This is a genomic window from Pseudomonas sp. UBA6699, from assembly GCF_002454615.1.
In the GTDB taxonomy this organism is placed as follows: Bacteria; Pseudomonadota; Gammaproteobacteria; order Pseudomonadales; family Pseudomonadaceae; genus Aquipseudomonas; species Aquipseudomonas juntendi.
On sequence record NZ_DKJF01000025.1, the window covers coordinates 1 to 89229 of the forward strand.

General features: G+C 62.3%; 70 protein-coding genes, 1 tRNA gene and 1 pseudogene. 25 read left to right on the forward strand and 47 right to left on the reverse strand.

Annotated features, from left to right (window positions below; translation table 11 throughout):
- Nucleotides 1-200 precede the first annotated feature (200 nt).
- From B3361_RS05745 to trmJ, 22 genes are all read right to left on the reverse strand, one after another.
- Nucleotides 201-992 carry an amidohydrolase gene (locus B3361_RS05745; protein WP_029885485.1) on the reverse strand — a complete coding sequence of 264 codons (792 nt, stop codon included), beginning with the start codon at nt 990-992 and terminating at the stop codon, nt 201-203.
- Entirely contained in the window at nt 980-2128 is a 1149-nt protein-coding gene (locus B3361_RS05750) for a pyridoxal phosphate-dependent aminotransferase (RefSeq protein WP_054906168.1), read from the reverse strand. The genes B3361_RS05745 and B3361_RS05750 overlap by 13 nt, the downstream gene beginning before the upstream one ends.
- Before the next feature lie 141 nt (nt 2129-2269).
- Nucleotides 2270-3205: an RHS repeat-associated core domain-containing protein gene (locus B3361_RS05755; protein ID WP_225624745.1), complete on the reverse strand. Its 936-nt coding sequence runs from the start codon at nt 3203-3205 to the stop codon at nt 2270-2272.
- 311 nt (nt 3206-3516) lie between these two features.
- Nucleotides 3517-4980, reverse strand: a complete 1464-nt coding sequence (der, locus tag B3361_RS05760) for a ribosome biogenesis GTPase Der (RefSeq protein ID WP_029885482.1) — start codon at nt 4978-4980, stop codon at nt 3517-3519.
- A 116-nt stretch (nt 4981-5096) separates the two neighbouring features.
- Nucleotides 5097-6239, reverse strand: a complete 1143-nt coding sequence (gene bamB / locus B3361_RS05765) for an outer membrane protein assembly factor BamB (protein ID WP_009682029.1) — start codon at nt 6237-6239, stop codon at nt 5097-5099.
- Nucleotides 6240-6881, reverse strand: a complete 642-nt coding sequence (locus tag B3361_RS05770; protein WP_009682030.1) for a tetratricopeptide repeat protein — start codon at nt 6879-6881, stop codon at nt 6240-6242.
- Between the two features lie 38 nt (nt 6882-6919).
- Nucleotides 6920-8209 (reverse strand): histidine--tRNA ligase, encoded by a 1290-nt coding sequence (gene hisS, locus B3361_RS05775; protein ID WP_054906165.1) that lies wholly within the window; start codon nt 8207-8209, stop codon nt 6920-6922.
- Between the two features lie 25 nt (nt 8210-8234).
- Complete coding sequence (gene ispG, locus B3361_RS05780; RefSeq protein WP_286920133.1) at nt 8235-9344, reverse strand: flavodoxin-dependent (E)-4-hydroxy-3-methylbut-2-enyl-diphosphate synthase; 1110 nt, start codon at nt 9342-9344, stop codon at nt 8235-8237.
- A gap of 3 nt (nt 9345-9347) precedes the next feature.
- Nucleotides 9348-10352: a RodZ domain-containing protein gene (locus tag B3361_RS05785; protein ID WP_009682033.1), complete on the reverse strand. Its 1005-nt coding sequence runs from the start codon at nt 10350-10352 to the stop codon at nt 9348-9350.
- Nucleotides 10349-11110: a type IV pilus biogenesis/stability protein PilW gene (gene pilW / locus B3361_RS05790; protein WP_029885479.1), complete on the reverse strand. Its 762-nt coding sequence runs from the start codon at nt 11108-11110 to the stop codon at nt 10349-10351. Before pilW ends, B3361_RS05785 begins: the two co-directional genes overlap by 4 nt.
- 14 nt (nt 11111-11124) lie before the next feature.
- Nucleotides 11125-12270, reverse strand: a complete 1146-nt coding sequence (gene rlmN / locus B3361_RS05795; protein ID WP_009682035.1) for a 23S rRNA (adenine(2503)-C(2))-methyltransferase RlmN — start codon at nt 12268-12270, stop codon at nt 11125-11127.
- 28 nt (nt 12271-12298) lie between these two features.
- Nucleotides 12299-12724 (reverse strand): nucleoside-diphosphate kinase, encoded by a 426-nt coding sequence (gene ndk, locus B3361_RS05800; protein WP_009682036.1) that lies wholly within the window; start codon nt 12722-12724, stop codon nt 12299-12301.
- Between the two features lie 88 nt (nt 12725-12812).
- Nucleotides 12813-13013, reverse strand: coding sequence for a Fe-S cluster assembly protein IscX (iscX, locus tag B3361_RS05805; protein WP_009682037.1), 201 nt, complete (start codon nt 13011-13013; stop codon nt 12813-12815).
- 10 nt (nt 13014-13023) lie between these two features.
- The gene (gene fdx, locus B3361_RS05810; RefSeq protein WP_023533300.1) at nt 13024-13365 is read right to left on the reverse strand and encodes an ISC system 2Fe-2S type ferredoxin; all 342 of its coding nucleotides are present in this window, start codon (nt 13363-13365) and stop codon (nt 13024-13026) included.
- A 3-nt stretch (nt 13366-13368) separates the two neighbouring features.
- The gene (gene hscA, locus B3361_RS05815; protein ID WP_054906086.1) at nt 13369-15231 is read right to left on the reverse strand and encodes a Fe-S protein assembly chaperone HscA; all 1863 of its coding nucleotides are present in this window, start codon (nt 15229-15231) and stop codon (nt 13369-13371) included.
- A gap of 42 nt (nt 15232-15273) precedes the next feature.
- Nucleotides 15274-15795, reverse strand: coding sequence for a co-chaperone HscB (gene hscB, locus B3361_RS05820; RefSeq protein ID WP_029885476.1), 522 nt, complete (start codon nt 15793-15795; stop codon nt 15274-15276).
- 8 nt (nt 15796-15803) lie between these two features.
- On the reverse strand, nt 15804-16127 hold the full coding sequence (gene iscA, locus B3361_RS05825; protein WP_003248536.1) for an iron-sulfur cluster assembly protein IscA: 324 nt from the start codon (nt 16125-16127) through the stop codon (nt 15804-15806).
- A gap of 28 nt (nt 16128-16155) precedes the next feature.
- Complete coding sequence (gene iscU, locus B3361_RS05830) at nt 16156-16542, reverse strand: Fe-S cluster assembly scaffold IscU (protein WP_003248539.1); 387 nt, start codon at nt 16540-16542, stop codon at nt 16156-16158.
- 46 nt (nt 16543-16588) lie between these two features.
- Nucleotides 16589-17803 (reverse strand): IscS subfamily cysteine desulfurase, encoded by a 1215-nt coding sequence (locus B3361_RS05835; protein ID WP_009682042.1) that lies wholly within the window; start codon nt 17801-17803, stop codon nt 16589-16591.
- A 45-nt stretch (nt 17804-17848) separates the two neighbouring features.
- Nucleotides 17849-18340 (reverse strand): Fe-S cluster assembly transcriptional regulator IscR, encoded by a 492-nt coding sequence (gene iscR / locus B3361_RS05840; protein ID WP_008092572.1) that lies wholly within the window; start codon nt 18338-18340, stop codon nt 17849-17851.
- A 178-nt stretch (nt 18341-18518) separates the two neighbouring features.
- Entirely contained in the window at nt 18519-19304 is a 786-nt protein-coding gene (gene cysE / locus B3361_RS05845) for a serine O-acetyltransferase (RefSeq protein WP_029885475.1), read from the reverse strand.
- 3 nt (nt 19305-19307) lie between these two features.
- The gene (gene trmJ / locus B3361_RS05850) at nt 19308-20063 is read right to left on the reverse strand and encodes a tRNA (cytosine(32)/uridine(32)-2'-O)-methyltransferase TrmJ (RefSeq protein WP_054881954.1); all 756 of its coding nucleotides are present in this window, start codon (nt 20061-20063) and stop codon (nt 19308-19310) included.
- A gap of 151 nt (nt 20064-20214) precedes the next feature.
- On the opposite strand from trmJ, the gene suhB reads away from it, so the two are divergent.
- On the forward strand, nt 20215-21033 hold the full coding sequence (suhB, locus tag B3361_RS05855; RefSeq protein WP_009682045.1) for an inositol-phosphate phosphatase: 819 nt from the start codon (nt 20215-20217) through the stop codon (nt 21031-21033).
- A 216-nt stretch (nt 21034-21249) separates the two neighbouring features.
- On the opposite strand, the gene B3361_RS05860 is transcribed toward suhB, so the two are convergent.
- The 6 genes from B3361_RS05860 to queA form a co-directional block, all read right to left on the reverse strand.
- Entirely contained in the window at nt 21250-21792 is a 543-nt protein-coding gene (locus tag B3361_RS05860; RefSeq protein WP_033744396.1) for a glycine zipper 2TM domain-containing protein, read from the reverse strand.
- Between the two features lie 121 nt (nt 21793-21913).
- Entirely contained in the window at nt 21914-22822 is a 909-nt protein-coding gene (gene secF / locus B3361_RS05865; RefSeq protein ID WP_009682047.1) for a protein translocase subunit SecF, read from the reverse strand.
- 10 nt (nt 22823-22832) lie between these two features.
- A complete protein-coding gene (secD, locus tag B3361_RS05870) occupies nt 22833-24695 on the reverse strand; it encodes a protein translocase subunit SecD (protein WP_029885472.1) in 1863 nt (620 codons plus the stop codon).
- A 63-nt stretch (nt 24696-24758) separates the two neighbouring features.
- Nucleotides 24759-25094, reverse strand: a complete 336-nt coding sequence (gene yajC / locus B3361_RS05875; RefSeq protein WP_154211785.1) for a preprotein translocase subunit YajC — start codon at nt 25092-25094, stop codon at nt 24759-24761.
- Between the two features lie 42 nt (nt 25095-25136).
- Complete coding sequence (tgt, locus tag B3361_RS05880) at nt 25137-26252, reverse strand: tRNA guanosine(34) transglycosylase Tgt (protein ID WP_009682049.1); 1116 nt, start codon at nt 26250-26252, stop codon at nt 25137-25139.
- A gap of 14 nt (nt 26253-26266) precedes the next feature.
- The gene (queA, locus tag B3361_RS05885; RefSeq protein ID WP_054906087.1) at nt 26267-27316 is read right to left on the reverse strand and encodes a tRNA preQ1(34) S-adenosylmethionine ribosyltransferase-isomerase QueA; all 1050 of its coding nucleotides are present in this window, start codon (nt 27314-27316) and stop codon (nt 26267-26269) included.
- 107 nt (nt 27317-27423) lie between these two features.
- Between queA and B3361_RS05890 the strand changes: the two genes are divergently transcribed.
- From B3361_RS05890 to B3361_RS05915, 6 genes are all read left to right on the forward strand, one after another.
- Nucleotides 27424-27508: transfer RNA gene (locus B3361_RS05890), tRNA-Leu, on the forward strand.
- A 175-nt stretch (nt 27509-27683) separates the two neighbouring features.
- Nucleotides 27684-28898, forward strand: coding sequence for a tyrosine-type recombinase/integrase (locus B3361_RS05895; protein ID WP_154211786.1), 1215 nt, complete (start codon nt 27684-27686; stop codon nt 28896-28898).
- Between the two features lie 2 nt (nt 28899-28900).
- Entirely contained in the window at nt 28901-29755 is an 855-nt protein-coding gene (locus B3361_RS05900) for a hypothetical protein (protein ID WP_154211787.1), read from the forward strand.
- Nucleotides 29756-29852: 97 nt separating this feature from the next.
- Nucleotides 29853-30122 carry an AlpA family phage regulatory protein gene (locus B3361_RS05905; protein WP_238784000.1) on the forward strand — a complete coding sequence of 90 codons (270 nt, stop codon included), beginning with the start codon at nt 29853-29855 and terminating at the stop codon, nt 30120-30122.
- Nucleotides 30122-30532, forward strand: coding sequence for a DUF7673 family protein (locus B3361_RS05910; protein ID WP_238784001.1), 411 nt, complete (start codon nt 30122-30124; stop codon nt 30530-30532). Before B3361_RS05905 ends, B3361_RS05910 begins: the two co-directional genes overlap by 1 nt.
- A 222-nt stretch (nt 30533-30754) precedes the next feature.
- Nucleotides 30755-32161: a replication endonuclease gene (locus B3361_RS05915; protein WP_286920134.1), complete on the forward strand. Its 1407-nt coding sequence runs from the start codon at nt 30755-30757 to the stop codon at nt 32159-32161.
- 286 nt (nt 32162-32447) lie between these two features.
- Here the strand turns inward: B3361_RS05915 and mobV are convergent, their stop codons facing one another.
- Together mobV and B3361_RS05925 are read right to left on the reverse strand one after the other, a co-directional pair.
- Nucleotides 32448-33464, reverse strand: a complete 1017-nt coding sequence (mobV, locus tag B3361_RS05920; RefSeq protein WP_286920135.1) for a MobV family relaxase — start codon at nt 33462-33464, stop codon at nt 32448-32450.
- A complete protein-coding gene (locus B3361_RS05925) occupies nt 33461-33931 on the reverse strand; it encodes a hypothetical protein (protein WP_154211156.1) in 471 nt (156 codons plus the stop codon). The genes mobV and B3361_RS05925 overlap by 4 nt, the downstream gene beginning before the upstream one ends.
- Nucleotides 33932-34407: 476 nt before the next feature.
- Here B3361_RS05925 and B3361_RS05930 point away from each other — a divergent pair, with 476 nt between their 5' ends.
- The 4 genes and pseudogenes from B3361_RS05930 (at nt 34408) to B3361_RS05945 (ending at nt 38631) form a co-directional block, all read left to right on the forward strand.
- A complete protein-coding gene (locus B3361_RS05930; RefSeq protein WP_154211155.1) occupies nt 34408-36129 on the forward strand; it encodes a DUF262 domain-containing protein in 1722 nt (573 codons plus the stop codon).
- 658 nt (nt 36130-36787) lie between these two features.
- A complete protein-coding gene (locus B3361_RS05935) occupies nt 36788-37435 on the forward strand; it encodes a trypsin-like peptidase domain-containing protein (protein ID WP_029887430.1) in 648 nt (215 codons plus the stop codon).
- A gap of 103 nt (nt 37436-37538) precedes the next feature.
- A pseudogene (locus B3361_RS05940) lies at nt 37539-37625 on the forward strand (GNAT family N-acetyltransferase); the annotation flags it as partial.
- A 112-nt stretch (nt 37626-37737) separates the two neighbouring features.
- Nucleotides 37738-38631, forward strand: coding sequence for a bestrophin family protein (locus B3361_RS05945; protein ID WP_029887429.1), 894 nt, complete (start codon nt 37738-37740; stop codon nt 38629-38631).
- Between the two features lie 36 nt (nt 38632-38667).
- Here the strand turns inward: B3361_RS05945 and phnE are convergent, their stop codons facing one another.
- Genes phnE through B3361_RS05965 form a run of 4 tightly spaced genes read right to left on the reverse strand, consistent with a single transcriptional unit; the run spans nt 38668 to nt 41913 of the window.
- The gene (gene phnE / locus B3361_RS05950; RefSeq protein ID WP_029887428.1) at nt 38668-39435 is read right to left on the reverse strand and encodes a phosphonate ABC transporter, permease protein PhnE; all 768 of its coding nucleotides are present in this window, start codon (nt 39433-39435) and stop codon (nt 38668-38670) included.
- Nucleotides 39432-40259 carry a PhnE/PtxC family ABC transporter permease gene (locus B3361_RS05955; RefSeq protein ID WP_054906264.1) on the reverse strand — a complete coding sequence of 276 codons (828 nt, stop codon included), beginning with the start codon at nt 40257-40259 and terminating at the stop codon, nt 39432-39434. The genes phnE and B3361_RS05955 overlap by 4 nt, the downstream gene beginning before the upstream one ends.
- The gene (locus B3361_RS05960; RefSeq protein ID WP_054890552.1) at nt 40253-41062 is read right to left on the reverse strand and encodes a phosphonate ABC transporter ATP-binding protein; all 810 of its coding nucleotides are present in this window, start codon (nt 41060-41062) and stop codon (nt 40253-40255) included. The genes B3361_RS05955 and B3361_RS05960 overlap by 7 nt, the downstream gene beginning before the upstream one ends.
- Complete coding sequence (locus B3361_RS05965; protein ID WP_054906265.1) at nt 41059-41913, reverse strand: putative selenate ABC transporter substrate-binding protein; 855 nt, start codon at nt 41911-41913, stop codon at nt 41059-41061. Before B3361_RS05965 ends, B3361_RS05960 begins: the two co-directional genes overlap by 4 nt.
- A 338-nt stretch (nt 41914-42251) precedes the next feature.
- Here B3361_RS05965 and selD point away from each other — a divergent pair, with 338 nt between their 5' ends.
- Complete coding sequence (selD, locus tag B3361_RS05970) at nt 42252-43286, forward strand: selenide, water dikinase SelD (protein ID WP_029887425.1); 1035 nt, start codon at nt 42252-42254, stop codon at nt 43284-43286.
- Nucleotides 43286-44398 carry a tRNA 2-selenouridine(34) synthase MnmH gene (gene mnmH, locus B3361_RS05975; protein WP_029887424.1) on the forward strand — a complete coding sequence of 371 codons (1113 nt, stop codon included), beginning with the start codon at nt 43286-43288 and terminating at the stop codon, nt 44396-44398. The genes selD and mnmH overlap by 1 nt, the downstream gene beginning before the upstream one ends.
- A gap of 239 nt (nt 44399-44637) precedes the next feature.
- On the opposite strand, the gene B3361_RS05980 is transcribed toward mnmH, so the two are convergent.
- From B3361_RS05980 to hmpA, 13 genes are all read right to left on the reverse strand, one after another.
- Nucleotides 44638-45024 (reverse strand): lysozyme inhibitor LprI family protein, encoded by a 387-nt coding sequence (locus B3361_RS05980; RefSeq protein ID WP_054881689.1) that lies wholly within the window; start codon nt 45022-45024, stop codon nt 44638-44640.
- Between the two features lie 20 nt (nt 45025-45044).
- On the reverse strand, nt 45045-45584 hold the full coding sequence (locus B3361_RS05985; RefSeq protein WP_009681617.1) for a hypothetical protein: 540 nt from the start codon (nt 45582-45584) through the stop codon (nt 45045-45047).
- Nucleotides 45585-45595: 11 nt separating this feature from the next.
- Nucleotides 45596-46159, reverse strand: coding sequence for a GNAT family N-acetyltransferase (locus B3361_RS05990; RefSeq protein WP_009681616.1), 564 nt, complete (start codon nt 46157-46159; stop codon nt 45596-45598).
- Between the two features lie 209 nt (nt 46160-46368).
- Nucleotides 46369-46752 carry a YkgJ family cysteine cluster protein gene (locus B3361_RS05995; RefSeq protein WP_029886718.1) on the reverse strand — a complete coding sequence of 128 codons (384 nt, stop codon included), beginning with the start codon at nt 46750-46752 and terminating at the stop codon, nt 46369-46371.
- Nucleotides 46753-46879: 127 nt separating this feature from the next.
- Entirely contained in the window at nt 46880-48007 is a 1128-nt protein-coding gene (locus B3361_RS06000; RefSeq protein WP_054905370.1) for a hypothetical protein, read from the reverse strand.
- A 197-nt stretch (nt 48008-48204) separates the two neighbouring features.
- Nucleotides 48205-49413, reverse strand: a complete 1209-nt coding sequence (gene alaC, locus B3361_RS06005; RefSeq protein ID WP_009682133.1) for an alanine transaminase — start codon at nt 49411-49413, stop codon at nt 48205-48207.
- A gap of 308 nt (nt 49414-49721) precedes the next feature.
- The gene (gene cyoE, locus B3361_RS06010) at nt 49722-50609 is read right to left on the reverse strand and encodes a heme o synthase (RefSeq protein WP_029886721.1); all 888 of its coding nucleotides are present in this window, start codon (nt 50607-50609) and stop codon (nt 49722-49724) included.
- A gap of 11 nt (nt 50610-50620) precedes the next feature.
- Nucleotides 50621-50953 carry a cytochrome o ubiquinol oxidase subunit IV gene (gene cyoD / locus B3361_RS06015; RefSeq protein WP_003248599.1) on the reverse strand — a complete coding sequence of 111 codons (333 nt, stop codon included), beginning with the start codon at nt 50951-50953 and terminating at the stop codon, nt 50621-50623.
- Nucleotides 50953-51579 (reverse strand): cytochrome o ubiquinol oxidase subunit III, encoded by a 627-nt coding sequence (cyoC, locus tag B3361_RS06020; RefSeq protein WP_029886722.1) that lies wholly within the window; start codon nt 51577-51579, stop codon nt 50953-50955. The genes cyoD and cyoC overlap by 1 nt, the downstream gene beginning before the upstream one ends.
- 3 nt (nt 51580-51582) lie before the next feature.
- Entirely contained in the window at nt 51583-53601 is a 2019-nt protein-coding gene (gene cyoB / locus B3361_RS06025; protein ID WP_009685201.1) for a cytochrome o ubiquinol oxidase subunit I, read from the reverse strand.
- Between the two features lie 3 nt (nt 53602-53604).
- Nucleotides 53605-54546, reverse strand: coding sequence for a ubiquinol oxidase subunit II (cyoA, locus tag B3361_RS06030; RefSeq protein WP_286920136.1), 942 nt, complete (start codon nt 54544-54546; stop codon nt 53605-53607).
- Between the two features lie 557 nt (nt 54547-55103).
- A complete protein-coding gene (locus B3361_RS06035; protein WP_009685199.1) occupies nt 55104-55610 on the reverse strand; it encodes a disulfide bond formation protein B in 507 nt (168 codons plus the stop codon).
- Between the two features lie 457 nt (nt 55611-56067).
- Nucleotides 56068-57243, reverse strand: coding sequence for an NO-inducible flavohemoprotein (gene hmpA / locus B3361_RS06040; protein WP_054905371.1), 1176 nt, complete (start codon nt 57241-57243; stop codon nt 56068-56070).
- Nucleotides 57244-57396: 153 nt separating this feature from the next.
- Here hmpA and norR point away from each other — a divergent pair, with 153 nt between their 5' ends.
- From norR to B3361_RS06100, 12 genes are all read left to right on the forward strand, one after another.
- Nucleotides 57397-58953: a nitric oxide reductase transcriptional regulator NorR gene (norR, locus tag B3361_RS06045; protein ID WP_286920137.1), complete on the forward strand. Its 1557-nt coding sequence runs from the start codon at nt 57397-57399 to the stop codon at nt 58951-58953.
- A gap of 188 nt (nt 58954-59141) precedes the next feature.
- On the forward strand, nt 59142-76022 hold the full coding sequence (locus tag B3361_RS06050; RefSeq protein WP_286920138.1) for a BapA/Bap/LapF family large adhesin: 16881 nt from the start codon (nt 59142-59144) through the stop codon (nt 76020-76022).
- Nucleotides 76023-76085: 63 nt separating this feature from the next.
- Nucleotides 76086-77522 (forward strand): TolC family outer membrane protein, encoded by a 1437-nt coding sequence (locus B3361_RS06055; protein ID WP_286920139.1) that lies wholly within the window; start codon nt 76086-76088, stop codon nt 77520-77522.
- Nucleotides 77519-79687, forward strand: coding sequence for a type I secretion system permease/ATPase (locus tag B3361_RS06060; RefSeq protein ID WP_054905373.1), 2169 nt, complete (start codon nt 77519-77521; stop codon nt 79685-79687). Before B3361_RS06055 ends, B3361_RS06060 begins: the two co-directional genes overlap by 4 nt.
- Nucleotides 79684-80868: an HlyD family type I secretion periplasmic adaptor subunit gene (locus B3361_RS06065; protein ID WP_029886116.1), complete on the forward strand. Its 1185-nt coding sequence runs from the start codon at nt 79684-79686 to the stop codon at nt 80866-80868. The genes B3361_RS06060 and B3361_RS06065 overlap by 4 nt, the downstream gene beginning before the upstream one ends.
- Nucleotides 80869-81113: 245 nt before the next feature.
- Entirely contained in the window at nt 81114-82013 is a 900-nt protein-coding gene (locus tag B3361_RS06070) for a chemotaxis protein (RefSeq protein WP_029886117.1), read from the forward strand.
- 87 nt (nt 82014-82100) lie between these two features.
- Entirely contained in the window at nt 82101-82412 is a 312-nt protein-coding gene (locus B3361_RS06075; RefSeq protein WP_009685180.1) for a hypothetical protein, read from the forward strand.
- Nucleotides 82409-83143, forward strand: a complete 735-nt coding sequence (locus B3361_RS06080) for a YkgJ family cysteine cluster protein (RefSeq protein WP_054905374.1) — start codon at nt 82409-82411, stop codon at nt 83141-83143. The genes B3361_RS06075 and B3361_RS06080 overlap by 4 nt, the downstream gene beginning before the upstream one ends.
- A 165-nt stretch (nt 83144-83308) precedes the next feature.
- Nucleotides 83309-84472, forward strand: a complete 1164-nt coding sequence (locus B3361_RS06085) for an efflux RND transporter periplasmic adaptor subunit (protein WP_054905375.1) — start codon at nt 83309-83311, stop codon at nt 84470-84472.
- On the forward strand, nt 84469-87561 hold the full coding sequence (locus tag B3361_RS06090; RefSeq protein ID WP_054905376.1) for a multidrug efflux RND transporter permease subunit: 3093 nt from the start codon (nt 84469-84471) through the stop codon (nt 87559-87561). Before B3361_RS06085 ends, B3361_RS06090 begins: the two co-directional genes overlap by 4 nt.
- Nucleotides 87562-87570: 9 nt before the next feature.
- A complete protein-coding gene (locus tag B3361_RS06095) occupies nt 87571-88245 on the forward strand; it encodes a heavy metal response regulator transcription factor (protein ID WP_054881694.1) in 675 nt (224 codons plus the stop codon).
- Nucleotides 88220-89229 (forward strand): histidine kinase dimerization/phospho-acceptor domain-containing protein (locus B3361_RS06100; RefSeq protein ID WP_286902936.1); only part of this gene is annotated, 1010 nt, incomplete at its 3' end. The genes B3361_RS06095 and B3361_RS06100, both read left to right, overlap by 26 nt.

The window sequence follows — 89229 nt, forward strand, 5'->3', positions numbered from 1 at the left end:
ACAAACAAGGCGGCCGCGCGCGCCTGTCACAGGCGTTACTGGCCCGAAACAAACGTAGGAGCGAGCGCAGCTCGCGATTGCGCCGCGCGGGCGGCGCTCGATCTCACAGGCGCTGAAGATGCTCCGGCTACCCTTGCCAGGAACCATAGAATCTCCCACAGGTGGGAGCTGGCTCGCCGGCGATAGGGCCGGTCTTGCAATCAATGCAGCTCGAAGGTATCGGCATCCAGGTTGGCTGGGAACTTGGTGCGGTACGCCGCCAGTTCCGCCGCACTCAGCACCACGGTAAACACCCCGTCCGCCTCGCCGGCACTCAGCAGGCTCTCACCCTGGAAGTCCAGCACCTGGCTGTCACCTGAATAGGCAAAGCCCTTGCCGTCCGTACCCACCCGGTTCACCGCGGCCACATAGCACAGGTTCTCGATGCCCCGCGCCGGCAACAGGCGGTTCCAGTGCTGGCGGCGAGCGGCCGGCCAGTTGGCGGTGTACAGCAGCAGGTCGGTGTCCTGGGCGTCGCGGCTCCATACCGGGAAGCGCAGGTCGTAGCAGATCAGCGGGCGAATCCGCCAGCCCTTGAGCTCGAACTGCACCTGGCGCTCGCCCGGGGTGTAATGCTTGTGCTCGCCCGCCATGCGGAACAGATGGCGCTTGTCGTAGTGCAGAATCTCGCCATCCGGGCGCGCCCACAGCAGCCGGTTGCGGTGGCTGCCATCGGCCGCCTGCACGATCACGCTTCCGGTAATCACCGCGTTGTACTTTTTCGCCTGCGCCTTGAGCCATTTGTAGGTGGGGCCATTCTCAGGCTCGCACAGGCTTTCCGATTGCATGGAAAACCCCGTGGTAAACATCTCTGGCAGGATCACCAGGTCCACTTCACCGGCCTGCTCAAGCAGTACCTCGAAGTGCGCGTAATTGGCCTCGCGGTCATGCCAGGCAAGGGTAGTCTGCACCAGGGCGATTTTCAGGTTCGGCAATGTGCTCAGATCGCGCATAGTTTCTCCGCTGCCTGGCGCAGCGTCTCCTCTCGTTTGGCAAAGCACAGGCGCACCAGGCGTTGCTCGGGGATGGGTTGCTGGTAGAACACCGACACCGGAATGGTCGCCACGCCGTGCTCACGGGTCAGCCACAGCGCCATGTCGACATCATTCAGGTCCGGGCGTATCTGCGAATAATCAACCAGCTGGAAATAAGTGCCCGCCGTGCGGGTAAAGCGCAATCGCGAACCCTCCAGCAAGCCACAGAACAGGTCGCGCTTGGCCTGGTAAAAGGCCGGTAACTCATCGATGTGCTCCGGGTGCTCGGCCATGAAGTCGGCCAACGCGCACTGCAGCGGGGTGACGCCGCAAAAGTTGACGTACTGGTGCACCTTTCGCAGTTCGGCGCTCAGCGCCGGCGGGGCGATCATGTAACCGGTCTTCCAGCCGGTGACGTGGTAGGTCTTGCCGAACGAACTGACCACGAAGGCGCGCGGGTACAGCTGCGCATGGGCCAGCACGCTGGCGTGGCGTACCCCATCGTAGACCAGGTGCTCGTAGACCTCGTCGCTGACCAGGTAGATATCCCGGTCGGCGATCAGCTGCGCCAGCTGGTCGAGGTCTTCGCGGGTGATCAGGGCGCCGCTGGGGTTGTGGGGTGAATTGAGGATGACCATGCGCGTGCGCGGGCTCAGGGCATCGCTGAACTTCTGCCAGTCGATACGGAAGTCGCCATCGCTCAATTGCACATGCACGCAACGGCCACCGGCCAGTTCCACCGAAGGCTCGTAGCTGTCGTAGCACGGATCGAAGACGATCACCTCGTCACCGGCATGCACCACCGCCTGGATGGCGCAGAAGATGGCCTCGGTGGCGCCCGGGGTGATGGTCACTTCCTGGTCGGCATCCACCTTCGCCCCGTACAAGCGCTCCACCTTGGCCGCCACTTGCTGGCGCAGCGCCGGCAGGCCGGTCATCGGCAAGTACTGGTTATGCCCGGCGGCCACATGCCGGCCTACTGCATCGAGCAGTGCCTGTGGGCCATTGAAATCGGGAAACCCCTGCGACAGGTTCAACGCGCCAGTTTGCACGGCGAGCTGGGACATGGTGGTGAAGATGGTCGTGCCGACATTCGGCAGTTTGCTGCGGATCATGAAGCCCTCTTTCCTGGGGTGTATCCGGCACGGGGTGGAATCCGAGCATAGCGGATCGAGCGGTCAGGAAAAAGGTTGAAACCATGAGGGGATGCGCTGGATCAAAAGGCGAGCTGTGTAGAGCAGGCCTATTCGCCGATTTCACCTTCGAATACGGTTAGTGAGGCGCCGAAGCCAGTTCGTCTTCTTATTACTCCCATTACTCCCATTACTCCCATTACTCCCATTAGCCTCCTGATCAAGGTTAAGGTTACTACGCGTCAATCTAGCTTGTTGGACAATATCATTGATATTCGCCTCATTTTCTGCCCACAACTTGACCTTAGAATTGAACTCTCGATTAACTGCCTTCAAGTGCCACTCATAACCATCTACGAATTTATCCAGCATCTCCCTAACCATATCAACGCTATCATTGTAATCCCGTTTTCTCAGCTTTTTCGACAACCATTTTATTTTATCGCCCGATTCTGCATAAGCAAGCTGCATCCCTTCTAGGGCACGCCTCTTAGTATCCCGTGCATCCTCCAGTAACGTCTGCTTGCCAAGCATTCTCACGGTAGCAGCCCACGACGCTATTATTCCAGACTTTCCGTCGAGGAACTGACTTGCCGCTCTCAACCTGGCCGCACGCGTCTCAGGACGATGCCCGCTAGGATCTGCATTATTGATCGGGTCATTCCTGCAGTAGCTATAAGCATTGAGAACGTGAAAGGGTGAAATACTATCTGGTGAAACGAACCGCATCGTGCCAGGATTATAGGCACGATAACCATTACCTAATAAGTATAGCGCTACCCCCGGAAGGCAATACTCTCCATTGAAACCCAACTGAGTCACCTCAGACAAGGTTTCAGACCTCAGACCGTAAGGTGCGTACCGGAACTCCGATAACCTATGTTGACTCACAGCCCCGCCCACCGTGCCGCCGAGTTCGCAAGCGAGCAATGATGCTGGAAAAACGTCACCAGACCGATCGGACAAGATCACTTCTTTAGTGCGTACATAGCGCGAGGCACGCTCACTCGCTATAACATTGACTAGCGTATTATCTTGATAGAAGAATTTCGCTGCCATCTTGACGATCTCCAGCATTAACGGGATGGTTTGCGAGCTAAGATCCCACGCCAAACCGTAAAGGGAAACTGGTAGAAATGACAGGTCTTTCATACTGCAAAGAGGGATGACGCACACGCTCATACACATGCAGCACAGACAACGGATGTGCGTAGCGGATTTTTTGGGGAGGGGAAGTTTGAAACGGTAAAGGTATTGCGCTGGACCAAAATGCGTCTTCGCGGGTCAACCTGCTCCACACAGATAGCACTCCTTGAAGCCAGCGCTGTACCTATGGGAGCGGGCGAGCCCGCGAAGCAGTCGACGCGCATTCAGCGCTTGTCGCGGCGCTTCTTCTCGGCCTTCTTGTGGTGCGACATCAGCCGGCGCTTCTTGTTGACCTGGCGGTCTGTGAGGGTGTTCTTCTTGCCCTCGTACGGGTTCTCACCGCCCTTGTATTCGATGCGGATCGGCGTGCCGACCAGCTTCAGCACACGGCGGTAGGTGTTTTCCAGGTAGCGCGAGTACGACTTGGGAATCTTCTCGGTCTGGTTGCCGTGGATCACGATCAGCGGCGGGTTGGCCCCGCCGAGGTGGGCATAGCGCAGCTTGATGCGACGACCGTTGACCAGCGGCGGCTGGTGCTCGCTCACCGCATCTTCGAGGATTTGCGTCAGGCGGCTGGTCGGCCAGCGGGTGACCGCCGACTTGAAGGCAGCCTGCACCGACTTGTACAGGTTGCCCACGCCCGTGCCATGCAAGGCGGAAATGAAGTGGATGTCGGCGAAGTCGACGAAGAACAGCCGGCGCTCCAGCTCGGTCTTGACGTAGTCACGCTCGCCCGGCTGCATGCCGTCCCACTTGTTCAGGGCAATGACGATCGCGCGCCCGGCGTCCAGGGCAAAGCCCAGCAGGTTCAAGTCGTGGTCGACCACACCTTCGCGGGCGTCCATGACGAAGATCACCACGTTGGCGTCCTTGATCGCCTGCAGCGTCTTCACCACCGAGAACTTTTCGACTTCCTCGTGGATCTTGCCACGCTTGCGCACGCCAGCAGTGTCGATGAACGTGTACTTCTCGCCATCGCGCTCGAACGGAATATAGATACTGTCGCGGGTGGTGCCCGGCTGGTCGTACACCACCACACGCTCTTCACCGAGCATGCGGTTGACCAGGGTCGACTTGCCGACGTTCGGGCGGCCGATGATGGCGATCTTGATGCCATCCTTTTCGCTCGGGCCGGGAATGCGCACCGCCTCTTCGCCTTCGGCGACGTCGGCGTCCAGGGCTTCCTCGACCTGGTCGCGCGGCAGGTGGCCGAGCACGGCTTCCATCAGCGCGTTGATACCGCGGCCCTGGGAACCGGCTACCGGAATGGCGTTGCCCATGCCCAGCGGCGAGAACTCGGCGCGGGCCACGTCGGCGTCGATGTTGTCGATTTTGTTGGCGACCAGAATCGCCTCTTTGTTGCGCTTGCGCAGGTGCTCGGCAATCATCTGGTCGGCGGCGGTCATGCCGGCGCGCGCATCGACCAGGAACAGGACGTAGTCGGCCTCCTCAATGGCCATGAGCGACTGCTCGGCCATTTTCTCGTCCATGCCCACTTCGTCACCGGTGATACCGCCGGTGTCGATCAGGATGAAGGAACGACCCTGCCAGCTGGCATCACCATACTGGCGGTCACGGGTCAGGCCCGACAGGTCGCCGACGATGGCATCGCGGGTCTTGGTCAGGCGGTTGAACATGGTGGATTTGCCGACGTTCGGGCGGCCCACCAGGGCAATTACGGGAACCATCGGCTCTCCACTCTCGAATTCTTGAAAATGCAAAGGCCGCTGCAAGGCAGCGGCCGGAGTACGGGCGGCGCTTCCTGCGCCGCGGCTTGAAGCCCGCCAAGGCTTCAAGCATAGCTTCAGCGGATGGTCAGTGCCTCGAGCTTGCCGCTGTTGCCGAAGACATAGATGGTGTCACCGACCACAAGTGGGCGGGCGCGCAGGCCATCGCTGTCGATACGCTCACGGCCCACGAAGCGACCATCGACCTGGCTCAGCAGGTGCAGGTAACCTTCGAAGTCGCCCACGGCCACGTAGCTGGAATACACTTCCGGCGCAGAGAGCTGGCGACGGGCCATGCTGTCGTTGGACCACAGGGCGCTGGAAGTGCGCTCGTCGACACTTTCGACAGTGCCTGAAGCTTCGCTGACGTAAACGTTACCGAAGCCCTGGGCGACACCCACGTAGCTGGAGGCATCACGCTGCCACAGCACACGGCCGCTTTCCAGGTCCAGGCCCGCTACGCGGCCCTGGTAAGTGCTGACATACAGGGTTTGACCAGACAGCAGCAGGCCGCCATCGATGTCGACCACGCGCTCCAGCTCGGAACGGCCCTGGGGAATCGCCACGCGGCTTTCCCACACCGGCACGCCGTTGTTGATGTCCACCGCCACGACCTTGCCGGTCGACAGGCCGGCAATGGCCAGGCGGTTGGTGACGATCGGCGCACCGGTGCCACGCAGGGTCAGTACTGCCGGGGTGTTTTCGTAGATCCAGCGGCGGTCGCCGGTAGCGGCGTCCAGGCCGATCAGGCGGTCGTCCTGGGTCTGCACCACGACCACGTCACCGTTGTTGGCAGGCGGGGCCAGCACTTCGCTGGTCACGCGGGAGCGCCAGCGTTCTTCACCGGTGCTGGAATCCAGGGCAATGACTTCACCCTTGAGGGTGCCGAGCATGACCAGGCCGTAACCCACGCCCACTGCGCCGGAAACCGGCAGCTCCAGGTCCTTGTTCCAGACCACGTCGCCGGTGATGCGATCGAGGGCATAGACGTCACCGTGAACGTCGGAGGCGTAGATGCGGTCGTTCTCGATGGCCGGTACCAGGGTGTTGTAGGTTTCACCCTGGCCGTCACCGATCGAACGGCTCCACTGCTTCTTCAGCACCACTTCCTCGGTGAACTTGGTCAGCTCGGCCGGGGGCAGTTCCTTCTTGCTGTTGCTGCTGCAACCTGCGGCCAGTACGGCCAGGGTCAGCACTGCTGCATGTTTCCAACCGATCACTTACGCGTCCCCTTTAGCCAGGTCATCCAGCTTCAATTGCAGGCCACCGACTGCGGCGTCATCGGACAACGCAGCCTTGGCTTTCTCGTAAGCGCTGTGCGCGTCGCTGGCGCGACCCAGTTGCACCAGCAGGTCACCCTTCAACTCTTCACGGCTGGCCAGGAACGCCTTGTCGGCATCACCATCAAGCAGCTTCAGGGCATCTTCGGCCTTGTTCTGGGCAGCCAGCACGCGAGCCAGGCGCTGGCGCGAGATTTCGCCCAGGGTGGCATCGGCAGGCTTGTCCAGCACACCTTTGAGCTCGGCGGCGGCGTCGTCGAGCTTGCCGCTCTCGACCGCGACCTTGGCCACGAACAGGCTACCGTACTGGGCATAGGCCGTGCCGCCAAACTCGCTCTTGAGCTTGCCGGCCAGTTCCGCGACCTTGGTGGCGTCGGGCTGACCGCTTGGCGTCAGGCTGGTTTCGAGCAGGGCCTGGTACAACTGCGAGGCCCCTTGCGACTGGTTGTTCTGGTACTTGTGCCAGGTATTCCAGCCCAGCACCACCACACCTGCCAGCAATGCGCCGGTCAGCAGCGGCTTGCCATTGCGGTTCCACCAGTCCTTGACCCCTGCCAGGTCATCATCATCAGTACTCGACACCCCAATACTCCTTTTCGCCTATTCGTTGTTGAACCGCGTTACGCCTGCGCGATCGCGGTTTCCAGGTGCTCGGCAAGAGCATCCCAGGCAATGTTCTTTTGCTCGCCCTGGCCACGCAGTGGCTTCAAGCCGATGACTTGCTTGGCCAGTTCGTCCTCACCGAGGATCAGGGCGAACAGCGCACCGCTTTTATCGGCTTTCTTGAACTGGCTCTTGAAACTGCCGCCGCCGGCGTTGACGGCCAGGCGCAAGCCCGGCAAACGGTCGCGCAAACCTTCGGAAAGGCGCAGCCCGGCCAGCTCGGCCTGCTCGCCAAAGGCACACAGGTAGACGTCGACAGTACGGCTGATGGACTCCGGCACCTTGCCCAGGGTTTCCAGCAGCAGGATCAGACGCTCGATACCCATGGCGAAACCAACGCCGGTGGTCGGTTTGCCGCCCATCTGCTCGACCAGGCCGTCGTAGCGGCCACCGGCACACACGGTGCCCTGGGCGCCAAGCTTGTCGGTCACCCACTCGAACACGGTCTTGCTGTAGTAGTCCAGGCCACGCACCAGCTTGGTGTTGATCACGAACGGAATGCCGGTGGCCTCCAGGCGAGCCTTGAGGCCCTCGAAGTGCACGCGCGACGGTTCGTCCAGATAGTCTTCCAGCTTTGGCGCCCCAACCAGCACCGCCTGGGTGTTCTGGTCCTTGCTGTCGAGGATGCGCAGCGGGTTGCTTTTCAGGCGGCGCTGGCTGTCTTCATCCAGTTGCTCCAGGCGTGCGGACAGGAACTCGACCAGCGCATCACGGTAGCGGGCGCGGGCCTCGCTGGTGCCGAGGCTGTTGAGTTCGAGCTTGACCGCGTCCTGAATGCCCAGCAGGCCCCACAGGCGCCAGGTCAGCATGATCAGCTCGGCGTCGATGTCCGGGCCGTCGAGGTTGAACACTTCCACGCCAATCTGGTGGAACTGGCGGTAACGGCCCTTCTGCGGGCGTTCGTGGCGGAACATCTGGCCGATGTACCACAGTTTCTGCACCTGGCCGTTACCGGTGATGCCGTGCTCGAGCACGGCACGCACGCAGGCGGCGGTGCCTTCAGGGCGCAAGGTCAGCGAGTCGCCGTTGCGGTCCTCGAAGGTGTACATCTCTTTTTCGACGATATCGGTCACTTCGCCGATCGAGCGCTTGAACAGCTCAGTGAACTCGACGATCGGCGTGCGGATCTGGCTGTACCCGTAGGTGTCCAGCAGGCCGGCGACAGTGCCTTCGAAGTAGCGCCACAGCGGCGACTGTTCTGGCAGGATGTCGTTCATGCCACGGATGGCTTGCAGCGATTTGCTCACGAAAAGTCCTTACGAATTCTGTGTGTCAGCCACGGACGATCAGCGCCGCGTCGGCTTCGGCCTTTTCGGCCGCTTTCTGGCGGATGAGTTTTTCCAGCTCATCGACCAGGTTGTCGTTGGTGAGTTTCTGCGCCGGCTTGCCGTCGATGTAGATCAGGTTCGGCGTGCCGCCAGTCAGGCCGACATGGGCTTCCTTGGCTTCACCCGGGCCGTTGACCACGCAACCGATCACTGCCACGTCCAGCGGTACCAGCAGGTCTTCCAGGCGCCCTTCCAGCTCGTTCATGGTCTTGACCACATCGAAGTTCTGCCGCGAGCAGCTCGGGCAGGCGATGAAGTTGATGCCGCGCGAGCGCAGGTGCAGCGACTTGAGGATGTCGTAGCCGACCTTCACTTCTTCGACCGGGTCGGCGGCCAGCGAGATGCGAATGGTATCGCCAATGCCTTCGGCCAGCAGCATACCGAGGCCGACGGCGGATTTCACCGTGCCTGAACGCAGGCCACCGGCTTCGGTGATGCCCAGGTGCAGCGGCTGCACGATCTGCCTGGCCAACAGGCGGTAGGCCTCCACGGCCATGAACACGTCGGAGGCCTTGACGCTGACCTTGAAGTCCTGGAAGTCCAGGCGGTCGAGGTGCTCGACATGGCGCAGGGCCGACTCGACCAGCGCGGCCGGGGTAGGCTCGCCGTACTTCTTCTGCAGGTCTTTTTCCACCGAACCGGCGTTGACACCGATGCGGATCGGGATGCCGCGGTCGCGGGCGGCGTCCACCACTGCGCGCACACGGTCTTCGCGGCCGATGTTGCCTGGGTTGATACGCAGGCAATCGACGCCCAGCTCGGCAACCCGCAGGGCGATCTTGTAGTCGAAGTGGATATCGGCTACCAGCGGCACGCTCACCTGTTGCTTGATCTTGCCGAAGGCTTCGGCAGCGTCCATGTCTGGCACCGATACCCGCACGATGTCCACGCCGGCATCGACCAGGCGCTGGATTTGCGCCACGGTGGCGGCCACATCGTTGGTGTCGGTGTTGGTCATGCTCTGCACCGCGATGGGGGCATCACCACCCACCGGCACATTGCCGACCCAGATTTTGCGGGATTCGCGACGTTTGATCGGAGATTCGCCGTGCATGACTTACTGTCCCAACTTCAGGCGAGCAGTCTCGCCACTGGTGAACGGGGCAACATCGACGGCCTGGCCGTTGTAGCTGACCTGGGCGCCCCGGGCGAAGCCCAGGCGTACCGCGAACGGCGGCTTGCCGGTCAGTTCGAGGTTGTCCCCTTTGCGCTTGATGGCGCTGAACAGCACCTTGCCGTTGCCGTCGGAAACCTGGGTCCAGCAATCGGCGGTGAACTGAATGGCGACCTTGCCGCTACCGGCCGGCACTGGCGCAGGCTCACTGGCTGCGGCCGGCGCGGCCGTAACGGGAGCTACAGGCGCCGCTGTGGCCGCCGGGGTGCTGGCGGCTGCCTGCACGGGCGCCTGCTGGGCAGTTGCCGCCCCAGCGGCTGGCTCTGTGGCTGTACCGGCCGCCGGCTGCTCGCCAGCTGCAGCGGGTTGTTCGCCCGTGCCTTGCGCCAACGGCAGCGGTGCGGTCTCAGCCTGCTGGCCGGCGGTAACGGCCTGGTCTTCAGGCTCATCGAGCGGGTGGATCTGGGTGGTGCCGTCGGCGCTTTCGACTTCGACATGCTCCAGGGCCATCTTGGCCAGGTCCTTGCCGCGCAGGCTGCCCTGGTCCTGCCACCAGACGAAACCGCCACCGACCACGGCGAGCAGCAACAGCAGGCTGACGCCGCGCAGGATGTTGTGCGACAGGCGCGTCGGCTCTTCGATGCGGCCCAGCGAATGCACGTCGCTGCCCTTGGCATGGGTACCGGTGTAGCGGTCGAAGGCATCGACCAGCGCAGCCTGGTCCAGGTCCAGCAGCTTGGCGTAGGCACGTATGTAGCCACGGGCAAACGTATGCCCGGGCAGCTTGTCGAAGGCACCGGTTTCCACGTGGTTCAGCGAACTGACAGTGAGGTTTAGCTTGCGGGCCACCTCGGCTTGCGACCAGTCCCGTTTCTCACGGGCCAGGCGCAAAAGCTCACCGGGGTTCTGGCCAGGCGCTACTGCTACTTCGGGATGCGCGGCGTTCATCGTTGCTCCGACAGGTATTGCTGATATTCCGGCGTACCGGGATAAAGTCGTTGTAATTGCTGGCCCGTTTCGGCCAGTGCGCCCTGCTCGTCGAACACCCTGGCAAGGCGGCTGCCCAGCAGCAGGCTACGGGCATCGTGCGCGCTCAGCTCGCTGAAACGATCGTAGTAGTCCCGGGCCGGCACATAATGCCTGTTTTCGTAGGACAACTCAGCCATTTCCAGCAACGCCCTGGGTTGCCGCTGGTTGAGCTGCAATGCTTTCACCAGATATGCCTGTGCCTGGTCGCGGCGTTCGAGCCTCAAGGCAGTCAGGCCAAGGTTCTCGTATACGCGCGAGCGCTCAGGATACAGGGTATCGGCACTGGCCAGGCGAAACATCTGCTCGGCCTCGGCAAATCGCCCCTGAGCATAAAGGAAACTGCCGTAGTTGTTGCGAATTCGAGTATTGCCGCCGCTGCTTTGCAGGGCCTTGCGAAAGTGTGTTTCGGCCAGTGCCGGCTCACCTTCGGCCTGGAACACCAGCGCCAGGGCCGCGTGCGCATCGGCATCGCTGCTGTCCAGGGCCAGGGCCTTGCCCAGTGGCGCCTTGGCCTGTTCGGTCAAACCCTGTTGCAAATAACCCAGCCCAAGCTGCACGTAGGCACGCCCCGCTTCGGCCCTGCCCTGGCGGCTGCCCAGCGGGTCGCTCGCGCCGCCCGACACGCAGCCGGCCAGCAGCGAAAGCGCAAGGATCGACAGCGCGGCGCGCAGGCTCATGGGCAAGGTCCCGGTCAGTGGCTGGCGGCGCTGTCTTGCAGCTCGACATCCGCAGACAGTTGGCGCACAGCAATATAGCGCTCACTGCGGCGCGTGCGGTCGTTGACCTGCCCCACCAACTGACCGCAGGCAGCGTCGATGTCGTCGCCACGGGTAGTACGGGTGGTGACGTTGAAACCACCGTGGTGCAGCAGGTCCTGGAAACGACGAATGGCATTGTTGCTAGGCCGCTCATAGCCCGAATGCGGGAACGGGTTGAACGGGATCAGGTTGATCTTGCACGGCACGTCGCGCAGCAGCTCGATCATTTGCGCGGCATGCTCTGGCTGGTCGTTGACGTCCTTGAGCAGGGTGTACTCGATGGTCAGCACGCGCTTGCCGCCCAGGGTGGCCATGTAGCCCATGCACGATTCCAGCAGCATTTTCAGCGGGTACTTCTTGTTGATCGGCACCAGCTTGTTGCGCAGTTCGTCGTTAGGGGCGTGCAGCGACAGTGCCAGCGACACGTCGATGTGCTTGGCCAGTTCGTCGATCATTGGCACCACGCCCGAGGTGGACAAGGTGACGCGACGCTTGGAAATGCCGTAGCCCAGGTCATCCATCATGATTTTCATGGCGGCGATGACGTTGTCGAAGTTCAGCAGAGGCTCGCCCATGCCCATCATCACCACGTTGGTAATGGCGCGGTCGATTTTGGCAGGGACGGTCCCGAAGGATTTGTTGGCAAGCCACACCTGGCCGATCACTTCGGCGGCGGTGAGGTTGCTGTTGAAGCCTTGCTTGCCGGTGGAGCAGAAGCTGCAGTCCAGGGCACAGCCGGCTTGCGACGATACGCACAGGGTGCCGCGGTCGTCGGTAGGAATGTAGACGGTTTCGACGCAGCTGCCGGAGGCAACGCGGATCACCCACTTGCGGGTGCCGTCGGCGGAAATGTCTTCACTGACCACTTCCGGGGGGCGAATCTCGGCAACGGCCTCGAGCTTCTCGCGCAAGGCCTTGCCAACATTGGTCATGGCCGCAAAATCGGACACGCCAAAATGGTGAATCCATTTCATCACCTGGCCGGCGCGGAAGCGCTTCTCCCCGATAGAGTCGAAGAATTGTTCCATTTCCGGCTGGGTCAGGCCCAACAGGTTGATTTTGCCAGTAGATGTCGTCATGGATTCACCCTCACCCGTAAGCTTTCGCTTAGCGAGTGGTTACCTCGGTAGCAGCGAAGAAGTAAGCGATTTCGCGAGCAGCAGCAGCTTCGGAGTCCGAACCGTGAACGGCGTTGGCGTCGATGGACTCGGCGAAGTCGGCGCGGATGGTGCCAGGAGCAGCTTCTTTAGGGTTGGTAGCGCCCATCAGCTCACGGTTCTTGGCGATGGCGTTTTCACCTTCCAGGACCTGAACAACTACCGGACCGGAAGTCATGAAGGCAACCAGGTCACCGAAGAAGCCGCGCTCGCTGTGCTCAGCGTAGAAGCCTTCGGCTTCGGCTTTGGACAGTTGCTTGATTTTCGAGGCAACGATTTTCAGGCCGGCTTCTTCGAAACGGGTGGTGATCTTGCCGATGACGTTTTTGGCAACGGCGTCAGGCTTGATGATCGAGAAAGTACGTTGAACAGCCATGGAAAACTCCAGAATATGAGTGTTACGAAAAATTAAACCCGCGAATTATACGCGGGTTCGAGGGGATTGCCTAACCTGCACGCAACGCTTAGTCGGCTTCGTCAATCCAGGCGGCCTGGATTGCCTCAAGCACTTTCTCACCGCCGCGTGACGGATCGTCGCTGAACTCTGGCAATGCCAGCACCCAGCGGTGCAGGTCGACGAAATTCACATATTTAGGATCGACTTCCGGCTTGCTTTCTGCAAGCTGGATGGCGATTTCAAGTACATCAACCCATTTCAGACTCATGTACAGGCCCTCAGTGCGGTGCTTCGGCAGCGTGGTTCAGCGAATACTTGGGGATCTCGATGGTCAGGTCCTGGTCGGCGACCACCACCTGGCAACCCAGGCGCGACTGCGCCTCCAGGCCCCAGGCCTTGTCCAGCATGTCCTCTTCCAGCTCATCGGCTTCTTCGAGCGAATCGAAACCTTTGCGAACAATACAGTGGCAGGTGGTGCAAGCCTTTACCCCGCCACAGGCGCTTTCCATCTCGATGTGATGGTCGTGGGCCAGCTCCAGGATGTTGGTCCCGGCTGGCACATCCACGGTCAGGCCTTCAGGGCAGAACTTCTCATGCGGCAGGAAGGTTACCAGCGGCATCGATTACTCCTCGATCTCATTCAGGTTGCGCCCGGCCAGTGCGGCTTTGACCGTCGAATCAAGGCGACGGGCGGCAAATGCGTCGGTCACCTGCGACAGACGCTTGGTCTGTTGCTCGATGGCTGCGCCATCGGTGCCCGCCAGCAAATCACGTAGTTCTTGCATCTGGAATTCGATGGCGTCGCGCTCGTCACTGCTGAGCAAGCGTTCGCCATCGGCGTCCAGGGCGCCCTGTACCGCTTCGAGCAGGCGCTCGGCGTCCACCTGGTGCTCGCGCAACTGGCGGGCATCCTTGTCGGAGCCGGCGTGTTCGAACGAGTCCTTCAGCATGCGGGCGATTTCGCCGTCGGTCAGGCCGTAGGACGGCTTGACCTGGATGCTGGCTTCCACGCCCGAACCCAGCTCGCGCGCGGCAACGCTGAGCAGGCCGTCGGCATCCACCTGGAAGGTGACGCGGATTTTTGCCGAGCCGGCGACCATGGCCGGAATGCCACGCAGCTCGAAACGCGCCAGCGAGCGGCAGTCGCTGATCAGCTCACGCTCGCCTTGCAGCACGTGGATCATCATGGCCGTCTGGCCGTCTTTGTAAGTAGTGAACTCCTGGGCACGCGCCACCGGAATGGTGGTGTTGCGCGGGATCACCTTCTCCATCAGCCCGCCCATGGTTTCGAGGCCAAGCGACAGCGGAATGACATCGAGCAGCAGCAGTTCGCCACCTTCGCGGCGGTTGCCGGCCAGGGTATTGGCCTGAATCGCGGCGCCGATGGCCACCACCTGGTCCGGGTCGATCGAGGTCAGCGGCGTACGGCCAAACAGCGCACCCACCGCATCGCGCACACGCGGCACGCGGGTCGAGCCACCGACCATGACCACGGCGCTGACTTCGTCCATTTCAACGCCGCTGTCGCGCACCGCGCGGCGGCAAGCCTTGAGGCTGCGGGCGATCATCGGCTCGATCATGGCGTCGAAGGCAACACGGCTCAGCTCACCTTGCCAGGCACCATGGCTGACAGTGACCACGTCGGCGTCAGTCAGGGCCTCTTTGGCAGCGCAGGCAGTCTGCAGCAGTGCGCGCTGGGTGGCCGGGTCCAGGTCGGAGGAAAGACCGGCCTGCTCGATGATCCAGCCGGCGATGGCATGGTCGAAATCGTCGCCGCCCAGGGCGGTATCGCCGCCGGTGGCCAGCACTTCGAACACACCGGCAGTCAGGCGCAGGATGGAAATGTCAAAGGTACCGCCGCCCAGATCATAGATGGCCACCACGCCTTCGGCGTTCTGGTCCAGGCCGTAGGCAACGGCAGCGGCGGTCGGCTCATTGAGCAGGCGCAGCACGTTCAGGCCTGCCAGGCGTGCAGCGTCTTTGGTCGCCTGGCGCTGAGCGTCGTCGAAATAGGCTGGCACGGTGATCACCGCGCCTACCAGCTCGCCACCCAGGGTCGCTTCGGCCCGCTCACGCAGCACCTTGAGGATGTCGGCGGACACTTCCACCGGGCTTTTCGGGCCCTGCACGGTATCGATGAACGGCATGTGCGACTCACCGCCAACAAAGCGGTAAGGCAGTTGCTCGCCCAACTGCTTGACGTCGGCAACGCCGCGCCCCATCAGGCGCTTGACCGACAGCACGGTGTTCAGCGGGTCGCTGGAAGCGGCCTCACGCGCGGCCTGCCCCACCTCGATACGCCCGTCGAGGTAGCGTACCGCGGACGGCAGAATGACGTTACCCTGCGCATCGGGCAGGGGCTCGCTGCGGCCGCTGCGCAATGCGGCGACCATGGAGTTGGTGGTACCCAGGTCAATGCCCACCGCCAGGCGACGCTGGTGCGGTTGAGGGGTTTGACCGGGTTCGGCAATCTGCAGTAGGGCCATGCTTATCTGAGTACCTTAGGTGCCATCACGGGCGACACCGGGTTAATCGTCGAGGCGCTCTTCCAGTTGGCGCACTTCTTGGGCGAGCTTGTCGAGGAACTGCATGCGGCGCATCAGGCGCTCAGCCTTGTCGCGCTCGCCGGGAACGTCCCAGCAGGCAGCGAAATCCTCGTTCAGCGAGTCCTGGGCGGCCTTCAAGCGCTTCTTGAATGCCGCTACGCCGTCCAGGTCGGCTTCGTCCTGCAGCTCTTCCAGCTCTTCGCGCCACTGCATCTGCTGCAACAAAAAGTCCGGGTCGTGGACCGTGACTTCCTGGGGCACTTCGTGACCGCTGATGGCCAGCAGATAGCGGGCACGACGCGGCGCACTGCGCAGCGTCTGGTAGGCGTCGTTGAGGGCTGCGGACTTTTCCAGCGCGACCCGCTGCTCCCGCTCGGAGGCGTCGGCAAAACGGTCGGGATGGACTTCGCGGGCCAGCTCGCGGTAGCGAGTGGCCAGCTTGTCGAGATCCAGGCGGAAGCTTGGCTGGAGGTCAAACAATGCGTAGTGACAAGGAGTACCCACAGCCGGCCTCAAACGTTGAAGCTTTCGCCGCAGCCACACTCACCGCGCACGTTGGGGTTGTTGAACTTGAAGCCTTCGTTCAACCCTTCCTTGACGAAGTCCAGCTCGGTACCGTCGAGGTACACCAGGCTCTTGGGATCGATGATCACCTTGACGCCGTGGTTTTCGAACACCTGGTCTTCGTCGGCCAGTTCGTCAACGAACTCCAGCACGTAGGCCAGGCCCGAGCAACCGGTGGTGCGCACGCCCAGGCGAATGCCCTCACCTTTGCCGCGCCCATCGAGGGAGCGGCGAATGTGGTTGGCGGCGGCTTCTGTCATGCTGATAGCCATCAGGACTCCTTACCTCGCAACAGGCGGCTTAAATCAAGCCTTTCTTCTGCTTGTAATCGCGCACAGCTGCCTTGATGGCATCTTCGGCGAGTACCGAGCAGTGGATCTTGACCGGCGGCAACGCCAGTTCTTCTGCCAGCTGGGTGTTCTTGATGGTTTCGGCTTCGTCCAGGGTCTTGCCCTTCATCCACTCGGTAGCGAGGGAGCTGGAAGCGATGGCCGAACCGCAACCGTAGGTCTTGAACTTGGCGTCTTCGATCACGCCCTGCTCGTTGACCTTGATTTGCAGACGCATCACGTCGCCACACGCAGGGGCGCCGACCATGCCGGTACCGACATCCGGGTCTTCGGCATTCATCTTGCCGACGTTGCGTGGGTTTTCGTAGTGGTCGATGACCTTTTCACTGTATGCCATGGTGCAATTCCTTCCTCATCAGGGAGCCGCTCTTGCCGGCGACTGCTTAGTGGGCGGCCCACTCGATCTTGGAGATGTCAACGCCGTCTTTGTACATATCCCACAGCGGCGACAGTTCACGCAGTTTGTTGACGGCCTCGCAGACTTTCTGCGCGGCGTAGTCGACTTCTTCTTCGGTGGTGAAGCGGCCGAAGGAGAAGCGGATCGAGCTGTGCGCCAGCTCGTCGTTGCGGCCCAGAGCGCGCAGTACGTACGACGGCTCGAGCGACGCGGAGGTGCACGCCGAACCGGACGATACGGCGATGTCCTTCAGTGACATCAGCAGCGATTCGCCTTCGACGTAGTTGAAGCTCAGGTTCAGGTTGTGCGGTACGCGGGCAGTCTGGCTACCGTTGACGTACAGCTCTTCAAGGCTGGAGACCTGCTTGAAGAAGCGGTCGCTCAGGGCCTTGATGCGTACGTTTTCGGCGGCCATTTCCTGCTTGGCGATGGCGAATGCTTCGCCCATGCCGACGATCTGGTGGGTCGGCAGGGTGCCCGAACGCATGCCGCGCTCATGACCACCACCGTGGATGATGGCTTCCAGACGCACACGCGGCTTGCGGCTGACGTACAGCGCGCCGATGCCTTTCGGGCCGTAGGCTTTGTGCGCCGAGAACGACATCAGGTCGACCTTCAGCTTCTGCACGTCGATTTCCACCTTGCCGGCCGACTGGGCGGCATCGACATGGAACAGCACGCCACGCGCACGGGTCAGCTCACCGATGGCGGCGATGTCGTTGATCGAGCCGACTTCGTTGTTCACGTGCATCAGCGACACCAGGATAGTGTCGTCACGCAGCACGGCCTCGACCATGGCCGGGGTGACGATACCGTCTTCGCCTGGCTCCAGGTAGGTGACTTCGAAACCTTCACGCTCCAGCTGGCGAGCGGTATCCAGTACCGCCTTGTGCTCGATCTTGGAGGTGATGATGTGCTTGCCCTTGGTCTGATAGAAGTGCGCCACGCCTTTGAGGGCGAGGTTGTCGGACTCGGTGGCACCGCTGGTCCAGACGATCTCGCGCGGGTCGGCGTTGATCAGCTCGGCAACCTGGCGACGGCCGTTCTCGACCGCTTCTTCGGCCTTCCAGCCGAACACGTGGGAGCGCGAAGCCGGGTTACCGAAGTTTCCGTCAACCAGCAGGCATTCGGCCATTTTCTGGGCGACGCGTGGGTCAACCGGCGTGGTCGCGGAGTAATCGAGGTAGATCGGCAACTTCATTTGTCTCTCCTATCAGGCGGTGGCGTCGCTCGTCGTGGCTAAGGGTCAATCGACGGCAGACGTCTCAATCTTGTCCAGCTGGGCGGTTCGGCCTGCGACACGACGCAAGTCCTGGCGCTGGGCGACTTCCTGCACCTCACGGCGCATGACAAGGTCGGCCAGGCTGATGCCGCTGAGGAATTCATGGATCTGCTGGCTGAGGTCGCACCACAGGTGGTGGGTCAGGCAGGTATCACCGGCATGGCAGTCCCCGAGGCCCTGGCAACGGGTGGCATCGACCGATTCGTTGACCGCGTCGATGACCTGTGCCACCTGGATGGTTTCCATACCGCGCGACAGCTGATAGCCGCCACCTGGGCCGCGCACACTGGAAACCAGGCTGCTACGGCGCAGCTTGGCGAACAGCTGCTCCAGATAAGAGAGGGAAATGCCCTGGCGCTCGGAAATATCGGCCAAAGACACCGGCCCATGCTGCGCGTGCAACGCCAGGTCGAGCATGGCAGTCACGGCGTATCGGCCTTTGGTAGTCAGTCGCATGGCTATTGGGTACCACGGGAGTTTCGGGATGTGTGCAAGTATGCGATTCCCGAGCATTTAAGTCAACTATTAGACCTACTGCTTTAGTCGGGTTTGCATCTGGGAGGCGGCGCGATTGTAGCAGACGAGGGGCGTGAGCACACGCCCCGTATGTCTACCTCGGTGCGCCGCGGCGCAATCAATGCGGCTGAGTGTCGCGCCTGACGGCCTGGGCCGCTTCGGTGAAGTCATCTTCAGGCAGGGCCGGCAGCTCTTTGGCGCAGTAGTCACTGCCCATTTTCGTCAACGCGCCGCACATACCCTCCAGCCGCTCGTCGACGGCCTGCAGGTGGTCGAGCATCTGGCCAATGGCGCGCGCCACCGGGTCAGGCATGTCGCCACTCACACCGTAGGCGTCGAAGCCGATCTTCTCGGCCATCGCCTTGCGCTTGGCCTCCACTTCGCTGTCTTCGCGCTTGACGATGATGCGCCCGGGGATACCCACTGCCGTGGCACCGGCCGGGACCGCCTTGGTCACCACCGCATTGGAGCCGATCTTGGCCCCCGCACCCACGGTGAACGGGCCCAGCACCTTGGCCCCCGCCCCTACCACCACGCCGTTTTCCAGGGTGGGGTGGCGCTTGCCCTTGTTCCAGCTGGTGCCGCCCAGCGTAACGCCCTGGTACAGGGTGACGTCATCGCCGATTTCGGCGGTTTCGCCGATGACGATGCCCATGCCGTGGTCGATGAAGAAACGCCGGCCGATGGTGGCACCCGGGTGAATCTCGATACCGGTGAGCCAGCGGCCGAAGTTCGAGACCAGGCGCGCCAGCCACTTGAAGTCGCGCCGCCACAAGGCATTACCCATTCGATGCAGCCAGATGGCATGCATGCCCGGGTAGCAGGTGAGCACCTCGAAGGCATTGCGCGCAGCCGGGTCACGGTGGAATACGCTTTGAATATCTTCACGCAGGCGTTCAAACATCTTTCAGTCCTTCCGTTTATGCGGCTCGCCCCGGACCACTTTCTGGGTCTCGGTGAGGATGCCGCGCAAAATGCTCATCTCCGAACGCTCGACCGCCACCCGCCCGTACAGCCGGCGCAAGCGCGGCATCAGGTGCTTGGGCTTTGCAGGGTCGAGGAAGCCGATGCCCACCAGGGTTTTCTCCAGGTGGTCGTAGAACAGCTCCATTTCGTCCATGGTCGCCAGCTCGCTGGCATCCACCTTCTCGACCTGGGCCGGTGCCACACCGGCGGCCAACCAGGCCATGCGCACCTCATAGGCGAGCACTTGCACGGCGGCAGCCAGGTTCAGCGAGCTAAAGTCGGGGTTGGAGGGAATGTGCACGTGGAAGTGACATCGCTGCAGTTCTTCGTTGGTCAGGCCGGCGTGTTCGCGCCCGAACACCAGGGCGATTTCTTCGCCACCATTGGCATGCACCACCGCCTTTTCGCCACATTCACGCGGGCCGATCAACGGCCAGGGAATGCTGCGCTCGCGGGCGCTGGTGCCCATCACCAGGTTGCAGCCGACCAGGGCCTGTTCGAGGCTGTCGACCACCTGGGCATTGCCCAGCACGTCGTCGGCACCAGAGGCGCGGGCACTGGCATCCACGGCGGGGAACTCTTTCGGCTGCACCAGCACCAGACGCGACAAGCCCATGTTTTTCATGGCACGCGCAGCGCCGCCGATGTTGCCGGGGTGGCTGGTATTGACCAGAACAACACGAATATTTTGCAGCAAGGTGTTGTGCTCACAGATGCAGGAATCAGGGGCTTGGATCTTACAGAACCGACAGACGTAACGCCACGAAAGCAAATGTGCCCCTTCTGCCGCCACAGTTTTCTGCTAGAATGATCGGCTTTCTTCTTTAACATCTCCAGGTGACCCGCCCATGCAGCCTATGCTGAATATCGCCCTGCGCGCCGCTCGCAGCGCCAGTGAACTGATTTTCCGCTCCATCGAACGCCTGGATAGCATCAAGGTCGATGAGAAAGAGGCCAAGGACTACGTTTCCGAAGTCGATCGCGCCGCCGAGCAGACCATCGTCAACGCCCTGCGCAAGGCCTACCCGAACCACTCCATCCAGGGTGAAGAAACCGGCCTGCACGCCGGCACCGGTGAAGAGGGCAAGGATTACCTGTGGATCATCGACCCGCTGGACGGCACCACCAATTTCCTGCGTGGCATCCCGCACTTCGCTGTCAGCATTGCCTGCAAATACCGTGGCCGCCTTGAGCACGCCGTGATCGTCGACCCGGTTCGCCAGGAAGAATTCACCGCCAGCCGTGGCCGTGGCGCCCAACTCAATGGCCGCCGCCTGCGTGTCAGCTCGCGCACCAGCCTGGAAGGCGCCCTGCTGGGTACCGGCTTCCCGTTCCGCGACAGCCAGATGGCCGACCTCGACAACTACCTGGGCATGTTCCGCGCCTTGACCGGCCAGACTGCCGGCATCCGCCGCGCCGGCGCTGCCAGCCTGGACCTGGCCTACGTTGCTGCCGGCCGCTTCGACGCCTTCTGGGAATCGGGGCTGTCCGAGTGGGACATGGCCGCCGGCGTGCTGCTGATCCAGGAAGCCGGTGGCCTGGTGAGCGACTTCAACGGTGGCCACGACTTCCTCGACAAAGGCCACATCGTTGCGGGCAACATCAAGTGCTTCAAGGCCGTGCTGACCGCTATCCAGCCACACCTGCCAGAAAGCCTGAAGCGCTAAGCGCGGATTGCTGGCAAACAAAAAGCACCCCTCGGGGTGCTTTTTTGTGCCTGCCGAAGCCGTCCACAATCCGCATTTTGTGGGAGCGGCCTTGTGTCGCGAAAGGGCTGCAAAGCAGCCCCGACACTCTCTGATGGGTCACAGACCCTGGGGCCGCTCCGCGCCCCTTTCGCGACGCAAGGCCGCCCCACATAAAAGAGCGGACCACATTCAGACTTACTGCCCGGCCTCGCTCAGGATCAGCTTGCCATTCTTGTCCACCGGAATGGTCGACCCTGGCTCGCGGTCCATCTTCACCTGCCCTACCTGATCACCCAGGGTGTACTTCACGTTGTACCCCACCACCTTTTCACTGATGTCATTGACCGTATTGCAGCGGGTTTGCGTGGTGGTGTAGGTGTCACGCTGCTGCATGCCTTCCTGCACCTTGTTGCCGGCATAACCACCACCGACCGCACCGGCAACGGTGGCGATCTTCTTGCCTGTGCCGCCACCGATCTGGTTGCCGAGCAAGCCGCCCGCCAGGGCGCCTACCACGGTACCGGCGATCTGGTGCTGGTCCTTGACCGGCGCCTGGCGCGTTACGGCAACGTCCTTGCACACTTCACGCGGGGTTTTCACCTGTTGCTTGATCGGCTGCACGTCGGTGACCTGGGCATATTCAGGCCCCTTGTTGACCAAGCTGTAGGTCGCGACAGCACCTCCGGCAGTCACACCGACAGCACCCAGTACCGCACCCACCAGCATTGATTTATTCACGTCAACCTCCTGATCGTAACAGCGGGTCGCAACCCGCGCTTCTCCCAGCCTTGGAGCAAAAAAAAAGGCGCGAGTTCAATACTCGCGCCTTTTGCACCGCCAGGCGGTGTTGGGCTAGCCGCTACGGACGATCGTCCACGCCTTCTGCCTTGGTCGGCGGGATCAGGTCTTCACTGTTCAGGTTCAGCCAGATCAATACCACGTTGGCGATATAGATCGACGAGTAGGTACCTGCCATCACCCCGATGAACAAGGCCAGCGAGAAGCCGAACAGGTTGTCACCGCCAAAGAACAACAGCGCCGCGATGGCCAGCAAGGTCGAAACCGAGGTGGCGATGGTACGCAGCAAGGTCTGGGTGGTGGACACGTTGATGTTCTCGATCAACGAAGCCTTGCGCATGACGCGGAAGTTTTCCCGCACCCGGTCGAACACGACGATGGTGTCGTTCAGCGAGTAGCCAATGATCGCCAGCACTGCCGCCAACACCGTCAGGTCGAAGGTGATCTGGAAGAACGACAGGATACCCAGTGTGACCACCACGTCGTGAATCAGCGAGATGATCGCCCCCACCGCGAACTTCCACTGGAAGCGGAAGGCCAGGTAGATGAGGATGCCGCCCAGCGCCAGCAGCATGCCCATGCCACCCTGGTCGCGCAGCTCTTCACCCACCTGCGGGCCAACGAACTCGACGCGCTTGAGCGTGGCCGGGTTGTCGCCGCCCGCCTTCTGCAGTGCGGCAGCTACCTTGTTGCCCAGTTGCGGGTCATCACCCGGCATACGCACCAACAGGTCGGTGGTAGCACCAAAGCTTTGCACCACGGCCTCGTGGAAACCGGAGTCGACCAGCTCGGCGCGTACCGCCTTGAGGTCTGCCGGGCGCTCGTAGGTCAGCTCGATCAGCGTACCACCGGTGAAGTCCAGGCCGAAGTTCAGGCCTTTCTGCCACCAGCTGAACAGCGCCAGCACGGTGAGGAGCACGGTAATGGCGAACGCGACATTGCGCACGCCCATGAAGTTGATGGTTTTCATCGCAGCTCCCTCAAACCCACAGCTTCTTGATGTCACGCCCGCCACAGGTCAGGTTGACCATTGCGCGGGTCACCATGACGGCGGTGAACATCGAGGTGAAAATCCCGAGGGACATGGTGACCGCAAAGCCCTTGACCGGGCCGGTACCCATGGCGAACAGGATGCCGCCGACCAGCAGGCTGGTCAGGTTGGCGTCGATGATCGCGGTATAGGCGCGGTTGAAACCTTCGTGGATGGCGCGCTGCACCGACATGCCGGCCTTCAGCTCTTCGCGTATGCGCGAGAAGATCAGCACGTTGGCGTCTACCGCCATACCCATGGTCAACACGATACCGGCAATGCCCGGCAGGGTCAGGGTGGCCCCCAGCAGCGACATCAGTGCCAGCAGCAGCACCATGTTGCCCGCCAGGGCGATGGTGGCGATCACGCCAAAACCACGGTAGATGGCGATGATGAACAGCGAGACGAACAGCATGCCCCACAGCGATGCATCGATACCTTTGGTGATGTTGTCGGCACCCAGGCTTGGGCCAATGGTACGTTCTTCTGCGAAGTACATCGGTGCAGCCAGACCACCGGCACGCAGCAACAGCGCCAGCTCGGACGATTCGCCCTGGCCGTTCAGGCCGGTGATGCGGAACTGGCTACCCAGCGGCGACTGGATGGTGGCCAGGCTGATGATTTTCTTTTCTTCGACGAAGCTTTGCACGGCCACGTCTTTCTCGACGCCGTCGACGGTTTGCTTGACGTAGCGGGTAACCGGCTTCTGCTCAATGAAGATCACCGCCATGCTGCGGCCAACGTTGCTGCGGGTAGCGCGGCTCATCAGCTCGCCACCGTGGCCATCCAGGCGAATGTTCACCTGTGGGCGGCCGTGTTCATCGAAGCTTGCCTGGGCGTCGGTAACCTGGTCACCGGTAATGATCAGCCCGCGCTCGACCGCAGCGGACCGGCCGCCTTCGCGGAACTCGAACACCTCGGTAGTGGCCTTGGACGCACCCGGTTCGGCACCGAAACGGAACTCGAGGTTGGCGGTTTTACCCAGGATACGTTTGGCTTCGGCAGTGTCCTGCACACCCGGCAACTCGACCACGATGCGGTTGGCGCCCTGACGCTGTACCAGCGGCTCGGCCACGCCCAGCTCGTTGACGCGGTTGCGCACGGTGGTGAGGTTCTGCTTGATCGAGTATTCGCGGATTTCGGCGACCTTCGCCTGGGTCAGCGCCAGGCGCAGCACCGCAAGGTCGTTGCGCTCGGTGGTGGTCAGGTCGAAATCATTGAAATTCTTGCGGATCAGGGCTCGCGCCTGTTCGCGGGTTGCATCGTCAGCAAAGCCCAGCATGATGCCACCATCCTGCTGAGGCAGGCTGCGGTAGCGCACACGCTCTTTACGCAGCAAGGTCTTGACCTCGCCTTCGTAGACTTTCATGCGGGCGCTCATGGCCTTGTCCATGTCCACTTCCAGCAGGAAGTGCACACCACCGGACAGGTCCAGGCCCAGCTTCATCGGGCTTGCACCCAGGTTGCGCAGCCATTGCGGAGTCGTCTGGGCCAGGTTCAGGGCCACGACGTAATCATCGCCCAGCGCCTTGCGCACCACATCCTTGGCCGGCAGCTGGTCTTCCTGGTTGGTCAGGCGGATCAGCCCGCTGCCCTTCTCGCCCAGGCTGGTGCCCTTGACTGGGATCTTGGCATCGACCAACGCCTTGCTGACGCGGTCGAGGTCGGCCTGGTTCACCTGCAGCGCCGAGCTGGCACCACTGATCTGCACCGCCGGGTCGTCCGGGTAAAGGTTGGGTGCGGAATAAATGAAACCGACCACCAGTACCAGCACGATCAGTGCATATTTCCACAGAGGGTATTTGTTCAGCATCACGCCGCCCGTTCAAGACGCGGGGCGCGTTGCGCGCCCCGACTGGAAAATAAAACCGGTAACTCAGATAGCCTTGAGCGTACCTTTTGGCAGGGTCGCAGCAATGGCACCCTTCTGGAACTTCAGTTCGACAGTGTCGGACACTTCCAATACCACGAAGTCATCGGAAACCTTGACGATCTTGCCGGCGATACCGCCGTTGGTGACAACTTCGTCACCTTTTTGCAAGTTGATCAGCAGGTTCTTCTGCTCTTTGGCACGCTTGGCCTGTGGGCGCCAGATCATGAGGTAGAAGATGACCAGGAAACCGACCAGGAAAATCCACTCGAAGCCGGTACCGGCTGGGCCGGCGGCAGGTGCTGCAGCGTCCGCGTATGCGGCGGGGATCAAGAAGCTCATTGGGCACTCCTAATGTAATTTTCTAATAATGGATGCAGACAGTCAGTCCAAGGGCGGAACCGGAAGCCCGCGCTTGGCGTAGAAGGCGTCGACAAAGGCGGCCAATTTACCCTGATGAATGGCCTCGCGTAAACCGGCCATCAAGCGCTGGTAATGGCGCAAGTTGTGGATGGTATTCAGCATGCTGCTCAGCATTTCGCCGCACTTGTCCAAATGGTGCAGATAGGCGCGCGAGAAGTTGGTGCAGGTGTAGCAGTCACAGGTCGGATCCAGCGGCGATTCATCGTGGCGATGGAACGCATTGCGGATCTTGATCACCCCTGTATCGACAAACAGATGCCCGTTGCGCGCGTTGCGCGTTGGCATCACGCAGTCGAACATGTCGACGCCGCGGCGCACACCCTCAACGAGATCTTCCGGTTTGCCTACCCCCATAAGGTAACGAGGTTTGTCAGCCGGCATCTGGTCAGGCAGGTAATCCAGCACCTTGATCATTTCGTGCTTGGGCTCGCCAACCGACAGGCCACCAATGGCCAGGCCATCGAAGCCGATGTTTTCCAGGCCCTCGAGCGAGCGCATGCGCAGGTCCTGGTACATGCCACCCTGGACAATGCCGAACAGCGCGGCGGTGTTGTCGGCGTGGGCGTTCTTCGAGCGCTGGGCCCAGCGCAGCGACAGCTCCATGGAGGTGCGCGCGACATCGTGCTCGGCCGGGTACGGGGTGCACTCGTCGAAGATCATCACCACGTCCGAGCCCAGGTCACGCTGGACCTGCATCGACTCTTCCGGGCCCATGAACACCTTGGAACCATCGACCGGCGAAGCGAAGGTCACACCCTCTTCCTTGATCTTGCGCATGGCGCCCAGGCTGAACACCTGGAAACCACCGGAGTCGGTGAGGATCGGGCCCTTCCACTGCATGAAATCGTGCAGGCCGTTGTGCTTCTTGATCACCTCGGTGCCCGGGCGCAGCCACAGGTGGAAGGTATTGCCGAGGATCATCTCGGCGCCAATGGCCTCGATATCGCGTGGCAGCATGCCCTTGACCGTGCCATAGGTGCCCACCGGCATGAACGCCGGGGTTTCCACGGTGCCACGAGGGAAAGTGATGCGACCGCGACGGGCCTTGCCGTCGGTGGCCAGCAGTTCGAAGGACATTCGACAGGTGCGACTCATGCTTGATCCTCGGGGCCGCGTGGCGCCGGATTGCGGGTGATGAACATGGCATCACCGTAACTGAAGAAGCGGTACCCCTGCTCCACCGCCGCGGCGTAGGCGGCCATGGTCTCGGGGTAGCCGGCGAAGGCCGAGACCAGCATCAGCAGCGTGGACTCCGGCAGGTGGAAGTTGGTGACCAGCGCGTCGACCACATGGAACGGCCGACCCGGGTAGATGAAAATATCGGTGTCGCCGCTGAACGCCTTGAGCACGCCGTCGCGCGCGGCACTTTCCAGCGAACGCACGCTGGTGGTGCCCACGGCGATCACCCGGCCACCCCGAGCGCGACAGGCCGTGATGGCATCGACCACCTCCTGGCTCACTTCGAGCCACTCTTTGTGCATATGGTGGTCTTCGATCTTGTCGACACGCACCGGCTGGAACGTGCCCGCGCCCACGTGCAGGGTGACGAAGGCGCGCTCCACGCCCTTGGCGGCGATTTTTTCCAGCAACGCTTCATCGAAGTGCAGGCCGGCGGTAGGCGCAGCCACTGCACCGGCACGCTCGGCGTAGACGGTCTGGTAGCGCTCACGGTCGGCGCCCTCGTCAGGGCGGTCGATATAGGGCGGCAACGGCATGTGGCCGACGCGGTCGAGCAGGGGCAGCACCTCTTCGGTGAAGCGCAGCTCGAACAGTGTGTCGTGGCGGGCGACCATTTCGGCCTCACCACCGCCATCGATGAGGATGACCGCGCCCTCTTTCGGCGCCTTGCTGGCCCTTACGTGAGCCAGCACCCGGTGGCTGTCGAGCACGCGTTCGACCAGCACTTCCAGCTTGCCGCCAGACGCTTTCTGGCCGAACAAGCGGGCCGGGATGACCCGGGTGTTGTTGAACACCATCAGGTCGCCGGGGCGCAGGTACTCGAGCAAATCGGGAAATTGCCGGTGTGCCAGCACGCCGCTCGGCCCATCGAGGACCAGCAGACGGCTGCCATGGCGCTCGGCCAGTGGGTGGCGGGCGATCAGGGAATCGGGGAGTTCGAAGGAAAAATCGGCGACGCGCATGATGATGTTCGGTTCGGCAGGGCCGGGAAGTTTAGCCCAATGTGTGAAAATTGACCATGAAAGCCGATTGACCGACCAGCGGCAGCTCTCTATACTGCGCGCCACACGCCCTGATGGCGGAATTGGTAGACGCGGCGGATTCAAAATCCGTTTTCGAAAGGAGTGGGAGTTCGAGTCTCCCTCGGGGCACCAAACGCATGTTTTTACCTGTCTCTGGCAGTGTAAAAAACGATAAGAAATGACTTGTAAAGCCCGCCCTGTGCGGGCTTTCTTGTTTCTGGCTGTCTCTATCCATCTCCCCTCACTCCTTCCTTTCCTGTATCCCCACCTGTATCCTCCAAAAACTCTCTAACTTTGGGATACACAGATGAAGCGCTCGCAGATCAAGCGCCGCCCCCTCGCTGACACAGTTCTTGCGGCCTTGGAGCCAGAAGCCAAGGAATTTCGCGAGCTGTATGGCGAAAACCTCTATTTTCGTGTGAAGCCAAACGGCGGAAAATCGTGGCAATTGAGATATAAGAAACCCGGCGGCTCTTGGGCTTGGCTTGGTCTGGGTGGCTACCCGGAAGTCAGTGCTGCTCTAGCTAAAAGCAAGGCAGCTGAGCATCGAAAGCTGGTGAGCCAAGGTATTGATCCGCTTGAGCAAAAGCGCGCAGCTAAAGCGGCACTCGAGGTTGCTAGGACACGAACCTTCCGCTCCGCTGCTGCTGGGTGGTTGCAATCCAAGACTGATCAAGGCCTAGCTAAAACGACGCTAGAAAAAATGCAAACCTACCTGGAGAAAGACATCCTCCCTGCGCTGGGTGACAAGCTGCTTGATGAGATCACTCGCAACGACTGCGCTAGTCTCCAGGCATCAATTGAAGCCCGTGGTGCCCACAATGTCGCTGAGAAGTGCCGTTCTTGGCTTAATCAAATCTTCGGTCGAGCTATCGGCCTTGGCCTCACTGAGAACGATCCTGCAAGTAGGCTGCGAGATATTGCGGATGCAGCTCCAACAACAAAACAGCACCCTCACCTGCTTGAGGGCGAATTACCGGATTTCATAAGAGCACTAAAAAATACAACCAGCCGGCTGCCTGCCCGAACCGCTGCCTGGCTTTGTATCTGGACAGCTTCACGACCAGGTGTCGTTCGCTTTGCCGAGTGGTCTGAGTTTGACCTCGAGGCAGGTGTCTGGATGATACCAGATGAAAAAATGAAGATGGGCCGTGATCACGTTAGCCCCCTTCCTTTACAAGCAATAGCCGCACTTAAGGATCTACAGAGAGTTACAGGCCGAAGCAGATGGCTGTTTCCTGGAGTAGGCCCAAAAAATCCTATGATTAGCGAGAATACCATTAACAAGGTTTTCGCCGGTATCGGGTACAAAGGTCGCTTGGTTGGACATGGCACTCGCCATACTGCAAGTACCTTGTTACGCGAACACGGCTGGCCCAAGGATCATATTGAAGTCCAACTTGCTCATAAAGAAGCAGGTGTTTCGGGCGTTTACAATAAAGCACAGTATTTGGATAAACGCTCCGTAATGATGCAGTGGTATGCAGACTATCTAGATAAGCTCGCGACGACAGGCAACTAACAATGGAAGAACTGTGGATTAATCCGGCGCGCGCTGTTGAGGTTCTCAACCGCGCCGGCAATCATAAATTCACCCTGCGAGACTTAAAAACTCTCTGCGCAATCGGAAGGTGCCCTGCATATATAAGTTGTGACGATGCAACAGGACTTGAAATCGAAACAAACAGGGAAGTACGAGCCTCCGGCAACCAGTTACTGGTTAACCCAGAGAAACTTCGCGTTACCACCCTAGAATATGTCGACCACCCTATAATCAATACTCTGACCATACTCAAGCACATCGTAGTTCAAGGGCCTACGCAAAATTGCAGGGAAGAGAGCGACTCAGGATGGTCGAGCTTCAATACGATCTGGAAACTGAACTGCGAAACGACACGATACTGTGCGGTATTCAGATCGTCTGACATTGAAGCTCTTACTAAAGACACAATAACAATACAAGAATTGATCAATAGCGTACCTGCCTTGCCTCGCCCTGTAACCCTTGTTGGCGCGAAGAGCATTACCACCAGTGAAACCAACGAAATCGCGAAATTGCAGCAGCAGCTGGAGATCGAGCGCAACGCCCGAAGACTGGCAGAGGAAAAACTTGAATCAGCAACGACCTCTGTGAAGACTTCGTACCTTCTGACAGTAGCTGGCATGCTGGAACTGTTACTTTCAGAGCAAAATAAACCCCACTACGACCAGGGAAAAATTGCAGCAGAAATAGAAGACAAAGGGTGGAGAGGTGCAAGTGCTAGCACACTTACTAAGCTTTTTGCTGAAGCTAAAGCGGCAGCCGCTGAAGCAGAGAAAATTACCCTAGCTAAAGCTGAGGCTAGGGAAAAGCTAAAAAAGCAACGAATTAACCGCTAAGATATTTTGCAATTGCAAAAACCACTTTTGCAATTGCAAAGACTAATTGAGAGTTTTTCGTCAATCTGAGCCCGTCATCACCTATACGGGCTCAGCTATGTTCACCCTTCCCTTCCCCCGCCCTAGCAATACATCTTGGGCGTCCGAAATCATCAATCCACGGTCTGTCATCATCCGCATGCGTGATGTCGAAGCCATCACCGGGTTGCGCCGAAACTCCATCTATAAACGATTGAAAAGTGATTCAAGCTTTCCTAGACCTGTCAAGCTTAGTGATAGCACTTCTCGAGGCGCCCCCGTTGGTTGGGTACTGGCTGAAGTTCAAGATTGGGTAGAAGGAAGAGCGGCATTGAGGGAGAAGCAATAATGGATCACTCCAACATCCCGCAGCCGTGTCTTGTGGCATCACCCTCGAACTCAATGACTAGCACTGAAAAACAAGAAGCCTGGAAGCGAAAGCTGATGGACTATGAGCAACAACGTGTAGCTACCGAGGCTGTGGGCCTGCCCGCTTTGCAAAGGTTAGTCGAAGTCGCCAACCAGGATTCGGGACAGAGCCAAGTATGCGGTCGTTTTCTGCTCGCGCTCTACAATGGTAAAGCATTTCCTTTTGAGCTTAGTGAGCTTCGTCGCCTTGAAAGATCAATTTGGGAAGATTGTATGGCCGTGCTTGCACTCGACCAGCGCCCAAAAAAAGAAATTCATCTCCTTGTGAAAAATGGCCCTGCCATTTGGGATAAGTTGAAATTCACTTGGGCGCCTAAAAAGCCAGCATAAAAATTAGAGATACTAGATCCCTACGACACTGGCTAATACCAACTTAGCCAGTTGCCCTTTGCTTCATCAATAGCTAAACCTCCACATCCAAAACCACCTGGCTGTGATGATATAAATTCTGGGGCGGGGAATACTTGCTCCGCCTGCTTATGTTCGATGCCACGAGGGCTGCAACATGATTTTTCAACTCAAGGAAGAGAATCACATATCAAAGGAGCCGCAGTGCGAACTGAACGAAAAATACAGACGGAAAAAGAGATTTACTCAACTATTGGCTTGACAGTTACGGCTGAGTCACTACCCCCGCTCCATTCTCTTTCTCCGAAGCAGATTTCCTACCTGGCAGTCAGAATAGCTGGACAATTTTCAGCAACCCAGGATTATGATCTTGAATACTTCACCACCAGGGTCGAGTTTAAAACCAACTTCTATGCAATTACGATTATTGGTTCTTCTGCATCGGCCGTTATCGCAAAGTCAATGTCACGAAAATATTGGAGGCGCCGAATACAATACGAAGCAGATATTGCAAGACTCAATGCTGAAGCGGCACTCAAAACAGTTGGCGGCCTATCCCCCGCAGCTCAGCTATATTCTTCTGATGTTACTGTAGAAAAAATAAGAATTAGAAAAAGCGACCAAGATGATTACCTGAGTAGCAAGGTAATCGTGAACACGCACACAGGAAACAAAATCTCGCTGTCTGAACTAGCTGAGCGGGCAACTGTAAATCGATTCAAAGAATTATATTGGATATCTAAAAATTTTGAATCTATTGCAAAAGACCGGGGAATGGGATGGCTATTTGTAACCTACACTGCACCGCCTGAATACCACCCGAACCCTTTGAAAGGGAAATGTAGCTATAACCCCAAGTTAGGGGTTAAGGCAAGTCATGATTATATTTCCTCAGCTTGGGCACGCATTAGATCGCTCTTGAATAAGCGAAATTTTAAAAGCGGGATTGACACATACTTTGGCATCAGAACCGCCGAAACCCATAAAGATGGGTCTGTACATTGGCATCTTTTGGTTTTTGCCACGCCCGAGGCAACCAACCCGTTCATTGAGGCTAGCAAGGAACAATTCCCACTCTATGGACAGTTGAAAGTTGAAATTGGAGATCCAAATATTGGCAGTGCTTCAAGCTACATATTCAAATACCTCGCTAAAGGTTTCGACACGTCCGTTTCGAATTTTGACAGCCAGGGTAAGGACGCAGAAACCGATGATTTGCGGGAAGAGGAAGACTTGGCATCAATCAGGTACGGAGAGCGAGTACGTGCAGCATTACAAACTATGCGAGTAAGGCAATACCAACCTTTTGGAGTAAAAAATGTCCTCACATTGATTCGCTCAGTCAACAAGCTTCAAGAGGAAGATTTCAAATCACTGGAGGGTGAGGTGGGGGAAATTGTAAAAACAAAAATCTGGAGAAATCCCTCTGGTTTAAAAAATTTACTCCAGGCACCTGACTTGTTCAGGAAATATAACGGTGTAGCTCCCCTGATGCTGATTAGGGAAGAGAGCCAAACCGTCTACGGCGAGAAAACATACAAGATCATTGGCTTGAAGATCGGTGATAATCACATTTTCAGCCAGGGGAAATTCAAAATCGAGGACGCTTAGCCATTCGGTTACAGTTATTAATAGTGTTCCAAGAAAAGCCATCACGATTCCAACCCCAGTCATAAACGATACTCACCAACAGAGGCTAATTATGCTAATTGATAGGAACGGCGTGACCTATTATGATGGCTGTGAAATGTGCGGCAGCAGTGAAGTGACCCCTTACTACGTAGGAATTGGGTTCTATTGTCGGTCTTGCGCGAACAAAGAGGCGGAGCACTCTGGGAAGGCACTGGTGAAAAGCTTGTGGGCACCACACCCAGCTACTCGGAGTAGCAGGCCTCAATCAACTTAGACCCCGTTCATTTACAAGTTCACGGCCCCCTTGTGGGGCCTTTCTTTTTTCGCCTGTACTAAGCTCTAGAATTTCAAAACGACGCACCAAGGCGTCTCTCTCTGCTTCTATTGATAAGACGTGACTCTCGATCTGGCTGATCTCTTGTTCTCTTTCAGCTAGGGACTCGGAGCGACGCTCAAGGTCGGCAGTTTTCATAGCGTCCTCGATCTCTCGATGCTTAGCAGCCTGCTGCTTTTCGACGATGTCTAATCTCATGGCCTCTTGTTTCTTTTGCCTAGATCGATCTGCTTTTCTTCTACGCACCTCGCGTTTTGCGAGCAAATTGTTAGCCTGTGCTATGACTTCCGCCTGCTTCCAGGCCTCAGTTTTCATCCCAAACGCCGCAGCCGCGTAGTCCTTACGGCAGAGCTTAGGCGCAAGGTCAAATTCCGTCAGGGCTGTATAGAATGATGCTACCGCTTCATGCTTAGCCTTGGAGCCTTTCAATCCACGCTTAAAGCCGCGCTTGGAACCGCAGGCAAGATGAAAATCGTCTTGCATCTCCCTCAGCTTTGCGGGGCTGCCCAGGAAGTCTCGACAGGACAATCGCCCATCCTGTGTACGAGGCACTACGTAAGCGACCATATGGGGCGTCGATTCATCAAGGTGCACAGTTGCACTCAGGACGTTAGCCTCTCCATGGCGCTTCCTTAACCACGCAAGAGAATCACTGAAATATCCTTCGCCCAAATCGTCTAAATGGCCACCATGGCGCTTAAACACTTCAGGGGAGGCGGTTATTAGGTATTCAATACAGATAACTGCATCGCTTCTCCTTTTTTCTGGCAACTTGCTCTTCAGAGCGTCCAAGAGTTGGCAAGTGCTCTTGGCCCCGACCGTACGATTTTTTCTAAGTCTGGTGGGGTCGGCGTTAGGTGTAGCCTGCTCTCTGAAGGTGTGATTAGAAGACCGGCGCACGGCATTTAGGCTTTTAAGCTTTTTAGTACGCAATATTCCGTACATCATAAAGCCGGCTCGTCGAAAGAAATTCTCGCCAAACTCCGTTTCCAGGTAGGCACATACGGCTTGCCTTCAGTGCTGTCGACAACATAAGAAAACGCTGGCGGTGCACCTCCACCACTCGAATTAGGCAAGAGTATTCCAGCAATGACATCCAGCAGCAGAGATATAGTTCTCATAATAGCGTCAAACAGCGTCCGTTCAACTCTTAGGACTTCTCTAAAACCTTCCTGATCCGCCTCGATATACCTATGTGCAGCGCGTGTGCTCTGAATCTTTAATAGCGCATCAAAAGCTAACGGAGCGTCTATGCGCCGGATCTCATAAAAAGACATTTGCGCTTGGCCGACTGATATATCGGCAAGTGCTCTTATCATCACCTCATTTAGTTTCTTTCCTGGGAAAGCTTTTCCCGCTTGCATCCAGAGGTTGCGCTTATCGGCTGATAAAGCAATCACGTTAGAGTTAATCATCACGGCATCTCCTATTGCTTTTCTTATTCTTTAATTAGTATGCAAATGGAGCGAAGTTTTACGCAACGTTTTTCTAAGACACAAAGTGTAACCCACTACACATTAACTACGTTAATGGTGGGCCAGCGTGCCGCTGGACTGCCTGCGCGTCGGTTCCCGCCTTGCAAAATCGCGCCCCCTTTGGGCGCCACCGGCCTGGGGGCCGCCCCAGACGCTCGGGGCTGGGGAGGTAAAGCTCTCCCCACCCCTCGGACAGGTTGCGTCCGAAGCATGTCGTCAAGGGTACGCTACGCGCCAATCCTCACCCGTTCCTGCTCGCTCGTACCTCGCTGCGCGGGCTGCGGCTTCCGGTTAGCCCCTTGACTACAGATGATCTAGGACGTATCTGTACATCTTTTCATGTTGGCACATGGCCATGCTAGACCACAGCTGCATACATGCAGACCTTTAGTTCTTAAGACACGGAGTAGTTAATAATGTCATTTCAAACGCCGATTACCATAGCAGAAGCAATTAGGAACATTGAAAACAACAGGTATCTTTTACCATCTATTCAGCGGGAATTTGAATGGAGCCACAGCAAGATTGAATGGCTTTTTGACTCCATCATGCGCAACTATCCCATTAGCTCTTTTTTGTTCTGGCGCGTTGAAGACATCACGAAAAACCAGTTTAAATTTTACAAATTTATCCGAGAGTTTCGCCAACGATATAAAACCCACAACGAGGAATTTAGCACTACCGGCCACAGCGACTTTACCGCAATACTTGATGGCCAACAGCGATTAACCTCTTTATATATCGGACTTCGGGGAAGCTATGCTTACAGAACCCCGCGTTTGCGAGAAGAGGACTCAGAACGAGTCTATCCAACCAGGCTCCTATATCTAAATATTGTTAATCCGCTAGAGAACGAGGAAGACGGCCGACAGTTTGAGTTCAAATTCCTAACAAACGAAGAGTACGAGCAAGACAAGGAGTCCTGGTTTAAAGTCTCAGAAATATATGGCCTATCTGATGACTTCGAGTTCAACAAATACCTGGACGCACATAATCTCAAAGCGCATGAATTCTCTTACAAAACCTTAGCCACACTCAAAAACATCGTTCACTCGAAACCAATTATCAACTTCTTCCTCGAAACCGAACAAAACATCGATAAAGCTCTAAATATTTTCATCAGAATCAACAGCGGTGGCGAGCCCCTTAATTTTTCAGACCTAATCATGTCGATTGCGGTCGCCAACTGGGATACCATTGACGCGCGAAAAGAAATTCATGCACTCACAGACGCAATTGTTGATAAAGGCTTTACTATTACGAAAGACTTCATTCTAAAAACGTTCCTTTTCCTTCACAGCAAAGATATTAAGTTCAAGGTAACGAACTTCTCCAAAGCTAATGCACAAAACTTTGAAAAAGAATGGCTCAACATTCGAGACTCAATATTATCCGCATTTGATCTTGTAAAATCTTTTGGCTTTGTTGACACCACTTTAACTTCTAAAAATGCTGTATTACCGATCATCTACTACCTGTATCATCGGAACATCTACAAGGGCTTCGACAGCAAAATCGAATACGCACAAGATCGTGATATAATTCGAAAATGGATTCACACCGCTCTGGTAAAACGCTTGTTTGGCGCTCAAACAGATAGCGTACTCAATCAAATTCGTAGAGGCTTCACAGATGATGTCTTGAGCTCCCCCATTGATCCCGCACAGACAAGTTTCCCGGTAGCCGATATTAATCAACACATTCGTAAAGACCTAGGTATCAGCGATGAGTTTATCAGCGAACTTCTGATGACTCAGAAGGATGAAAAGTATGCATTTTCGATCTTAGCCCTACTATACCCCGACATGGACTACAGGAACAATAACTTCCACAAAGATCACTTACACCCTGAAATCATGTATTCACATATTCCAGCATCTAGCGCACACCACGAAGACTGGGAAACATACAACTCAATTAAAAACCTCCAGATGCTAGATGCCAATGAAAACCAATCGAAAAACGGCAGTGACCTTCATTCATGGATCACAAGTCGCCCAGGCTTCTCTGGTAACAAAGAGTTCTTTTTGAATCGCTATTTGATTCCCGACACCGATCTAGACATCACAAATTTTTCAAATTTCATCACTCTAAGAGAGAACATGCTCCGAGACATATTGAAAGAAAAACTGGCTTGAATTTCCCGTCCTGGTGATCGCCATGCAAAACCTACCCCTCGTGGCCTTGAAGCGGTCTTTCGGAATCCCGGCAAGCTCTGGGGACAGCCAAGGCCCTTAACCACTTGGGGTGTTCGGCTTTGACGGGAGCATCAGGCGGGAATCCTCGCACTGGAGCTGGGCCTCGAGGTCAATCCATTTTCGTTTCAGACCGAGCCCATGTGGCGTTAGACCGAAGGCGTCTTTTTATCATCGCCCTCCGCTGCGTAGACCTAGCTGGTAGGTATGACCTTCGAATAATGAAACAGGAATCACCTAGTCGAGAATGCCTTGTATCCCCTTGTGTATCCCCAGAAAATATCCAGTGAAAATCCCCTATATTCATTGGCTTATTCGAGTCTCCCTCGGGCACCAAAATCCGGAAAAAGCCGACCTTATGGTCGGTTTTTTTTTCGTCTCGCCAAAAGCACCCTTCGCCTTGACGCCACCGCCACGGCGCGGGGCCTCACCTCGATACCCCGATTCTATTGGCTACCCTTCTGATTAGCACTTAAGCTGTCATTCGTCGGATATATCACGAAAGGATTGTCCGAATAATGGCACTTAGCCATAGTTGCGCACCCTTCCCCTCAATCCTGTGTGAACCATGAAAGCTATAGCGCCCTGTGTGGCAGCAATGATGCTGCTGGGTGGGTGCAATGGAGTGCCAACGTCTTACGTTTCCGATCCCGTCTACAGCCAGGCATTCGTGGTCACCTCCGGTGCTCCGCTGCCAATGCTGCTGATGGCCAGCGCCATCCAGTGGAATGAGGATTACGCAGTAACCGCCAAACACACCCCCTTCCTGCCCAACGTGGTTCACGAAGGCCTCGGTGATGTGGTGTTCTTCAAGCACAAGGCTGCGACGTTACCGGCCTGGCGCCAGTACGTGCCGGGCGAGGCCGTGACGGCGGTCGGCTACAACAGCTTGATGATGCCGATGCAAGGCAAGGGCCATGCCCTGCCGTCGCTGGTTCGGCTGGAAGGTACGCCTGGCAGTGTCTTCTACTCGGTACACGATGGCCCGATCACCAAAGGCATGTCGGGTGGGCCGGTGTTTGCCGACGATGGCAAGGTCGTAGGCATCAACGTGGCCATCATCCCGACCAGCGAGATCGACGCCGGCAGGCGCCCCGACCTGATCGGCAAGGAACGCATCAGCGTGTTCATGTCGTTCAACGAGATCGACAAGGAGTGGCGGCGCTATCAGTACCTGCTGGCACGCAAGGCCAAGCCGAGGGCGCCGGCTGCGGTCAAAGGCTACGTGGCGGTGGCCGCCAAGCCGTGAATCGGGGCGCGGTGCTGGATGGAAAGCGGCCTATGATGTGAGGCTGATGGCCTCTTCGCGGGTAAACCCGCTCCTACAGGGCCTGCGCGGGATTTGAGCCTGCGCTCGGGAGGCCCGAGTGCCATGCTTCAATCACGACACCGCCGGCCTGCTGCTCTATCCACAGCTGGGCTTCACACCATTCGGCATCATCAAGTGGCACCCAATCGTATCCTTATGGATACACCCGCTCAAAGGATGGCGAACCTTCGGCGCGCCTCGACGTCCCATCCTGCATCCCCCGCGTTCCGAGGTACCCCCGCGTGAAAGACGTCATCGCCCGCAAGTACCGCCTGGTGGTGAAGACCATCGGCTACATCGGCTGGTCGCTGTTCTGGCTGCTGATCTGGGATGTGCTGGTCACCATCGACTTCATGCTGTTCTTCAACAGCAAGTTCACCTTGCCGCTGATCCCATTGACCCTGTTGGGTTCTGCGCTGGTGGTGCTGGTGAGCTTTCGCAACAGCAGTGCCTACAACCGCTGGTGGGAAGCACGCACGTTATGGGGCGCGCTGGTGAACAGCTCGCGCAGTTTTGCCCGGCAGACGCTGACCCTGATCGATGACACGGACGACGGCCTGAACCCGGTCAAGGCCACCCTGCTGCGCCGGCATGTCGCCTATGTGAACTGCCTGGCGGCACACCTGAAAGGTGAACCCTGCCCGGATGAACTGATGGCTTTTATCCCGCCGGCGGAGTTCGAACGGCGCAACCGCTCGAACAACTTCGCCAACGACATCCTCAGCGGCTCGGCGGCCCTGCTGGCCCGGGAATACCAGGCCGGGCGGCTGGACAGCATTCGCCTGGCGCGGCTGGAGGCAACCCTGGTGGACCTGTCCAATGCCCAAGGCGGCATGGAACGGATTGCCAATACGCCGCTGCCGTACCCTTACGTGTATTTTCCGCGCCTGTTCATCACCTTGTTCTGCCTGATCGTGCCGGTGGGGCTGGTGGAGTCGCTGGGCTGGTTCACACCGCTGGCGTCGACGGTGGTGGGGTTCATGTTGCTGGCCATCGAGCGGATCGGTACCGACTTGCAGAGCCCGTTCAGGTTCAGTGAGCACCAGATCCAGATGGACACCATTTGCGAGACGATTGAGCGCAACCTGGAATCCATGCAGCGCGAGGCGCAGTGTGGCGAGGTGGTGGGAGCCTGATGGATTTTGGGGCTGCCTGGCGGCCCTGGCTATCGGTCAGGCCCGCACATAACGCTGGCGCAACACATCACTGAGCATGTCCACCAGCAACACCAGCACCAGCATGCCAAGGATCACCGTACTGGCCTGGGCTTCCTGGAACAGGCTCAAGGTGGTGTACAGCAGCTGCCCCAGCCCCCCCGCCCCGACAAACCCCAGCACGCTGGCCATGCGAATGTTGTTCTCCCAGCGGTACAAGCTATACGCCAGCAACTGCGGCCACACATTGGGCAAGGTGCCAAAGCAGAAGGCCGCCACCTGGCTACCCCCCTGCAAACGGATCGCCGCCGCAGGCTCTGGCGGCGCGTTCTCCAGCGCCTCGGCAAACAACCGCCCCAGTACCCCGGCAGTGTGCAGCGCCAGGGCCAGGGTGCCGGCATTGGGCCCAAGCCCGGCGGCCAGCACGGTCAGCGCCGCCCACACGAGCTCCGGAATGGCGCGCAGGGCATTGAGCAGCAACCGCGCAGCGCCCTGCAACGGCCAACCGAAGCGGCCCGCCGCCGGCAGCGCCAGCAGCATCCCCAGCACCATCGCCAACAGGGTGCCCAGCCCGGACATGGCCAGGGTCTCCAGCGCCCCGTGCCATACCGCCTTCAGGTGCCCGGCAGACCAGTCAGGGTGCAGGAAGCGCCCGGCGTATTCGCCCATCTGCCCCAGGCCGCCATTGCCGACCAGTGCTTGCAAGTCCAGCTGCAGGTAGGCAAACGAGGCCGCTACCGCCGCCACGATGGCCCCCAGCAGTACCAGGTTGATCACCCGGTTCATGCCAACCTCCAACGCAGCAAGCGGCTGAGCAGGTCGGCCAGGATCACCAGCAACAGGAAGGTCAGCAGCATGCTGGCAACCTCGGCACCTGCAAACATGCGCATCGACAGGTCGATCTGCTGCCCCAGCCCCCCGGCGCCAACAAAGCCCATCACCACCGAAGCCCGTACCGCGCATTCCCAGCGGTAAACGGTGTACGACACCACCTCGGCGGCGGCATTGGGCAGGATGCCGTAGAGGAACGCCACCAAGCGCCCGCTGCCCGCCTGCAACAAGGCATGTGCCGGGCGCTGGTCGACCGATTCGAAAATCTCGGCATAGACCTTGCCGAGCATGCCGCTGTAGGTAATGGCAATGGCCAGTACCCCTGCCGTCGGCCCCAACCCCACCGCACGCACGAACAGCAACGCCCAGACTATCTCGGGCACGCTGCGCAGGAAAATCAGCAACCCGCGCACAGGCAGGCGTACCACCCGTGACCCTAACCCGGCCCGTCCGCCCCTGGATGCAGCGCGCAACGACAACGCCCGGCTGGCCAGCAAGCCAGCCGGGATTGCCAGCAGCAATGCCAGCGCCATGCCGGCAGTCGCCACGGCCAGGGTCTGCAACGTGGCGTCGTACAGCAATGCAAGAAAATCGGCGTCGTGGGCCGGTGGCCAGAACGCGCGGGTGAACTGGGCGATCTGCTGCCGGTTCTCTGCCTGCAACAGCACACCGGGGTTCAGCTCGCTCAACCGTATACCCGGCCACAGGACTGCCACAGCCAGCACGGCCAGCAGCAACCGCGGCAATAAGGCCGGGTCGCGGGTGCTGGCTTTCAGCATCGCGGAATCTGCACGGTCAGGGGTGCCCCAGGGGCTGGCGGCGAAGCCAGGTGTTCGTTGGCGTACAGTGCATCCAGCATCTGCCTGGTAACCGCAGTGGCCGGGCAGTCGAACGCCACCTGCCCCTCGCGAATACCGACCACCCGAGGGAAATGCGCCAGCGCCAGCTCCACCGCATGCAGGCTGGCCACCAGGGTAACGCCATGGCGCTGGGCATGGCGGTTGAGCAAAGCCAGACTGTGGTCGGCCAGCACCGGGTCCATGGCCGACACGGGTTCGTCGGTGAGCAGTACCTGCGGCCGTTGATACAACGCGCGCGCGATGCCGACCCGTTGCAACTGCCCGCCGGACAGTTGCCCACATTGCACGAACAGCTTGTCGGCCAGGCCCAGTTCAGCCAGAACCTGCCGAGCGCCTGCGACATCGCTGGGGTACAGCAGGTTGAACAAGCCGCGCAGCAGCCCCCACTGCCCCAGGCGCCCTGCCAGCACTGCCGTGACCACCCGTTGGCGCGGCGGCAAGGGTGGCGCCTGGTGTACCAGGCCGACCCGCGCACGTAAGCGTTGACGCGCCCGCACCGACAACGCCCAGGGCTGCTCGCCGAGCAGTTCCAGGCGCCCGCTGCCAGGCCGCACGGCCGTGGCCATCAGGTGCAGCAAGCTGGACTTGCCCGCGCCCGAAGGCCCGATGATGGCCACGCGCTCGCCTTGGTCGATCTGCAGGCTGACGGCATCGAGAGCGCGCACCTGACCGTGGCGCAGGCCGGCGCCATGCAGCTGGATGGCCGCGTTCGAGGCTGTCACTTGAGCAGGCCGGCCTCACGCGCCGCTTGCTCGGTGCCCACATAGTTCTCGGCCTTGGTCTCGATGAAGCGGCTGGCGGCCTGCAGGTCGAGAATCGCCTTGTGCGCCGGGTTGGCCGGGTCGAGGGCGAGGAAGGCCTGTTTGATCTTCTCTTTAAGCGCTGGGTCCATGTTGCCGCGCACGGTCCAGTTGTAGTCGAAATAGGTAGGGGTAGTGGCGAACACCTTCACCTTGCTGGTATCGACCTTGCCGGCGTCCACCAGCTTCTGCCAGACGCTGGCATTGAGCACACCTGCGTCGACCTTGCCCGCCTGCACCCACGCCACGGTGGCGTCATGGGCACCGGAATAGGCCACACGGCTGAAGTAGTCCTCAGGCTTGATGTTGTCTTGCTTGAGCATGAAGTAGCGCGGCATCAGGCTCCCGGACGTCGACGAGATGGAGCCGAAGGCAAACGACTTGCCCTTCAGGTCAGCCAGGCTTTTCACGTTGGGGTCGGCGGTGATGAACTTGGAGGTGAACTGCGCATCCTGCTCACGCTGCACCAACGGCGTGACGGTCGGGTCCTTCAGGTGAACCTGGACGAACGTGAACCCACCCAGCCAGGCCAGGTCGAGGCGGTCGGAAGCCAGCGACTCGACCACAGCCGGGTAATCGGCCACCGGCACGAACTTCACTTCCATGCCCAACTGCTTGGCCAGGTACTCGCCCAACGGCTTGAACTTGCGCTGCAGTTCGGTGGGTGCTTCATCTGGGATGGCGCTGACCCGCAAGGTTTCAGCGGCCTGCACGACAACGGCACAGCAGGACAGCACAAGGCCAGCGGCGAGCGCCAGGGGGCGTTTGAGCATGGGGGGTTCTCCGGTTCAATGGCGGGGAAAAGCGGCTGCGAGTCGCAAGTCGCAAGTCGCAAGTCGCAAGTCGCAAGTCGCAAGCTGCAAGCTGCAAGTCGCAAGTCGCAAGTCGCAAGTCGCAAGCTGCAAGCTGCAAGCTGCAAGCAAAAGCAGCCTGCATGTGGCTTTTGCTTTTGCTTTTGCTTGAAGCTTGAAGCTTGAAGCTTGCAGCTTGCAGCTTGCAGCTTGCAGCTTGAAGCTTGAAGCTTGAAGCTGGCCCAAGGAATTATAAGAGGCACAGGCGCAAAGGCCAGCTTTGCTACAATCGTGCAACAAATTGACCTGCTGAGGTACGTATGAGCGAGCCGATTCGCCTGACCCAGTACAGCCACGGTGCCGGCTGTGGCTGCAAGATTTCCCCCAAGGTGCTGGACGTGATCCTCGCTGAAAGCGGCACCCAGGCCCTGGACCCGAAACTGTGGGTCGGCAACGCCTCACGCGATGATGCCGCGGTATACGCACTGGACGACGAACGTGGCGTGGTTTCGACCACCGACTTCTTCATGCCGATCGTCGATGACCCCTATGACTTCGGTCGAATCGCCGCCACCAACGCCATCAGCGACATCTACGCCATGGGCGGCGACCCGCTGATGGCCATCGCCATCCTTGGCTGGCCAGTCAACGTGCTGCCACCGGAAGTCGCCCGCGAAGTCATCCGCGGTGGCCGTGCCGTGTGCGCTGAAGCCGGTATTCCACTGGCCGGCGGCCACTCCATCGACGCTCCCGAGCCCATCTTCGGCCTGGCTGTCACCGGCGTGGTCAGCAAGCGCCACCTCAAGCGCAACGACACCGCTAGCGCCGGCTGCCAGCTGTACCTGACCAAGCCACTGGGCATCGGCATCCTCACCACTGCCGAGAAAAAGGCCAAGCTGCGCGCGCAGGACCAAGGCCTGGCCCGTGACTGGATGTGCACCCTCAATACCCCCGGCAGCCGCTTTGGCAAGCTGGACGGGGTCAAGGCCATGACCGACGTCACCGGCTTCGGCCTGCTCGGCCACTTGGTCGAACTGGCAGAAGGCAGCGGCCTTACCGCGCACCTGGACTACGCCGCTGTACCGCGCCTGCCCAGTGTCGACCACTACCTGGCCGAGGGTTGCATCCCCGGCGGCACCCTGCGCAACTACGACAGCTACGGGCACAAGATCGGTACGCTCAGCGACGACCAGAAGCACCTGCTGTGCGACCCGCAAACCAGCGGTGGCCTGCTGGTGGCAGTTACCCCGCAAGGTGAAGCAGAGTTCCTGGCGGTGGCCGCCGAACTGGGCCTGCAACTGGCGCCGATCGGCAAGCTGGTCGAGCGACAGAGCCACGCGGTCGAGGTGATCTGATGCGCCCCGACTGCACCGATTTTCGCCAGCTGTTCCTCCACGACGTGCCGATGATGGACATGCGCGCGCCGGTCGAGTTCGCCAAAGGCGCCTTCCCTGGCGTGGTCAACCTGCCACTGATGAACGACCAGGAGCGGCAGAAGGTCGGCACTTGCTTCAAGCAACAGGGCCAGGCCGCCGCCATCGCGCTGGGCCACCAGTTGGTCAGCGGTGCTACCAAGCAGGCACGCCTGCAAGCCTGGGTAGCCTTTACCCAGGCGCATCCCGAGGGCTACCTGTACTGCTTCCGGGGCGGCCTGCGCTCGCAGATCGTGCAGGGCTGGCTGCGCGATGAAGCGGGCATCCAGTACCCACGCGTCAAAGGTGGCTACAAGGCCATGCGTAACTTTCTGCTGGGGACGACCCAGCAGGCGGTTGCCCAATGCGATTTCGTGCTGGTCGGCGGCCTGACCGGCACCGGCAAGACCGATGTGCTGCAGCAACTGGAGAACGTGCTCGACCTGGAAGGCCACGCCAATCACCGCGGCTCCAGCTTCGGCAAGCGCGCCACGGCGCAGCCGGCGCAGATCGATTTCGAGAACCAGTTGGCCATCGATGTGCTGAAGAAGCGTGCCCGAGGGGTCGAGCAGTTCGTGCTGGAAGATGAGGGCCGTATTGTCGGCAGTTGCACGTTGCCGCTGGAGCTATACCAAGGCATGCAGCGGTATCCGCTGGTGTGGCTGGAGGACAGCTTCGCTAACCGCGTGGAACGCATTCTTCGCGATTATGTGATCAACCTGAGTGCCGAGTTTATGGCCGTGCATGGCGAGGAAGACGGTCGCCGCCTGTTTGCCGAGCGCATGCTGAAGAGCATGGCCAACATCCACAAGCGCCTGGGTGGCGAACGCTACCAACGGCTATCGGAAGTTCTGCGCCAGGCCCTGGAAGAACAGCAGCGCAGCGGCGCGGTGGACCTGCACCGGGGCTGGATCGAGGGTTTGCTGAACGAGTACTACGACCCGATGTATGCCTACCAGCGGGCAGCCAAGGCCGAGCGCATCGAGTTTGCCGGGGATGCCGTGGAGGTGCGTGAGTACCTCAAGGCCCGGGCACTGCGCCAGCCACACCTGTAAAACCAGGGTCGCTTCGCGCCCCATCGCAGGCAAGCCAGCTCCCACTTCGATCGCATCGACTTCAAATCCTGTGCAATTCCTGGGGGAGCAACTGTCTTGCTGAAAAGCCATAAGCTGGCGCAACCCCTGTGGGAGCTGGCTTGCCGGCGATGAGGCCAGTCCAGGCAATACAAGACAGTTGCTCCCAACACTACCCCTGTGGGAGCGGGCATGCCCGCGAAGAGGCCCGTACAGGCAACTCACTGCCCCGGGCTAAGCACCCGCTCCAGCTCCGCCGCGCGGTCGCGGGTCATGCTCATCATGCAGGTACCACCCTCCAGCTGCGCCATGGTCCCGCCACTGGCCTGCACATGAAACTGGCAATTGCCATCGCGGTACGCCAGCCACTTGCGCTGCACATCGCGCAAGCTTTTCTGCTGCCCGGCATCCAGCTTGCCCATCAGTTGCTCGTACACCCGGTTCAAGCGCTGGTCCTGCACCTGCGTCTCGGCCCCGATGCACTCACTCATGGCCACCGTGCTGGAGGCCTTGTCCATGCACTGCACGTAGGCCGCCGTGTAGTCATCGGCCACGGCCAATGGCAGCACGCAGGTCAGTGCCAGCCCTGCCAGGTATTGCTTGCACATGCCAACTCTCCTTTTAGGTATCAAAGCGTCTGGGGTTGCACCGGCGGCATCAGCACCTTGCCCGGCTCGAATTGCAGCGCTGGCATCTGTGTGGCGGCATAAACCGCCACACCCAACGCCGCAATCAAGGCCACATCAAGCCAGTTCCAACCGGGCATATCCTCAGCGCTGCGGGCCTTCCAGCAATGCCAGGCCTGGCCCAGGCAGAACACGCCCATCGCCGCCAGCCACAGGTAGAAGCCGGCACCAAACCCGCTCAGGTCATGGAATTCATAAGTCTGGTTATCCGGCAGACGGGTGATGCCGAAGCTGCTGCCCGCCAGGTAAACCGCCGCCAACCCGGCCAGCAATGCCAGCCGGCGAAAGCGCCGGTGGGCAAGGATGGCCAACGCCAGCAGCGGGTTGGCAAACCATTGGTGCAAGCCGAAGGGCAAGCCCCATGGCCCGTACAGCAGCATCTGCAGCGCCGGCATGTGATGCCCGCCATTCATGTGCGCGCCGTTGAAGAACAGGGCGAGCAAGTACAGCAGCAGGCTAATGCTCAGGTAGAAAACGGGCAAAGCGCAAATTCCTAGGCGACCGGGGGCTCAAGCAGCAGACCATAGATGCCGGAGTCGGACAACTCACCGGCCACGCACCAGCGCGCCCGCAGGGTGCCTTCAAGCACGAAACCTTGCCGTTCCAGGGTGCGTGCCGAGCCTTGGTTGCGCGGGTCGATCTCACCTTCCAGGCGGCGCATGTGCAGGGTGTTGGCCAGGTAATCGATGAAGCAGGTGAGCGCTTCGTCCATGTAGCCCCTGCCCTGCACGGCGCTGGCCAGGCAGTAGCCGATCTCGCCACGGCGGGAAACATCGTCGATGTTGAACAGCTGGACCATGCCGATGAGTTCACCGTTGTCGCGGCGGTACATACCCAGCTTGAGCTGGTCGCCATTGGCATAGGCTTCGCGGTCGGCGGCCAGGGCGCTTTCGGCCTCGGCCAGGTTTTGCCAAGGGGCATGGTGCCAATAACGCATGACCTCGGGGTCGGCCATGATCGCCAGCCACTGCGCGGCATCGGCATGGCGCATGGGGCGCAGTTGCAGGCGCGGGCTGTCGAGGCAGAGGTCACTGGGGAAACTGCGGGGTGGGGTCACGCCGGATCTCCTGTCCATTGCTGGGGAGATGACAGTTTAACGTCAAGCGCGAGGTTACGGCATCCCGGGGCTGCTGCGCAGCCCATCGCGACACAAGGCCGCTCCCACAGAAATCGCATCAGGACTGACAGGTGTTTGCCACGAGATATGCAACGCCTGTGGGAGCTGGCTTGCCGGCGATAGGGCCAGTGCAGGCCAGCGAAAAAGCGTCAGGCCACCTCGGCCCCGTCATCCGGCCAATGCGGCTCGTTGGCCCCAGGCGGTGTCAGCGGTGGCAGGCCATATGCTGCCCGGGCGGCGTCACAGCTGGGGTTGTGCACCCCACCCTCCCACGACGCCTCGAACTCACGGCACGGGCTGGAGCGGTTGGCATAAATGGTACAGGCCACCTCTTTGCCGACCTCGCCCTGCAGAGCGATACAGCGGCACGGCTTGGCATCGGTGCCGATCATGGCCACACGGGTAGGGTTGACCTGCACCACCAGGTCATCCGGGACAACACCCCCGGCAGACTGGCATTCGCCCCAGAAGAAAGACACACGGAAGTACCCGCAGCAGGCGCCGCAGTCAAGGCAAGGGTTGTATTCGGACATGATGGCACGGAGGGAAGGTTGTTGTTATCGGGTCTGGCCCGCGGCGCCATTCTCAGTCCAAGCAGGGGCGGCTGGATAGAGGGGCAATGCAAAAAAAAATTGCCGCTGATCCGGCCGCCTGGCAACGCTAGCAGATGGCTTTGTAAGTGTCGGCGTCCCAGCGCTGCAAGGCCAGGCCCGTGCAGGGTTCGTAGGCTGTACCCTGCACCTCGCTGAAGCGCATGGGCGCTTGGCCACAGTGCACCAGGCGGTCGTCCTTCTCACCCTCGGTGAGCACGGTATAGGACGCCTTTCGCATGGCCTGGTACTGGTCGTCTGCCGCCGCCATTTGCTGGTGATACTGCATCAGCTGGCTGTTGGTCAACGCCAGGCGCTTGCCCAACTGCACACCCCAGCGGGCCAGGCAGACTTCGGCAAAGTGGCGAACGATCAACCCCGGCTCAGCCAACACCTTGCCCGCGCCCGCGCCGTCAAGCGATGCGTTGCCTACCAGCGTGGCGTGCCGGCCAGGCATTGGATAAATGCAGATGCGTGTAGTGCTCGCCACGGCAGGAACCACGCAGGCAAACCCTTTGGAACGCTCATCCCGTGAATAGAACCCCACGTACTCCTTCACGTTGCCGGTCAGGCTGACCCGCTGCTGCTGCACATTGCCAACGCCCGGTACCGGGTCGATGGCAAAGATGTTCACCGGTATGTCGCGCAGTACAGGGTCTTGTGCCATGGCATTGGCCAGCATGTGGCAGCTGATCCCTCCCCTGCTCCAGCCCACCAGGTTGACCTGGGTCGGCAGGCGCGGCTTGCGGAACATGCTGATGATGCCCTCCTGCAATTGCTGCGGTGTGGGGTGGCGGGCGCCGTAGCTGTAGTTGCGCCAGAACCATGAGGCCGCAGACCCTGCATCCGGTATCGGCACCCCGGCTTGCTTCAGCCGCTCGTATTCTTCCTTGCTCAGTTCGTTGCGCTGCCAGTTGCTTTCGCCTTTGATCACCTGCAGCACGTGGTTGACGTTTTCCTCCCAGCCGCGGCCAAACAGCTGCCCGGTCCAGTTGTAATAGCCACCAGGTTCCACGAACAGGTTGTCATCCTGAAGGTTGCCGCTGCCTGGACCATCCACAGCAATCCAATGGGCGAACTCGTGGCCCTGCTCGTTGCTGGCCAGGGTTGAAACCAGCTCGCCGTTCCAGAAGTTGGGGTTGGCGTGGTCGAAGCGGTGCGAGCCGGTGCCGCAGAAATAGGCGGTGAAGACACTCATGGGGGGATCCCTTCGGTGAGAAATGAGTGCCGAAGGTAGGTTGGCTGAAGCTTGGAATGCAGGCGGAAAGCTCGCCCGGCTGAAGATCCTGAGCCTGCTTTGCAGCCCTTTCGCGACGCAAGGCCGCTCCCACCGGTACAGCGCAGCTTTCGGATGCTGCGTGGTCACTGTGGGAGCGGCCTTGGGTCGCGATGGTCTTACTTGCGGACCAGCCCGTCAGCCCGGAACATCTGCCGGATGCCGCGGATGGCCTGGCGAATGCGGTCCTGGTTCTCGATCAGGGCAAAGCGCACATGATCATCGCCGTAATCACCAAAACCGATGCCCGGCGACACGCATACCTTGGCCTCGGCCAGCAGCTTCTTGGAAAACTCCAGCGACCCCAGGTGCGCATACGCCGGCGGAATCTTCGCCCAGACGTACATCGACGCCTTGGGGTTCTCGACCATCCAGCCCAACTCGTGCAGGCCTTTGACCAGCAGGTTGCGGCGCTGGCGGTACTGCTCGGCAATGTCGCGCACGCACTGCTGGTCGCCTTCCAGGGCAGCGATGGCCGCCACTTGCAGCGGGGTGAAGGTGCCGTAGTCGTGGTAGCTCTTGATCCGCGCCAGCGCATTGACCAGCTCGGGGTTGCCGACCATGAAGCCAATGCGCCAACCCGCCATGTTGTAGCTTTTGGACAGGGTGAAGAACTCCACCGCAATGTCCTTGGCGCCCGGCACCTGCATGATCGACGGGGCTTTCCAGCCGTCATAGACGATGTCGGCATAGGCCAGGTCATGCACCACCAGCACACCATACTGCTTGGCCAGTGCAACCACACGCTCGAAGAAGTCCAGCTCTACGCACTGCGCGGTGGGGTTGGACGGGAAGCCAAGGATCATCATCTTCGGCTTGGGTATCGACTCGCGAATGGCGCGCTCAAGCTCGTTGAAGAAGTCCACCCCCGGCACCAGCGGCACGGAGCGCACCTGGGCGCCGGCGATCACCGCGCCGTAGATGTGGATCGGGTAGCTGGGGTTGGGCACCAGCACGGTGTCGCCCTGGTCGAGGGTGGCGAGCATCAGGTGCGCCAGGCCTTCCTTCGAACCGATGGTGACAATGGCTTCGCTCTCCGGGTCGATGTCGACTTCGTAGCGCTCCTTGTACCAGTTGGCGATGGCCCGGCGCAGGCGCGGAATACCGCGCGAGGTGGAATAGCCGTGGGTGTCTTCACGCTGGGCAACCTGCACCAGCTTCTCGACAATGTGCGGCGGCGTGGCGCCATCGGGGTTACCCATGCTCAGGTCGATGATGTCCTCGCCACGGCGGCGGGCAGCCATCTTGAGCTCGGCAGTGATGTTGAAGACGTAAGGGGGGAGACGATCGATGCGCGCAAAGCGGCGCGGCGAACCTGGGTTGGCCATGGTTTCCTCTGAGAACGTAAGCGCCCGGAACCGTCCGAGCGACGCTGGCCGATATGGCGGCCTGGATCAGAAGATAGTGCCGAGAGAGGATACCTGTAAAGGACAAAAACCTGTTTTGTTAGATCTTTTCAGAAGTATTTTTTGAAAATACAGGATTTATGTTTTCCTGCGCTGGCCTCTTCGCGGGCTCGCCCGCTCCCACAGGGTTACCCGCAGCCCCTGGGACCTGCGCCGTGGCCGGCACAGGAAAAACACCCATAAAAAAACCCCGGCACATGGCCAGGGTTTTCGTGAAACAGGCAGCTATTTCAGCGTGCGTATGTCATCAGCACGTCCGCAGCAGTTTGGCTGTCCACACCCATCATCACGCTCAGGGCAGTGACGGTGAGGATGGAGAAGCCGAACACCTTGCGCGCCCACTTGCTGTCGTCCTCGGCCTTGTAGCCACCCCAGGCCATGTACAGCCAGTACAGGCCCATGGCAGCTGCCACGGCCAGGTAGCCGAGGCCGGCGTAACCGCCGAGGGTGAGCATCAAGGTAGCGAGCACGAAAGCCAGTACGTACAGCACGATCTGCTTCTTCGCCGCCAGAATGCCGCGCGCCACCGGTAGCACCGGAATGTTGGCAGCGCTGTAATCCTTGAAGCGGAAGATGGCAATGGCAAAGCTGTGCGGCATTTGCCACAGGCTGAACATCACCAGCAGGGTTACCGCAGCCAGGTCGAAGCTGTTGCTCACGGCGCAGTAACCGATCACCGGGGGCATGGCACCCGACAGGCTGCCGACCAAGGTGCCGTGCACCGACTTGCGCTTCAGCCACAGGCTGTAGAAGCCGACGTAGACGACGAACCCTACTGCTGCGCAGAACGCCGACAGCGGGTTGGCCTGGACATACAGCAGGCTGAAACCCGCCACCCCAAGCAGGGTGGCGTAGATCAGCGCGAGGGGCAGCGACATGCCGCCCTGAACCATCACGCGGTTCTTGGTGCGCTCCATCTTGTGGTCGATGTCACGGTCGATGCAGTTGTTGAACACGCATCCGGACGCTACCACCAGCGAAGTACCGATCACCGCCGCCAGGAACAGGGCGAAATCCACATGGCCCTTCGAGGCAAGGAAGAAACCGCCTGCCACGGAAAGCACGTTACCGAAAATGATCCCCGGTTTGGTGATTTGGATAAAGTGCTTAACGGACATGCAGTCTTACCTCACTTGGCCAGCATTTCGAAGTGGATGCTGAACATGATCCACAGCGACAGGCCGACCAGCAGTGCGATCACCAGCGTGGTGAACAGGAACGTCGATACGTTGTTGCGTTGCTCTTTCGAGCGGTCCATGTGCAGGAAGTACACCAGGTGCACAACCACCTGGATCACGGCCATGGCAACGATGATCAGAACGGTCAGGTTCTTCGGCAGGCTGGCGGTCATGGCCAGGCCGAACGGGATCGCGGTCAGGATGATCGACAGTACGAAACCGATCATGTACGACTTGACGCTGCCGTGATTACCTTCGTGATGAGTGTCGTGTGCGTTAGCCATTACAGAACCCCCAGCAGGTAAACGACGGTGAATACGCAGATCCAGACCACGTCAAGGAAGTGCCAGAACAGGCTCAGGCAGCTCATGCGGGTCTTGGCGGTCGGCGTGATGCCGTGCTTGTTGATCTGGTACATCATGATTGCCATCCAGATCAGACCAGCAGTCACGTGCAGGCCGTGGGTACCTACCAGGGCAAAGAAGCCCGACAGGAAGCCACTGCGCTGCGGGCCGAAGCCCTCGCCGATCAGGTGATGGAATTCATAGATTTCCATCGCGATGAAGCCAGCACCGAACAGGAAGGTCACAGCCAACCAGCCCAGCACACCTGCTTTCTTGCCATCGAACATCTTCAGCATGGCGAAGCCGAAGGTGATCGAGGACAGCAGCAGGAACAGCGTTTCAACAGCTACGAAGTCGAGCTGGAAGATGTCGTGACCCGACGGGCCGCCGGCAAAACTGCCGGACAGCACCGCGTAGGTGGCGAAGAGCGACGCAAACAGGATGCAGTCGGTCATCAGGTACAGCCAGAAACCCAGTACGGTCATCTGGCCCGAGTCGTGGTGGTGGTCGTCATGCCCATGGTCGTGACCATGAGCTGCGCCGCCGTGCATTACTTGACTGGACATTGATTACACCCGCTCAAACGATTCGACACGTGCGCCGGCAGGCAGAGCACCTGCTTTGGCCAGCGCTTTCATACGCTCGCCTTCGATGCGCGCCACTTCTTCGGCCGGAACCATGTAGCCCTGGTCGTCACGTGCAGCGTGGCGAACGAAGACCGCGATGGTTGCAACCAGGCTCGCGCCCACCAGCCACCAGATGTGCCAGATGAAAGCGAAGCCGAAGACGGTCAGGAACAGGCCCATGAACAGACCGGTAGCAGTGTTGCTCGGCATGTGGATGGCTTCGTACTTGGCCGGAACCTTGTACGCAACGCCTTCTTCCTTGGCTTCGTGCCAGCAGTCCAGGCCAACTTTCTCAGGCATGTGAGCGAAGTTGTAGAACGGAGGTGGCGAAGAAGTCGACCATTCCAGGGTACGGCCGCCCCATGGGTCGCCGGTCACGTCCAGGTTCTGGTTGCGGTCGCGGACCGAAACGTACAGCTGGATCAGCTGGCAAGCGATACCGAACAGGATCAGCACGGCGCCGACAACGGCTACGTACAGGTAGGGTTCCCACAGTGGGTTGTCGGAGTGGTTCAGACGACGGGTCATGCCCATGAAGCCCAGGGCGTACAGCGGCATGAACGCAACGTAGAAGCCCGACAGCCAGAACCAGAAGGCAGCTTTGCCCCACTTCTCGTTCAGGGTGAAGCCGAAGGCTTTCGGGAACCAGAAAGCGAAGCCGGCGATATAGCCGAATACCGCGCCACCGATGATCACGTTGTGGAAGTGCGCAATAACGAACAGGCTGTTGTGCAGAACGAAGTCAGCACCTGGAACGGCCAGCAGTACGCCGGTCATGCCACCGATGGAGAAGGTGACCATGAAGCCCAGGGTCCAGAGCATCGGCGGGGTGAAGCGCACGCGGCCCTGGTACATGGTGAACAGCCAGTTGAACAGCTTCACACCGGTCGGGATGGAGATCAGCATCGTCGCCAGGCCGAAGAAGGTGTTGACGCTGGCGCCGGCACCCATGGTGAAGAAGTGGTGCAGCCATACCGCAAAGCCAAGGATGGCGATCGCGCCCGATGCGTAGATCATCGAGTGGTGGCCGAACAGGCGTTTGCCCGAGAACGTCGAAGTCACTTCCGAGAACACGCCGAAGGCCGGCAGGATCAGGATGTAAACCTCAGGGTGGCCCCACGCCCAGAACAGGTTGACGTACATCATCGGGTTCCCACCAAGCTCGTTGGTGAAAATGTGGAAGTCCAGATAACGGTCAACAGTCAGCAGCGCAAGTGCAGCAGTCAGGATCGGGAACGATGCAACGATCAGGACGTTGGCCCAGGTGCAGGTCCAGGTGAAGATCGGCATGTCCATCAGCTTCATGCCAGGTGCGCGCATCTTCATCACGGTGACGAGGAAGTTCACGCCGGTAAGCGTCGTACCCAATCCGGATAGCTGTAGCGCCCAGATATAGTAATCGACACCTACCCCAGGGCTGTACTGGATGCCTGCGAGCGGCGGATAGGCAACCCAGCCGGTCTTGGCGAATTCACCAACGCCCAGCGAGATGTTGACCAGCAGCACGCCTGCCAGCAGCAGGTAGAAGCTCAGGGAGTTCAGGAACGGGAAGGCAACGTCACGTGCACCGATCTGCAGAGGAACCGCCAGGTTCATCAGGCCGGTGAAGAACGGCATCGCCATGAAGATGATCATGATCACACCGTGAGCGGTGAAGATCTGGTCATAGTGTTCAGGCGGCAGGTAGCCTTCGGAGCCACCGGTTGCGGCAGCCAGCTGGGTACGCATCATGATGGCGTCGGCAAAGCCGCGCAGCAGCATGACCATCGCGACGATGATGTACATCACGCCGATCTTTTTGTGGTCGACAGTAGTCAGCCACTCGCTCCACAAGTAGGTCCACTTGCGGAAATAGGTGATAAGACCGACGACAGCGATACCGCCGAGCGCGATCATGGCAAGCGTCACCATGACTATCGGCTCGTGATAGGGTATCGCCTCCAGGCTTAATTTACCGAACATCTCTTACTCCTCTGCACCGGCAGCTGGTTGCATACTCGATTCCACACCCTTGGTTGTGGCCAGATCTTTGCTGCCAGCTTCTTCGTGGCTACGGCCGCGGTTCATGCCTTCGTACTTGTCTACGATCAGCTGGAACTGCTCTGGCGATGCCTCGCTATACAGCGCGACTGGGTTGTTTTCGCTTGGTTTGGCCAAGGCGTCGTATTCGGCCTTGTCCAGCTTCTTCGGCGACTGCTTGACCTCGGCGACCCACTTGTCGAAGTCTTCCTGGGAAGTGGCAGTAGCCTTGAATTTCATGCCGGTGAAGCCAGCACCGCTGTAGTTGGCGCTGATACCGTCAAATTCACCGTTTTCGTTGGCGATCAGGTGCAGCTTGGTGGTCATGCCGGCCATGGCGTAGATCTGGCCGCCCAGGCCCGGGATGAAGAACGAGTTCATCACGGCGTCGGAGGTGACGCGGAAGTTGACCGGGGTGTTAGCCGGGAAGACGATCTTGTTGACCGTGGCAATGCCCTGCTCCGGGTAGATGAACAGCCACTTCCAGTCCAGCGCGACCACGTCGATCTGTACCGGCTTGACGTCGGAGTCCAGCGGACGGTACGGATCCAGCTTGTGGGTGGACTTGTAGGTGACGTAACCCAGGGCGATGATGATCAGGATCGGGATGATCCACACCGCGGCCTCGATCTTGGTCGAGTGCGACCAGTCAGGGGTGTAGGTGGCAGCCTTGTTGGAAGCACGGTACTTCCAGGCGAACGCCAGGGTCATGATGATGACGGGCACCACCACCAGCAGCATAAGCCCGATAGCGATCAGGATCAGGTTCTTTTGCTCAATGCCGACCTGGCCCTTCGGGTCGAGCAGGGTCCAGTTGCACCCACTGAGTAAAAGCATGCCTAAAAAGGGCAATATGCCAAACAGTCTGGGGTAACGCTTTTTACTCATCTCACGACCTCTAGATCAGCTTGCTTCAATGCAATTTGTGTTTTGGTAGCCAACACTTCGTCCTGCCAAGTGAGGCATGTCGCGCCCGTACTCGCTCCTGCCTGGGTCTGACTGCAGGACCTTGGCTCAAGCGGGTTAGCGGTGCTTTTGGTTTCGTAGGCAACAGGCCTGTACTTCAGACCAAGTCCATTTGGTGCGGGAAAACGCGGAGGGGGGTCCGCCCGGTATCGCCGTTGGGCGAAACTTGACGAAGTCAGCAAAAAGAAGCGCTGGGGCTTCCTTCAATCCTGCGACTCGCAAGCAGTGCCGAACGGGAATTGGGGGCGATTGTAGTTAGGTCGCCAACCCTTGACTATGACTTATTGAGCAACAGTCTTTTACAGAATCTGCAACAATGGCGAGTAATTATTCAACTTCGCGACAGTTTGTCGCACCCCGCTTGCCAGGCCTCAAAGCCGCATGCTGCAAGGCTTTGAAATTGATCCAGATCAAGCGGGCGGCAACTTTTCCCTGTTCTCGCGGCCTGTAAAAGACCCCACGCAAATCGGGACTTTTGTCTAAGCCTGGCGGCGGTTTCGGTAGATGCCAAGCGGCACCAGCACAGCGGTCAGAACGAAGGCTACCAGCGCCCATTGCGCCAGCGACAAACCGAGGATCGGCGGGTATGGCGTGCTGCAGAAGCCGTCGACCTGGAATGCCAAGGGCCACAGCTTGGCCAGCGGCAGGTCATCGACGATCGGCTGGAGCGTATCGATACCACAACTGACCATCGGGTTGGCGAGTATATACACATGGTTGCCAGCCGCAATCATTCCGCCAATGGCACTGAGCACGACCAGGGCCTCGAAGAAGGTCAGGCTACGGCGCCCGGGCATGGCCGCCGCGATGAACGCGAACACGGCAATGAACAGCAGTGCGTAGCGCTGCAGGATGCACAACGGGCACGGCGCCTCGCCCAGTACCACCTGCATGTAGAGCGCGCCGCCGATCAGCGAAATGCAGATCAGGCCCAGCAGCACCAGAAAGCGCCGTTCCCGATTCAGGCGCGATGTTTGTTCGTTCATTACCGGTTCCTTCGATGGAAAGTGGCAGCGTGGTCCGCCTGCCCTGGCGCAAGTCTACACGCTGAGCGGGGCCTGTGAGCGTGCCGAGGAAGCGGCGTGATAGCACTGCGCAGGGCTATCCGGTGTGGCTGAGACCGGCCAGAACGAGGTCGGTTCAACGGCGGGCGGCAAAAAACCAGCGCCCGGGCGCCGCGCAGGGGCAAGCCCCTCGACACCCGGGAGTGAAGGATACCGTGATTAAAGGATGATTAAGAATGAAAGCGGCGCTGGTGCTTTCATCTTTCCTTTATATATAGGCAGAAAGGTGTGATGCGTGGCATGCCGCTGGAAATGCATAAGCCTGGACCGGCCCTATCGCCGGCAAGCCGGCTCCCACAGGGAACATTACAAGCCCCAAAACCTGCTCAGTCCCCGTGGGAGCCGGCTTGCCGGCGATAGGGCCGGTACGGCCACTACATCACTCCAGCGCCGCCGCCGGCCCGAAGAACTCGTAGCGGCTCTGCTGTTCCGGCACGCCCAGGCCCTTGAGCTGGCGCTTTACCGCCGCCATGAAGCCCTTCGGCCCAAGGAAGTACGCATCCACGTCCCGTTCACGCGGCAGCCACTCGGCCAGCAGGTCTTCGCTCAGCACGCCGACGGCATCGGCCGCACCACCATCCGCCTCGGCGTAGCAGTAGAAGCGTTTGAGCTGCGGGTGGCGCGCCGCCAGGCCATCGATCCAGTCACGGAAGGCATGCACCGCACCATTGCGTGCGCAGTGAATGAAATGCACCTGACGCCCGGTGTGCAGGGCGGCCTGCAGCATCGCCAGGGTCGGGGTAATGCCCACACCGCCACTGATCAGTACCAGCGGCTTGGCACTGGCAGCCAGGGTGAAGTCACCTGCTGGCGGGAACAGTTGCAGGGTATCGCCAACCTGCAACTGGTCATGCAGGTAGTTGGACACCTTGCCGCCCGCCTCGCGCTTGACGCTGATGCGGTACTCCTTGCCGTCGCACAACGCCGACAGCGAATAGTTGCGGCGCTGTTCGGCACCGTCGATGTTCAGTTTCAGGCCAATGTACTGCCCGGGCTCGGCCTTGAGCACCGGTTTGCCGTCTACAGGGACGAAGTAGAACGAAACGATTTCGCTGCTTTCCTGTTCGCGGCGCACCAGGCGGAACTCGCGGGTCCCGCGCCAGCCACCCTCGGCCGCTTCCTTTTGCTGGTAAAGGTTTTCTTCGGCACCGATCAGGATGTCGGCCAACTGACCATAGGCAGCGCCCCAGGCCTCGATCACCGCCGGGGTAGCAATGTCCTTGCCCAGCACTTCCTCGATGGCGCGCAGCAGGCAACTGCCGACGATCGGGTAGTGCTCCGGCAGAATCTGCAGGGCGACGTGCTTGTTGATGATCTGCCCGACCAGGCCGCCCAGTTGCTCCAGCTGGTCGATGTGGCGGGCATACATCAGCACGCCGTTGGCCAGCGCGCGCGGCTGGTCGCCGCTGGCCTGGTGGGCCTGGTTGAACAGCGGACGCACCTCGGGGTACTCGCTGAGCATCATCTTGTAGAAGTGAGTGGTCAGCGCTTCCCCGCCGCTTTCCAGCAGGGGGACGGTGGCCTTGATGATAGCGCGTTGGTCGGCATTGAGCATTGCGGTGACTCCTGGGCCTAGGGTTTTAAATGATGCCTAGGTCATTACACCTATCGTGCCAACTTAAATTTCCAACTAAATCAAACAGTTGAGGCTTACCATGTCAAAAAGACCCAGCACGCCGTATAGTCACAAAGACCTACTGGAGTCCATATGACTACAAAGCCTTTGCTCACCACGTTGCTGCCACTGGTCAGTGACCTGTCCCGCGAACTGCCCGACCAGGAGCGCTACCGCCGCCTGTTGCAGGCCATGCGCAGCCTGCTGCCATGCGATGCCGCCGCGCTGCTGCGCCTGGACGGCGAATGGCTGGTACCGCTGGCCGTGGACGGGCTGAGCCCCGATACCCTCGGCCGGCGGTTCCGGGTGAGCGAACACCCGCGATTCCAGATCCTGCTCAGCCGCCCCGAGCCCACCCGCTTCGCCAGCGATTCCGAGCTGCCCGACCCCTATGATGGCCTGGTGACCGCCGTCGCGGCCTCGCTCGAAGTTCACGACTGCATGGGCTGCCCGTTGATGGTCGATGAGCGCCCATGGGGCCTGGTCACCCTCGATGCGCTGACCCCGGGGCAGTTCCAGAGCCTGGAGCTGGACGCCCTGCAAGCTTTCGCCAGCCTGGCCGCCGCGACCGTAACCGTGGCCGAGCGTATCCACCACCTGGCCCTGCGTGCCGAAGACGAACACCGCCGCGCCGAAATCTACCGCCAGGCCGGTGGCCAGCACCAGGAGCTGATCGGCCAAAGCCCGGCCCACAAACGCTTGGTGGAAGAGATCCGCCTGGTCGGTGGCAGCGACCTGACCGTACTGATCACCGGCGAAACCGGTGTTGGCAAGGAGTTGGTGGCGCAGGCCCTGCACCAGGCCAGTAGCCGCGCCAACCAGCCGCTGGTCAGCCTCAATTGCGCAGCCCTGCCGGACACCCTGGTGGAAAGTGAGCTGTTCGGCCATGTGCGCGGGGCCTTCACCGGCGCGCACGGCGAGCGCCGCGGCAAGTTTGAACTGGCCAACGGCGGCACGCTGTTCCTCGACGAAGTCGGCGAACTGCCGCTGACCGTGCAGGCCAAGCTGCTGCGCGTTTTGCAAAGCGGTCAGTTGCAACGCCTGGGGTCGGACCGCGAGCACCGCGTGGACGTGCGCCTGATCGCCGCCACCAACCGTGACCTGGCGGCCGAAGTGCGCAACGGCAACTTCCGCGCCGACTTCTATCACCGCCTCAGCGTGTACCCGCTGCAGGTACCGCCACTGCGCGAACGTGGGCGTGATGTGCTGCTATTGGCCGGCTACTTCCTCGAACAGAACCGTTCGCGCCTGGGCCTGAACAGCCTGCGCCTGAGCAGTGAGGCCCAGGCCGCGCTGCTGGCGTATGCCTGGCCTGGCAACGTGCGCGAACTGGAACACCTGATCGGCCGTTCAGCGCTCAAGGCGCTGGGCCAACACCCCGACCGGCCACGTATCCTGACCCTTGAGGTCAGCGACCTGGACGTGCGTACAACGGCACAGGCGGCCGCAGCCACGACCCTCCCTGCCCCGCCGCTGTCGGTAGCCAACCTGCCCGAGGGTGGCCTGCGCGAGGCCGTCGACAGCTACCAGCGCCAGGTGATCGAAGCGTGCCTGCAACGGCATCAGGACAACTGGGCGGCAGCGGCGCGCGAGCTGGGTCTGGACCGTGCCAACCTCAGCCGATTGGCCCGTCGGCTGGGGCTTCGCTGAGGTTTATCTACAAAAGGATTAACCCAGAAAGCCATCTGGTTGCTTCCCGCCTGGCTGCTATATCTCCCTAACCACCCCACTCTCGGCTGCCTGGTCGAGGCTGTGCGTAACACCCCTGCACGGGTCCTGTTACCGCGGTTGTAGCCCGATAGCGGGCTGGGGGATCCGGACACCAGCAGGGAGCATCCATGGACAACATCGTCGTCGCCGATAAGCAAACTGAAGTCGCCACTCAGAGCGCCTGGGGCAATATCAATCTCAAAGGGCCAGGCGTCGTGCAGATGCCCGTGGCTCCCGATCAGCTGGCCACCGTCACCCAGCGCGGGCAGGACTTGGTCCTCACCCTGAAGTCCGGGGAAAAAATCACCATCGGCAATTTCTTCGCAGTGGACCAGGCCGGTGTCGGCAGCGACATTGTCTTCGTTGGCGAGGACGGCACCCTGTGGCACGCCCAGTACAATGCTGCGGCATTCGAGGGCTTCACCTTCGAAGACGTAAACTCCCTGGATGAGCTGGTTGCAGGCCTGGGTACCGCTGGCAGCGCCATGCCCACCTGGGCGATTGCCGGGCTCAGCCTGCTCGGTGCCGGCGGTGCGGCGGCGGCGGCCGGCAGCGGGGGTGGCGGTGGCGGGGGTGGCGCCGACCCGGACACCACCCCACCGGCCACGCCCATCGACCTGTTGGTATCGCCCAATGGCCTGCGCCTGACCGGCCGTGCCGAAGCCGGCTCGACGGTAACCGTACGCGGGGCCGACGGCGCAGTACTGGGCACTGCCGTAGCCGGCGCCGACGGCCAGTTCAGCATCACCCTGCAACCTGCGCAAACCGATGGTCAGGCCCTGGAGGTCAGTGCCAGCGACGCCGCCGGCAATGTTTCACCGCCGGCCAGCATCAACGCGCCAGATATCGACACGCCCGACACCACGGCCCCTGACCAGCCGAGTGACCTGGCCCTTGCCAATGGCGTTACCCTCAGCGGTCGCGGCGAGCCGGGTGCCACCGTGCAGGTGCGCGATACTGCCGGTAACCTGATTGGCAGCGGCGTGGTCAACGCCGACGGCACTTTCAGCCTCACGCTTTCCCCCGCACAAGCCAACGGTGAAGCCCTGGACATACGCCAGGTAGATGCCGCCGGCAACAGCTCGACACCCTTGGTGTTCACAGCCCCGGATATCACCGCCCCGGCTGCACCGAGCGCACTGGTGGTCAGCCAGGACGGTACGGTACTCACTGGCCGTGCCGAACCCGGCAGCACCGTACGTATCCTCGCCGCCGACGGCAGCCAGCTGGGCACCGCAGTGGTCGGCGCCACGGGCGTATTCAGCATTACCCTCAGCCCGGCGCAAGTGGATGGCCAAACACTGCAAGCCACGGCCACCGACGCAGCTGGCAACACCTCTACCGCCAGTTCGGTGACCGCGCCGAGCGTCGACGGCGGCGACACCACCCCACCGCAAGCACCCAGCGACCTGGCCATCGGCCTGGCCGGCAGCCAGCTCAGCGGCCGTGGCGAAGCCGGCAGCACCGTGCAGGTGCGTGATGCCGCAGGCACGGTCATCGCGACCGGCACCGTCGGCGCGGATGGCACCTTCGTCATTAGCCTGGACCCGGCCGTCAAGGATGGCAGCACCCTGCAAGTCACCCTCACCGACGCTGCCGGCAACGTGTCGCAGCCAGGCGCAGTGACGTCGCCCGACCTGCTGCCACCGGCACAGCCCACCGACCTGGCACTGGCGGACGGGGTGACCTTCACCGGCCGCGGCGAACCGGGGGCCACCGTACAGGTGCGCGACGCTGCCGGTAACCTGCTCGGCTCGGCGGTGGTCAACCAGGACGGAACGTTCAGCCTGAGCCTGTCCCCTGCCCAGGCCAACGGTGAAGCGCTTGACGTACGCCTGGTCGACGCCGCCGGCAACAGCTCGACGCCCCTGCAATTCAACGCCCCGGACATTACTGCGCCGGATGCCGTCAGCGATATCCTGGTCGGTGCGGGCGGTACCCGCCTCAGTGGCCATGGTGAAGCCGGGGCTTCTGTGGAAGTGCGGGATGCCGACGGCAACCTGCTGGGTCGTGGCGTGGTCACGGCCAACGGCACCTTCCTGATCGACCTCGACCCGGCCGTGCAACCCGGCGACCAGCTGACCCTGCTGCAAGTGGACCCCAGCGGCAATGCTTCGGTGGCCGTCGAGTACGATGTACCGCTCACCACTGCCCCGGCCAGCCCCAGCGGGCTGGCCATCGATGCCGATGGCACTACCCTCACGGGTAGCGCCCCTGCCGGCAGCCGAGTGGAAGTACGCGATGCCAGCGGCACGCTGATTGGCAGCGCCGTAGCCAACGCCGACGGCAGCTTCAGCATCGAGCTCACCCCTGCCCAGGCCAACGGCGAACTGCTGAACGTACTGGCCCTCGATGCCGAGGGCGTGTCCTCCGTGCCCACCCAGATCACCGCGCCCGATATCACGGCACCCGCGGCACCTGCCGAACTGGCCGTCAGTGCCGACGGCAGCGTGATCACCGGCCGCGCCGAACCCGGCAGCACCGTGCGCATCGTGGCTGCCGATGGTACCGAGCTGGGCAGCGCCGTGGTCGGCCCGACCGGGGTGTTCAGCATCGAGCTGGCCCCACCACAAACCGACGGTGAAGTGCTGCAAGCCACCGCCACCGATGCGGCGGGCAACACCTCAGCCACCAGCGCGGTGACCGCGCCGGACCTCGATGGGGTCGATACCACGCCACCAGCAGCGCCGACCGACCTGGCCATAGCGCTGGCCGGAAGCCAGCTGAGCGGGCGTGGCGAACCGGGCGCCAGCGTGCAAGTCCGTGATGCGGCCGGGAATATCCTGGCCACCGGCAGCGTGGGTGCCGACGGCAGCTTCACCATCACCCTGGACCCGCCGGTGAACGACGGCAGTGTCCTGCAAGTGACCCTGACCGATGCTGCCGGCAACCAGTCGCCCAACAGCTCGGTCACCTCACCCGACCTGCAGCCACCTGCGCCGCCAACCGAATTGGCCCTGCTTGGTGGGGTCACTTTCAATGGCCGCGGCGAGCCCGGCGCCACCGTGCAGGTGCGCGACGCGGCTGGCACCCTTATCGGCAGCGGCGTGGTCGGTGCGGACGGGGCGTTCAGCCTGTCCTTGTCACCTGCCCAGGCCAATGGCGAGGCCCTGGATGTGCGCCTGGTCGATGCTGCTGGCAACAGCTCGATACCGCTGGCATTCACCGCACCCGACACCACGCCACCGGCTGCCGTAAGCAACATCGTGGTCGGCGCCGACGGCCTGGCGCTGAGTGGGCGTGGTGAAGCCGGCGCCACCGTTGAAGTGCGAGATGCCGACGGCACCGTGATCGGCAGCGGCGTGGTCAGCGCTAACGGTACCTTCCTGATCGACCTCGAACCGGCCGTGCAGCCCGGCGCGCAACTGAGCCTGGTGCAGACCGACCCGAGTGGCAATGCCTCCGAGGCCTTGGAGTTCGCAGTGCCGACCACGCCTGCGCCCGCCAGCCCCAGCGACCTGGTGGTTGCCGAAGACGGCAGCAGCATCAGCGGCACCGCGCCGGCCGGCACCCGCGTGGAGGTCCATGATGCCAATGGCACGCTGCTTGGCAGTGGGGTTGCAGGGGACGATGGCAGCTTCACCGTCACCCTCGAACCCGCCCAGGCCAATGGCGAACTGCTGGACGTGGTGGCCATTGATGGCAGCGGTGCTTCCTCCCTGCCAGCCCAGATCTCCGCACCGGACATCACCCCACCGGTCACCCCCAGCGAGCTGGTGATCAGCGCCGACGGCAGCGTGCTCACCGGCCGCGCCGAAGCCGGCAGCACCGTACGCGTGCTGGCGGCCGACGGCACCACGGTGCTTGGCACCGCGGTAGTCGGTGCCACCGGCAGCTTCAGCATCACCCTCGACCCCGCCCAGGTAAACGGCGAGGTGCTACAAGTTACCGCTACCGATAATGCCGGCAACGCTTCTGCGGCCGGCACCGTCACCGCCCCAGACATTGACGGTGGCGACAACACCGCACCGCTGGCACCCACAGACCTGGTGATCGGCCTGGCCGGCGGCCAGCTGAGCGGTCGCGGCGAACCCGGCACCCGCGTGGAGGTGCGTGACGCCCAAGGTAATGTGCTGGCCAACGGCACGGTCAACCCGGATGGCAGCTTCGTCCTCACCCTGAGTCCAGCCGTCGACGACGGCAGCGTCCTGCAAGTGACCCTGACCGACGCTGCCGGCAACGTTTCGCAACCTGGCACGGTCACCGCACCGGACCTGCAGGCCCCGGCCCAGCCGACCGACCTGGCCCTGGCCGATGGCGTCACCTTCACTGGCCGTGGCGAACCTGGCGCCACCGTGCAGGTGCGCAATGCGGATGGCACCGTGATCGGCAGCGGCGTGGTCGGTGCGGACGGGGCGTTCAGCCTGTCCTTGTCACCTGCCCAGGCCAATGGCGAAGCCCTGGATGTGCGCCTGGTCGATGCTGCCGGCAACAGCTCGACACCGCTGGCATTCACCGCACCCGACACCACGCCACCGGCTGCCGTAAACAACATCGTGGTCGGCGCCGACGGCCTGGCACTGAGTGGGCGTGGTGAAGCCGGCGCCACCGTTGAAGTGCGAGATGCCGACGGCACCGTGATCGGCAGCGGCGTGGTCGCTGCCAATGGCGTTTTCCTGATCGACCTGAATCCCGGCGCGCAGCCCGGCGCTCAGTTGAGCCTGGTGCAAACCGACCCGAGCGGTAATACCTCCGAAGCGCTGCAGTTCGAGGTGCCGGTCACCCCTGCCCCTGCCAGCCCGAGCGACTTGATAGTCGCCGAAGATGGCAGCAGCATCAGCGGCGCCGCGCCGGCCGGCAGCCGCGTGGACGTCTACGGCGCCGACGGAACGCTGGTTGGCAGTGTGCAGGTTGGCCAGGACGGCACCTTCACGGTCATTCTCAACCCGGCCCAGGCCAATGGCGAACTGCTGGAGGTGGTGGCCATCGATGGCAGCGGTGCTTCGTCCCTTCCAGCCCAGGTCTCCGCACCGGACATCACCCCACCGGTCATCCCCAGCGAGCTGGTAATCAGCGCCGACGGCAGCGTGGTCACCGGCCGCGCAGAAGTTGGCAGCACCGTACGCGTGCTGGCGGCCGATGGCACCACTGTGCTTGGCACCGCGGTAGTCGGTGCCACCGGCAGCTTCAGCATTACCCTGGACCCCGCCCAGTTGAACGGCGAGGTGCTGCAAGTTACCGCTACCGATGCCGCCGGCAATGCTTCTACGGCCGGCACCGTCACCGCACCAGACATTGACGGTGGCGACAACACGCCACCGGAAGCCGCCACCAACCTGCTTGTCGGCCTGGCCGGTGCCCAGCTCAGCGGCCGCGGTGAAGCCGGTGCCAGCGTGCAAGTGCGCGACGCCCAAGGCAACGTGCTGGCAAACGGCACGGTCAACCCGGATGGCAGCTTCACCCTGGCCCTGGAACCTGCAGTCAAGGACGGCAGCACCTTGCAAGTGGTGCTGACCGACGCCGCCGGCAATGCCTCCGCCCCTGCGTCGGTGGTGACACCGGACCTGCAGGCGCCCGCGCAGCCCACCGGTCTGGCGCTGGTCGACGGCGTCACCCTCAGCGGTAGCGGCGAGCCAGGCGCCAGCGTGCAGGTGCGCGATGCCGCGGGCACCCTGCTGGGCAGCGCTCAGGTCAACGACGACGGCACGTTCAGCGTAACCCTGACCCCAGCACAGGCCAATGGCGAAGTGCTGGACATTCGCCTGGTGGATGCTGCCGGCAACATTTCCTCGCCACTGCAGTACCAGGCGCCAGACACCACTGCCCCCGCGCAGGTCAGCAATATCGTGGTCGGCGCCGATGGCCTGGCCTTGAGCGGGCGTGGCGAAGCCGGCGCTACCGTGCAGGTGCGCGACGCCAACGGCACCCTGATCGGCAGCGGCGTGGTGACCGCGAACGGCACCTTCCTGCTCGACCTCGACCCGCCCGCGTTGCCGGGTGAACGCCTGAGCCTGGTCCAGACCGACCCGAGCGGCAACGCCTCGCTGGCGCTGGACTATGACGTGCCGCTGGTAACCGTACCGCTCAGCCCAAGCGACCTGGTAGTCGCCGAAGACGGTACCAGCGTCAGTGGCTCGGCCCCCGTGGGCAGCCGCGTGGAAGTGCATGATGCCGAGGGTGCGCTGATCGGTAGCGTGGTGGTCGGCGCCGAAGGCACCTTCACCGTGGTCCTCAACCCGGCCCAGGCCAATGGCCAACTGCTGGATGTGGTAGCCATCGACAACAACGGCACTTCGTCGCTGCCGGTACAGGTCAGCGCACCAGACATCACGCCACCGGTGGCGCCTAGCGAACTGGCCATTACCGCCGACGGTACCGCCGTCAGCGGCCGTGCCGAACCCGGCAGCACCGTGCGCGTGCTGGCGGCCGATGGCAGCACCGTACTTGGTACTGTGGTGGTGGGCGCCAGTGGTGCGTTTGAAATCACCCTCAGCCCTGCCCAGGTGGCGGGCGAACAGTTGCAAGTGGTTGCCACCGACGCAGCCGGCAATGCCTCGCAGGCCGGCACCCTTACCGCACCGGTCATCGACAACGGCGGCGACACCACGCCACCAGAGCCTGCCACCAACCTGGCGATCAGCAATGACGGCCGCACCGTGTCCGGCCGCGGCGAAGCCGGCACCACCGTAGAGGTACGCAACGACCAAGGCCAACTGCTGGCCAGCGGCACCGTGCAGCAGGACGGCAGTTTCAACGTTACCCTGCCCACCCCGGTGGTGGATGGCTCGTCATTGCAAGTGACCTTGACCGATGCTGCTGGCAACGTGTCCAGCCCAAGCCCGCTGACCGCACCGGATCAGGTGGCGCCACTGCAACCCACCGACCTGGCGCTGGTCGATGGCGTCAGCCTGACCGGCAATGCCGAGGCCGGTGCCCGGGTAGAGGTACGCGACGCTGCTGGCAACGTGATCGGCAGTACCCTCGCCGAAGCGGATGGCAGTTTCAGCCTCACCCTCGACCCGGCGCAGGCCAATGGCGAAACCGTCAGCGTGCGGGTGACCGACGCCGCAGGCAACACCTCGCTGCCGTTGAGCTACGTAACCCCGGACATCACCCCGCCCGGCATTATCAGCAATGTGGTGCTGGGTGCTGGCAGCCTGGTCGTTTCCGGCCGTGGTGAAGCGGGTGCCACGGTTGAAATCCGGGATGGCAATGGCAACGTGATCGGCACCGGGGTGGTCGCAGCGAATGGCACCTTCCTGATCGACCTCGACAGCCCACTGGCCGCAGGCGACGCCATTGCCTTGCAACAGACCGATGCCGCCGGCAACCCTTCGGTTGCCCTGACGGTCACCGTACCGGCCATCGCCGTGCCGGACAGCCCGACGGGGCTGGTGGTAGCTGCCGATGGCAGCGCCATCAGTGGTATGGCCCCGGCTGGCAGCCTGGTGGAAGTGCGGGATGCCCAAGGCGGTGTGCTGGGTAGCGTGCAAGTCGGCAACGACGGCAGCTTCAACATCCCCCTCAGCCCTGCCCAGGCGAACGGCGAGCTGCTGGATGTGGTAGCCATCGACGCGGATGGCAACAGCTCACTGCCGACCCAGATCAGCGCACCGGACATCACCCCGCCCAACGAGGCCACCGAGTTGCAACTGAGCAACGATGGCAGCGTATTGACCGGCCGTGGCGAACCCGGCACCCGCGTGCAGGTGGTGGACGCCCAGGGCAACGTACTGGGTAATGCCCAGGTGGGCGCCGATGGCGTGATCAGCGTGGTCCTGAACCCGGCGCAAACCGATGGCCAGGAGCTGGACGTGGTGCTGCGTGACGCCGCAGGCAACAGTTCGACCGCTACTGTCATCGCACCTGACCTGGATGGCCCGCTGCAACCGTCGGCGCTGGCCATCGACAGCGCCGGCATCCACCTCACCGGCCAGGGCCAGAGCGGCTCGCTGGTCACCGTGCGCGATGCCGACGGCAATGTACTGGGGACCGCCACCGTGGGCGGGGACGGGCGCTTCGACGTCACCCTCAACGCACCGCAGCGCAATGGCGAAAGCCTGACCGTGGAAGCCACCGACAGCCAAGGCAACAGTGCCGGGCCAGTGGACTTCACCGCACCAGACAGTACCCCGCCGCAAGCAGTGACCAACCCGGCCATCGATGGCGACGGCGTCATGGTCACCGGCAACGGTGAACCGGGTGCGACCGTGACCGTACGCGGGCCGGACGGCAGCGTACTGGGCAGCATCGTGGTAGGCGCCGGTGGTGCGTTCGAAATCAGCCTCGATACCCCGCAAACCAACGGTCAGGCCCTGACCGTCGAGCAGCGCGACGCCAGTGGCAACCTGTCGACCGCGGTCGATCTGTCGGCACCGGATACCCAGGCCCCCGACACACCCACCGGCCTGGTACTGGCGGGTGACGGTGGCAGCCTGAGCGGTAGCGGCGAGCCGGGGGCGCAGGTAACCGTGACCGGCGCCGGCGGCGCCGTGCTGGGCACTGCCACCGTACAAACGGACGGCAGCTTCCAGGTGACCATCGACCCACCGCAGCTCAATGGCCAGACCTTGGCCGTCACCCAGGCGGACGCGACCGGCAATACCTCCACCGCCGGCAGCGTCACCGCGCCGGACCTGCAAGCCCCGGTAGCCGCTGAAGGCCTGGGCATCAATGGCACGGGCACGGCACTCACCGGCCAGGCCGAACCAGGCAGTACCGTGCAGGTGCGCAACGGCGCTGGCGACCTGCTGGGCTCCGCGCAGGTGGAAGAGGACGGCAGCTTCAGCGTGCCCTTGGCCCCCGCCCAGACCAACGGCGAAACCGTGTCGGTGGTAGTGGTCGATGCTGGCGGCAACACGTCGCCATCCGTGGCGTTCACTGCCGACGACAGCACCGCACCGCAAGCACCGGGTGGCCTGACCATAAGCGCGGGCGGCGACACCGTTCAGGGTACGGGCGAAGCAGGCAGCACCGTCGAGGTACGCAACGCCGCCGGCGACCTGCTGGGCAGCGTGGTGGTGCCGGTTGGCGGCAGCTTCACTGTCGCGGTCAGCCCGGCCCAGCTCGATGGCCAGGCGCTGCAGGTGACCTTGACCGATGTGGCGGGCAATGTCTCCGACAGCACCCCGATCACTGCACCCGACCTCACCCCGCCGGCCTTGCCCACCGGGGTGGTGGTCAGCGAAGACGGCAGCACGGTCAGCGGCAATGCACCGGGCGCTGATACCGTGACGGTGCGTGACGGCGCAGGCGTGGAAACCACGGTTGAAGTGAACCCCGACGGCAGCTTCAACGTGCCACTGCCAACCCCGCAGAACAACGGCGAAAGCGTGACCGTGATCGTCACCGACCCGGCGGGCAACAGCTCGGCACCGGTTACCGTTACCGCACCCGACACCACCGACCCGGAACCTGCCAGCGGCGTGACTGTGAGCCCCGACGGCAGCAGCGTCGGCGGCACTGCAGAGCCGGGCAGCACCGTGGTCATCCGCAACCCGGACAACAGTGACCGTGGCACCACCACCGCAGGGCCGGATGGTACCTTCGTGGTGCCGGTCGACCCGCCGCTGGCCGCTGGCGAAGAGGTCAGCGTGGTGGTCATCGACCCGGCCGGCAATGAATCCGACGGTGTGACCCTGACTGGCCCGACCGGCAGCGAAGTGGCCACCCCGGCGGACCTGGCCATCAGCGCCGACGGCTTCGTGCTGACGGGCACCGGCACGGTGGGCGCGTTGATCACTGTGACATCCGCCGGCACCACGCTGGGCACGGCGACGGTGGGCAGCGATGGTGTCTTCCGGGTGTTCTTCAGCAACGCCCAGCTCAACGCACAGACCTTGCAGGTCAGCGCGCGGATCGGCGCCGACGGCCAGCCCTCGGTACCGGCCACCGTGGTCGCCAACGATATCACTGCACCTGAAGCCCCGAGCGCCACCATCGACCGCACCGGCAGCACGCTGACCGGCCAAGGCGAAGTGGGTGCCAACGTGCGGGTCACCGACGCCCAGGGGAATGTGCTGGGTAGCGGCGTGGTCGGCAGCAATGGCCTGTACAGCATCACCCTGTCGCCGGCGGCGGCCAACGGCCAGAACCTGATCGTCACCCAGGCCGATGCTGCGGGTAACGTGTCGCTGGCCGCCAGCCTGCAGGCACCCGACCTGCAGGCCCCAGCCGCCGCCAGCAACCTCAGCCTGAACGCTGCCGCCACTGTGGTCAGCGGCCAGGGCGAAGCCGGTGCCAGTGTCACTGTGCGCGATGCCAGTGGCGCCATCCTGGCTACCGGCACCGTCAACCAAAGCGGCCAGTTCCAGATCACCCTGCCCAGCGCGCAAGTCAGCGGCAGCCCGCTGCAGGTCACCCTCAGTGATGCCGCAGGCAACGTATCAGGCCCCGCCAGCCTGGCGACCCCGGATCGCACGCCACCTGCCGCCATCGCCGACCCGCTGCTCAGTGCCGACGGCAGGCAGCTTTCCGGTAGCGGTGAAGTGGGCGCTACGGTACAGGTCAGCAATGCCGCCGGTACTGTGCTGGGTAGCGCCACGGTGGGCGCCGATGGCCGCTTCACCGTGACGTTCGATACGCCGCAAAACAGCGGCCAGGCCATTGGTGTGACGCAAGTGGACGCCGCCGGCAATACCTCGCCAGCGGTGAACGTGGCCACGCCAGACCTGACCCCGCCAGCACCGCTGACCAATGTGGTGCTGAACAACAACGGCCTGACCCTCAGTGGCCTGGGCGAAGCCGGCGCCAGCGTGACCGTGCGCGGGCCTGACGGCACCATCATCGGCACCGGCCTGGTCGCGGCCAACGGCAGCTTCAGCCTGACCTTGACCACTGCCCAGCTCAACGCCCAGCAACTGAGCGTGACCCAGACCGATGCCGGCAACAACACCTCCAGCGCCGTGGCGGTGACCGCACCGGACTTCACCCCGCCAGCAGCACCCACGGCACTGGCCCTGTCGGCGACCGGGCTGCAACTGACCGGTAACGCCGAAGCCGGCAGCACCGTGACCGTCCGCGATGCCGGCGGCAGTGTGCTGGGCAGCGCGGTGGCCAGCAGCAATGGCACTTTCCAGGTCACGTTGAACAGTGCCCAGACCAACGGCCAGACCCTGCAGGTAACCGCCACCGATGCGGCGGGCAATGTATCGCCAGCGGCGCCGTACACGGCCGCCGATACCACGCCGCCCGCGGCGGTCAGTAACCTGGCGGTGTCTGCCGACGGCGCGACCCTTACCGGCCAGGGCGAAGCAGGTGCGACGGTCACCGTACGCGCACCGGACGCGACCATACTGGGTACCGCAACCGTGGCCGCCGATGGCAGCTTCAGCGTGGCCTTGTCGCCTGCGGCGCTCACCGGTGAACGCCTGGGCGTGGTGCAAACCGATGCCGCGCAAAACGCCTCGCCTGAGCAAAACGTGACTGCGCCAGGCATTCTGGCCCCCGCCACGCCAGACAACCTGGTGCTGGCTGCAGACGGTCTATCGGTCACCGGCACCGCCACGGCGGGCAGCACGGTCACTGTTTACGGCCCCAACGGCGCGGTGCTGGGCAGCAGCCCGGTCGCCAACGACGGCACCTTCACCGTCAACCTGGGCAGCGCCCAGGCCAATGGCGAAGTGCTGCAAGTGAGCGCAATGGCCAGCGATGGCAGCCTGTCGCTGCCGGCCACCTTGCAGGCGCCGGACACTACGGCGCCACAACCGCTCAGCAACCTGGTGCTGTCCAGCGACGGCCTGGTCCTGACCGGGCGCGGCGAACCAGGCGCCACCGTTACCGTGGTCGGTGAAGGAGGTATCGACCTGGGCACGGCAGTGGTCGATGCCAATGGCAACTTCAGCGCCCCCCTGGGCAGCGTGCAGCTCAACGGCGAACAGCTCAGCGCCAGCCAGGCCGATGCGGCCGGCAACGAGTCCAACAGCGTGAGCATCACTGCCCCCGATCGCGTGGCACCGGATGCCGCCGCAGACCTGGCATTCGCCGGGGGCGGCAGCCTGCTCAACGGTAGCGGCGAGGCCGGCGCCAGCGTGTGGGTAATGGCTGTCGATGGCAGCGTGCTGGGCACGGCCGTAGTGCGCGCCGACGGCAGCTTCCAGGTCGTGCTCGCCTCGCCGCAAGCCAACGGTCAGCCGCTACAGGTGCTTCTGACCGATGCGGCCGGCAACCAGTCGGCCGCCAGCACCATCACTGCGCCAGACACTACACCACCTGCGGCGCCGAGCGACCTGGCGGTTTCCGGCGATGGTGTCACCCTGACCGGCCGCGGCGAAGTCGGCGCCGAGGTGACCGTGACCGACCCGAGCGGCGCGCCGATCGGCAGCGCCATCGTCGATGCCAGCGGGCACTTCACCATTACCCTGAACCCGGCACTGGGCAATGCCGAGCTGCTCAGCTTCACCCAGGCCGACGCCGCCGGTAACGTGTCGGCAGCAGCGACCCTGCAGACCCCGGACTTCACCCCACCTGCCCCGCTCACCCAGGTGGCGATCAACGCCGACGGCAGTGTGGTCACTGGCCTGGGTGAGGCCGGCGCCACGGTGATCGTGAGCAACGCCGCCGGTAGCGTACTGGGAACCGCTACGGTGCTGGCCGACGGCAGCTTCAGCGTCGTGTTGTCGCCTGCACAAATCGACAACCAGGTGCTGTCAGTACTGCAGGCCGATCCGCCCGGCAACGTCAGCGCTCCGGTCAGCGTGCAGGCGCCGGACTTCACGCCCCCCGCGGCTGCAACCGAGTTGCGGCTCAATGCGGCAGGCGATGTGCTGACCGGGGTTGGCGAAGCGGGTACCACGGTGCGCGTCTATGTGGGTACAACGCAAATCGGCACCACCACGGTCGCTGCCGACGGCACCTTCAGCGTCGGCCTGGACACCGCCCAGCTCAATGGCCAGCAGGTGCAGGTAACCCTCACCGACGCCAGTGACAACGTGTCGCCGATCAGTACCGTCACGGCAGTCGACGTAACGCCGCCGGCCATCGTCATTGCCAGCATCAACGACAGCGGTACCCAGTTGATCGGCACCGCCGAGGCCGGTACCCGGGTCACGGTGATAAACAACAACGGTGACCTGCTGGGCCAGGTGACTGTCGACCTGGATGGCACCTTCGTCCTCGGTTTGAGCCAGCCTCAAATCAACGGCGAAACGCTGACCATCATTGCCCAGGACGCCACCGGCAACCCGTCGCCCCCCCTGGAGCTGACCGCCCCCGACCTGACCGCACCGGTGCAGCCAAGCGACTTGCTGCTCAACCCGGCCGGTACGTCGATGACCGGCACTGCCGAGGCCGGCACGCTGATCACCGTGCGTGGCCCGGACAACACCCTCGTGGGCCAGGTGGAGGTCGGTGCCGACGGGCGCTTCACCGTGCCCATCAGCCCGGCGCAGAACAATGGCCAGTTGCTCAGCGTGGTGTCTACCGATGACGCCGGCAACGTCTCGGTTGCTGCGCCCTACCAGGCCAACGACACCTCGCCACCTGACCTGGTGACCAACCTGGCAATCAACAACACCTTCAACGTGCTCACCGGCAAGGGCGAGGCCAATGCCACGGTCACCGTCAGCCTGGGCGGCAGCGTGCTAGGCACTGGCACGGTAGACGCCGCTGGCAACTTCCAGATCACCCTGACGCCGGCAGCAGGCTCGCTGGCAACGCTGGCCATCACGCAGTCTGACGGCATCAATACGTCGGCGGTGGCGACCTATGTCACACCGCTGGTGGCTCCGCCAACACCGCCGACCAACGTGACGCTGGGCAGCGACGGCCTGACCTTGTCGGGTAACGCGCCCAGCGGCGTAGGCATCCGTGTGTACGATGCCGCAGGCAACGTGATCGGTACCGGCGGCGCGACATTGAACGGCACTTTCACGTTGACGCTCGACTCGGCGCAACTCAACGGCGAGTACCTGCAGGTCACCGCCGTGGCCCTGGTGGGCGGCGAGTCGCAGCCAACCTTATTGCAGGCAGCCGATACCACCGCACCAGCCGACCCGCTGGTGACCAGCCTGTCGACCAACGGCCTGGTGCTGAGCGGTACTGGCGAGGCCGGTGCCACGGTGACCGTGCGCGATGCCGGTGGCAACGTGCTCGGCAGCGCCGTGGTCAATGGCGGTGGCGTGTACGCCGTCAACCTCAACGCCGCGCAGCTCAATGGCCAGGTCTTGGCGGTGAGCCAGGCCGACGTTGCGGGCAATACGTCCGGCAGCACCCGCTACACCGCTGCCGACCTGCAACCGCCTGCGCTACCGACCAATGTCACCATCAACGGCGCAGGTACCGTGGTGACCGGTAATGGTGAAGCTGGCGCCACCGTCACCGTGCAAGGCGCCAACGGACCGGTGGGCAGTGGCGTGGTGCAAGCCGACGGCACCTTCAGCATCACCCTGACCACGCCACAGAACGACGGGCAATTGCTGGTGGTGCGCCAGGCGGACGCTGCGGGCAACCTGTCCAGCAGCGTCAACCTCAACGCCCCGGACACCACCCCGCCGGCGGCGCCGCTGGCCACCATCAATACCAATGGCACAATGGTCAGCGGCTCTGGCCAGGTTGGCAGCACGGTTACCGTGCGCAACAGTGCCGGGACCGTGCTGGGTACGGCAACCGTGGGCAGCACCGGCCTGTTTGTGGTCAGCCTGAATGCCGCGCAGATCGACAACCAGGCACTCAGCGTCACGCTCACCGACAGTGCCGGCAATGAGTCTACCGGTACCGCACTGACCGCCCCGGACCTGACCCCGCCGGCTGCGGCCGCCAACCTGGCGATCAGTACCGACGGCAGCACCCTGACCGGTACCGGTGAAGTGGGCGCCACGGTGACCGTGCGCAGCGCCAGCGGCACCGTGCTGCAAACCGCTACCGTGCAAGCCGATGGCAGCTTTACCGTGACCCTGAGCCCCCCTCAGGACAACGGGCAGGTGCTTGCGGTGACACTGAGCGACCCACGCGGCAACGTGTCGGGCAACGCCAGCATCACTGCGCCGGATGTGGATGCCAACGCCCCGGTCATCGCCAGCGATAACCTGGCCACCGCGACGGTCGACCTGGCCGCGGTCACCGCCAGCAGGACCTACACCGACAGCTTCACCACCCTCTTGGCAGGGTTCACCAAGACCTACACCTGGACGGTAGCCGCCGGCACCACGGCCGACCCCACGCTGACCCTGACCACCAGCAGCGCACTGGCCCTGCTGGACAACACCACCTTCACCCTGCAGGTGAAGAATGCCAGCGGAACCTGGGTCACGCTGGCCACCGGTAACAGCCAGGGCTTGCTGGACCTGATCCTGTTGCCGTTGGGCCAAGGCCTGCAAGTTGACATCGGCGTGCTGCAGGCGGGCGATTACCGCCTGACGGTGGGCAGCGGTGGCATTGGCCTGATCACCAATGTCAGTACCTCGCTGGATATCACCTCCACCAGCCTGACCGAGTTCACCGGTACTGGCACAGCCACCTCTGGCAACGTCATCACCGACGTGGGCACCGATGGCGTGGTGGATGCGCGGGGCCCGGACAGCGCCGCGGTGCTGCAGGTACTCAAAGGCGGCAGCTACGTTTCGGCCGGCAGTGCCACCACGGTGCAAGGCCTGTACGGCACGCTGGTGATCCGCGGCGACGGCAGCTACACCTATACGCCCAACGGCAGCCCGGCCAGCGTCGGCAAAGTGGATGTGTTCAGCTACCAGCTGGTGCACCCCAACGGCCTGTCCGACAGCGCCAACCTGTATGTGCGCATCGATAGCCCACAAGCCACGGAAGTCTGGAGCGACAGTAACTACGCGGCGCCAGCCACGGTACTTGACGCAGTCAACGACGTAGGCTTCAGCAACCTCACCCTGGCCAACCGGGTAGACACCAGCAGCAGTACGCTGGGCTCGTTGACCCTGCCGCTGATCGGCAGCCGCCAGGCCACTTACACCACTACGGTGGCTGCCGATACCACGGCTAACCTGCAAGTGGTACTCAATTCCGCCAACCTGCTGAGCCTGCTCAACGGCACCACCCTTGAACTGCTCAAGCTCAACCCGGCCACGGGCCAGTACGTGCTGGTGCAGTCGGTAGGCGGAGGCTCGTTGATCAGCCTGTTGGGCGGGGGCGCAGGGTATACCTTCCAGAACCAGGGCGCCGGCACCTACCACGTGCGGGTGACCGCCGGCGGCATTGGCCTGGCCAGCTCCATCACCACCAGCGTCAACGCCACCACTACCCACCTGAACGAGTTCGTGGTCAGTGGCGCCACGGCGGCCACCGGCAACCTGCTGGCGGACGATACCCTGGGTTCGGCACTGACCGTGCTGAGCGTGCTGACCGCAGCCAACACCTACACCATACCCGGCTACAACGGGGTGAGCGTGGCGGGCACCTATGGCACTTTGCTGGTGCAGGCCGATGGCAGCTACACCTACACCCTCAACTCGGGGGTCAGCGCCGCAGCGGTCGGCCAGCACGATACCTTCACCTACGAGCTGACCCACCCTAACGGCAGTACCGACACGGCAACGTTGACCATCAACCTGGAAAATGCCGCTGGCCTGGTCAGCACCACGTCGCTGCTGGCCGACAGCGGTGAAGAGGCAGTCGCCCTGGCCAGTGTCGCCGCTGTCAGCGATGTGGTTGCTGGCAGCGACGGCAACGACCACCTGGTGGGCAGCCAGGGCGGGCACATCACGCTTGAAGGTGGCGCGGGTGACGACACCCTGGTGATCGTCGACCAGAACTTCGCCAGCGTCGACGGTGGCACGGGTACCGACACCCTGCAATGGGGTGGCGGCGATGTCAGCATCGACCTGGGCAACCTGGTCGGCCGCGTGCACGGCATCGAGGCCATCGACCTCAACGACACCAGCGCGGTGGCCCTGACACTCAACCTGGCCGACGTGGTGGCCATCACCGAAACCGGCACCGACACGTTGATCATCAAGGGCGACAACCATGACTCGGTGCACATGACTGACAACTGGAACCTGGTCGGCAACCAGACCGCCGACGGGATCGACTATAACCAATACACGGCCCAGGAGGACCCGAGCCACCACCTGTGGGTACAGAACGGCATTCACGTCGTCTGAGGCCGCGGCAAACCCGCCGGGCAAACGCCCGGCGGCACGGACGACCAGCAGTAAGGGAACTATGTGAAGCGAAGCAGTCCGCTGTCACCGTTGTTGCTTGGAGCCTGCGGGCTCCTGGCCCTGAATCTCCAACCGGTTGCCCAGGCAGCCGATGATATAGACCCCCACCTGCGCCACATCGGGCCATCGCTGCTACGCGATGCGCCCGCGGCGGTGCCTGCGCGGCCACCGACCGGCATGGCCCCGATCGCCAGTGGCGAGCGCCTGGGCCTGACCGAGGCGGTGTTGCAGGCCGCGCAATGGCACCCCAGCATCGCCGAAGCGATCGGCAACCTGTACAAACAGGGGGAAGGCATCAACGTCGCCCGCGCGGGTTACTACCCGCAGATTTCCGGCGGTATCCGCACCGGTTATGACACCGGCTACGGGGGCGATCGCAACAGCCAGGCCCTCAACCTGTCGCTCAAGCAGATGCTCTACGATTTCGGCAAGGTCGACAGCGCCGTCAACGCGGCGCAGGCCGCCGCCGCGCGGGCCCAGGCCAATATCCTGCTGGTGGTGGACGACCTGGCCCGTGACACTGCCTATGCCTGGATCGAAACCCGCCGCTACGAACAGTTGATGGCCATTGCCCGCGAGCAGATCCGCGGCGTGGGCGACATTGCCGGGATGGCTCGCCAGCGCAGCGACATGGGCGCCAGCACCCGCTCCGACGTGGTACAGGCCGAATCCCGCGTGGAAAGCGCCCGCGCCACCCTGGAGGAATATCAGTCGCAATACGAGCGCTGGCGCTCCACCCTGGCCGCGCTGATGGGCCGCGTGACCCCGCCGGCCCTGGCCGAGCAGTCGCCTGCGGCGTTGAACCAGGCCTGCAAGCGGCCTGCGCAAGGCGATGATCGCCTGCCGGCCGTGCTGATGGCCCTGGCCCAGCGTGCGCAAGGCCAGGCAGAGCTGGCCCAGGCCAAGGCCGAGGCCTACCCGACCGTGTCGCTGCAGCCCCAGGTCAACCATTACCTGGACAACGACTACAACCGCGATAACTCACGCATGGACCGCACCCAGGCGGGCATCTACCTCAACGTCGAGGTACCGATCTACCAAGGCGGTGCGATCAGCGCCCGCAGCCGCGCTGCCAGCCACGCCTTGAGCGCCGCCGACTCCGCCGAAGATGCCGCGCGCCTGCAGGCACGGCGTGGCCTGGCCGAGGCTCAGGCACAAACCTCCGGGCTGGGCCGCCGGCTGAGTTCGCTGGAAGCGCGCCAGGTCAGCATCCAGGAGGCGCGCATGCTCTATGGCCGCCAGTATCTGGACCTGGGCACACGGCCGCTGCTCGACCTGCTCAACGCCGAGCAGGAGATCTACCAATCACGGTTCGAACTTGCCGGCACCCGCTCCGATCTGCTGCGCCTGGATGTCGACTGCCTGTACAACACCGGCGCGCTGCGCGCGGCCTTTGGCCTTGAGGGGCGCAACCTGCAAGGTGTGGAGATCCAGCCATGAGCGATTCGATCAATGTAACCCTGCCCACCCAGCCAGCGGCAGCAGCGCCGGAGGCGGCCCACCGGCCAGACCTGGGGCCGTGGCTGGAGGTGATGCTGCAGGTGGCGCACCACTACCGCCTGGACGTGTCGCCCCAGCGTATTCGCCTGGCGGCGGTGGAGGATGCCCGGCCGCTGGACGAAATTCTTCGCCACATGGCCCGCCAGGCCGGCCTGGCACTGCGCTTCGTGCGCTTCGATGCCAAGGGCCTGCGGCAATGGCGTACACCGCTGGTACTGGAGCTGGACGATGGCCAGTTGGCCGTGGTCGAGGCAGTCACCGAAGAAGATGACCTGGCGGTGGTGTTCGCCGGTGACCAGGGCCTGACCACACGCCTGCCCCGCGACACGCTCAAGGGCCGCATCACCCGGGTTGCGCTGTTGCGCCCGGCGCGGCCGTTGCGCGATGTACGCACCGATGACTACACCGCCCCCTACGACCGCCACTGGTTCGCCCGTATCGTGCTGCGCGACCTGCGCCCCTATGGGCAGGTGATGGTCGCCTCGCTGGTGGCCAACGTGCTGGCGCTGGCCGGGGTGCTGTTTTCGATGCAGGTCTACGACCGTGTGATCCCGGCAGAATCACTGCCCACCTTGTACGTGCTGTTCGGCGGCGTGGTGCTGGCGCTGGTGTTCGACTTCAGCATGCGCCTGCTGCGCCTGAAGGTCACCGACCTGCTCGGCAAGCGCGCCGACCTGCGGGTGAGTGACCTGGTCTATGGCCATGCCTTGCGCCTGCGCAACTCGGTGCGGCCGAAGTCCACCGGTTCGTTCATTTCGCAACTGCGCGAGCTGGAGTCGATCCGCGATTTGATCACCTCCAGTACTGCCACGGCGTTGGCGGACCTGCCATTCTTCCTGCTGTTCTTGTTCGTGTTCTGGCTGATCGGCGGCGTGCTGGTGTTCATTCCGCTGGTGGCGCTGCTGGCCATGCTGCTGCCAGGCCTACTGGCGCAGCGGCGCCTGGCGCGGCTGGCCAACGCCTCGATGCGCGAGTCGGCGCTGCGCAACGCCATGCTGGTGGAAAGCATCCAGGGCCTGGACGAAATCAAGGCGCTGCAGGCCGAAGCACGCTTCGAGCGCCAGTGGAACCAGTACAACGCAGCCTGTGCACACACCAACCTGCGCCTGCGCACGCTCACCAACGGCCTGGTGACCTGGACCCAGAGCGTGCAAGGTGCCGTGTTTGCCGTGGTCATCGTGGTCGGTGCACCGATGGTGATCGCCGGCGACCTCACCACCGGTAGCCTGGTGGCGGCGTCGATGCTGTCGTCGCGAATGATGGCGCCGCTGGCCCAGCTGACCCATGTGCTGACCCGCTGGCAGCAGGCCAAGGTCGCCCTGCAAGGCCTGGACAAACTGATGCAGTCGGCGGTCGACCACCCCGAAGGCGAAGCGCGCGTGCACCTGCCGGCAATCCGCGGTGAATACCGCCTGCGCCAGGCCAACTTCCGCTACAGCGAAGAATCTCCCCCGGTGCTCAACATTGGCCAACTGGATATTCAGCCGGGCGAACGCATTGCAGTGCTCGGCCGCAACGGCGCGGGCAAGTCCACCCTGCTGCAGGCGTTGGGCGGGGCCATGGACCTGGTACAGGGCGAGGTCAGCCTGGACGGCATCGCCCTGGCCCACCTCGACCCTGCCGACCTGCGCCGCGACGTAGGCTTGCTGCCGCAGTACGCGCGGCTGTTCCACGGCACCCTGCGGGAAAACCTGACCCTCGGTGCCGGCCAGGCCAGCGACCAGGAACTGGTGGCCGCGCTGGCTGCCACCGGGGCGCTGGACTTTGTCCGCCGCCTGCCCAAGGGTATGGACCACCTGATCCTCGAAGGCGGCCTGGGCCTGTCTGGCGGCCAGCGCCAGGCACTGGTGCTGTCGCGCCTGTTGGTGCGCCAGCCACAGGTGCTGCTGCTGGATGAACCTACGGCATCGCTGGACGACATGACCGAGCGCAAACTGCTGGATAACCTGGAGCGCTTCTGCCAGGGCCGCACGCTGGTGATCGCTACCCACCGCCTGAGCGTGCTGCAACGGGTGGAGCGCATTGTGGTGCTCGACGGTGGGCGCATCGTCATCGATGACACCCGCGATGCCGCATTGGCCAAACTGCAAGGAGCGCAGGCATGAGCAACCACGAACTCCCGGCGTCCTACCTGGACGGGCAGGACGACCGGGCCGTATTCCGCGCCGGGCGCCTCATCACCCTCAGCGCACTGATGCTGGCCGCGTTCCTGGCCTGGGCCGCCTGGTTCGAGGTGACCGAGGTTTCCACCGGTACCGGCAAGGTCATCCCCAGCTCCCGGGAGCAGGTGATCCAGTCGTTCGAAGGGGGGATCGTCGCGCAGATGAACGTGGCCGAAGGCGACCTGGTCGAGCGCGGCCAGGTACTGGCCCAGTTGGACCCGACCAAGACCGCCTCCAGCGTGGGCGAAAGCGAGGCCAAGTACCGCGCCGCCAAGGCCAGCCAGGCCCGGCTGCAGGCCGAGGTGACCGGCAAACCGCTGGCCTTCCCGGCCAGCCTGCGCGACTCGCCCGAACTGATCGAAGCGGAAACGGCGCTGTACCAGACCCGCCGCCGTGGCCTGGAGCAGACCCTGGCCGGCATCGAGGATTCGCTGCGGCTGGTGCGCAGTGAGCTGAAGATCACCGAAAACCTGGCGAAAATGGGCGCCTCCAGCCGGGTCGAGGTCATCCGCCTGAACCGCCAGCGTTCGGAGCTTGAACTCAAAGCCAACGAGGCCCGGTCCGACTACCTGGTGCGCGCCCGGGAGGAGCTGGCCAAGGCCAGCGCCGAGGCCGACAGCCTGTCAGAGGTAATCCGCGGGCGCAGCGACTCGCTCACCCGCCTGACCCTGCGTTCGCCGGTGCGCGGCATCGTCAAGGACATCGAGGTGAACACCCTGGGCGGCGTGGTACAGCCCGGTGGCCAGGTGATGAAAATCGTGCCGATGGACGAGCGCCTGCTGATCGAAACCCGCATCGCCCCGCGCGACATTGCCTTCATCCACCCGGACCAGGCGGCCAAGGTCAAGATCAGTGCCTATGACTATTCGGTGTATGGCGGGCTGGATGGCAAGGTGGTGGGTATTTCGCCGGATACCTTGCAAGACGAGGTGAAACCGGAAATCTACTACTACCGCGTGTTCATCCGTACCGAGCAGGACAGCCTGAAGAACAAGGCCGGCAAGCACTTCGCGATTGTCCCGGGGATGATTGCCACAGTGGATATCCGCACTGGCGAAAAAACCATACTCGATTACCTGATCAAACCGCTGAACCGGGCCAAGGAGGCCCTGCGCGAGCGCTGATCCACACTGCTGCCAAGCGCTGGCCCTTGTAGGAGCGGCCTCGTGTCGCGAGAGGGCTGCAAAGCAGCCCCTGCAGTTTGTGCATCTGTGCTGAAACCCCGGGGCTGCTTTGCAGCCCTTTCGCGACACGAGGCCGCTCCTACAGGGTTGCTCAGCCTTCTTGATCTGCGGCGGATTGCGCCCTAAAGCCCAGCCTGACCTGGCCGATAACCGGTTATCCCCCCTGTTTCCCACCGAAGGTCACCATGGCCACGCAAAAAGCCCGCGCGGACTCCTTGTCGCTGCTGCTGTTCACCCTGCGCAGCGGCAAGCTGATGGCAATCAACCTGCTCAAGGTCAGCGAGATCATCCCCTGCCCGCCGCTGACCAAGCTGCCCGAGTCGCACCCCCACGTGAAAGGCGTAGCCACCTTGCGTGGCCATTCGTTGTCGGTCATCGACCTGTCCCGTGCCATCGGCGAGCAGCCGCTGGAGGACCCGCAAGGCGGTTGCCTGATCGTCACCGAGATCAGCCGTTCGCGCCAGGGCCTGCACGTGCAGGCCGTAAGCCGCATCGTGCATTGCCTGAGCACCGACATCAAACCGCCGCCCTATGCCTCGGGCAACCGCTCGTTCATCACCGGTGTTACCCGCGTCGACAACTCCTTGGTGCAGGTGCTGGATATCGAGAAGGTCATCCACGGCATTGCCCCGCCTGCGCCAGAGCCAGCGCGCGGCTCAGTAAGCGCAGAAGACGCCAGCCTGCTGGCCGCCACCAATATCCTGGTGGTGGACGACAGCCAGGTGGCCCTGCAGCAGTCGGTGCACACCCTGCGCAACCTGGGCATCGAGTGCCACACCGCGCGCAGCGCCAAGGACGCGATCAATGTGCTGCTGGAACTGCAAGGCACTGCACAGGAGATCAACGTGGTCGTCTCCGATATCGAAATGAGCGAGATGGATGGCTACGCCTTCACCCGAACCCTGCGTGAAACCCCCGACTTCCAGCACCTGTACGTGCTGCTGCACACCTCGCTGGACAGCGCCATGAGCAGCGAGAAGGCAACCCAGGCCGGGGCGAATGCCATCCTCACCAAGTTTTCCTCGCCGGAGCTGACCGATTGTCTGGTGGTGGCAGCACGTGCCGTGGTGTTCGCCGAGCACTGATATATTCAGCGACAAACTCCCCGGCTTGCTGCCGGGGGCAAGTCGGGCATAATTCGGGCCCTCGCAAAAAATTTGCCGGAACCCGCCATGAAGTATCTCAGCTCCATCCTGATCGGCTGCGCCCTTTTCAGCGGTATCGCCCAGGCTTCCAGCAGCCAGGCCTGGAACACGCAGCGCCAGCAGATGCTCAAAGCCTGCCTGGCGGCCAGCCAGTTCAAGGACGCCCACGCCCGCGGCAAGCCCGCCGAATTCGATGACCAGGTAGGCATGAGTGCCTTGCTGGTCGAAGGTGTCTACCCGCAGAAGCACATGCAGCAGCGCACTGGCACCGAGCTGTGCCTGTACGACCGCCAACAGCAGCGTGCCTTCGTCAGCGAATGGAGCCCGCAAGCCAAGTGACCGCCACCTTGCGTTTTGGCTGCACCGGATGCGGCAAGTGCTGCAGCGGCCACCATGTCCCCCTGACCCTGGCCGAGGCAGGCCGCTGGGCACATGACGGCGGTCAGGTGGTTGTGCTGATCGAAGCCTTCGTCACCGATGGCCCGGGCATGCCGGTGGAGCAACGTGAGCATGTGCTGCGCCGGTCGTACCCGGTAGCCTGCGGCAATGGCCAGGCGCGGGTGTCGGTGACCTTTGCCGCGTTCAACCCCGGCCGCTGCCGCAACCTGGACGACAACGACCGCTGCAGCATCTATGAGCAACGGCCGTTGGTTTGCCGCATCTACCCGGTGGAAATCAACCCGCACCTCCCCCTGCGCCCAGAGGCCAAGGACTGCCCGCCAGAAGCCTGGCAGCAGGGGCCTGCGCTGCTTCACGGCACGCAACTGGTGGATGCCGGGCTAGAGGCATTGGTGCAGGCTTCGCGCCAGGCCGACCGTGACGACATTGGCGCCAAGGTGGCGGTGTGCCAGGCACTGGGCATGACCACCAGTGCGCTCAAGGGCAACGGGTTTACCGCCTACCTGCCGGACATGGGCGCGTTTGCCGGGGCGCTGGCGCAGGTGCCGGATGATGACGGTACACAGTGGACCTTGCATGTGGAGGATGAGACGCTGGCGGCGGGCTTGCAGGGGCAGGGTTTGCACACCACCAACGAGCCCCCGGTGTATTACGCCTTTATCGGTTTCTAGCCCTGCAGGTGGTGGGGGCGGGTTCACCCGCGAGGGAGCAGACCGTGCAGCCGGTTATCTGAAACTGACACGGTTGTCAGCCAGCGGTCACGCTGCCGACCCGGTTCGGCGGCTATAAGATGGAATGACTGACCACCCTCCCCATTGGCCAAGGTGCCCGCACCAATGCGACGTCCGTTCCGCTCTGCCTTGCTTGCCGCCTTGGTACTGCTCATCCTGGTAGCAGCGGGAACTTGGTACACCCAGCGCCAGCCTGCCCCCGCCGCCCGCTCGCAAACGGCCATCCCGGTGCGGGTGGTAACCGTCGTCCAACGGGACGTACCCCGCTACGCCAGCGCCATCGGTTCGGTGCTGTCGCTGCACAGCGTCGAGGTGCGCCCGCAGGTCGAGGGGGTACTGACCCAGGTTCTGGTCAAGGAAGGCCAGTGGGTCAAGCAGGGCGACTTGCTCGCCACCCTCGACGACCGCGCCATACAGGCCCAGCTCGACCAGGCGCGCGCCCTGCTCGGCCAAAGCCAGGCGCAGATCCAGGTGGCGGCAGTGGACTTGCGGCGCTACCGCCTGCTCAGCCGCGATAACGGCGTGTCCAGGCAACAGCTCGACCAGCAACAGGCACTGGTCAACCAGTTGCAGGCCACCGTCAAAGGCAACCAGGCAGCCATCGCCAACGCCCAGGTGCAGCTGTCGTATACCCGAATCCGCTCGCCGGTGACTGGCCGGGTGGGCATTCGCAACGTCGACCCGGGCAACCTGGTACGCACCAGCGACACGCAAGGCTTGTTCAGCGTGACGCAGATCGACCCGATCGCCGTCGAGTTCGCCCTGCCCCAGCAAATGCTGCCAACCCTGCAACGCCTGCTCACGGCACCGGCACCTGCGCTGGTGCAGGCGTACATGGACGCTGACGGCGAACGCAGCCTGCTTGGCGAAGGCCACCTGGCGCTGATCGACAACCAGGTTTCCGCCACCACCGGCACCGTGCGGGTCAAAGCCGAATTCGACAACAAGGACGGCCGCCTGTGGCCGGGGCAACTGGTCACCGTCCGCCTGCGCACCGCCCTGCAGGAAAACGCCCTGGTGGTCCCGCCGCCGGTGTTGCAACGTGGGGTGGACGGGCACTTCGTCTACCGCCTGGACGGCGACAAGGTCACCAGCGTGCCGGTCAAGGTGCTGTACCAGGACAGCGAGCTGAACGTTATTGCCGGGGTCGAGCCGGGTGAGCGCCTGGTGCTCGATGGCCAGTCGCGGCTCAAGCCCGGTTCACGGGTAGAGGTCAGCCCCGATGCGCCTACAGCGCCGGCCATGGCAGACCAGCGGAGCCAGCCATGAACACGCGCAACGGTGTTTCGGCCTGGTGCATCGACCACCCCATCGCCACCTTGTTGCTGACCTTCGCCCTGGTGCTGTTGGGCGCCATCGCCTTCCCACGGCTGCCGGTGGCCCCCTTGCCCGAGGCCGATTTCCCCACCATTCAGGTGACCGCGCAACTGCCCGGCGCCAGCCCGGAAACCATGGCCTCGTCGGTGGCAACCCCGCTGGAGGTGCAATTCAGTGCCATCCCCGGCATGACCCAGATGACCAGCAGCAGCGCGCTGGGCTCGACCACCCTGGTGCTGCAGTTCACCCTCGACAAGAACATCGACACGGCCGCGCAGGAAGTGCAGGCGGCGATCAACACCGCTACTGCGCGCCTGCCGCAAGACCTGCCCAACCCGCCCACCTGGCGCAAGGTAAACCCGGCCGACAGCCCGGTGCTGGTGATGACAGTCAGCTCCAGCCAGATGCCCGGCAACGACCTCAGCGACTACGCCGAAACCTTGCTGGCTCGGCAGTTGAGCCAGATCGAAGGGGTCGGCTTGATCAACATCACCGGGCAACTGCGCCCGGCGATCCGCGTGCAGGCGCAGCCGGAAAAACTCGCCGCCATCGGCCTGACCCTGGCCGACCTGCGCCAGGCCATTGCGCAAACCAGCCTGAACCTGGCCAAGGGCGCCCTGTACGGCGAACACAGCGTGTCGACCCTGGCCGCCAACGACCAGCTGTTCCACCCCGAGGACTACGCGCAACTGATCGTCTCGTACCGCAACGGTAGCCCGGTGTACCTGCGCGACGTGGCCACGGTCGTCAGCGGCGCGGAAAACGCCTACGTCAAGGCCTGGTCCGGCGACCAGCCGGGGCTGAACCTGGTGATCTTCCGCCAGCCCGGCGCCAATATCGTCGACACCGTGGACCGGGTCATGGCCGCGCTGCCCAAGCTGCAGGAAATGCTGCCGGCCTCGGTCGAGGTGTCGGTGCTGCAGGACCGCACGCAAACCATCCGCGCCTCGCTGCATGAGGTGGAACTGACCTTGATGATCGCCGTGGCGCTGGTCATCGGGGTGATGGCGCTGTTCCTGCGCCAGTGGTCGGCGACGCTGGTGGTATCCAGCGTACTCGGGGTATCGCTGATCGCCAGTTGCGCACTGATGTACGTGCTGGGCTTCAGCCTGAACAACCTGACCTTGGTGGCCATCGTCATTTCCGTGGGTTTCGTGGTGGACGATGCCATCGTGGTGGTGGAGAACATCCACCGCCACCTGGAAGCCGGCGACGACAGCCGTACCGCAGCGCTCAAGGGTGCAGGGGAAATCGGCTTCACCGTGGTCTCGATCAGCCTGTCGCTGATCGCAGCGTTCATCCCACTGCTGTTCATGGGCGGGGTGGTTGGCCGGCTGTTCAAGGAATTCGCCCTGACCGCCACATCCACCATCCTGATTTCAGTGGTGGTGTCGCTGACCCTGGCGCCGACCTTGTGTGCGCTGTTCATGCACCGCCCACCTGACGGGCACCAGGGCGGTTTCGGCGAACGCCTGGTCAACTGGTACGAGCGGGGCCTGGACCGTGCCCTCGCCCACCAGCGCGTGACGCTGGGCGTGTTCGCAGTGACCCTGGCGCTGGCGATCGTGGGCTACGTGGCCATCCCCAAGGGCTTTTTCCCGCTGCAGGACACCGGCTTCATCCTTGGCACCAGCGAGGCGGCCGCGGATGTGTCGTACCCGTCGATGATCGAGAAACATCAGGCGCTGGCGAAAATCATCGGTGCCGACCCGGCGGTGCGCGCGTTCTCGCATTCGGTGGGCGTTACCGGCAGCAACCAGACCATCGCCAACGGCCGTTTCTGGATTGCCCTCAAGCCCCGTGGCGAGCGGGATGTCTCGGCCAGCGAACTGATCGACCGCCTGCGCCCCAAGCTGGCCCAGGTGCCGGGGATCGTGCTGTACATGCGCGCCGGCCAGGACATCAACCTCAGCTCCGGCCCTTCACGCACCCAGTACCAGTACGTGCTCAAGAGCAACGACGCCGAGGCGCTCAACCTCTGGACCCAGCGCCTGACCGAGCGGCTGCGCAACAACCCGGCGCTGCGCGACCTGTCCAATGACCTGCAACTGGGGGCCAGCGTCACGCGCATCGACATCGACCGCCAGGCCGCCGCCCGTTTCGGCCTGACCACTACAGACGTCGACCAGGCACTGTACGACGCCTTCGGCCAGCGCCAGATCAGCGAGTTCCAGACCGACACCAACCAGTACAAGGTCATTCTGGAACTGGATGCGCGCCAGCGTGGTAAAGCCGAGAGCCTCAACTACTTCTACCTGCGTTCGCCCCTGAGCAATGAAATGGTGCCCCTGGCGGCCGTGGCCCATGTGGCGCCGCCCAGCACCGGGCCGCTGTCGATCAGCCACGACGGCCTGTTCCCGGCCGCCAACCTGTCGTTCAACCTGGCCCCGGGCGTGGCCCTTGGCGATGCGGTGAGCATCCTTGAACGCACCCAGCGCGAGCTGGGCATGCCCGATTCGATCAGCGGCAACTTCCAGGGCGCGGCGCAGGCCTTCCAAAGCTCGCTGGCGAGCCAGCCTTGGCTGATCCTGGCGGCACTGGTGGCGGTGTACATCATTCTCGGCGTGTTGTACGAAAGTTTTGTCCACCCACTGACGATCATCTCCACCCTGCCCTCGGCGGGCCTTGGCGCGTTGATCCTGCTGTGGGCCATGGGCCAGGACTTCAGCATCATGGGGCTGATCGGCATCGTGCTGCTGATCGGCATCGTCAAGAAAAACGGCATCCTGCTGATCGACTTTGCCCTGCAAGCCCAGCGCCAGCAGGGCCTTTCACCGGAGCAGGCGATTCATCAGGCCTGTTTGACGCGGTTCCGGCCGATCATCATGACCACCCTGGCCGCGCTGCTCGGCGCGGTCCCGCTGATGTTCGGCTTTGGCACCGGCGCCGAATTGCGCCAGCCACTGGGCATTGCCGTGGTCGGCGGCCTGCTGGTGAGCCAGGCGCTGACGCTGTTCACCACCCCGGTCATATACTTGGCCCTGGAGCGCCTGTTCCATCGCCGTCAGGCTGCCCGCGCGGCAGCGCCAAGTGCCAGTTAGGACAAGACCATGCGTGTGCTGATCATCGAAGACGAAGAAAAAACCGCCGACTACCTGCATCGCGGCCTCACCGAGCAAGGCTTCAGTGTGGACCTGGCGCGCGATGGCATCGATGGCCTGCACCTGGCACTGGAGGGCGACTATGCCGTCATTGTGCTGGATGTGATGCTGCCCGGGCTGGACGGCTACGGCGTGCTCCGCGCCCTGCGTGCGCGCAAGCAGACCCCGGTGATCATGCTGACCGCCCGTGAGCGGGTCGAAGACCGTGTCCGTGGCCTGCGCGAAGGCGCCGATGACTACCTGGGCAAGCCATTTTCGTTTCTGGAACTGGTGGCCCGGCTACAGGCACTGACCCGCCGCAGTAGCAGCCATGAGCCCCTGCAGGTTCAGGTGGCCGACCTGTGGATCGACCTGATGGCACGCAAGGCCACGCGGGCCGGCCAGCGCCTGGACCTGACCGCCAAAGAGTTCTCGCTGCTCAGCGTGCTGGCCCGCCGGCAGGGGGAAATCCTGTCGAAGACGGCAATTGCCGAACTGGTCTGGGACATCAATTTCGACAGCGACGCCAACGTGGTCGAGGTCGCGATCAAACGCCTGCGGGCCAAGCTCGACGGGCCGTTCGACCAGAAACTGCTGCACACCATTCGAGGCATGGGTTATGTCCTGGAAAACCGTGCGGGGTAACTCCATTGCGCTGCGTTTGTCGGCGTTGTTCATCCTGGTGGCGTTGGCCGTGTTCCTGCTGATCGGCTCGGCCTTGTATCGCCAGGTCGACCGCAGCCTCGACCTGTTGCCGCAAGCCGAGCTGGAGGCGCGCTTCAGCGTGCTCGAATCCACACTCAACCGCTACGGCACGCCCGAGCACTGGGCCAAGATCATCAACAAGCTGAACCTGCTGAGCGAGGAAGACAAGCGCATCCGTTTCTGGGTGGTCGGTAGCGACCCCGGCTATGAATATGGCCAGCCCAGCGCGCGGGTGCGCCAGTTCGCCGAGGGCGCGCAGGGCATGCGCGACCTGCGCCTGCCGGACCACCCCTACCCGTACAAAGTGCTGGTCAGCGAGCTGCCGGCGCTAGGCCAGCGCCCGCCACTGCGGTTCATGATCGGCATCGACACCGAAACCTTCTGGCAGGCCCAGCACAGCCTGCTGCTGGCGATCATCGGGCTGGCGGTACTTGGCGTGCTGCTGGCCTCGGTGTTGGGCTACTGGGTCGCGCGCATCGGCTTGCGCCCTTTGCTGGCGCTTTCCAGGGAGGCCCAGGCACTGGCCCCGCCACGCCTGGACGGGCGCCTGCAAACCCAGGCCCTGGCCCCTGAGCTGGCGCAGTTCGCCAGTGCCTTCAACGCCGCGCTCGACCGGGTCAGCCAGGCCTACTCACGGCTGGAGGCGTTCAATGCCGACGTTGCCCACGAGCTGCGTTCGCCGCTGACCAACCTGATCGGCCAGACCCAGGTGGCGCTGACCCGCGGGCGCAGCGCCGAGCACTACTTCGAAGTGCTGCAATCGAACCTGGAAGAGCTGGAGCGCCTGCGCAGCATCATCAACGACATGCTGTTCCTGGCCAGTGCCGACCAGGGCAGCAAAGCCACTGCCCTGACCCAGGCATCGCTGGCCGAAGAGGTGGCGACCACACTCGACTACCTTGACTACATTCTCGAAGACGCGCA

Bases quoted from the DNA above. Each gene is read 5' to 3' on its own strand.
- B3361_RS05745 (WP_029885485.1), bottom strand. From the start codon at position 992: ATGCGCGATCTGAGCACATTGCCGAACCTGAAAATCGCCCTGGTGCAG.
- B3361_RS05750 (WP_054906168.1), bottom strand. From the start codon at position 2,128: ATGATCCGCAGCAAACTGCCGAATGTCGGCACGACCATCTTCACCACC.
- B3361_RS05755 (WP_225624745.1), bottom strand. From the start codon at position 3,205: ATGGCAGCGAAATTCTTCTATCAAGATAATACGCTAGTCAATGTTATA.
- der (WP_029885482.1), bottom strand. From the start codon at position 4,980: ATGGTTCCCGTAATTGCCCTGGTGGGCCGCCCGAACGTCGGCAAATCC.
- ispG (WP_286920133.1), bottom strand. From the start codon at position 9,344: ATGCACGGCGAATCTCCGATCAAACGTCGCGAATCCCGCAAAATCTGG.
- B3361_RS05785 (WP_009682033.1), bottom strand. From the start codon at position 10,352: ATGAACGCCGCGCATCCCGAAGTAGCAGTAGCGCCTGGCCAGAACCCC.
- pilW (WP_029885479.1), bottom strand. From the start codon at position 11,110: ATGAGCCTGCGCGCCGCGCTGTCGATCCTTGCGCTTTCGCTGCTGGCC.
- rlmN (WP_009682035.1), bottom strand. From the start codon at position 12,270: ATGACGACATCTACTGGCAAAATCAACCTGTTGGGCCTGACCCAGCCG.
- ndk (WP_009682036.1), bottom strand. From the start codon at position 12,724: ATGGCTGTTCAACGTACTTTCTCGATCATCAAGCCTGACGCCGTTGCC.
- iscX (WP_009682037.1), bottom strand. From the start codon at position 13,013: ATGAGTCTGAAATGGGTTGATGTACTTGAAATCGCCATCCAGCTTGCA.
- fdx (WP_023533300.1), bottom strand. From the start codon at position 13,365: ATGCCGCTGGTAACCTTCCTGCCGCATGAGAAGTTCTGCCCTGAAGGC.
- hscA (WP_054906086.1), bottom strand. From the start codon at position 15,231: ATGGCCCTACTGCAGATTGCCGAACCCGGTCAAACCCCTCAACCGCAC.
- iscA (WP_003248536.1), bottom strand. From the start codon at position 16,127: ATGGCTATCAGCATGACAGAAGCCGCCGCCAACCACATTCGCCGCTCC.
- iscU (WP_003248539.1), bottom strand. From the start codon at position 16,542: ATGGCATACAGTGAAAAGGTCATCGACCACTACGAAAACCCACGCAAC.
- B3361_RS05835 (WP_009682042.1), bottom strand. From the start codon at position 17,803: ATGAAGTTGCCGATCTACCTCGATTACTCCGCGACCACGCCGGTTGAC.
- iscR (WP_008092572.1), bottom strand. From the start codon at position 18,340: ATGCGACTGACTACCAAAGGCCGATACGCCGTGACTGCCATGCTCGAC.
- cysE (WP_029885475.1), bottom strand. From the start codon at position 19,304: ATGTTTGAACGCCTGCGTGAAGATATTCAAAGCGTATTCCACCGTGAC.
- suhB (WP_009682045.1), top strand. From the start codon at position 20,215: ATGCAGCCTATGCTGAATATCGCCCTGCGCGCCGCTCGCAGCGCCAGT.
- secF (WP_009682047.1), bottom strand. From the start codon at position 22,822: ATGAAAACCATCAACTTCATGGGCGTGCGCAATGTCGCGTTCGCCATT.
- secD (WP_029885472.1), bottom strand. From the start codon at position 24,695: ATGCTGAACAAATACCCTCTGTGGAAATATGCACTGATCGTGCTGGTA.
- yajC (WP_154211785.1), bottom strand. From the start codon at position 25,094: ATGAGCTTCTTGATCCCCGCCGCATACGCGGACGCTGCAGCACCTGCC.
- tgt (WP_009682049.1), bottom strand. From the start codon at position 26,252: ATGTCCTTCGAACTGCTGGCCACCGACGGCAAGGCCCGTCGCGGTCGC.
- queA (WP_054906087.1), bottom strand. From the start codon at position 27,316: ATGCGCGTCGCCGATTTTTCCTTCGAACTCCCCGATTCCCTGATCGCC.
- B3361_RS05895 (WP_154211786.1), top strand. From the start codon at position 27,684: ATGAAGCGCTCGCAGATCAAGCGCCGCCCCCTCGCTGACACAGTTCTT.
- B3361_RS05900 (WP_154211787.1), top strand. From the start codon at position 28,901: ATGGAAGAACTGTGGATTAATCCGGCGCGCGCTGTTGAGGTTCTCAAC.
- B3361_RS05905 (WP_238784000.1), top strand. From the start codon at position 29,853: ATGTTCACCCTTCCCTTCCCCCGCCCTAGCAATACATCTTGGGCGTCC.
- B3361_RS05910 (WP_238784001.1), top strand. From the start codon at position 30,122: ATGGATCACTCCAACATCCCGCAGCCGTGTCTTGTGGCATCACCCTCG.
- mobV (WP_286920135.1), bottom strand. From the start codon at position 33,464: ATGATGTACGGAATATTGCGTACTAAAAAGCTTAAAAGCCTAAATGCC.
- B3361_RS05925 (WP_154211156.1), bottom strand. From the start codon at position 33,931: ATGATTAACTCTAACGTGATTGCTTTATCAGCCGATAAGCGCAACCTC.
- B3361_RS05930 (WP_154211155.1), top strand. From the start codon at position 34,408: ATGTCATTTCAAACGCCGATTACCATAGCAGAAGCAATTAGGAACATT.
- B3361_RS05935 (WP_029887430.1), top strand. From the start codon at position 36,788: ATGCTGCTGGGTGGGTGCAATGGAGTGCCAACGTCTTACGTTTCCGAT.
- phnE (WP_029887428.1), bottom strand. From the start codon at position 39,435: ATGAACCGGGTGATCAACCTGGTACTGCTGGGGGCCATCGTGGCGGCG.
- B3361_RS05955 (WP_054906264.1), bottom strand. From the start codon at position 40,259: ATGCTGAAAGCCAGCACCCGCGACCCGGCCTTATTGCCGCGGTTGCTG.
- B3361_RS05965 (WP_054906265.1), bottom strand. From the start codon at position 41,913: ATGCTCAAACGCCCCCTGGCGCTCGCCGCTGGCCTTGTGCTGTCCTGC.
- selD (WP_029887425.1), top strand. From the start codon at position 42,252: ATGAGCGAGCCGATTCGCCTGACCCAGTACAGCCACGGTGCCGGCTGT.
- mnmH (WP_029887424.1), top strand. From the start codon at position 43,286: ATGCGCCCCGACTGCACCGATTTTCGCCAGCTGTTCCTCCACGACGTG.
- B3361_RS05980 (WP_054881689.1), bottom strand. From the start codon at position 45,024: ATGTGCAAGCAATACCTGGCAGGGCTGGCACTGACCTGCGTGCTGCCA.
- B3361_RS05995 (WP_029886718.1), bottom strand. From the start codon at position 46,752: ATGTCCGAATACAACCCTTGCCTTGACTGCGGCGCCTGCTGCGGGTAC.
- B3361_RS06000 (WP_054905370.1), bottom strand. From the start codon at position 48,007: ATGAGTGTCTTCACCGCCTATTTCTGCGGCACCGGCTCGCACCGCTTC.
- alaC (WP_009682133.1), bottom strand. From the start codon at position 49,413: ATGGCCAACCCAGGTTCGCCGCGCCGCTTTGCGCGCATCGATCGTCTC.
- cyoE (WP_029886721.1), bottom strand. From the start codon at position 50,609: ATGTCCGTTAAGCACTTTATCCAAATCACCAAACCGGGGATCATTTTC.
- cyoD (WP_003248599.1), bottom strand. From the start codon at position 50,953: ATGGCTAACGCACACGACACTCATCACGAAGGTAATCACGGCAGCGTC.
- cyoC (WP_029886722.1), bottom strand. From the start codon at position 51,579: ATGTCCAGTCAAGTAATGCACGGCGGCGCAGCTCATGGTCACGACCAT.
- cyoB (WP_009685201.1), bottom strand. From the start codon at position 53,601: ATGTTCGGTAAATTAAGCCTGGAGGCGATACCCTATCACGAGCCGATA.
- cyoA (WP_286920136.1), bottom strand. From the start codon at position 54,546: ATGAGTAAAAAGCGTTACCCCAGACTGTTTGGCATATTGCCCTTTTTA.
- B3361_RS06035 (WP_009685199.1), bottom strand. From the start codon at position 55,610: ATGAACGAACAAACATCGCGCCTGAATCGGGAACGGCGCTTTCTGGTG.
- hmpA (WP_054905371.1), bottom strand. From the start codon at position 57,243: ATGCTCAATGCCGACCAACGCGCTATCATCAAGGCCACCGTCCCCCTG.
- norR (WP_286920137.1), top strand. From the start codon at position 57,397: ATGACTACAAAGCCTTTGCTCACCACGTTGCTGCCACTGGTCAGTGAC.
- B3361_RS06050 (WP_286920138.1), top strand. From the start codon at position 59,142: ATGGACAACATCGTCGTCGCCGATAAGCAAACTGAAGTCGCCACTCAG.
- B3361_RS06060 (WP_054905373.1), top strand. From the start codon at position 77,519: ATGAGCGATTCGATCAATGTAACCCTGCCCACCCAGCCAGCGGCAGCA.
- B3361_RS06065 (WP_029886116.1), top strand. From the start codon at position 79,684: ATGAGCAACCACGAACTCCCGGCGTCCTACCTGGACGGGCAGGACGAC.
- B3361_RS06070 (WP_029886117.1), top strand. From the start codon at position 81,114: ATGGCCACGCAAAAAGCCCGCGCGGACTCCTTGTCGCTGCTGCTGTTC.
- B3361_RS06075 (WP_009685180.1), top strand. From the start codon at position 82,101: ATGAAGTATCTCAGCTCCATCCTGATCGGCTGCGCCCTTTTCAGCGGT.
- B3361_RS06085 (WP_054905375.1), top strand. From the start codon at position 83,309: ATGCGACGTCCGTTCCGCTCTGCCTTGCTTGCCGCCTTGGTACTGCTC.
- B3361_RS06090 (WP_054905376.1), top strand. From the start codon at position 84,469: ATGAACACGCGCAACGGTGTTTCGGCCTGGTGCATCGACCACCCCATC.
- B3361_RS06095 (WP_054881694.1), top strand. From the start codon at position 87,571: ATGCGTGTGCTGATCATCGAAGACGAAGAAAAAACCGCCGACTACCTG.